Below are 86,289 nucleotides of genomic sequence, written 5' to 3'. Positions count from 1 at the left end.
GCTTATACCCGGCAGCCCAGAAAGCCTCATATTGATGTAACAGCACTGACAGAAGGTTTGCCTATGGCTTTCTGAGCATCGAACTCACGTTTTCTAAGCTGCCTGTGCGGCAGTGAACTCAGGCACGGCATCTACCCCGCTACCGGTTCTTTTCTAAGCTGCCTGTGCGGCAGTGAACTACAAGAAACGTCCGTAGGCAGTCCCAACACATTTCTAAGCTGCCTGTGCGGCAGTGAACTACAAGAAACGTCCGTAGGCAGTCCCAACACATTTCTAAGCTGCCTGTGCGGCAGTGAACCGATATCGCAGTGGACAGGTTAAACGGGCAACTTTCTAAGCTGCCTGTGCGGCAGTGAACTACTGCTCTCTGTCTTTCCAGGTACCGGTAATTTTCTAAGCTGCCTGTGCGGCAGTGAACCCGAAGTTGAACATAAGCCCGTGCGTCACTCTTTTCTAAGCTGCCTGTGCGGCAGTGAACAGTGCGACGTTATCCAGCAAGGCGTTGACTGATTTCTAAGCTGCCTGTGCGGCAGTGAACCTCCGGCAGATCACCGGCAAGACCAGCAGCAATTTCTAAGCTGCCTGTGCGGCAGTGAACGGGCAACTGAATATCAAGATGGTTGTTCTTGCGTTTCTAAGCTGCCTGTGCGGCAGTGAACGCGCACGCTCGCTGCTGATGTCGTCGTCCAGATTTTCTAAGCTGCCTGTGCGGCAGTGAACAGCGAAGCAGCCACACCAGAAAGAACCTGCATTTTCTAAGCTGCCTGTGCGGCAGTGAACATTACAGATCCGATCCGTTCATTAGGTGGCCTTTTCTAAGCTGCCTGTGCGGCAGTGAACCCTCTATCGCATTCTGCTGGAAGACTGGGAGCTTTCTAAGCTGCCTGTGCGGCAGTGAACAGTCGGGTGATTCGGTCCTGCTTCGCGTCTACTTTCTAAGCTGCCTGTGCGGCAGTGAACTGAAATCCGATGCCCGGGGCTGCGTGATGGAATTTCTAAGCTGCCTGTGCGGCAGTGAACCTATGAGCGGGTGGGGGATACGGATCAGTGGCTTTCTAAGCTGCCTGTGCGGCAGTGAACGCCCTGGCGTTCATCTCCTCCGCATCGTTCACTTTCTAAGCTGCCTGTGCGGCAGTGAACAACTGAGAGCCCTGGTGGAATGGACTGAATACTTTCTAAGCTGCCTGTGCGGCAGTGAACACATAGTTTTTGATGTATTGGTTTCATTCCAATTTCTAAGCTGCCTGTGCGGCAGTGAACCCATAATCACACTCGGCCACATACCAGCCACATTTCTAAGCTGCCTGTGCGGCAGTGAACATCTTCTGGCTTACCTTCACCTTGGGGATCGGTTTCTAAGCTGCCTGTGCGGCAGTGAACGATCGCAGATTCACCCTGACGAACTCCGGTGATTTTCTAAGCTGCCTGTGCGGCAGTGAACCTATGAACTGATCGTTGCTGCGTACCCGGATCTTTCTAAGCTGCCTGTGCGGCAGTGAACAGCTATGCCGGTTACGGCCTGGCGTTTTATATTTTCTAAGCTGCCTGTGCGGCAGTGAACTCCATGCCACTTGGCAACCTGATAACCGTCACTTTCTAAGCTGCCTGTGCGGCAGTGAACGCCGTGGGGGCAGGATTCCGGCACTATCCAAGTTTCTAAGCTGCCTGTGCGGCAGTGAACGCCGTGGGGGCAGGATTCCGGCACTATCCAAGTTTCTAAGCTGCCTGTGCGGCAGTGAACGGCTCCCTCCCACGTTGCCGCCGCGCCTGTCTTTTCTAAGCTGCCTGTGCGGCAGTGAACCGCGATTTCTTCAACCCTTGCCCTGTTGTCGTTTTCTAAGCTGCCTGTGCGGCAGTGAACTTTGCCCTGCGGTTAAATGCCAGTGACAGTCATTTCTAAGCTGCCTGTGCGGCAGTGAACCTGAGTTTTGAGTATAACCTCCCCCGTATTTAAAGGGATAGAACTCTAAAAAGGCTTTTTGACCCAAAAAATAACACTATCTGTAACCACTTGATTTATAAGCTCCATTTTTTTGCCCCAAAAAAAGGGTGAAATATAGAACTCAGGTCAATTGAATCAATATTCACTCACCGGCACAATGCACTAAGGTTCACCCTGCCAGCTGGGCAGCATAAATTGCAAAACAAGGCAGATAAGTTGATCAAAATACAAGCAGCGTTTCGCTTTATCTCTGCTACCCGTCAGTATCTGATGCGTAAAATGAACAACAGAGTTCAGCACAGGAGTATCTCACAATGGAGGTGTTGACTGATCTTAAGGCAATTCTGCATTCAAAAAGGGCCAATATCTATTACCTGGAAAAGTGCCGGATCATGCAGAAGGATGGCCGGGTGCTCTATCTCACCGAAGCCAAAAATAATAACCAGTATTGGAATATCCCCATTGCCAATACCACCTGTCTGCTATTGGGGAACGGAACCTCTATCACCCAGGCTGCTGTTCGTATGCTGGCTTCTGCCGGTGTGTTAATCGGTTTTTGTGGCGGCGGCGGTACTCCCTTGCTTATGGCAAATGAAGTGGAATGGTTATCGCCGCAAAGTGAATATCGCCCCACGGAATACATGCAAGGCTGGATGCAGTTCTGGTTTGATGACCAGAAACGATTGCAGGCAGCCAAACAGTTGCAGCTCGGCAGAATTCAGTTTATGAAAACCATCTGGGGCAAAGACCGAGACCTTAAGAGTGAAGGCTTTCTCATTGATAACATCATGCCTGAGCTTGAGAGTACTGAAAGCACCATCAACAAGGTAGGTAAAGTCAATGATTTGCTACAGGCAGAGGCCCGGCTGACCAAAACTCTGTATAAGTTTGCAGCACGGCAAACCGGTTATGGCTCATTTACCCGTGAACGCAGCGCAGAAGATCAGGCCAACGCCTTTTTGAATCATGGTAATTATCTGGCTTACGGACTGGCAGCAACCACGCTTTGGGTATTAGGCATCCCTCACGGCTTTGCAGTGATGCACGGCAAAACCCGTCGGGGAGCCCTGGTATTTGATGTAGCTGATCTTATCAAAGATACGCTGGTTCTTCCCTGGTCGTTTATCTGTGCAAAGGAAGGCGCTACAGAGCAAGAATTCCGTCAACAGTGTTTGCAGGCTTTTACGGATCATAAGGCCCTGGATGTTATGTTTGACCAGGTGAAAGCAATCGCCCTGAAATCTGACTGGGAGTAATCAGCCATGATGGTCACCTTTATCTCTCAGTGCGAAAAAAATGCCCTGAAAAAAACACGACGGGTTCTGGATGCTTTTGCAGATCGAATTGGTCACAACACCTGGCAAACCATTATTACTCAGGATGGTTTAAACGCCGTTAAAAAACTGCTGCGGAAAACAGCGACTAAAAGCACCGCAGTCAGCTGCCACTGGCTTCGGTCACGGTCTCGCAGTGAACTGGTTTGGGTGGTGGGCAAACGCAATGCCTTTAATAACAAAGGTCTGGTGCCAGTCAATCAAACCCGGCGAACCCTGATTGGCACAGAGTGGGAAAACAGCTGGACTATGGCAACCTCTATACAGATTGTTGCCGTACTCGCTGCACTCCTGCATGATCTGGGTAAAGCAACGGTTGGATTCCAGCGAAAACTGAAGGAGTCCAGGACTCAACAATCGGACCCTTACCGTCACGAGTGGCTGTCCCTTCGCCTTTTTGAAGCACTGATTTCTGACTGCACGACGGATAAGGAATGGCTGGAAAGATTATGCAACCTTCCCGTCTATTTCAAACAGCACCCCAATTGGGTTGACTCCCTATACAACGACTATGCACACAAGAATAAATCCAAAGGCATCGCCCATCTCCCGCCATTGGCAAAACTGGTCGCCTGGTTGACAGTTACCCACCACCGCCTCCCTTGTGATGACAGGCATGATTTCAGAGAAAGGGAGAAACTGCGTCATCAATCCAAGTTTTTGGGATTGGATCTTGCTCGCTTTTACAAACGACTGTCTGCTTATAACTACTGGGTTTTCTCGGAAAAAGCGCAAAATGAACGCAATGACGCGGGGGATTTCTGGCGTTTTTCCGCCCAGGCCACAGACAGTCTGGTGTGGCAAAAAACCGTGAAGCGCTGGGCAACTAAAGCATTGAACCATCCTCCGCTATTGAACTTACCGGAAACAAGCAATCCACTGTTGATGCATTTGGCACGCTTATGTCTTATGGTGGGTGACCATAACTACTCCAGCCTGCCTGCGGATGACAAACGCCGCGTCACCGGCGACCAAAGCCTTACAACATCACTGATCGCCAATACTGATCGCCAGTCAAAACAACCAAAACAAGCGTTGGATGAGCACTTACTGGGGGTTGCCAGGTTTACGAGTGATTTTGCGCGATTACTACCACGGTTTGCCCACGAACTGCCATACCTCGAAGATATCAGCCCATTTTCCAAACGTACTTCAACGCCAAGGTTTCAGTGGCAAAACCAAAGTTGGAACCTGGTAAAAAAACATCAGAAAGAGGCTCGTCAGCAAGGCTTCTTTGGTGTAAACCTAGCCAGCACAGGCTGTGGTAAAACCTTGGGCAATGCGCGGATTATGGCCGCACTCGCTGATCCCGAGCGAGGCCCCCGCTTTACCATTGCCCTTGGCTTGCGGGTGTTGACCCTTCAGACAGGGATAGCCCTGCGGGAAAGACTAAACCTGGATGATACCGAACTGGCTATCCTGGTTGGTGGTGCAGCACAACGCACACTGTTTGATTTACAACAACAGGCGGCAGAGGAGAGTTCAGAGGATAACGGCAGTGAATCGGCCAACGATCTGATTATCGATAAACTCGACTACGAAAACTGTGTACTGGATAAATCAACCCTGGGAACCATTATTCAAGACCCCAAGGCCAGCGACCTGCTCTATGCACCGGTGGTTTCCTGCACTGTTGACCACATTATCAGCGCCACAGAAACGCTGCGCGGTGGACGACATATTGTGCCAATCCTCCGTCTGCTGACCAGCGATCTTATTCTTGATGAGCCGGATGACTTTGATCAAAATGATCTGCCTGCCCTGAGTCGTCTGGTGCATATGGCAGGTATGATGGGGAGTAATGTCCTGCTCTCTTCTGCAACCCTGACACCCGATCTGGTTCAAGGGCTCTATGTAGCCTACCAGAAAGGCCGCCAGCTATGGCAGCTCAACCAGAACGGGAAAAGCACAGGGGTCTACTGTGCATGGTTTGATGAATTCAACCAGCATATTGAGCCATGCAGTAACGAACAAACCTTTGCCGAACGCCATACACAATTCACTCGCAAGCGTATGAAAGCGTTGAATGCGCTGCCACCGAAACGTGTGGGAGAGATTCTGCCCACAGTACTTCCCCGGGCAACTGAGGAGGAAAAAATTCATAACCGCACTCTGGCCCAAATTATTACCGATGCCTGTAAGCGCCTGCACAACAACTATCATGAAACCTGCCCTGCAAGTCACAGAACTGCCAGTGTTGGACTGATAAGGATGGCCAATATTGATCCCATGGTTGATCTGGCCAGAGCACTGTACCAGTCACCGTTGCCAGAGAATATTCAACTGCACATCTGCTGTTATCACGCCCGACAATTGCTCTTTTTACGCAGTCGGCTGGAACATAAGCTGGATCGCATTCTTAACCGGAATAATGGTAAGAATCTGTTTGACCATCCGGAAATTACCAGCGCCGTTCACAGTGGCGATAAAAAACATCATATTTTTATCGTACTCGCCACAGCCGTGGCTGAAGTGGGTCGGGATCACGATTACGACTGGGCCATTATTGAGCCATCATCCATGCGCTCAATCATTCAGCTGGTTGGGCGAGTCTGGCGACACCGACCAGACAAGGTAGTGACCGAAGCCAATGTGCTGATTCTTGATAGCAATATCAAAGCCCTGCAGGCCGGGAGTCATTTGGGGGTCGGCGCTCCCGCCTTCCTGCGGCCCGGATTCGAAAGCAATAACCATCTTCTCAGCAGTCATCGCTGCTCCGATGACCTAATTACTGATCAGCAGCTGGCCAATATCAATTCGATTCCTCGAATAGCCAGGCCCGATCATCTCCAGCCAACCCAACGGCTAGCCGACCTTGAACACGCGGTTATGGCTGATCTGCTCAACGCAACAGTTACCAACGTTGTCAATGCCTTCTGGCAGCACAACAGTGCAGCACAGACCAACACCCATATGCAGCGGGCGACTCCATTTCGGTATGATCCGATACCGCAAGTTGATGTTGTTGCGGTACCTGACGAGGACTCATCTTCAGGGATTCGATTCCGTTACGCAGAAAAAGCCTGGGAGAACCCCAAAGGGCAGGACAGTATAAACAGCAAGTTTGCTTATCAGGAATTTGTACCGGAAAGTACCACAAGCCAGCCCTGGCTGGTCGGTGATTACCACACGGCACTGGATGATCTCTGTGCACAACTGAGTAACGAATCATCACTAAAGACGGCTATCCGCTTTGCTTCTATACGATTGGCTCAAGAGAGGAGCTGGTGCTTCCATCCATGGTTTGGGTTCTGGCCGAACTAAGTCATACAAAGAAGGGCTTCTACCAAAAAGCCCTTCAGGAGTCTGCCTGTTCGGCAGTAATTTGTGCGTAAAGAACCGCACTTGCATTTTATGAGCTGCCTACTCGGCAGAGAGTGAAAGTCTACCACAGCCATAAAAATTTGTAGGTCTTTATAAATTTATGAAGAAGCGCACATGCATGGCAGAAATAATTTGATATACTGTCATTCCTTTTGAGCAAGTAGAGGTGAAGAGAAGCCATGGAGTCAATCACACGTGATGACGTCATCCAGGCTATTGATCAGTATCTTAGAGAGCAGCTCCAGAGCAAGCTGGAGCCAGAACAGAAGAAACTGGACAAGACAGAGCCTGGCAGCGATCAAGCACAAAAGATTAGCGATAAAATAACCGATTTCATAAATCGCTATGACAGAGCTAACTGGATGGAGACGCTCGCGAACAAATATACCGGGCAAATCAAATTCGGAACCCACATATCCAAAGGCGTTCACCCCGATTCCAAAGGGGATAATATAAACTTCAGGCCTTCCTCAACTCTGCCTGCCGGTATTGTCGGAACCCAGTGCTTATCAGCCTCAGCATTAGATGCCAACGGCAATGCCGCTGCCTTACCATTAGTCGCTTTTTTTAACATCTCAGTAAAAGGTGCCCTCCTGCGGGATCTAATCCTTGCACACCACCCCGGTCTGGAGAAAACCTTTGCTACTGATCCGACACTTTCTGCTCAATATCAGCAGAAATTTTATTCCTCGCTGGCTGCGCAAACAGATTCACCCACAACCTCAGGACGGAACAAACAGTTGCTTTGGCCCCGAAATAATGCGATAGCAGAGGATAACTATCATTGCCTGGTGCCGTTGTACCCCTCGGCACTGATCAACAACTTTTCTGGCACGATATACAGTAAACGCTTTAGTGAAGAGAACAAAAATGCCCGGGACAATCGCAAAAAAAAGAGCGTTGAGCAAAAAGCCTATGTTTCTGTAATATCCCTGGCAGCACTTAAAATAGGTGGTTCAAATCCGCAAAACATTAGTTCTCTCACCAGTAAACAGCGTGGGGTTAACCTGCTGCTTGAATCCCTGCCACCCACCTACTCCCGACAGCAAGATTTTTCTCTAAGCAAACAACAAGAAAGCTTCTTTAGCAGGAGTCTTGCTTATCACTGTTATGAAGGGCTGCAGATGCTGTATGCGGTCATTGAGGCTGCCAACAGCAACAAGGATATCCGCGATCAACGCAAGGAGGCTCTCGACCTGATTCTTGGCCAGATTCTGCAAATGGCAGCCTATGTACAACAAAGCTTCCCGGCAGGATGGAGTGAAAACTACCAGCTAAAAATGGCACATAAACTCTGGCTTGATCCTCTGCGGGCAAACCAGGAGGACCAAACCGCCTTCAAACAACAGAGGGAAAAAGGTGAATGGGTCCAGAGCGTTATGCAGGATTTCGCACTCTGGTTGAATAATCTGCTGCAAACCAGATTCAAAAAACAGGCCACAGACTTTGACGATGTGGAATTCAGAGAATGGCGACGGGAAATGGAAGCAACCATCAAAGCCAGCCAGCGAAATAATGCGGGGGTATTTTCATGAGTGATGTGGACTTCTACCTGCATATTGCCCAGATCAAGGTACAAGGTGCCAACGCTATCTCCGGCCCCCTCAGTTATGGCTTTCCTGCCCTGACTGGCTTTTTGGGCGCTGTTCACGCTCTTGAACGTAAAATCCGGTTTCCTGTCAGCCTGACGTTTGACGGCGTATTAATCGCCAGTCATGAGTGCCGGATAAGGCGGTATCGTCCCCATGCGTTTAGCGATTACACATTCAATCAAAGCCGCAACCCAATCAGGAAAAACGGAGAGACCGCAGCAATAGTCGAAGAAGGCAAGGTTGATATGACCATCAGTCTGGTCCTCCCCATACGCTGTGCAGACTACGATGACGAAGACTGGCTTAATGACAATGAACAAGCGTTTTGTCACTGGGTCAGCCAAACCCTGCAGCAACAGAGAATGGCGAGTGGCAGTGTGTTTGGTATCAAAACGGTTGAGCTGGTACCGGCAGAAAATCTGGATCAACTAAAAGCCCGTTTGGCACCGGCCTTTATTCTTGTGGATGCCCGCCAGGAACTGATAGAGATTACCAACCAGCTACAACAGCAATCACCCGATGCAACGGCTCTGGATGCACTTCTAGAAACGGCAATATTGCATCATATTCCCGAGCAGCGGCCCACCAGGGGTGAAGACAAAGAACCAACCGTGCACTGGAAGACGACCAGTGTAAAACATGGCCGTGGCTGGCTGGTGCCGATATCGGTCGGCTATCAGTCAATCTCACCACTTTTTCAACCGGAAGCCATGCAACATAGTCGGGCTCCCCACTACCCAAGCCAGTATGTCGAGACACTCTACAGCCTTGGTCGCTGGGTTTTCCCTTATAGCCTCAACTCACTGGATAACGCCTTCTGGCGGATGAAAACCGGTGAAAACGGCTTGTACCTGATTGAGCAAAGTGGCAACTGATAACAAAGGAGTTATGCAATGACTAAATTAACAACAGCCTCAGTTCTCGCCTTCGAACGTAATCTGGATATCTCCGATGGGGTATTCAGTCAGTTCAATAGTGAACTGGACCATCCTCAGGAGTCTGTGATTGCCATTCGCACCAAATCCATTCGGGGCACCATCTCCAATCGCCTGAAAAACAAGGATGCTAACGACCCGGCCAAACTGGACGCAAAAATTCAGGTACCTAACCTGCAAACCGTCGATGTAGCCATGTTGAATAATGACAATGACACTCTCAAGGTCAATTTCACCTGCAAGGTTATCCCTTTTGATGGCACCCCCAGTGTCTGTAATAACCAACCCTATCAGGCCAAGGTGAAAGAAGTGGTTGCTCAATATATTCAGGAGCATGGTGTAGAAGAACTGGCAAGGCGTTACGCAGCCAATATTCTTAACGCCCGCTGGCTGTGGCGTAACCGTATCGGCAGTGAGTCGGTTTCAGTCATTGTGCGCTGCAAAATTGATGGCACAGAGAAGAGTGTTGCCATCGATAATGCCCGTCAACTGAGCTTGCAGAATTTTGATCACCAGCCTGATGAAATCACCACTGTCGCTCAATGGATAGCTTCTGGTCTGAGTGGTGAGCATTTTATTCTTCTCAATGTTGAAGCTCATGCCCGCCTGGGCTTTGGTCAGGAAGTTTACCCTTCTCAGGAGCTGGTACTGGATACAGGAAAAACCAAGAGCAAAGAGCTCTATGTTGTCAATGAATCCACACGTCAAGCCGGCATGCACTCCCAAAAAGTCGGTAATGCTATTCGCACCATTGATACCTGGTACAGTGACGATGCAATGATGCCCATCGCCATTGAGCCTTATGGTTCTGTAACAACTCTGGGCATGGCGTTCCGGCAGCCAAAGGTAAAGATGGATTTCTACAGCCTGTTTGATAACTGGGTACTCAAGGATAAAGAACCTTCTGTAGAGCAACAGCACTATGTAATGGCTATCCTGATTCGTGGTGGCGTCTTTGGTGAATCCGGCAAGGAGTAATTATGGACAGCTACTGTGAGCTCAAAGCACTGGCCAACCCAGAGATTATCCAGTCTACTGTGGTATCAGCACTCATGCAGGCACTGCACTCGTTGCTGCCGACCTATGAGGGTCGAATCGGTCTTGCTTTCCCAGCCTACGGGCAACACCACACACTGGGGGGCATAATACGTATCCTTGGTAAAAAGGTGGATATTGATGCCTTCCATTCGGTGCTGGCTAATCATTCCGTTCTCCGGGATTACGCTCTGCTGACACCAGTCAGTGTGATACCTGAAGGGATCTCTAAACACAGCTGCTACTCTCGGAAGCAACCTAAGGGCAACAGCCGTTACCAGAGGCAAAAAAAGCGCCACCTTGAGCGGGGAACCTGGTCAGAGGCATTGGAGCAGGCTATCCATGCACAAATCTCGAAACCACTTCGTCTTCCTCATGTTGGCCTCAAGAGCAGCAGCAACGGGCAAAGTTTTCTGCTGTTTATAGAGCGCCATAACAAAGCCAAGGCTGTAGATGGCCAGTTTAACAGCTACGGGCTGGCTTTGGATCACGCCACTGTTCCTGAGTTCTAGTACAGAAAAGCGCTAATGCCCATACACACTCCCATGCTTGCGTGGGAGTGCATACCGGAGCCTTCTGGATGTGGAATAATCCATTTCTAACCGGAATCATGGATGTTAAACGGAGGTTCTAATTTGTACAGCGGTTCGATATGCATTCTCACGGGAGTCCTTGGGAATATGTTCGGAGGGCTTGAACAGCCTCGGGACCTTGGGAATGAGGGTCTGTGTGTATAACAAAGCGCGGCCACATTAATGCCTATAGGAAGCCACTGTCGCCAGCGGCACTCAAAGACCCTTTTTTTGCTCTCTAAAAATATATTTATAATCAATGAATTAAATTCACTCTAAAAAATAGGGTGACTCTTCCTTTTTTCGATGGAACCCTTGCAGCAACTACTCTTTGTGCATATTGTCTTTGTTCACTGCCGCACAGGCAGCTTAGAAAAGTGACCCTATCGACAAAAGCCGAAATTCCCGGTTCACTGCCGCAAAGGCAGCTTAGAAAATGATGCGGTTAGCGGCACAGAAGGACTGGAAGTTCACTGCCGCACAGGCAGCATAAAAAAACCACATCGAAGTTGTTGGCCAGCAATTCAAGTCCACTGTCGCAAAGCCACCCCCAAAACAAGACAAACGCCTCACCACCATCAACAACTTTTTGGATATAGATGGACGTTTACCCCTCCCCCCACAACACCATAAATGGAACCAAATAATCATATTAAGGTCGAAAGGCGGTGTTTATAGCCAAGTGTGCAGGGTTTATCTTGAAAGCGACAGCATTAACCTACTCTCACCCAAAGCCTGTTTTACGGGTTGGTCGACAAACCGGTTCCAACGGGATTCCTGCCCCCTCCGGCAGCACATTTATCGGTAAAAGAATATCAAATCTTCAGTCTAACAGAGGGAAAACCACTGCCCCGGATGAAGGCAAATGGATTGAGGACGCCTTTTGGAAAAGAAAACCATTAAACGGGCGTCATGTGACCTCGGCGGTGGTGCTTCAAGCTTATTATAAATATGACAAGAGCTCTCTAAGGCCTGGCCTCTTCCTGCAAAAACTTTGCTTGAAGAACATTCTACATGGCAATAAAAAGATTACCGCAGACCAGGTCATGCAAGAACTCAACCGGGAACCAGTTCAAAGCAACAAGCAGGCATTGGCGATAGCACGCTTCAAAGCGGAATGCTGCCATAGAGGTCTGTTGTTGAATAACCAGAAGGTCACACCGGAAGCGGTGGTTGAAGGTTATCAGGCGGCCAATGCCACACTGGAGTTAGCCCGTTTCAAGCAGGAATGTTGCCTGAACCACCTGCCGTTAAATGGCAGGGAAGTCACACCGGATGAGGTGGTTAAGGGTTTCCCGAATAGTCCGGAAGGCAGACTGGGGGTAGCGCGCTTCAACGAGAAATATTACCTGAGAGGGCTGGCGTTGGATGACCAGCAAGTCACGCCGGATACAGTGGCCAGGGGTTATCTGGCCATCAATGCGACACTGGAGCTGGCGCGCTTCAAAGAGACATGTTACCTGAAAGGCCTGCCGTTGAATGGCCAGCAGGTCACACCGGACGAGGTGATTACGGATTATGAGACCGCCGGGGCAGTACTGGAGCTGGCACGTTTCAAAGCTGAATGTTACCTGAAGGGCTTGTCTTTAAATGGCCAGCAGCTTGCATCGGGGGCAATAGCCAGGGATTTTCAGGAAGCCAATACGACACTGGACCAGGCACGCTTCAAAGAGGATTGTTGTTTCAGGGGCCTGACGTTGAATGGTCAGCATGTCACACCGGATGCGGTGGTTAAGGATTTTCGGGCAGCCAGGGCAACTCTGGAGCTGGTGCGCTTCAAAGCAGAATGTTGTCTGAAAGGTCTGCCGTTGCATGGCCATCATGTCACCCCGGATGAGGTGGATAAGGAGTTCCCGGACAGCCCGGCAGGCAAACTGGGCAAAGCACGCTTCAAAGAGACATGTTGCCTGAGGGGGGTGCTGTTGCATGGCCAGCAGGTCACACCGGATGAGGTGGCCAGGGACTTTCAGGAAATCAGGGCAACACTGGAATTAGTGCGCTTCAAAGCCGAATGTTGCCTGAAAAACCTGCCATTGAATGGCCAGCCAGTCACACCGGATGCGGTGGTTAAGGACTTTCAGGCCGCCAAATTAATACTGGAACTGGCCAGCTTTAAGGGGCAATGTTGCCTTTTGGGCCTCGCGTTGAATGGTCAGCAGGTCAAACCGGATTCAGTGGTTAAGGATTATCAGTCCGCCAGGGCCCCACTGGAACTGGCACGCTTCAAAGCAGAGTGTTGCCTGAGGGGCCAGCTGTTGAATGGCCATAAAGTTGCACCGGATGAGGTGATGAAGGATTTCCCGGAATGTCCGGAAGGCAAACTGGGGGCGATGCACTTTAAAGAGCAATGTTGCCTGAATGGCCTGGCGTTGAATGGCCAGCAGGTCATGCCGGATGAGGTGGTTAAGGATTTTCAGACCGCCAGGTCGACACTGGAGCTGGCACGTTTCAAAGCGGAATGTTGCCTGAGGGGGCTGTTGTTGAATGGCCAGGAGGTCACACCGGATGAGGTGGTCAAGGGTTTCCCGGTGAGTCCGGATGGCAAACTGAGAATGGCGTATTTCAAAGCGGAATGCTGCCTGAGGGGCTTACCGTTGGGTGGCCAGCAGGTTGCACCGGATACAGTGATTAAGCACTATCAGGCACTTCAGGCCAAATTGGAGTTATCGTACTTCAGAGCGGCATGTTACCTGAAAGGCCTGCCGTTGAGTGGCCAGCAGTTCACACCGAATGAGCTGGACAAGCAATTCCCGAATAGTCTGGAAGGTAAACTGGGGATAGCGCGCTTCAAAACGGCCTGTTTCCTGAGGCAACTCCCGTTGAATGGCCAACTGGTCACACCGGATGAGGTGGTAAAGGGTTACCGGGCCGTCAGGGCAACCCGGGAGCTGGCACACTTCAAGGCGGAATTTTGTCTGAGGGGTCTGCCGTTGAATGGCCAGCTGGTCACACCGAATGAGGTGGTTAAGGAATATGAACGGGGAGGCTGGTTGCACGATCGAGATTTTTTTTATTCTCATCTGCCATTGTCTGCAAAATCTCAGTTAACATTAAGTATTTCATGATTTCATGAAAGTAACGCCAGTTAAAATATCGATAATGATACTTAAAGAAATAGACTACCGCTCATTAACCACTTTTTGTTGTAGCAAAGAGTGGTATGTTTGATGCCCTTCCCCAGCACAAAATAAATGGAACCTGACAGTTATATTGAGGTCAAATGTCGTTATTTGTAGTCAGGGGATTATTTTGCAAGCAACAGCCTCAGCTTACTATCACCCGGGGCCTGCCAGCCGGGTTGATCAACAAGCCGGTTCAAGCCGGTTTCCTGACCGCTTCGAAAGTACCTTTAACGGTAAAAGAGTCACCAGCCATCAGTATTATGGAGGTGCCACCGTTCCCCCGGATGGCAAAGATGTTGAGGATGCCTTTTGGGAAAAAAAACCATTACAAAAACGTAAAATAACCCCGGCTGATGTACTTACCGTTTATGGAATGGACACCAGTTCTCTTAGAAGCGGCTTCTTCCTGCAAAAGCTCTGCTTACGGAACATGCGATGTAACAGAAGAAAGATTACTCCGGATCAGGTCATTCAGGAATTCACCCGGATGCCAGACCGAAATCATAAGTACAAATTAGCGATAGCGCGCTTTCTGGATCAATGTTGCCTCAGAAGACTGCCGTTGCATGGTCAACAGGTCACACCGGATGCGGTGGTTAAGGGTTATCAGGCAACCGGGGCAGCACTGCCGCTGGCGCGCTTCATAGCGGAATGCTGCCTGCGGAGGATGACAATGTATGGCCAGCCTGTCACTCCGGATTTGGTGGTTAAGTGTTTTCAAGCCGCCAAGGCACCCCTGGGGATAGCGCGCTTCAAAGCAGAATGTTGCCTGAGGAGGCTGCCGCTGAATGGCCAGCCGGTCACTCCGGATGCGGTGGTTAAGGGTTTTCGGGCCGTCAGGGCCACATTGGAGGAGGCACGCTTCAAGGCAGAATGTTGCCTGAGACATCTGCCCTTGAATGGCCAGACGATCACTCCGGATGAAGTGGTTAAGAATTATCAGTCAGTCGGGGCAACACTGGAACTGGCACGCTTCAAAGAGGCATGTTGCCTGAGAAATCTGCTGTTGAATGGCCAGCCGGTCACTCCGGATGCGGTGGTCAGGGAATATGAACGGGGAGGCTGGTGGCGCGAAAGAAATATTTTTTGTTCTCAGCTGGGATTGAGTGCAGGAGAGTCGAAAATTCCTGCCCGGATAACAAGGAGGTATTAGAAGCGTTTAGTTTTAACCACCAGCAGCAAAAGTCCCCCTGCCTGTTCCAACATTACCTGCCCTGCTTTTAAGGGTAGGCAGTGTTGCATAGGAATCTTTATCGCTGACCAGCATATAAACACCACTGGGCCTTATTCCCGTTCGCCTGGCGTAGGCTTTCACGGAAGGGTAGTTGATTCCTGTGTCCGGATTATAACAACTGCCATCTGGCCGCTGCATAATATAGTGATCCCGCCTGACTTTGAGACCATGATCATCCAGACCGAGCATTGAGTAATTGCAAACATGTACAAGCAGCCGCTCATTCCGGCACAACCTCGGCGGTGAAGTGCGATGCACCGGACAATATTTTTTAATTTCTCTCCAGCTTACAGGATCTCTCTGCCCGAAATACCACTCGGTAAGCCATGATGAGCAATATAAGCGACTATCAAGCCCAAGCAGTCTGGTAGCATTCCTGATACCCACCGGACCAGAAGCAGGGCCGTTATTCAGGTCTCCAAGAAGATCAGGCTGCAACTCCCCATTACCACTGACAAGCCTGCCGGTAATTGCATAAATCGCCGCCTCAGCACTTCTGTCCAGAATGGACTGACCATTAAATTGATAGAGTCTATTGTTGGGTATTTGATTTATACCAAGCTCATAAGCTGCCTGCTGCAGGCACCTTGCCGCACAGCTATTGTTGTACTGTTGCTTTGGTAAGGTATCGAAGTGGTTTGCACCAACCAATGTTACGCGCCTGCTGCCCAGGTAAGACTTGATAAATCTGGCATCACGCAAATCCCAGATTTGCTGGACCACATCGGATTCCGGCACCGTCACTTTCCAGCGAAACAGCCAATAGGCAAATCCTTTAAGCCTGCCCAATCCCTTGCCGGTATTGTAGATACAGGATGCAGCATCACGACCGGAAAACTGCACATAACCTTCACTGATAGCAACACCCATATTGTCTTCCCTGAATAGCTGTCACAACCCAACAATGGTTGGGCATTTGGAGTATCTTACTTTGTCATTACCAAAACTTGAGTGACGAAGAAGTAAGCAAACCTGACAATTGATACCACTTAACCTGATCGATCCCCCTCCGGGAGCCATCCGGGACATGATTAACCACCGGCCCCGCTGGGTATGCATTGTGATCACAGATTAATAACCGTCAGTTCGACACGCTATTTGAACACTCTCTGTGCTGGTTCCATGCCTGTCGGCCTCAGGCAAAACTGATTCCTGCCAATAACAGGGAGCGAGCCGCCCGTGACTGGATAGAAAAGCAATACTGGAACGATATAGAGGCTTATTGCGAGACGCCAACAGAGGCTCCAGCTTGAACAGGACTTTAACCACAGGGTGGGTAGATTACCCGGAACTTCGTACGGAACTGGGTAAAATTTATCTGGCCCGTGAGGAATTGCTACCACTGCATAACAACCTGAGTGAACGACAGATCAGGGAATATGTGAAACATTTCCTTGCAATGCGTGGCAGACCATATATGACTCTATCTTTCGACAAACCTGGCTATCAAAGGAAAAAATGAGTCAGATTGAGGACAGTTAATCCACTCAGGGACTGGATCGATCTCTGTTTTATCTCTTCTGACAATGCGAATCGTGTTGAATTGTTCACTATATCTACTGATACTTTCCTCGAGCTTATGAATCGCTATATTTGACAGACAACCAAATGCAGATATATACAACGAGTTCCCGAGATAAAATTGAGAGTGTATTGGTTTAACAACGCCATCAACAGAGGTTTCACAAAACTGGACAATATCGCCCTTTAGGGGGCTTGCCGGGTCGAAGGGGAGTGTTTTTGCCTCTGGCAAAGACATATACCAGTCCTCCCATTGTGCATGGGTACGATCGATATCGTCGTAATAATTTATCCCGAATGCCAAATAATTAGCTAGCATATGACAACTCGCTCCAAGAGTTACCTCACCAGATCCCCACCAATTACGTATTTTGTCCGTTTGCCTGTATGAGATACAACCTGCAACACCTTTTTGCAATATTTGTACAATCCTGGACTCAAAACATTGTTGATACAAAGTCTTATTCTTTTCAGGAATGTCGCCAATGATCGCTGATTCAGTTAAAAGGGGAAAAGCTTTTTCTTGCTCTAAGCTTTCATACTGAACACCATCTATGTCAAAACAATATCCAGATATGGCATTCTCCTTGATAAATGGATAAGGGCAGGAGGCTAACGAATAATATGAAGCGGGTGAGTGTACCCTCTCTAGAGTATCTTCCTCTTTGCGGCTGCCTTCAGCCATCGTTTTTAATGGCTGTTCAACTTTATTTTCACAATTTACGCTAACAATTGTGCGAGACTTCAGAAAAGACGACTCCGCATTTTGTTGCATCTCTGGAATAGATATACCCTCGCCTGCATTTGAGCCCTTATCACTTTGGGGAGAGTTTACAGGCATATGATCGCCCATTGACATTGTATTCAAACCTGTCCGAAGAATATCCATGTTATCTCTCATAAGCAGTTGGTAAGTAACACACCTTCAATTTCTTTTAGGTGAGGCAGATGGTAACGATATTTCTCAACCAGCGTGCCAGCAATAAAACTTACATCGGCAAAGCTACGATCAAACAGGCCGGAGGGTGCTGCTGCCGTGCTCAGGGTTTGGTCTGCCTTGTGGCGAACGACATCTCGCTGGTATTTCAGGATGACGTAACTGCCTGGCCTCTGCGCCAGACGGTGAGTGTATTTGTAATCAATGGTTTCATACTGGTCGGCATTTTTACCCTGCATTTCAGGTGCAGGGATATGAATCAGTTCAACCGGTACGCCTTCTGTGAAGCGTAACCCCTGGTCAGTGACACAGCCATCAGGTCGATATTTTTTTCTGCGCTCGCAGGTAATGGTTTCCATTTCTGGTGGCTGCTCAGATCCAACGCCCTGGAGGATCTCGCCAAATGCAAATTGATTCGGATTGTCGATCAACCGTTTTTCAGACTTTTCATCAAACAACTGTTGTTTAAACCAGTCCAGCTGATGTTTGAGAGATGCGTTTTCCTGTTTCAGGAACTCAGCGACAGATCTCTGTTCATGCAACAACGCCTGGAGCTGTTGCAGGTGAGAAAGCTGAGTGGCAGGCACAGGTGCTTTTTCCAAAAGAGTCATAGCGTTTGACTGTAGACACTATTCAGAATGTTTGCTGGCCGATATATCAGATTTTACATAACGCTTGTGGTAACGGACTGAGCGGGTATCAATGCCATCAATAATCATTTTAAGATCCGTTAATGCGAGTAACTGCCTGGCGACATGATCAGGATGAGAATAGAACTGCCCTTGCTCCAGGCGCTTACTCCAGATTCAGTACCTGTGATTCCGGGAAAAACATGATCAGCGTCGCATGTGGAGGATCACGCCATCCGGTAATTCGAGTTCCATATCCCACTTTCTGTTTGACTACGGCTAACACAGACAACCGAAAGCCAGTACCAGATCTCATTGAAGATTTAACCGGCTGGCTCTATGGGTATAAGGATTATATTTCAGAAAAGTTAGTGGCTTGGTTGAAAGAGAAAGGCTTAAATCTGGTAACGAAAGTGAGAAAGAACATGAAGCCAAAGGGGCTGACAGCATCATATTGATGTTTCTACACTAACAGAACGTGTACCGATGGCTTTCTGAGCGTCGAACTCACGTTAAATAAATTCGAACCAACAATAGCCATAACCTATAGTGTCGATTCCATGGCCTGTGTACAATCGAAGCTACTAATAAAGCCCCCCTGGCCCACGACTGCAAATGATGACTTATACAACCGCTCTGAGTAACAGCCTGCCCCGAAAGCTGGCAGCCATTGCTATCGCTGCGCTGATTCCTGCACTGATGACTGCCTGCTCATCACAGCCCAAAAGCCCACTTGTGCCAATCGCAAAATCGATCAAAAGCATCGATCAGCAGCTGGCCGAGGCAGCGCGACTCAGTTACCCGGAGCGAGCTACCCGGACGCTTGCCATCACCAGAGAGCTGATGAGTAAGGAACCGACCCGCACACAGCAGATTCTGGATCAAATGCCGTACCAGCAACTGCCAAAGCCAATCCAGGCAGAACTGGCGGTTCAGCAGGCTCAGATTGCCCAGATCAACAGTCAGGACTGGGCGGTGTTTGATTGGCTTGATCGCGAGGCGGTTATTGTCAGTAACAGCACCGCCATTAATGCCCGGGCGCATACTCTGAAAGCACTGGCCTATGCCAGATTTGGTGAATATCAGGCTTCCCTGGATGAGTGGCTGCTGGCTGGCCCCTACCTGACAGAAGCAGAACGTGAACCTCATTACGACAGTTTCTGGCAGACGCTCCTGCATGTCCCGGCAGAGCGGCTCGATAGCCTGTATCAACAGGAAAAGTCACAAAAACTGAAAGGCTGGCTGGCCCTGGCCTTAATCTATCAAACCGGTCGCAGCCTGGATCAGCAACTGGCCGGACTTGAACAGTGGAAGCGGGACTGGTCATCCCATCCGGCGCACAAGTATCTGCCCGGGGACTTTGAAACCCTGAAGAGCAGCTCAACCAGGCGTCCTGACAAAATCGCTCTTCTACTGCCCCTGTCCGGAAGGCTGAGCAAGGTTGGTGAAGCCCTTAGAGACGGCCTGCTGGCCTCTCACTATGAAGCCATGGGTATAGGAGAACCTCTCCCGGAACTTCAGTTTTATAATACCCGGGACACCGATATCAACGATCTGGCCACCCGGGCCATTGAGGAGGGAGCACAGCTGATTATTGGCCCTCTGAGTAAAAGCCGGGTAAAAGCGATAAACAGTGATGTTACCAACCGTATCCCGGTTCTGGCGCTGAACTATATTGAGGACGCAGCCGACCCGCTGTCCGTTGATGGCGCATCGGCAACACCGGCCGGGTATCGTGCGGGTCTCTACCAATTTGGGCTCTCGGCAGAAGATGAAGCCATTATGGCCGCTGAACGAGGCAAACTGGATGGACACAGGACGGCCATTATCATTACGCCGAACACCGAGTGGGGCAAGAAAATCAACGCCACTTTTGCTGCCCGATGGGCAGAGCTCGGCGGTGAAGTTGTCGGCTCCGGTGAATTTGACTCGCGAACCCAGTTCAGTACCCTGGTCGGCAGCCTGTTGCACACCGACCAAAGTGAAGCGAGAGCCAGACAGCTGAACCGTGTTCTGGGTGAAGACCTGGGATTTCAGGCTCGTCGACGCCAGGACGTGGACATGGTCTTTATTGGTGCCAGCCCTCAGGAAGCAAGACAGATCAAACCTGCCCTGGCCTATCAATACGCGCGCAATATTCCGGTCTATGCAACCTCCAGCGCATTTTCCGGCATCACCAATACCAGTCAGGATCAGGATATGGACGGTATTCGGGTTCCTGTTATGCCGTGGTTAATTCCCGGAACACCAGACCCACTGGAACAACAGATCAATACCCTGTGGCAACAATCCAAAGGCCAACTGGGCACACTTTACGCGCTGGGTGCCGATGCCTACAGGCTCTACCCAAGACTCCAGCAACTGGCAAACCTGCAAGGCAGCCAACTGCAGGGAATGACCGGATCATTGAGTATTGCTCCGAGTGGAAAAGTCCGTCGTGAACTCTCGTGGCAAATATTCAGGAATGGCCGACTCACGCCACTCCCTATCGTGAAGCCCAAAACCCCGGAACGTGTCACCTCTGTGAAAAACAGAGTGACCAAACCAGCAACCACCACTACTTCCGCCCTCTATGCCCTGGAAGCTCAACCTTAGTAGCAGAAAGGGTGCCGAGGCAGAAAAAAGCGCCCTGTTGTTTTTGCAGCAGCAGGGACTGACCCTTTTGCATAGAAATTTTGCCTGCAAAGCCGGTGAAGTGGATTTGATTATGCTGGACCATGCCACCCTGGTTTTTGTCGAAGTTCGCTCCCGAAGCCATGTCCAATTCGGTAATGCCGCCAGCTCAATTGACCGAACCAAGCAACAGAAAATTCGCAAGACCGCCGCCGTTTATTTGCAAAAATACCGCCAGCACAGCCACAGGATCTGTCGATTTGATGCAATATCCATTGACAATCATGACGGCACAGGGCAAAACAGCTTAAAATGGATTAAAAGTGCTTTTTAAGAAGTTATCTTAAAAGCAGAGAAATCTTCTGATCGCTGTTCAGAAGAGCGACTTCAGAAGAAAGAAAACCGGATGGTTTTCATTTCAAGGTTTCAGGCATGCATGAACGTATAACGCAACACTTTTCCGACAGCATCGACGCCAAAATCCGCTCGGCCGATACGCTCCCTCCGCTCATTGCCGACGCCGCAGAGATGATGGTTCAATCTCTGCTGAACGAGGGAAAAATCATGGCCTGTGGCAATGGCGGCGCAGCCGGCGATGCCCAGCACTTTGTTTCTGAGCTGCTTAACCGGTTTGATCGTGAACGCCCTGCACTGCCAGCCCTGTCACTTTGCGCAGACAGCCTGACCATGAGCTCCATCGCTAACGATTCCAGTTACAACGAAGTGTTCTCTAAACAGATACGGGCACTGGGTCATGAAGGTGACATACTGCTAGCCATCTCAGCCCACGGCAACTGCCCCAACATGGTTCAGGCCATACAGGCCGCCCATGACAGGAACATTCAGGTGATCGCCCTGACCGGCAAGGACGGCGGCGACATGGCGCGTCTGCTCCAGCCGGAAGAGGTGGAAATCAGGGTGCCCGACATCAGCCCACAGCGCATACAGGAAGTGCATACCCTGGTTATTCATTGCCTGTGCGATCTGATTGATGAGTTCCTGTTTTCCGCTGAATAACCTGGCAAACCTTAATTTTTCACTTTGCATGAGGGTAATCATGAAACCTATCGGCATTGCGCTCTCCACCTGTCTGCTCACCGGATTACTGGCCTTGTTAAGTGGTTGCGCCGCGCTGGTTGACTCCGTTAACGAAGAGCCTGTCAACATTGATAACAGCAAACGGACCTGGGGGTCCTGGGTAGATGACCAGACCATTGAAACCGTCACTGCCGTGAACATTAACAAGGCAGATCCGGCCCTGAGAGGGTCAAGAGTCAAGGTGATCAGCTTTAACGGTACTGTCTTGCTTATTGGCCAGGTTCCCAACGCAAACCTGAAAAGGCTGGCTGGTCAGACAGCACAGAGGGTGGAAAAGGTCCGTCAAGTCTACAATGAGCTGGAAATTGGCCCGAACGCCGATATCCTGGTGCAAAGTAACGACAGCTGGTTAACCACCAAAATCAAAACCGCAATGGTGACCAATGAAGCCGTTGTCGCTGACAGAATCAAAATCAATACAGAACAGGGAACGGTTTATCTGATGGGACTCATTACTCCCAAAATGGCACAGGAGGCCGTATCGATTGCCGCCAATACCTACGGAGTGTCTCGCGTTGTAAAGGTGTTTGAGTACGTTCAATAATCAAGAGAAATACCAATCGAACTTTCGATTGGTATGTTTTTTTGATGAGCTGGAAGCCGGTCAACACAACTGATGCCAGCTTATCGAATTGCACCGTAAGAAGCATTTTGACCAGCACGCAGTGATGAGCATTCACTGGATGAATGGATTTTTCTTTCTTTTATGGCTTTTTCTATCATTTCCACAGTTTCTTTGTCTCCGCGATTGACCAGGGCGGCACTACGAGGTGCCTTGGTGAAAGAATAACGCCCCAAGTTCAATATTTTCAATTTTTTCTCTGGGTCTGCTCCATTAGCTAATAAGAGTCTGACAATCTCATTGTTACCATTCTGAGCTGCATAAAAGAGCGGCGTGGCCCCCTTTTTAGTAGCCAGGTTAACATCAGCCCCTTTGTTGATCAGCAACCGGCTCAGCCCAACATACCCTTTTTCCGCAGCAAAAGAGAGCGGCGTGGACCCGTCTTCAGTAGCCAGGTTAACCTTAGCCCCCTTGCTAATCAGTAGCCGGGCCACCTCATCATTATCCTCCTGAACTGCAAAATAGAGCGGCGTAGTCTCCTTATAAGTAGCCACGTTAACTTCAGCCCCTTCGTCGATCAGCAGCCGGATCAGCCCAACATACCCTTTTTCCGCAGCATGAGAGAGTGGTGTGAACCCCTTTTTAGTTTTCAGGTTAACATTAGCCCCCTTGCTAATCAGTAGCCGGGCCACCTCATCATTATCTTCCTGAACTGCAAAATAGAGCGGCGTAGTCCCCTTATAAGTAGCCACGTTAACATCAGCCCCTTTGTCGATCAGCAGCCGGATCAGCTCAACATGCCCTTTTTCCGTAGCATTAGAGAGTGGTGTGAACCCCTTTTTAGTTTTCAGGTTAACATCAGCCCCTTCGTAGATCAGCAGACGGGACAGCTCAACATACCCTTTTGTCGCAGCATCATAGAGCGGCGTGTACCCTTTGTTACCAGTCTGGTTAACACAAGCCCCGTTGCCGATCAGCAGCTGGGCCAGCTCAACATGACCTGCTTGCACAGCATACCTGAGCGGCGTGAACCCATCTTTAGTGACATAGTCAACATAAGCCCCTTGATCGATCAGTAGTCGAGCCAGCTCAACATGACTTCCAGCAACTGCAATAACCAGCAAGGAAACGATATCCCCGGTTTTTTTGGATCGGTAATCCTGGTAAACAATAGATCTGTGCTTTTGCAGTTCCCTATCCAGACGGCCGAGATCACCGACCCTGCAGGCCGCCAGTGGTTCGGGCTCATTGTAGGGATTGGCATAGCTTGCTCTGGAATTGGCAGAACCGGGTTGATCAAATCGCTGATAGGAGGACAATCCAAAAAACCTGCTAATTGATTCCATAGATCACCTCATTGTCTGGTCTGGTGTAGAAAAGCGGCCTTAGCGAGAGTCCGGAGTTCCCGCCCTTCGACAGGCTCAGGACGAACGGAGTGCGGGGGCACAACAACCCGTCAAACTCATTGAAACCGTGTACCCGGAGGCTGATCATCAGCTTTAGATGCCTTTGTAGAAAAATGAAAAACAGCAACCACCGATCAACCCCAGACCAAATAGTGGACTACACGTTGGCTTAAATAGTTCTATAAAAAAAGGAAATTCAAACAGGCGGGAGATAGCCATTGAATTCTATGATAAGGCAATGCGGGAACCGGGAGGCTGTCGAAAACAGTCTCCCGAGTATCACAGCTACATGCCATTGCGGAATGTCTTGTGATCAACAACCCCACTGTCTCTGACGTGCTGTAACCCTGCTGAATACGCCTTCAACAGTTTAAGGCAGTAATCCACCCGATCCTGCAAATGTTTGTCCCCTTCAGGATCCTCTCCAGTGAACACCTGCCCGACATGACGGACAATCACATGATCAGGCAGATAACAGATACGGCAATTTTTGTAACTACTGGTACGAAGTTCCACCACAGGATAGGCCCCACCCTGCCCGGCAGAAACCGCAGTAATCAATGCGGGTTTATGGCCCAGCTCAGCGGTACCAAAGAGAAGAAAAAAGTTCTTCAACCCGGCCGGTACCATGCCGCTCCACTCCGGTGCCACGACAATCAGCGCATCCGCCTCTTGCAATTTTTGTTTCCAGGGTGCCAGTCTGGCCTGCCACTGCTCATCACCACGCCAGATAGACTCATCCCAATGGGGAAGCGGGTTGCCCGCCAGCGATAAAATCTCAACCGAGTCAAACAGAGAAAGCTCAAGCACACGGTTCGCCAAAACCTGACTGATCCGCTCACTCTGGGATTCCAATCGATGACTGCCACTGATAATTGCAAGCTTCATTTTTCTTCCTATTCTGCTTTGGACAATTGCACTGAGAACTTTAACAGAGAGTTTCAACATCCGGGTTTATTTTTTACCAATCTTGCCAGTTCGTCACTACCCCTTCCTGCACTGCTATGATTAGACCTTTCAGGTATTTTAAATAAGTAAAGTTGGCAAGGTCTCACAATGCAGGTATCAAATGGGTCAAATAATGCAGCGTCAACAGCAACGTTATTAACCGGGGTCAACACCAGCGGTACTGCTCGCACCGATACTGTTGAGACACAATTAAATCATCAGACGCCACCGTTAAATACTTCGCTGGAAAAACCGCTAACCGGCTATAAAATCGAAGAAATAAACCCTGCTTCACCCGTTCAAGCAACTTCTGAGCATGGAGCAGCATCGAGCCCTCCCCCGGAAATCGCGCAAAAAGACCTGCCGTTAGCCAGTGCGGCAAAAATAACACAACCCTCTCTGGCAGCAACCAAGCGGACTATCTTCTTTGAAGTGCTGACGGAAATCATGTACTTTCACTGTGATCATCCGGAGCAACTGGTTATTTTTGGTTCCTGTGGTATTGACCTGCTACACACTTGTATCAATGAAAATGTGAATGATATTGATATACTGTTGAATGATGAAAAAACCACCAACAATCTGCTTATTCAACTCAATCGAAGACTGCAACAAATTGTGTTTAGCGAAGATTTCCCCTGGAAAGACTGTAGCCCGAACCTCCGTCTTGTTGGTAACCAACCGTATAATGCTGAGCTATCACCTTTATCAGGGCAGTTAACCCTGTTTCATACCGGAAAACCCTGGATCAAAATTGAATGCTCGGTTAAAACCACATGGATGAAACAACTGGACCTCACCCGGGATGATTATGTCATCAAAATCCCCACCCATATAAGCACAGAGTACAAAGGTACTATTCCTGTTTTGTCGACAATGGGTTATCTGGCTCTCGACCTTTTGTCGTTGACAAAACTTCATGACAACTTAATCACAACGACAGAAGACAATCAAAAACTGAGAGTCATACTCAATAGCGCAATAACTCTTTCAAAAATAGAGAAGCACGTTTTCACCCTTTACTATCACCCAAAAAATCCGGGTTTACATAAGTCAGAACCCTTTAAGGCACTGAATAGTGGGTTTGTTGAAGCAATTACTTTAATCAGGAACATCTACTCTACTGATCAGCTATATCACAGCTTTTTTGATTCACCCTATCAGCTAAAACATTCCAGATCCCAGGAAAAAAGGGCGTTGATCAATATTCTTTCGTCCGATAAATGCAGGCATGAAACGGCCTACTCATTCAATGAACTGATGATTTTACTGAGAAATGATTTTGATCTGGAAAATACGGCAAAAGATGGCAATTGTTTTTACGCGTCCCTGGCCAGTGGACTGAATAAAAACAGAGCAGCAGCAACCAACTTCCTGAAAACCTATAATGTTCTGCTGGGCACCTCGCTCCACAATACTGCGCATGAGCAGGTTGTTATCCGTCCTGACATGGTAAGGCATATAATCCACTGCTGGATAGGCTGTGCACTCAACGCCGGATTGAGCGCCCCTGAGTACGAGGAACTGAATACTCTGATCCTTCCGGAGCCGGGCAAATCCATCCATGACCTGCTGAAGAGCCGACTCATTGCCGATCCGGCAGCTAATCCCAATGATACCGCCCACTACGGATGGAGCTCTCTATTGCACATAATGGCTATTGTCACCGGGACAACCATTATCTTGCTGAAAGTCAATCCCAAAAAACAAAATATTGAGAAACATAAGCACAGTATTCATGAAGCCAATCAATTAACGCCAAATCTGATTAAAACACTAAGGGCTAAACAGCCAGCACTGTTTAATAACGACGCGAATGATGCACGAATAACCAGTTTATTATTTATTGCTCACTCCGGAGGAGACCATTATTATTCAGCCTCACCATCGCCAGGGCTGATTAACGTTTTCAGACCCTATATTCTGGCTGAACATTATCTTATTATGCCTTTCCGGGTTAAAGAAACTGAGTGTAAACAGCCACCACATCACGCCAGTCAACCACCGGCTCATCAGCAAGCTATCACTGAAGAGACATTGGGCTCTATACACCCAAGCTTAGATGTTGTCGAACAGCAAACCGAAAGCCTACCCCCGGAAAGACCAGTAAACAGTGTTGCAGAAATAGAAACGCCATCAAAAGAAACAGCAGCCGAACCAGCGAATCCGGCAGAGACCACAGAGTCAGACCGGGAGGAACGCATCAAGAAAAAAATTCAGATCGTGTTAACCATAATATCCAACCCGAAAACCAGTAATAGCCTGAGTAAGAAAAAACTGGATAACCTGGGCGACAGTTTATTTGATGAGGTGTTAAAGGTTATTCAGGAACCCGACCAGACGAATCCGATAACGGTTGACATGAGAGCCTTTTCGGATACGACACTGTTAGCACTGGAAACAGGAAAGCGGTTAAATCACATAGAATCCATACTGTTTCTGGCACTGCATAAGATCATTCATCACTGTGACGCGAACAACCCGATATTCATGACTGAAATACTCAGGGACCTGCATACCGTCAACCGTGCATGGCACATACAAGCCCCCGTTGTACTGGCGATTCTGGCGGCCCGGACCGGATCTCCTGAAGCATTCAATCTTGCCATGCAGCCACTCTACCCGACTTTCTGCAACCAGACATATCATAAGCTGCGCTTCACTCTTCCTGCCGAGTTCGACGAGATCTACCCTGATTACAGGACCATTATTCCCCAACATATTCACAATGCTGGGCATTATATAGAAAAAAAGAATTTTTCTGCCGCTGACTGGCAAGAGATTGATCTTCATTTTCCGGTAAATGAAGAGATCAATAGCTTATTAACCCCGACACAGTTAATCAGTGATTCCCCTGAATCAGCTAAAACCGACATCACCACAATACGCTCGGCAATGCTGAACTGTGCATTCAAGGGCCATATATCCCTCCACCGAGGTGACACTCCACGGTCCCTGACGTTCTTTTTAAAATCAGCCATTGCCTACATAATGGCCACTGATAACGGGGCTGATATCAGTCATTATGAAGAGGCGGCGGGACTATCGGCTATTTATATGACCATTCGCCTGATTTCCCGTATTGATCCGCAGTGCAACCTGCAGACAGAAGCGCCTTTTCTCCATAGCTGGATGCCTCATTTTGATCTTATCCGATACCGCCTTGAGACTGCCAGCCTGAAAACATTGCTCTATGCCATCAAGGCTCAACGAGCTACCGAATCACTATGGACTCACAGCTGGTTTACCTACGCCTACAGCAAAACAGCCACACTGATGGGGCAGACACTGCCTGAGTCTTTTGAGACGTTTAAGTCGTTAATGGATCACCAGACAAAATGCCTGTTTGATCATGGCAGGCCCATTCAGGAACTCCCGACCCACAATGCCAGGCAAAAACCCGATACGACAGACACAACCTCTCTCGTCGCCAGAAACAGTAAGGAATACAGACTGGCCAGCGCCAGTGGTAATAAAACCCAGTGTGCAGACCCGGTATTGCAGGCAAAGTACAAAATCAGCGAGAAACTGGAAGCAAAAAAACAAACCAGAAAAGCGGTAGAGATTGTTCGAACCCTGAAACAACGTGTTGACACTTTGTCAGCTGACTTTATTAAGTTATATCAGGATGCCAATCCCAGAAAAGCAAGAAACGCTACCAATATTTATGTCCGGGCCATTCTGTTACTTGACCAGAGCATTGAACTGGCCACCCGGGATATCCCCATCATTACCCGCGAACTCGAAAACGCCTCCAAAAACAGGGCAAAAAACAATTTTCTGGAAAAAACCAAAATGCAAGAAGCCATGTTAACCTACAACACGCTGTTCGGTTTTGCTGCACTGGCTCATATTAAAGAAGAGCTACTGTTTGAACAGGAGGTGACGCAGAAATTAGTAGAATTTCACAATACCCTGCTTACCAAAGAGTCAACAGAATACATTACCGTCAAAGAACATCATAAGCTGGAAAAACTGGTAGCCAACTTCATCGAATTGCTGGACCCATTACAGCACGCCGATATATCAGAACAATTCTTAAAAAACATGGTATTGATATTGGTTTCCTGTAAGCGCCTTGTTGCAAACTTTATAAGCGATAGAAATGTCGCCCCCATACAAGCTCTGATCAAACAGTGGATAGCCCATTGCCACGATGAAAGCAATCTGCTGGAGACACTGGAGCTGATCATTACACTGGACTTGAGAGACTATGAATTCATCACACAGTTTAACCCTCTTATTGATACAATATTGCTGAAAATTCAGTACTTAACTGCAAAACAAGACGATAGTTATGATCAAGAGGATCAACTGATTCTCTACCAAAATGTTGAAAAAATATTGAAAAAATTTAATTCAACCGAGCAAATCAATTTTTACCAGTCCATCTGGTCACCCCAATTAGAAAGACTCAAAAAAATGACCAGTCAGGAGCTGGAGATTAAAAATGCCAAAGCAGAAAAGTATTGGAATATTTTAATCAAAGAAGAGCAGGAAAATAATGCCAGGGAACAGAAAAAATTAGAATCCATTATCAATCGCAAACTGTCAACAATAGCCTCAGGACAAAAGAACCAAAACACTGTGGAACCCGATGAATCTGACAGCGAAGAATCCACCTCAGGGGAAAATCATCAACCACCCTGCAGTGCCAGTAGTGATCACGTTGATGAAGACATCGCTTCTCTGGACATCGAAATTGGCTCACAGGATTCACTGAACATGGCATGGCGACATTTTGGGAGTGGTCAGCTATCACAGGCCAATACCCTTGTATTGGAGATGCTTAATAACCCGCCGGACGACTCACTATTGATTGTTCAGATAAAGTCGTTACGATCCGAGATACTGATTAAGCAATTTTTTGATGTCGTACTTCAGGGTATGCAGAGAAGCCGGGGTATTTTAGTGTGCTCCACTGACTATCTGAAAAAAGTGGAAGCCGATCTGGCCAGACAAAAAGAGCGGTCAAAAATCGATAAAAATACAAAAATCACTGTACAAAAACAGCCGATACGGAATCTCAGTGATAAAGTCTTTGAACTGGCAACATTATTCTCAACACATCAACAAATACTGCAAGATGCGTTTACGCTACAAAAAGAGATCATCGATGTACTGCAACTATTCACCTTCGACAGTGATCAGGAAACACAGGATTTATCACTGATCAAATGTGACCTTGAACTGATTATCCAGGCACAGGATCGTATTACCTGCTTTGTATCCAATATAAAAACAGCCAGTGAAAATCTGATAGAGCTCCTTAACTGCCGAAGGCAACTGCTGGCGCTTATCAAGGAAGTAATGGCCAGGAAATCAATTTCAGGTCAGCCCGGTTTGCCAGCCACCGGCTATGACGCCTCGAAAAACAGGCCATCTGGTGCGAAAAGTCTTAATGCAGCCCCGGAAGAAACCCTGCCCGAAAATTCCATCACTGAAATCCGCAACAAAATGGAAACGCTTGCCCAGGCGATGGAAAATTTCAAAGGTCGCCTGCTTAGGCCGCAACAGAGAAATTTTGTACAAAGGCTAATCGGAGCATCATGACAAAGAGCCGCATAGCGGCTCTTTGGATCAGAAACGGGCTACTTAACCACTTTTAAATGAGAACGCCCCGGCTTTTTCGGTGGTTGAGGAGGCTCATCATCCGGCACTTCTGCCTGAATCTCTTCCACCTCTTCCTCAATGGGTTCCGCCTCAAAGACCATTCCCTGACCATTCTCCTGGGCATAAATAGCCATCAATGCCGAAACAGGTACGGTAATCGTCAGGGCGCGACCACCGAAACGGCCGTCAAACATGATGTAATCATTACCAATATTCAGAGCCCGTACCGCGGTTGGCGAGATGTTCAGAACGATCTGACCATCCTTGACGAACTCCTGGGGCACCTCAACGCCACGGCGATAGGCATCCACCAGAATATAGGGTGTGCAATCATTATCAAGAATCCATTCATACAGTGCTCTGGCAATATACGAACGGCTACTGGTCATTGTCATAACAGCCTCCGGACAAACACTTCACGCCGCCAGCCAGGTTACTCACGCATTTCCTTTTCGATTTCAGAAAGGCTTTCCTGGAACGACTCACGCTCAAATAAACGCTCAGCATAGTCCAGAATAGACTTACCCTGTTTCGGCAGCTCAACACCCAGCAACGGCAGACGCCAGAGAATCGGTGCCACACAGCAGTCCACCAGGGTAAACTCTTCGCTCATGAAGAACGGCATTTCAGCAAAAACAGGCTCAACCGCCAACAGACTCTCCCGCAACTCTTTACGAGCACGGGCCGCAGGTGTCTCCTTGGTTTTGGGATCCAGAATAGTATCCACCAGGACACACCAGTCTTTCTGAATGCGGTGCATGATCAGTCGGCTCTGGGCGCGGCTGACTGGATAAACCGGCAGCAGCGGTGGATGTGGGAAACGTTCGTCCAGATATTCCATCATGACGTTTGGTTCATAAAGAACCAGTTCCCGGTCAACCAGCGTAGGAACGTTGTTGTAGGGGTTCAGATCGGAAAGCTCCCGAGGAAGGTTTTCCGGATTTACATTCTGAACGTCAACCGCAACGCCCTTTTCTGCCAGCACAATACGAACCCGGTGACAGTAATGGTCAGCTGGATCCGAGAAAAAAATCATGGATGACTTTTTGGCAACTACAGCCATGAAGTACCCCCGCCTTCATGCAAAGGATGAGAGAGTTCGGCAACAATCCCGGCCATGACAATAGCCGGAGAATGACCACAGGCTACCGCATAACGGGTAAAACAGCCGCCCGCGAAATAACGCACTATCATAGCAAACTTTGTACCTGCCATAATAGTCCCAGCAACGCAAATACTTACTTTATTCCTGTTGTTATTTTGGCAGAGTGTCACTGACAAGCACATAACCGCGATGGACATTGCCATCCCTGGCTGCCATTGCCTGAAATAATAGATCACTGGAAACCCATACCCAATTATAAGTAGCTGGCCATATGGAATCATATATTTCTGGCTACTTGGGCAGGTGCTATGCGAGGCACAACGGAGGGAGCATAGCCGTAGCTATGTGACCGGAGTTGTAACGAAGCAGAGTGCCTGAACAAGGAGTCAGAAATATATGATTTCATATGGTTAGCTACTTACTTTGCCGGGGCTACATCAATGACCAGAAAAGAATCCGATGGTTTGTGATAAGCACCTGCAGGAGAGATATGGCCACCGGGCTCCTGACCGAAAACCTCACGGGCATAATTGATAATGATGTATTGGTCAGTTTTTTTTCAAAGCTTCAATTAACTTCTGTTCAGAATTCCGAGAAAAACAACCTGATCTTTCGCCACAGGAAATTATCTTTTAGTGTGGTAATTCATAAGAAACTTTTTGGGAATAATTAAGTCAGATATTTTGTCTGCCCGCAGCCAAAATTATTGCTAATAAAAATTATGGATCGTAAGTAACAAATAATCTGAGGATAATAAGGTATATGAATGTCTCTCATGCTAGGTCTTTTACGGTGACAACAGAACCTGAGGCTCACCGGTTATGTGACTACACCCTTAATTGTGAGCGAATTAAACAAGATCGCTTTGCGTGTGGCATCACTACACCGTTGGCTGCCGGTGGAGGTGCTGCTATTGGTGGTGTTGTAGGCTATAATACTGCAGGCACAATTGCCAGCACTGTCATTGGTGTCTTCGGCGGCCTGTCTGTTGGCGTTTGCTTTTCTTTCTCCGTGTGTCTTTGTGTAAATTGCTGCTCCGATGACTGCGATTACATTAAGCTTCGTGATCGAGAAATCACCACCTCCACCGAACTGGCCCCTCTTGCAGTTGGGCAGCAACATAAACAGGAACCACTATCGGCTGAACCTCCGCATTACCCGGGAATTGGTTGCAACCCTACAGAGTCTGTTCGGTTCCTGTCAGAACCACCTCCGCCTTACTCGGGAACTGGTTCCATCCGCACAGCACCAGTTCAGTCACAGCCAGGACTGTACTCTTCTCCTCCATCGCCAAGCATCGGTAATGTTTGCTCCATTCACCCCACTACTTATGCTATCTCTGAAATCGTTAGTGGTAGATCAACCTCGGAAGTAGCGTCCGGTGCCTACAGGCTGACTTCTGGCGGCTCAACCTCTCTGGGTTTACCGGGCTTCGGCTTTTGGTAATTAATAATGGGGGCTTTCGCAGGTTGGCTGATGAAAAGTGAGGGGCTAATAACAGTGTCGAGTAATCTATGATTATCTTGGTTAATTTGAACAGATCAAAAAAAACCAGTGTCAAAAATCAGGGTCAGGTCCTTCATTATGGACAACAATTGACGTTTTAGTGATAAGTAAAGATATCCGCACAATGAAAGACTTGGCCCCAGCTTACTATGACAAAAAGTAAATATTAAAACGGCTTCAGCACTCGAATAACTGAAATTGTTGACCCGGCGATTAAGTCAGGTCACAGCCATTTAAAACAAGCTTCGTGAATGATAAGGAGGATAAAAGCGGCCAATTATGATAGTTCGATACCAAGAGCTGCTTTGAATAAGGCTTCTATTCTCGCTTTAGCCTGATTATCCCCGCAACGAAAAGAAGGAATATCTAAATCATCCATTAATAGTTCTTTTGCATTCTTTGGGTTATCCGCTGCTCGATAATCATCAACATTCAGACATGCGTTAGAAGCGTACGGATCAAGATCCTTAAAACGGTCACATTTGTTGTTTACGTTAATTAACTCCTGCTGAACATATGTTTCAACAAGATTACGCAAAAAGATCAAGTTTCTTCGTGTAACCTCTTTCAACACGTCCCTACCATGGGATATACAACTTGAAATTTCAGCAATTTTGCTATCCATATCTGGATATTTCTGTTGTATTTTCTGTCGCGTCTTCTCTGCAACTGATACACTGCCAGAAGAAGTCTCTTGAGTCACTGATCCGCGAGATAAGCAGTAGTTTTGACTGTGCCGAGCATTATGTGCCTTGATCAAATAATCGAGCAAATTTTTGCTCTGTAATTCCGTGGCATATCCACCTTTGGATTCAATAAATCGGCTAACCTCTGGACCTAATGTCTCTGCCATAACAGCTTCATAGGCAGGCGGTAAGCTTGAAGCGTTACTTAAATTAGATACATTCATAATTTACCGCTTTAAATTAAATATTCGATTTATAGGACAGGGTATGCTAGGAATAGTTCCTCATACATAAGCACTAAATCATATGCTTTCGAATAGAATAACTAACCAATTGATAACTGCTTCCTGAACCTCCTGATGTACTTCTGCCTGACTGCGGCTGCTGCCATCATCCGTGGTCATGGTCTGGCTCAGGATCACTTTGCTGATGGCCTTGTCCATTCGCTGGCGAAGGGCATCATAGTCAGCGGTGCCCGATCTGGCCGCTTCGATCAACTCAATAATGACGTTATCGGGAATCACTACACCGCTGTCGCTTTGTATGGGATCCAGTGCCTGCAGTGCTTTCTCTCGCTCAATGGGGTCTTGAGCCTGCCCGGGAGTGAGGTAGAGAAAAAGCTTGTCCAAAATTGTTTGATATTGGAAAAATTTTCGGGCAACTTGTTACGCAGCCTCGGAAAGTTGTTGTGCAAGAATATAGAGCACCTTTTCTGACTGGGTTAGCTGCTGCGAGAGTGGTCAAAAAACAGTCGATATCAGTAAAGCTGTCTGACCTGATGCTCTCCCTGATCACCTAACGGCTTATCCACAACATTGTCCACATAAAATCTGGATGATTGCTAGGAGCCTGTCCGAGAATAGACTACCCTACTGCGGTGGCAGCAAATTAGTCTAAAAAGTCGGAAATTTTTAGCAAATAGAACCACTATTCACTAAAAATTTCCGACTTTTTATCCTCAATTTTCTGCCATCCTCGCTACGGGCGCTATTCTCGGACAGGCTCCTAGGCAGCAATACTCCCACAATTTATCATCAGGCATCTTGTGCAATGACAGCATCTTGTATAGGCAAACTATCCACACCGGCAAGAAGGGCGAAAACTTCGGACTCTGATAGATCGTGCCAAGCACCCTTCGACTCCGCTCAGCGTGAACGAAGATTGTGCACGTCAAACTCATTGAAACCATGTACCGGGAGCCTGAAGGGAGTAGCAAGACAAATCAGGAAGTATGATCACCTATTTCATTTGCTCCGTACACTATCGTTTAACAGCAATAAGTCATGGATATGCTGTTTCTCTTTAATGAAGCACACCATACTGTTTAGTGCTGGTTCTGCTGACGGCTAACTGATTGCTCAACGCCCCACACACCAACATTCAGGAGAGGAAACGTGGCTGAGAATACTGCGAGTCAAATAGACCACAGTGTCACCCCGGACGATCATCCCCAAAAAATAACACGAACTATAGTTCTAAATGACGGCAGCCCTGAGAACAAACGACAGGAGTTATTAAATTATTTCCACCAGACGTTTGACCAATATGAGCTGCTGTTTGCAACCCTGGCCTGCCAGGAAGCCTGGTACAAAAAGGCAATACCCCTTCGTCACCCGTTGATTTTCTATTACGGGCACACTGCCGCTTTTTTTGTGAACAAACTGATCACCGCAAAACTGATCTCGGAACGAGTTGACCCTTATATTGAGTCCACCGTTGCCATTGGTGTGGATGAAATGTCCTGGGATGACCTGGACGACAACAATTACCAATGGCCAACCGTGCAACAGGTCCGCGACTACCGCAGTAAAGTCAGGGCACTGGTTTCCGGTTTCATCCGGAACATGCCACTGGAGATACCCATCAACTGGGAGAGTCAGGCCTGGATCATTCTGATGGGCATTGAACATGAACGCATTCACCTGGAAACCTCATCAGTACTGATTCGTCAGCTGCCAATCGCCTGCGTCAAGCCACACAGTTACTGGCAACACTGTGCAAACACAGGGCCTGCACCGGAAAACCGCCTGATTGAGATGCCCGGAGGATCACTTCGCCTGGGTAAAGATTACGATGCTTCGCTCTACGGCTGGGACAATGAATATGGCCGCTGCGAGGTTGAGGTGGCCCCCTTCAAAGCCAGCGAATACCTGGTGAGCAATCAGGAGTTTAAAGCCTTTATTGATGCCGGTGGTTATGACAATGAACGCTGGTGGACGGATGAAGGCTGGGCCTGGAACACGTTCAGCAACACGGATGGTAAAGTGCGCCACCCCGAATTCTGGATCCCCGATGGGGACAGTTATCGCTACCGCACCATGCTGGCAGAGATCGATATGCCCTGGAACTGGCCGGTAGACGTCAACTGTCATGAAGCCCAGGCCTTTTGTCGCTGGAAGTCAGAAGTGACCGGCAAACAGATTCAGCTGCCCAGTGAAGCCGAATGGTACCACCTAAGGGAGACCATCAGTACTGACCAGCCCTGGTGGGATAAAGCCCCCGGAAATATCAATCTCGAATACTGGTCTTCATCTTGCCCGGTTGACCACTTCAGAACCGGAGAACTATATGACATTATCGGGAATGTCTGGCAATGGACCACCACCCCCATTGACGGTTATGAAGGCTTCCGTGTCCACCCCTGCTACGATGATTTCTCAACCCCGACCTTTGATGGACGACACAACCTGATTAAAGGAGGTTGCTGGATATCAACCGGCAACTACGCTATTAAAGAATCCCGCTACGCCTTTCGCCGCCACTTCTTCCAGCATGCCGGTTTCCGTTACGTAGAGTCCAGTGCCATGACCAATACCTCCAGCAACCCTTATGAGAGCGATGCCCTGGTTGCCCAATATCTGTCGTTCCATTTTGGGGAGTCTTACTTTGATGTACCCAACTACCCCAAAGCCTGTGCCCGCCTCTGCCATGAAGTCAGTGGCGAGACACCCCGAACACGGGCACTGGACCTGGGCTGTTCAGTGGGACGCACCAGCTTTGAACTGGCCCGCTGGTTTCAACATGTGGACGGCATCGACTTCTCTGCCCGATTCATTTCTGCGGCGGCCGAGTTGCAGGAGCGGGGGAAAATACGCTACCACCTGACCACAGAAGGCGAACTGGGTGATTACTTTATTGCCGATACCACGGAGATGGGGCTGGATGATATCGATACCAGCCGTATCCGCTTTACCCAGGGGGATGCCTGCAACCTGAAACCCATGTTTAACGACTATGATCTTGTTTTTGCTGGTAACCTGATTGATCGCCTGAATAACCCCGCGCAATTTATGGACATGATTCATGAGCGCATACGCCCCGGCGGCATCCTCGTGATCACTTCGCCCTATACCTGGCTGGAAGAGTATACGCCCCGGCAGAACTGGCTTGGAGGCATCCGTGAAAATGGTGAAGCCCTGGACACCTATACCGGACTGCAAAGAGCGTTGAGCAAACATTTTGAAGAGGTACGCCCCCCCGTCGATCTCCCGTTTGTGATCAGGGAAACAGCCCGGAAATATCAGCATTCGGTTGCCCAGTGCACAGTGTGGCGGCATAAAACACTGTAATCCGGCCCCGCGCTTCACTTGAAGGCCGGTTGTGTAATACCAATTCCACCTTCTAAATATGAACTGCGCAGCCATTTTGAACAGCTGGTCTTCGTTGGAATTCCTCGCAATAGCCCTGCTATTACTCGTCATTCCGCCTTGCCCAGCTGTCCAAAATGACTTGCTCGATCTCATATTTAGAAGGCGGAATTGGTATAAGTTTGCTCACTACCGCTACTACAAACTTGCTCAAACCGCCTTCAACGTCAGGCCATGCAGGTAACATTCCCCTTTGAAGCGCGCTATCATAATCTTGCCATCCGGACAATCCGTGTAAGCCTTGACCACCGCATCCGGTGTCACCGGCTCGCCATACAACGGCAGGCCCCTCAGGCAACATCCCTCTATGAAGCCCGCTCTCCTCACCTTGCCTTTCGGAGTATTCGGGAAAGCCTCAACCACTTCTTCCGGGGTGACCGGCTGGCCATAAAGCGACTCCTCTCTCAGGCAGCATTTTGCTTTGTAGTGCACCAGCTCCAGCTGGCCTTCCGGAGTATCCGGGAAAGCCTCAACCACCATTTCCCGGGTGACCGGCTGGCCATACAGCGACAGCTCCATCTTGTGACAGTCCACTTTGAAGAGGGCCAGCGCCAGATGGCCTTCCGGAGTGTCCGGAAAAGCCTCAACCACTGCTTCCGGGGTGACCGGCTGACCATTCAACAGCGTGCCTCTCAGGCAACATTTTGCCTTGAAGTGCAGTACCCCCATCTTGCTTTGTGGACAATCCGGGAAAGCCTCGATCACGGCATCCGGTGTGAGCCACTGGTCATTCCACCGCTGGCAGCCCAGGTAACATTTCGCTTTGTTGTTCGCCCTTTCCACAAGCAGCAATGTCATGGATGTATCGCGGTCAAAAATTTCTTTAATCAGGGAATCTGACCGGAGGCACGACACATGGCGTGTATGCGTCGCACTGAAATTGACGAAATCAGAAAAACTCAACTGCCGGGCAATGAGTTCCAGTGCTTTGTCAGGAAGTGCTGGCAAATAACAGGTATCCGGTTGGTTACGTACTTCCTGCACATGCACCTTCCTGAAACCGAAAAAAGCAAATGGAATATCTGAATCATCTATTTGAGGATTAAGAATAAATGATTTTAGCTGGAGCGAAACATCAGCGGCTTGATGCATAAGTCAACCTTTGTCTTTTATTCCAGGTTGTTTTGAGCCCTGGCCCAGAAAAAAGTTCCACTGCCGAAAATTTCTGGTTACGCAAGATGATTGCCATGCAATCAGGAACGGGTCTTGTCTCATGTTTCCGGCTTGCCCTGATACACCGTAAACGGAACCTAACCGCTATTTCGAAGTCCAATGACGGTATTTATTGTCTTGGCGTGAAGGGTTTATTTTGCCAGCCACAGCATCAACCAGATCCCACCCAAAACCTGCTGGCCGGTATAACCGACCTGTTGGCTCAAGCCGGTTTACTGACCAACCCGGAAGGGCCTTTAACGGTAAAAAAGTTGCAAACCATCCATCTTACAGTAGAGGCACAGCTCCCCCCCCGGATCATGGCAAATGTACTGAAGACGCCTTCTGGGAAAAAAAACCATTACAAGGACGCCAAATCACCCCGGCTGATGTGCTCACAGCCTATGGAAGAGACACCACATCGCTTAGAGGTGGTTTCTTCCTGCTAAAACTCTGCTTAGAGAACATTCTTTATGATGATAAAAAAGTCACCCCGGACCAGGTCATTCGGGAATTCAACCGCAAGCCAGGTCGAAATCATAAGTACAAAATAGCGATAGCACGCTTCAAATCGGAATGTTGCCTGAACGGCCTGCTGTTGAATGGTCAGCGGGTAACACCGGAAACGGTGGTTCAGAATTTTCGGGCAATCGGGGCAGCATTGGAGCTGGCACGCTTCAGGCAACATTGTTGTCTGCAGGACCTGGCATTGTTCGGCCAGAAGGTCACGCCGGATTCGGTGGTCAAGGCTTTTCCGGACAGTCCGGAAGGCAGGCTCGGGATAGCGCGCTTCAAAGCAGAATGTTGCCTGAGGGGCCTGACGTTGTGCGGCCAGCAGGTCACACCGGATGCGGTGGCCAGGGATTATCAGGCAATCAGGGCAAGACTGGAGCTGGCGCGCTTCAAGGGGGAATGTTGCCTGAGGGACCTTCCGTTAAATGGCCAGCAGGTCACACCAGCTGAGGTGGTTAAGGATTTTCAGGCGATCAGGGCAATACTGGAACTAGCGCACTTTAAGCAACACTGCTGCCTCAAAGGTCTGCCATTGAATGGCCAGCAGATCACACCGGATGCAGTGGTTAAGGATTTTCTGGCAGCCGGTACACCACTGGAGCTGGCCCGCTTCAAAGCGGAATGTTGCCTGCAAAAACTGCCGCTAAATGGCCAGCTGGTGACACCGGATGAGGTGGTTATGGATTATCAGGCGGCGAGGACACCACTGGAGCTGGCGCGCTTCAAAGCGGAATGTTGCCTGAAAGGCCTTCCGTTAAACCACCAGCAGGTCGCACCAGATACAGTGGTCAGGGAATATCTGTCGGTCGGGGCAACACTGGAGCTGGCCCGCTTCAAAGCAGACTGTTGTCTGAAAAGCCTGGCGTTGAATGGCCAGCAGGTCTCACCGGATGCGGTAGTCAAGGGTTTCCCGGATAGTCCGGAAGGCAAGCTGGGGATAGTGCGCTTCAAAGAGGAATGTTGCCTGGAGGGGCTGCCATTGAATGGCCAGCAGGTGACACCGGATACAGTAGCCAGGGATTATCGTGCAACCAGAGCAATATTGGAGCCCGCACGCTTCAAAGCGGAATGTTGCCTCAGGGGCCTTTCGTTAAATGGCCAGCCGATCACGCCGGATGAGGTAGTCAATGATTATCAGGCAGTTAAAGCAATACTGGAGCTCGCGCTCTTCAAAAAACAATGTTGTCTGAGGGGCCTGTTGCTCAATGGCCTGCCGGTCACGCCGGATGAAGTGGCCGGGGCTTACCCTGATAGCCCGAAAGGCAAACTGGGAATAGCTCGCTTCAAAGCGGAATGTTGCCTGAAAAACCTTTCGTTGAATGGCCAGCCGGTCACGCCGGAAACGGTAGTCAAGGATTATCAGGCAGCCAGAGCAACCCTGGAGCTTGCGCGCTTTCAGGAACAATGTTGTCTGGCAGGCCTGCAGTTGAATGGTCGACAGGTCACTCCGGACCTGGTGCTTAAGGGTTTCCCGGATACTCAGGAAGGCAAATTGGCAAGAGCACGCTTCAAAACCACATGCTGCCTGAAGAACCTGTTGTTGAATGGCCGACAGGTCACGCCGGATGAGGCGGCCAGGGATTTCCCCGATAGTCCGAAAAGCACGCTGGGGCTGGCATTCTTCAAAGCGGAATGTTGCCTGAGGGGCCTGATGCTCAATGGCCTGCCAGTCACACCGGAGGCGGTAGTTCAGGGTTATCAGACAGCCAGAGCAACAATGGCGCTGGCGCGCTTTAAAGAGCAATGTTGCCTGAAGGGGCTGACGCTAAATGGTCGGCTGGTCTCCCCGGAGGCAGTGGTTAAGGCTTTCCCGGATAGCCCGGAAGGCAAACTTGAGATAGCACGCTTTAGCGCAGAATGTTGCCTGAAGGGTCTGGCGTTAAGTGGTCGGCGGGTTACACCGGAGGCGGTGGTCAAGAAGTTCCCGGATAGCCCGGAAGGCAAACTGGGGTTAACGCACTTTAAAGCAGAATGCTGCCTGAGAGGCGTGCCGTTGAATGGCAGGCAGGTCACACCGGATGAGGTGGTTCAGGGTTTCCCGAATAGCCCGGAAGGTAAACTGGGCATAGCGCGCTTCAAAGCAGATTGCTGTCTCAGGAGCCTGCCGTTAAATGGCGAGCAGCTCATCCCGGATCTGGTCGTTACGGCTTTCCCGGATAATCCGGAAGGCAAACTGGGGTTAGTGCGCTTCAAAGCGGAATGCTGCCTGAAAGGCCTTCCATTAGCTGGCCAGCCGGTTACACCGGATGCGGTGGTCAAGGACTTTCAACGCGGTGGCTGGTTGTTCGAAAGCGCTATTTTTTATGCTCTGCTGGCATTGAATGAAAGAGCATTGAATGGCAGCTATCTGGATAACCAGAAAGTATTATCAGCGTTTAATAAAGCCCTCGGGAATTATTCGTTAAAGCAAGCCGAATACCTGATACAAAGGTTGGTTCAATCTCAACGGTACAATGCCATCAAAGAGGCTCAGGAGATCATTCACCAGGCCTGGCAAATCTTAAACAGCGTACCGGTCAAAGAAGAGCAACGTCGCCTGCAATGTATTCTGCAATTCATAGCTATGCAGCTTGAACTACCAATTGACCATCAAAAAGTGTCGGCAGCACAGGTATGGCAATCCATCCAAACCCTCAGGTGCTCATTTCAGAAATCTCAAATCCATTTTTTCTTCCTGGCACACTGCTGTATCACCGGCCAGCCTGTTAATGAACGACAGATCCATAAAGATCAGGTACTGGAATACCTTAAGAATTTTCCTGAAGGCAGCAATCTGCGTAAGGCTTTAGGCTCATGGTTTGAACAATGCCGCTCCGAAGACAGTGTACTGGATTGTTTACTGTTTAAACGAGAAAATGCCTTTATCAGTGATTCTCCTGATGGATGCGCAGTCTTTGCAAGTCAATATATAAGCTTCAGCTCACCCTGACACACCATGAGTGGAACCTGATAATCATTTTCAGGTCAAATCGCAGTATTTATTGGCCAATGTCTTGAGGATGCTTTTTGGGGCAACAAGCCATTGCAGGGACGAAAAGTTACCCCTGCTGCGGTGCTTGCAGCATATAGCAATGGTACATCATCTCTGAGAAGTGGCTTCTTCCTGCAAAAACTCAGCCGGAACTAATTAATGTCTGACTGGTCATACTCACAGCATTGTTCTGCATGCAAACAATCAAATAGAAATTCTCGCACCAATTAATGCCATATATTTGAGGAGAACCAACAATGATTTCATCTTCTGCGCAACTCATACCAACTCCATTAACAGGGGCGAAATCACCTGTCAGTACCACAGAAAATACCCAGACTGAGAAAGCCGCCGTAAACCCGGAACTTCAAACACTCCAGGATGTTTTTTCAGACCGATTAAAAAAGGCAGAGAGCCTGTTAAGCGATAACCTTTACGTGATAGATGCAATCTTTGATCTTTTCAGGGGTATTGCCCCTTCTCATAACGCTGACGACAGTGACCGCTGCATAGAGCAGGATAATCGTAATTTCGCGGCTCTTGCTCTGGCCCAGTGTAATCTTGCCAGTATTGAGGGTATTTCAAAACTTCAGCAAGTTTGTAACATTCAAAATAATATTTTCAAAAAAGTCCTTCTGCTTGAGGATCCATCAGGTGCAACAAGTGAAGAACCCACACTAGAAGCACTGGAAAGAGATCTGGGAGCCATTTCAAGGGAAGATAATCAGATCAAGTCCGAGTCAGGTTCTTATTGCATGGGCATTGAACGGCAGGGCTTTGCAGAACAGCAAATCGAAGCGTGGTTTCAGGAAGATAAGCAGCAACGCGTTAAAGATGCACTGATGCTGTTAAAGAATCAGATAACATCAGGTGGCGATATAGGCCGTATCGAGGCACAAATTATGAAACTGAAGCTTGAAACAGCTGGAGACCTGGCCACTTTTTCTGCTCATTTCAAATACCCTAATCCTGAGATTTTCAGCCAGGCAAGAGAAGAACTTCTGAATAAATCCAGTGATTTAGAACAGCATTTCACCAATAAGGAAAACCTGACCCGCGCTTTACAGGGCAACGTTCCAGAAGACCAAATGGAGCAATTAATTCAGGCGTTATCCCACCCTGTATCTGAGATGACCACAAAAGCAATGGTGCTGGCTTCAATCATCACGCACCACACGGAGAAACACCTGAAGTCTTACTTGAAAGCTGCCCAGATTTTGTCACTGAAAACACAGGCGCAGGCAGACAATCCAGCACTCTCAGACAGCACTGCCCTTGCAATGGGTCTGGAGCGCAGTGATGCAATGGTTAGAGAGCATTATCAAGGCGGCGCAAAATCCGCCGCCAGCAGTGCTGCTGACGCGCTGATTAATAGCCTGGCACCATTGCCTGAAGATCTGACGGCAATGGCTTAAGCCTATCCGATTCCGTGGTGCCCTTTGATATTTTCAAGGGGCACTTAAACCAGTTCCACCTTTTTCTTTCTGATCCAGTAAGAAAAAACAGCATCCGTCTCTTGATGCTGAAGAAGCTGGTGCTCCAGAAAATTACAGAATTTGGGGATATCACGTTTCGTGGAAGGGTCAGTCGCCAATACCCGAACCACCTCACCGGAAGCCATATCCCTGATTTTATTATGCAGCAGCATCACCGGCTCCGGACAGAACAGGCCACAGGTATCCAGCTCATGCTGTACTTCAATAGTGCCAGCGTTCTCTTCAAGCAACATGTCTGACATCAAACGTTAAACCAGTCTTTCAAACCAGCTCCTCATAAAAGGTCATGTCGGGCTGCAAACCAGACATCGTTGTTACTAAAATGGCGATACACCCAGATCAGTCCCAGGCCCCGGGCGGCCATAAAAACCGTGTAAGCAAGCCACAGGCCCTGATTTCCCATATCACGAAACAGGAACCAGACCGGGAGAAACACCAGAACCGTGGCGATCAGCATCGTGCTCTGCATCATATCGGTTCTGACCGCGCCGATAAAGACGCCATCCAACCAGAAACACCAAACAGCAATCAGCGGCATGGCTACCAGCCAGGGCAGGTAAACAGACGCTTGTTCTGCAACCTCCGGGATATTGGTCAACCAACCCAGCAAAGCCTTCCCCCCAAGGCCAAGCAACAGACAGAACAGCCCGCCACAGATCAGGGAACACCAGCCGGTTACCCGCACTACCTGATGAAACTGTCGGCGATCACCTTTGCCAATGGACTCACCGGTCAGGGCTTCAGCTGCGTGCGCGAATCCATCCAGGCCATTGGAAATCAGCACCATCAGATTCATCAGCAGCGCATTGGCAGCAAGCACTTCATCCCCCAGGCGAGCGCCCCGGGCGGTAAAAAATGCCTGTACTGATAACAGACACAATGTACGGACAAACAAGTGGCGATTCAGCATGATCAGCCGACGAAACGCAGCCATATCAAACACCATGTCAGCACTGAACTGGCCATCATCACCGGCCAGAATTCGCCTCACCAGCAACAACCCAAGAGCCAGCGCCAGATAGTCAGCAATCACCGTTGCCAACGCGGCACCCCGGGTTGCCCAGCCCAGACCAAGGACCAGCAACAGGTCCAGCACAATATTGACGGCATTCCCCACAACCAGGATAAGCAATGGCCCCTTCGGCATTTGCATTCCTATCAGCCAACCAATCAACGCATAGTTAACCAATACGGCTGGTGCCGACAATATCCGGACCTGAAAGTAGATTTCAGCCTGCCTCGCCACCACATCACTGGCGGCAAATAAAGGCAACGCCAATTGTAAAATCAACGGGGAGCAGAGAATCAGCAGCAAGCCTGTGAGAGCGGCAAAAACCACCGACTGTAACAGCCACTTTCTCAGGGCGTAACGGTCATTGCGGCCCTTTGCCTGGGCAACCAGCCCGGTGGTCCCCATTCTCAGAAAACCAAAAGCCCAGAAAATCATGCTGAACAGGGTTGCCGCAACGGCAACACCTCCCAGATATTCCGGTGCAGAGAGATGACCAAGGACAGCCGCATCCACCAGCCCCAGCAGCGGTACCGAAATATTGGAAATAATGGCAGGCCAGGCAAAATGCCACACCCGCTGATAAGTTGCCGAAGCCGATAGCAAGGGGTCAACTCCTTCTGCGCCTTAATCACAAGGGAGTATTTTATAGAGCGTCTTTATGAACAGAAATAAGTAATCATTCACGTTCATCACTTACACCATTTTCTCCTATAGCAGTAAGAATAAGAACTTTTTCATTCTAAAGCTGTCTAACTGTTAAGTAATTTGCAACTGCAAGAATCAATTCATGAACCTGAAAAGTCTTTTTTCACATTGTCTGCCGTGTTGGCCAAAGCGTTTGCCAGATATCCCTTCTCAAACCAGTCCACCGGCCTCAGCAGAACATAACCACCGACAGGAAACAGTGTCTCCCTGCCGACAACAGGCAGCAACCGGAAACACCCGGGAAGGAAGGAGTGTCAGGCAAATGGTTCCATTGCCCAAGTGCAGCCCCACAGGCATGCGTCTGGAAGGCATGAAAAGAAATAAGTATACCTGCGTCTCTATCTGCACCACCTGGGATCCGAACAAAAGCAGTCACAATATTCGCATCAACGATGGGGTGCCATCAAAATTACATCGTGAACCTGTTTTCCAGAGTACCGACCTTGCCATGTCAGATACCGGCTTTTCAAAAGGCATACATATTCTGGATGTTGAATGGCCGACAAAGATGCGAGGATCTTATGCAGTGATTGGGGTTGCACTGGCAGGAACCCCTAAAAATGAAATCTTTTATACCAATCTTCTTGGTAGCACAGAGTCCTCCTGGGGCTGGGACATAAAAAACAATAAACTGATTCATAACGGCCAAACCATGGGCAATTACCCCAAAGACAAAGCGGATGGGGTATTTACTGCACCCAGCAAAATAAGCTGCATAATAGATATGAATACAGGAACAATCGGCTTCAAAACCAACGAGAAATATTTGGGAGACGCGTTTTCTGGGCTAAAACATAAAACCGTTTTCCTGGCTGTCTCCTCTGTTTGGGGGGACGCAGAAATCTCAGTCGCCTATAACAAAGGCTGTAACCCCACTCCTCTCTTGCTGCAAGACCTGTCAAAACTGGCATTAAGAAACCGGCTGGAATTTGCAGAGCAGATCGACCACCTTCCTACCTCTCCGGGACTGAAAAGACTCATTGCTGACAAATCAATAACTGACCTTGATAGCATTGATGAAAATACTCACCCGCAGAGTGAATAATCTTCACTGGTTGCTTTCATCACCAAAATGATTCACCCCTGACGTCTATACAACATTGATCCCTGACAGTAACAAATGCTCCGTGGTGGTAAGTAGTTAACCAAATGAAATCATATATTTCTGACTAAGTTGTCAGTCACTCCCGGCAACTGCTCCTGCGTTGCTCTATCTCCTGCATCCATGCAGTCGTGCGGCGTTGCAACTCCGGTCACATAGCTACGGCTATGCTCCCTACGTTGCGCCTTGCATAGCAACTGCCCACTTAGCCAGAAATATACGATTCCATTTGGCCAACTACTTAATATAATGATCAGACCACCACAACCAGACACCGATTTTATTCGATACATAGACTTTCAAGGTTCAAGACCATGCCAACGCCTCAGTCCGGCATCACTCCGGATGCCAATACCAACGCTCAATTTCTGATACTGACGATCAAAGAAAACGACAGCGATAGTCTATTGAAAATCCGCCAGACGCTCTCCGGCATTCCAGAGCTTACTGAAACTCTGGCGAGGCAATACCCCGATGCCAGGCTCAGCTCAACCATCAGTATTGGCAGTGCTGCCTGGGACCGGCTTTATTCCGGCAGCAAACCCGGGGCTCTGCGCCCTTTTATGGCCATCAAAGACGCTGATCGGGAAGCGCCTGCAACTCCCGGCGACTTGCTGCTGCACATTCGCTCAGACCGAAAGGATATTAATTTTCTGCTGATGAGCCAGGTGCTTCGTCTGCTGGGCAATAACGTGCAGGTTCAGGAAGACATCAGCGGTTTCCGGTATCTGGACAGCCGTGATCTGACCGGATTTGTCGATGGCACAGAAAACCCTGAAGGTGAGCACCGTGCAGATGTCGCGCTTGTGGGGGAAGAGGATAGCCCGTTTGCAGGGGGCAGCTATATCCACACCCAGCGCTATGTTCACCATTTAAAAGAGTGGGAACAGTGTCCGCTGAAAGATCAGGAAACCATTATGGGGCGCACCAAGGAGGATAATATTGAGTTCAGTGCTGAACAGAAGGCTCCCATAGCCCATATCAAACGGGTCAACCTGAAAGACGAACACGGCAACAGTATGGAGATTCTCCGCCATAGTATGCCTTATGGTGACGCCAGGGAGTCAGGCCTGTTCTTTATTGCCTATGGCAAGACACCAAAACATTTTAATCTGATGCTGAAAGCGATGATTAAAGCCGATGCCCATGGTCACTATGATCATTTGATGAATTTTTCAACGCCAGTCACTGGCTGTGCTTTCTTTGCGCCCTCTCGTGAATTTTTGGCATTGAATAATTGAGCGAAAATCAGTAACCACTGTCAGCACCTCTTCTGAGGTGCTTTCTGATGAATTTTTTCATACCCGTTACGCTTTCTAAATATGATAACGAACAAACCATTCCAGGCATCTGGGCAAGGCGGAATGAGGAGTAATAATCGAATGTTAAGCAGTTAACCCAATGAAATCCATTTAGAGTCAATCCATTGGTTAATCTTTAACGGATGGGAGTCGAACCCACTGGATTTCAACGAATGATTTCAGTTTATAAAACTTCCCACATTCTCAGGCTCGCCTGTCGCAATCAGGATTTAACCAAATTTATTGGACGGTAATTAAGCCTGAAATCCTGTGGAGCACGGGATACAGTGACAATATAACAGGTTTTATGAGTACTAATGTTCTACATAATTGCAGGTATCACATTGTTACCATAACTGACTTACTGGTTAGTGATTTATGCGAAAGAAAATCGTTAACTACTCAGGTTAAATAACCAGTCACGAATCGTTAGTCGCTTACAAGCATATTCATTTGGAGTTAAAAAAAATGATTTCACTCTCTTCTGACGTTAATTTCCAGCGATCAATGGCTGTTCCTGCAACGAAAGAGGCCTCTACTTCAACTGCAACGGTGGATGTTAAATTCGGGGATAAATTCTGGACTGTACATAAGGTTGTCGGTGAGGAAACGTTTAAAAATGCCAACGAGGCTATAAAGAAAGATTCTGCTTATTTTATTGAAAATTCCTCTTCTTCATCTATGAAATCCAAATATTGCTCACAAGTGGTAAGAGGAATTAATAATTCACAATACGCTCTTCCTTTAGTTCGGATTGATGGTAAAACCAAAACAACAGTGAAATTTGATCATCAATGTCAGATTATTGATCAGAAAAGCTTTGAACATCAATTACAGACCAGTCATCCGGCATTGTTTAAACTGGCAAGAGAAGGTGTAGAGACTTTGGCCAGGCAATTCTCATTGCATAATCAGCCAATGGACATATCCCGGGTGTCGATATTACGGAATTACATTTCCAGAAAAGGTATATCTGGAGGTAGATGGCATCGTGACGGGGGGGATTATAGCCTCGTGATGTTGATGAATGATGATTCGGTTATTAAAAAGAATGCTCCGTATTACACAGGAGGAGGATTGCAAACAGCAAAAATTAAAACGGGTTCTATTTTTTCATTCTTTGCTGATGAGGGGACTGATGAAGAGCACGAATACCCACTTAACGGTGGTGGTTTTGCTTTCACAAACAATCAGGGTCATCTTGTTCATCGAGGTGCTGATTGTAAGTATGTTCCGGTTGAAACTGGAGAGCATCTGGCTACACCTCTGGAGAAAAGGTTACTGCTTGTCGTTATGTCTCATCCAAAGCCAAAGTGAGGAATGCCACTCTCTCCAGACAGCTTAATGAAACTAATTCGGTAGTCAATGGTCTACGATAGTGTCCGGATTGCTGCAACGCAGGCAGATGGACACAAAGACCAACCGGTTTATACCCAAAACATTGCCAGTTTTGACAATAAACCATAACAACAAAACTCCTACGAAACAGGTGGTTACATGCACGTTGAATCTGCAAAAGTCCCATTACCCTTATCAACTCAATCAACCGAACAACCGGCCCCAGCAGCACAATCAGTCCCTCAGTTTACGGCTGACAGCTTCGACAATCAGCCGGGAGCCGAAATGCTGGCAACCCGATTGAACGCATTCAACGAGAATATATCGGTCATCCTGAATGCTAAAAAGTCTGAAACTGAAAAGACAGGTACTGAAAAGCCAGATACTGGAGGGCTTGACGCTAGCGATATTGCACTAATGTGCCAAAATTTCACCAGTGCTTTTAATCTGGATAATATCCTGGTTCAAGAGTCCACCCAGCTCAAAGCCATTCAAATCCTCCTGACCCTCACCAACTGCCATGATATTGATTCCCTCAAAGCGTTTGCTAACAGCAAACTGCATGAGAATCCTGACAATCAGGATGACTGCCAGAAGTTAAAGGATAGCGCCGACATGGACAACGATAATCCGATTACCCTGCCTCCGGGCTATGGCATGACATCGCAAAATTTCAGTTTTTTTCGGGATCAGTTAATGAATAGTTTTATTGACTCCCAATTCTCGGAAGCAAACTTTGAAACGAAAGAAATGGATCAACTGAAAGATGCACTAAGGATGGCCAAAATGCAGATCGCTGGCAATACCGGAATCGGTAACTTCAAAGAGTCAATAACTTTTGACCAATTCGACCGGGAACAAGTCAGCAAGCTAACTGGAAGCCTGATCTACCCACGGCAGAAGCTGTGTGCAGATAATTTGGCAAAAGAGATCATGGCGTTACAACAACAGCTGTTCGACTCCGACTCAGAGCTGATCGACATGCTGGGCAATAATGAAGACATCACTAAACTGCTGCAGGGTAATCAACCGTATCACCTGAAACAATTACTGGCCAGACAGGGTGCAGACAACCGCGCTACCCTGACCAATGATGCAGCCTTGCTGGTTTCATTTGTCGCAAGAAATTCAATATTTGCAGACAAATTTGCCAAACTTGGTATCAATCCGGAGAATCTTACACATTTAGCCAAAGCACACAGCATACTGAACCATGGCCAGGCTGACGAGCAGAAAGAACTCAGCAACGAGATTGCCGCTAAGGGCCTGAAAGGTAGTGATGATTTCACCAGAACGTTCTTCAAAAGCGAGACTGCCAATAAGTACAAGGCTGAGCCACCGTTTGCCAGAATTGCCTTATGGCTGGCGGAGTCCAATCAATCCGGTTGAACCAGGCGTTTACGGATCAGATAGACAAACTGACGTTTGGGTCAATCTGATCCATTAGCTTGGGAGGCTATCCGGAAAATTGCAGAACCCGGGGATATCTCACTGGGTGGAAGGTTCCGTTGCCAGCCCCCTGCCCCGTGACATATCCCTGACTGGCTGTCCGTCATCATCACCGGTGCCGGGCAATCCAGCCAGGTACCCGGCTCTTAAAAAAGCTGACAGAACACACCAGTAAAGACCGAAAAAGCATTAGCAGCCACTCTTATATTTCTGTATGATTGCCGCGGGATCGGCGGAGTATATGCTCCCGATAACCAGATGAGGACATAAGAAAGTCAGAACTGTCGGTACAGCAAAGCCTGTTTAGAAGGTTGGCAAGGGGAAAGCAGGGGTGCTTTTGATTTTCCAATGGAGTTGTGCACTCAAGTGCTCTGGCAACGGGGCCAGGGTAGTTAACTAAACAAGCACTATCATAAGGAAAAAACGCTAAAAAACAGCACACACATTCCGCTTTTTCCTGGAAAAAGTCTGCAACTCCCGGGGCGTAACCCCCTACCTTTGAACAGAAGCAACTGGCTCATTTTTTGACCGGATATTGATCCGTATCAATACAATCCCATTTCGGTTTACCCACAATAACCATCAAATCTTATAAGCATAACCCGAAGGTAACATGGAGCATGAGCACTGCAACGTTACAGCCGACCTATAACTACAAAGTAGTTCGGCAGTTTGCCATCATGGCCGTGGTCTGGGGAGTTGTTGGTATGGCGGTAGGCCTGCTGATTGCCTCTCAGATGGTCTTTCCCGAACTCAACCTGGGCTTACCCTGGACCAGCTTTGGACGCTTGCGGCCACTGCACACCAATGCGGTGATTTTTGCGTTTGGCGGCTGTGTCCTGTTTGCAACGTCCTATTACATCGTCCAGCGAACCTGTCAGGCGACACTGGCCATGCCGCGGCTGGCCGCTTTCACCTTTTGGGGATGGCAACTGGTGATTGTTGCGGCAGCCATTACTCTGCCCCTGGGTATTACCTCTTCCAAAGAGTACGCCGAACTGGAATGGCCCATTGATATTCTGATCGCCGTTGTCTGGGTCAGTTACGCGCTGGTCTTCTTTGGCACCATCATAAAGCGCAAGAGTAAGCACATCTATGTGGCTAACTGGTTCTTTGGTGCCTTCATTATTACGGTTGCCGTGCTCCATATCGTTAACAGTGCTTCGTTACCTGTTAGCCTGACCAAGTCCTACTCTGCCTATGCGGGTGCCATGGATGCCGTGATCCAGTGGTGGTATGGCCACAATGCGGTAGGCTTTTTCCTGACCGCTGGTTTCCTGGGCATGATGTATTACTTCGTGCCCAAACAGGCGGAGCGTCCGGTTTACTCTTATCGTCTGTCCATCGTGCATTTCTGGGCGCTGGTTGCCATCTACATCTGGGCCGGCCCGCACCATCTGCACTACACCGCACTGCCGGACTGGGCCCAGAGCCTGGGCATGGTTATGTCACTGGTGCTGCTGGCACCGTCCTGGGGTGGCATGATCAATGGGGTCATGACCCTCTCCGGTGCCTGGCATAAGCTGCGGACCGATCCGATCCTGCGTTTTCTGGTGGTTTCCCTCTCTTTCTATGGCATGTCCACCTTCGAAGGCCCGATGATGGCCATCAAGACCGTTAACGCCCTGTCCCACTACACCGACTGGACCATTGGTCATGTGCATTCAGGTGCCCTGGGCTGGGTAGCCATGGTGTCATTCGGTTCGCTCTATCACCTGATTCCAAGGCTGTACGGCAAGGAACAGATGTACAGCGTTGGCCTGATCAATATGCACTTCTGGCTGGCCACCATCGGCACCGTTCTTTACATCGTTGCCATGTGGGTAAACGGTATCACCCAGGGCCTGATGTGGCGTGCAGTGAACGAAGACGGCACGTTAACCTACAGCTTTATTGAGTCCGTAGAAGCCAGCGGCGTCGGCTACATTGTCCGTGCTATTGGTGGTGCCTTCTTTGTTCTTGGCATGCTGACAATGGCTTATAACGTCTACCGCACTGCCAGAGAGTCGGAGGAGCCCTCTTCCGATAAAGAGTCCCTCGAACTCAACCCGACCACTGCGCCGGTTGAAGGGAGATAATAATAATGGCGAGCAAACACGATATTGTTGAAAAGAACCTGGGCCTGATGGCGATACTGGTGGTCGTTGCCATCAGTTTTGGCTCCCTGGTGGAAATCGTCCCGCTGTTTTTCCAGAAAGAGACCACTCAGCCCGTGGAGGGCCTGAAGCCTTACACCGCCATGCAGCTGGAAGGCCGTGATATCTATATCCGTGAGGGCTGCGCAGGCTGCCACTCCCAGATGATTCGTCCGCTGCGTGCCGAGGTGGAGCGTTATGGCCACTACTCGGTGGCTGGCGAATCCGTTTATGACTACCCATTCCTCTGGGGTTCCAAGCGTACCGGTCCGGACCTTGCCCGGGTTGGCGGCCGTTACTCCGATGACTGGCACCGTGCCCACCTGATTAACCCACGTGATCTGGTGCCTCAGTCCATTATGCCCGCCTACCCATTCCTGGCAGAGAACACGCTGGATGGCAAGCTGACCGCAAGAAAGATGGAAACGTTGCGGACACTGGGTGTTCCCTACACCGATGAAGATATTGCCGGTGCCCGGGATGCCGTCAAAGGACAAACCGAGCTGGACGCCCTGGTGGCTTATCTCCAGGGACTGGGCACAGTTATTTCGGGTAAGCGCTGATGGATATCAATACGATTCGAGGACTGGCGACACTGGTCGCCCTGGTCGCATTTCTATCGGTGGTCTTCTGGGCCTACGGCAGCCGACGTAAAGGCGACTTTGATGAAGCCGCCGCCCTGCCATTTGCTGATGACCAGCAGGAGGGTGCTGAGAATACCGATGCCACAGGCAGCCACCGGGAAACCCATAAGAACTCCCAGAAAAGAGGAGCTGTATAACGATGAGTAATTTCTGGCACTGGTGGATTGTTCTGCTGACCACCGCCTGCCTTGTACTGGTCACCTGGGTTCTGTTTGCAACTCGCAAGGGCCAGCGCAGGGATATGACCGATGAGACCACCGGTCACGCCTATGATGGCATTGAGGAGTATGATAACCCACTGCCGCAGTGGTGGTTTATCATGTTCATCGCCACCCTGGTATTCACTGTCGGCTATCTGATTCTCTACCCGGGTATGGGTAAGTGGACAGGCGTCCTTGGCTGGACTCAGGTGAATGAGCTGGAACAGGATCAACTCAAGCATGACCGCAAATATGCCCCTGAATTTGCCCGTTACGCCGCCACTCCGGTTGAACAGCTGATTAACAACCCCAGGGCTCTGAAAATGGGTGAGCGGGTCTATATCAACAACTGTGCCCTCTGTCACGGTATGGATGCCGGTGGCAACTTCGGTTTCCCGAATCTCACTGACAACGACTGGCTCTACGGTGGCACTCCGGACGCCATCAAGGCCACCATTGCCCACGGTCGTCAGGGACAAATGCCCGCCTGGGGTGCCGTGATCGGTGATACCGGCGTGAAGCAGGTTGCCAGCTATACCCGTGAACTGTCTGGTATTGACAGCGGTGCCAGCGAAGCGGACCTGGCCGCTGGCGAAAAGATCTTCAGTACGACGTGTGCCGTCTGTCATAACGCCGATGGTACCGGTAACCATGCCCTGGGCGCTCCGAACCTGACCAACAATATCTGGCTGTACGGATCAAGTCAGGCGCAAGTGGAATACACCATCCGCAAGGGACGAAACGGCGTTATGCCACCCTGGAACGATATTCTTGGTGAAGAGAAGGTTCATCTGGTGACGGCTTACGTTTACAGCCTGACCCACAAGGCTGAATGATTTGCTCAGGCGCAGGGACAAAAAACTATGAACCACAAAGGAACAAAGACACAAAGGGCGCTTTTTTTGCTAAGCCCAGCTCAGGCAAGCCTGAAAAAACCTTGTGCCTTTGTGCCTTTGTGGTTCCAATAAAACCTTAACGGTATATTTGGGCTCTATGAACACAGACAATGCCAACCAGGAACCGGAACTGATCGACTTGTATCAGAAGCCTGAAAAGATTTACACCAGAAGCTTTTCGGGCCACTTCCGAACGCTTCGTCTGGCTGGCGGTACATTTCTCTTCTTGCTTTTTTTTGGCACCTGCTGGATCAATCTGAATGGCCGTCAGGCCGTGCTCTTTGACCTGCCTGCCCGGCAGTTTCATATTTTTGGCACCACCTACTGGCCCCAGGACTTTATCCTGCTGTCCTGGCTACTGATTATCTGCGCCTTTGGCCTGTTTGCACTGACGGTGTTTGCCGGACGAATCTGGTGCGGCTACACCTGCCCCCAGAGCGTCTTCACCTGGGTATTTATGTGGGCAGAACGCATCACGGAAGGTGAGCGCAACCGCAGGATGAAGATGGACAAAGAGCCCATGTCCGGCGGGAAATTTCTGCGCAAGAGTGCCAAACACTTACTCTGGGTGAGTATCGCTTTTGCTACGGCGCTCACCTTTGTCGGTTACTTCATTCCCATCCGGCAACTGGTGTTGGACATCGCCGCCTTCGATGTTGCCCCCTGGGGTATTTTCTGGCTCGGCTTCTTCACCCTGGCAACCTATGGCAATGCGGGTTACCTGCGGGAGCAGGTTTGTATTCACATGTGCCCGTACGCCCGTTTCCAGAGCGTCATGTTCGATAACGATACCCTGGTGGTAGCTTACGACAAGCATCGCGGTGAGCAGCGTGGCCCACGCAAGAAAAGCGCTGATCACAAAACCATGGGGCTGGGGGACTGTGTGGACTGCAGTGTCTGCGTACAAGTCTGCCCTACGGGTATCGACATCCGTGATGGGCTGCAATATCAGTGTATAGGCTGTGCCGCCTGTATCGATGCCTGCGACACCATCATGGACAAAATGGGCTACGACAAAGGCCTGATTCGCTACACCACCGATAACGAACTTGCCGGCCAGAAGACCCATTGGCTTCGTCCCCGCCTGATCGGGTATAGTTCAGCACTGTTCATTATGATCTGCCTGTTTATGTTCAGCCTTGGCCATCGAATTCCGCTGGAGCTGGAAGTACTCAGGGATAGAAATGTCCTTTTCCGGGTCATAAATGATGACCAGGTAGAAAATATCTACACACTGAAAGTCGCTAACAAAGACCAGCAACCTCATCTCATCAAAATACAGGTGGCTGGTATCGAGAATCTGAAAATAGCGGGCAGAACCGCCATTGTGGCAGAGCCGGGCAGTGTGCAGCAGGAAATCATCAGGGTTATCGCGCCGTTAATTGATGGAGCCCCCAGCACCCGGCCGATTCGCTTCAGCATCAGTTCCAGCCAGCCCGGACTGGAAGCAATTACCGCTGAAAGCCGATTTATGGTGCCCGGACCAGAGAGGAAGCCCTGAAGCATGACGCAATCAGCAACCAGCAGAGATAACCCGGCAGGAGGCCAGCCTGCCACCAACAGGGAACCTTTTACCCCCTGGTACCGGGAACCCTGGGCCTGGTACATCGTGGTTATTTTGCTGGTCACCTTTGCCTGGGGCGGCTTTCAGGTCTACACCGCCTTTACCCATCAGGACAGCGTGGTGATTGATGACTATTACAAAAACGGCAAAACCATCAACCAGGACATGACCCGGATTGAAAATGCCCGAAGCCTGGCCGTTGCCGGTACACTGACCATTGATGAATTGATCGGCGAAGTCCGGGTGACGATGCAGGGAAATCCGGAGGTGTGGCCCGGGCAGCTAAAACTCAGCTTTCTTTCTCCGGTATTTAAAGACAAAGACAGAACCATTGTGCTGAACCGCTCCTTTGGCATCAGCGCCAAATCAGCCGCAGATTCTAACCCGGCACAACCCGGGCAAAACCCAATGTATGTTGGCCAGCTGGACGCCCTGGTTACCGGTCGTTACTACCTGCAACTGGAAACCCTGGATGAGCTGATTCCGGAAGTGGGCTATGAGACCGGCTGGAAGATCACCCTGGAGGCCGTCGTCTCACCGGGAACCCCAACTACCCTGAAAAACCCGGATGCCTGATGACCGATACCCGTTGCTTTCATTGCACACTGCCGGTCAGCCAGCCGGTGGTATTTTTTGCAGACGTTGAAGGCACACTGCAGCCCATGTGTTGCCCGGGCTGCAAGGCAGTGACCGAGGCCATCGTGGCCGGCGGTCTGGAGAATTATTACCGGCACCGTACCGAAAGCGCCAACCAGGTCACTGACCTGAATCAGCGACTTCAGGAAGAACTGCAGATCTATGACCGTGCAGAGGTGCAAAAGGATTTTGTCAGACCCGCAGGCCCGGCTTCCCAAAGCCAGGATAACCACCTCACTGCCAGTCTGTTGATAGACGGCATCACCTGCGCCGCCTGTATCTGGTTATTGGAAAACCATCTGGAATCATTGACGGGTGTTGCCCGGGCCAGTGTCAACCTCAGCACCCATGAGGCACAGATCACCTGGGATAACAGCGAAATCCCCTTAAGTACCATTCTGCTGGAAATTCACAAAATCGGTTACAAAGCGTTCCCCTGGCGTGCCGACCAGCAGGAAGCCCTGCTGAAAAACGAAAACCGCACCTTTATACGACGGCTTGCCATTGCCGGTATTGGTGCCATGCAGGTGATGATGTATGCCATCGCCCTCTATTCCGGTGCCATCAGTGACGATATGCCGGACATTTACCGGGACCTGATCCGGATCTTCAGCGCCGTGATTGCCACGCCTGTGGTGTTGTACTCTGCTGCGCCCTTCTTCAAGGCGGCCTGGCGGGATATCAAAATACGGCATCTCGGCATGGATGTTCCGGTATCCATTGCCATTGGTGGCGCTTATCTGGCCAGCCTGTGGGCAACCTTCTCCGTTTATTTCCTTGCTGATGGCTCTATTTATTCCATCGCTGATGGCTCTATTTATTCCACCGCTGAGGGCTCTGGCGAAGTCTACTACGACTCCGTTTCCATGTTTACCTTCTTCCTGCTGACCGGTCGCTACCTTGAGCTTCGTGCCCGCCATGCAACCGCCAGGGCTGCACGGGCGCTGACCAATCTGCTGCCGCCCAGCTGCCTGAAAGAAGTCAACGGTCACTATCAGCGCGTCCCGGTGGCCGATCTGCAACCAGACGACAAGGTTAGAATTCTTCCCGGCGATGCCATTCCCGCAGATGGCATTCTGATCAGTGGCTCCACCAGCGTGAATGAAGCCATGTTGACCGGAGAGTACCTGCCCATCGAAAAGCAGCGTGGTGACACACTGCTGTGCAGCAGTATCAATGTGGACCATCCCATTGAGCTTAAGGTAAGCAAAGTAGGCGAAGAGACCCGGGTAGCCGGCATTATCCAGCTGCTGCAACGGGCACAGCAGGATAAGCCCGCCATCGCGAAAATTGCCGATAAGGTGGCCGGCTGGTTTGTTGCCTGTGTGTTGCTGGTGGCCATTTGTGTGTACTGGGGCTGGTCCGGCATTGCGCCACAAGACGCGTTCTGGATTACCCTGTCGGTTCTGGTGGTGACCTGCCCCTGCGCCCTGTCCCTGGCCACCCCTGCCGCCCTGACTGCGGCTACCGGCTATCTGCACCGCCTTGGCCTGCTGGTGACCCGTGGTCATGTTCTGGAAGGCCTGAAAACCATCGACCATGTGATCTTTGATAAAACCGGCACCTTAACCAAAGGGGAACTGTCGTTAAGCCAGGTGGTTTCTCTTGATAACGGCAACAGTTCAAAAGAAGCGTTGCTTCAGCGGGCAGCAGCCCTGGAAGCACACTCTGAACACCCTATCGCCAGAGCCTTTTTCTACACCGTTGAGTCATTGCATGAGCAGGCTCGCGAGGTGAAAAACCATCTTGGCCAGGGGATAGAAGGCACCATTGGCAACCGCCTTTACCGCATCGGACGACCCGACTTTGTCTGTCCATCCGGCAATGTGGCAACGCCAGAACAGGATGGACAGTGGTTGCTGATGTCAGAAAGTACTGACCAGAAACTCTGGCAACCGCTCTGCTGGTTCAGGATTACCGACAGCCTGCGCCCTGAGGCCGCCCACACAATCCAACGGCTGCAACAGATGGGCAAAACCGTAACCCTGCTCAGTGGTGATGCCGAGCCGGTGGTGGCGGCAACCGCTGAATCCCTGGGTATACGGCAATGGAAGTCTGAAAGCAGCCCGGATGACAAGCTGCGCTATATCCAGACGCTGCAGAGTCAGGGCCACAAAGTCTTGATGGTTGGTGATGGCATCAATGATGTTCCCGTTCTGGCGGGGGCGGATATCTCCATGGCCATGGGCAACGCCTCAGACCTGGCGCGCACCAGTGCAGATGCAGTATTGATTTCCGGCAACCTTGAGCGACTGGCCGATGCCTTTAACCTGACCATAAGAACCCGGAAAATTATCCGGCAAAACCTGGCATGGTCCCTTGGCTACAACCTTGCCGCCCTGCCCCTGGCCGCAGCAGGCATGATTGCCCCATGGATGGCCGCTACCGGCATGGCGCTCAGCTCACTGATCGTGGTGGCCAACGCCCTGCGACTGAACCGCCCGGGAAAACTGCCCAAAGCACCGACCGAGTCAGAAGAAGTTTACGCCCACCTTGAACCCAGAGGAGCTGCCTGACCATGGAAAGCCTGATTATTCTGATCCCTCTGGCCCTGATCCTGATCGCTGTAGCGATCAAACTCTTTTTCTGGGCAGTAGACGACGGTCAGTTTGACGACCTTGAAGGGCCAGCCCACAGCATTCTTTTTGATGAGCCTCAACAGATACCAAAAGCTGATTCACATGACCATAAATGAAGTCCCCACCTTACTTTCCGCATTAACCCTGGGCATACTGGGCAGCGCCCACTGTATCGGCATGTGTGGCGGCATTACTTCCGCCCTCAGCCTCTCCCTGGCAGGCAAGTCCCGTGCACAGATCTTCTGGCTGATGCTGACCTATCATCTCGGACGAATTACCAGCTACGCCATCGCTGGTCTCCTTCTGGCCAGCATTGGCTGGTACCTGGGCGGTATCAGCCCGGAAGTAAAGATGGGACTGCGCTATTTTGCGGCCATTATGCTGATCGCCATGGGGCTTTATCTGACCGGTTGGTGGCGTGGTCTGACACATCTGGAAAAGATCGGACATAAGCTCTGGCAACATATCCAGCCCAAGGCCAAAGCACTGCTGCCCATCAAAAACTTTCCCAATGCCCTCGCCATTGGCATGCTCTGGGGGTGGTTACCCTGCGGCCTGGTCTACAGCACCCTGGCCTGGAGCGCCACTCAGGGAAAACCGGTACAGGGTGCGCTGTTAATGGCCTCATTTGGTATAGGCACCATACCCTCAGTGTTCCTGCTTGGTGCGTTCTCAAGACAGCTCAGCGGCATTATCCAAGCCAGTATCACCCGCAACCTGGCGGGGTTGCTGATTATCCTTTTTGGCTTGTGGTCTATGCCCGGCGCACACCAGAGGTGGTTGATGTCCATGCTGCACCATCACCATATGTGATAAAAGGAAAAAAAAAGTTCTGCCTCCTAGGAGGCTCTTAAAGTTTTGAATCAGAAATCAAACCAAAAGACGAGGCGCTCCGCTTTTTGCTTCTGCAACTCAGCCAACTCCAAAAAATACTTTTCCCCCAACGATTCCCTGATCGTAAGCTTGACAAACTCTTCGGGAACATCAACGCCCCTTTCTCTTAAAGGCTTGTTGTAGTCGTAAGAAACCAATTCATCAACAGACAGCCAGGAGTGGCCAGATCCACCCGTTCCCCATTCATCAGACTTGGCCTTGATGGAAAGACTGACATCTCCGGGCAGCCCCCGAGCCTCCTCAATAATGGGATACGGAGTAACATGCCAGGAGCCCCAGTCATAATCGCTTCTGACAAAACCCTCGGAAAAAAATGAAAAGACATGACGATTGCGATCTGAAAAAGGTTCGTAACCCGGGATTTCTTCCCATTGCCCGACACTATTTCTGAATTCAGCATACATATGTATGTCTGCACCCATAATTACTCCTCCTGTCTGATCAGTGACCAGGACATATTTGTGAATTTTTATGATCTAGCAGCAAAAATAGCACATTCAATGAACCCACCAATCACTATCAATCAGACCCTTTTCAGCACAACCCTGCCAGCCAAAGCATTATTTGCTCGATTAATAACCAGATGGCAGATACAATAGCCAACCTCAACAACTTCACGCCACGTTGGACACAATCCTCATCACATGCCCTAAAGACGAACCACTAAGGCATGCCAGTTCGGTTCATACCTATTGACACCGATCAAAGAACAACCTTGAAAATCTTTCTAAACTAGCCAAAAACATCATGACGTAATACCGACTGTTTTTGCCTTACCCTTTCCGGCACAAAAAGACCGACCAGAAGGCGAACACACTGACTAATAAGACATGAAGATTACCGAGAGCAATAATGAATACCGCACCAGTTTGGGATAAAGACCTGATTCACCGATACAACCACTCAGGCCCGCGTTATACCTCCTATCCCACGGCGGTGCAGTTTGATGGCAGCTTTGATATTGAGAAATATCATCACAATGCCCACTCCAGTGCCAGGGCCATCAATCCCCTGTCACTCTACTTTCATATCCCGTTCTGCTCCCATGTCTGTTATTACTGCGCCTGTAATAAAATTGTCACCAAACACCGTGGGCGCGCCAATAGTTATCTGGAATACCTGTTTCGTGAAATAGAGATGCAGGCAGCACTCTACAGTCAGGAACAGCGGGTCGAGCAACTGCACTTTGGCGGCGGCACACCGACCTTTCTGAGCAGAGATCAGATGAGGGATCTGATGGGCCATATCCGTCAGCACTTCCAACTGACCCAAAGCGATACCGCAGACTACTCCATTGAACTGGATCCCAGGGAAGTAGACTGGCCCATGATGGGCACCCTGAGGGACCTTGGCTTCAACCGAATCAGCATGGGCGTTCAGGACCTGAACCCCAAAGTTCAGCAAGCCGTTAACCGGGTTCAACCTGAAAGCATGATTCAATCCATTCTTGATGCTTCCAGGGTCATGGCATTCCGCTCGGTACACATGGACCTGATTTACGGCCTGCCTTTCCAGACCACCAACAGTTTTATGGAAACCATCGATCGTGTGGCTGATATGGCCCCGGACAGGCTATCCCTGTTTAACTACGCCCACCTGCCCCACCGCTTCAAACCACAGCGCCGAATTAATGAGCAGGATCTGCCTGCGCCGGAAGTGAAGCTGGACATTCTGCATCAGGCCACGGAAAAACTGCTGGATCAGGGCTACATCTACATCGGTATGGATCACTTTGCCCTGCCAGACGATGAACTGGCCATTGCCCGGGAAGAAGGCACGCTGCACCGGAATTTCCAGGGTTATACCACCCATGGTCATTGCGACCTGATCGGCATGGGCGTGTCTGCCATCAGCCAGGTAGGCGACACTTATATCCAGAACAGCACCGATGAAGCCCGGTACTGTGCAATGATCAATGAACAGCAGTTGCCAGTGGTTCGCGGCCTGAAGATGACCGCTGATGACAAAGTCCGCCAGGCAGTGATTACCCAGCTGATCTGCCACTTCAAACTGAACTTCAGCGATATTGAACAGCGGTTTGATATTCAATTCAGGGATTACTTCCGGGATGAGCTGGCAAGGCTGGAGCCGATGAGGGCAGACGGCCTGATCAGTCTCAATAGCGATGGCTTGCTGGAAGTACTGCCAAAGGGAACACTGCTGATCCGTAACATCTGTATGCAGTTCGACCACTATCTCCATCAACCGGAGATGAAAGAGAAGACGCTCTTCTCAAAGGTTATCTGAGTAACACTCCGGAGCAATCACCAGGCTCCGGAGCCCCTCTCCCGCCAGTACCGACAACGACTGATCATCCCGCACAGAACCGAAACCTCTCTGCAGCTCACCGGTTTATCAGAAAAAAACTGAAACTGACGACGACTTGCCACCACTATCACATTGATTTACTTGAAACATAAGTGCAAAATCTGCCATGTCCGTTAAATACCACGAACGAAAATTTAATCCTGTGACATAAGACAATGTCAGATTGATTTTCAGGGATAAAGACACACAACCACCAGGAGCCATGACCATACCATGATCAGGGTCAGCCCTGAGCTTGATAGATGACACGGCAGATGAGAGCTCACCGGAACCACCGCAGTTTATGACGCATTGCTGAAGCAGCACCAAACCCCTACCCTGGGTCTGCCCGGTTGCGTACATACCTGATTTACACTCCGGTAACACTTTTCATACACTTGGTTTTCCATAAACAGTGTCGAATTTCGCCAAATACGACTTTGAGGCCTCTCAATGACGTCAAAGCCCAACGTCCGACAGCCGAGCCATGTGGCCTGCAGAGACTGCAGCCTCAGCTCACTGTGCCTGCCACTGGCACTGAGCATTAAGGATATCGATCAGCTGGATCACATTATCAAGCGTGGGCGTCCTTTGAAAAAAGGCGAACACCTGTTTCTGGAAGGTGACCCCTTTACCAGTGTCTTTGCTGTTCGCTCAGGGGCTCTCAAAACCTACACAGCGACCAATGAAGGTGAGGAACAAATCACCGGATTTTACCTGCCCAGCGAAATTCTTGGCCTGAGCGGTATGGATACGGATACCTATCCGGTGTCGGCCCAGGCGATGGAAACCACCATGATCTGCGAGATTCCTTTTGAGCAACTGGAAACCCTTTCCGATCAATTCCCGGAATTGCGCCGACATCTGATGCGCCTGATGAGCAAGCGTATCCGTGAAGACCAGCAAATGATGATGCTGCTGTCCAAGAAAAACGCCGATGAACGTATTGCCACCTTCCTGATTAACCTGGCCAGCCGTTTTCGTCGCCGGGGTTTTTCTTCCCAGTCGTTCCGTCTGTCCATGTCGAGAAATGAGATGGGGAACTACCTGGGTCTGGCGGTAGAAACGGTTAGTCGTGTATTTACCCGATTCCAGAAAAACGGCCTGATCTCCGCCGTGGGCAAGGAAATCGAAATTCGCAACTCGGTTGAACTCTGTGCCCTGGCCGGGGGAAAAACACTGGAACCGATTGCTACCAACGCCTGACTTTATCCTCTAAAGAAGCTACCCTTTGAGGTGGCTTCTTCCTTTTTATCCATTGACTGACAGCGGCATGCTCCCTCCCATGCATACAAACGAATGTTCATCCGTTCAGGAATATCTGCGAACGCAAATCAGAACCATCGCGGACTGGCCCCATGAAGGCATCCTGTTTCGGGATATCACCACACTGTTTGAAAACCCGGAAGCCTGGCGTAAGGCCGTGGATGTCATGGTTCAGCGTTATGAGAACCAGACTTTTGATCGCATTGGCGCGCTTGATGCCCGCGGTTTCCTGCTTGGCTCGACACTGTCCTATATCATGAACAAGCCGCTGGCACTGTTTCGCAAGAAAGGCAAACTGCCAGGCAAAACCCTCAGTGTCGAGTATGACCTTGAATATGGCAAAGCCGTACTGGAAATGCATGAAGACACCATTAAGGCCGGTGAAAAAATTCTGTTAGTGGATGACCTTATCGCCACCGGAGGCACACTGCTGGCTGGGGATCAGTTGATTCGACAAGCAGGAGCCAGCACACTGGAAGCTGCAGCTATCATCAATCTGCCAGACCTCAAGGGCGCTGACAGACTCAATGCGGCGGGCATTCCAACCTATGCCCTGTGCAATTTTGCCGGTGAGTAAAACCACCCTCAGTTCAGAATTTCAGGGATGATACGATATGTCTCTTAGATCCAGGGTTAATGTCTGGATCTGAGAGCCCCTCCCGCAGTTACAGGACGCACAGACCGGGATCTACCCGGGAAAAGGACTTTGCAAATGGGAATATGCGCCAAGGAACTAAGGCACTATGTTGTTCGCCCCGCACTCAAGCATCTGGGTATGTGGAGCCCTACTGCTGAGAACCTGCTGCTTGGTACCGCAGCCAGAGAGTCCGGGCTTGGTTTTCATCTGAAACAGGCCAATCACCAGGCACTCGGTATCTATCAGATTTCTCCTCGCATGCACCGCAATATCTGGGACCTGTTTCTGGCACCAAACGCTGACTTATCCAGCAAAGTTCGGGGACTGGCCAGCCAGCGGGAGTTTCTTTCCCACCCCCATCATGAACTGGCGACCAACCTGGTTTACGCCACCGCCATTGCCTGGCTTATCTATCACCGCTGCGGTATTCAGATCGAAGATATTGATAAAGAAGACATCACTGCCATGGCCAGATTATGGCAAAAGCACTTCCACAGCAGAAACCCCGGAACACTCCAGAGCTTCTGCGAAAGCTATCAAAAGATGATTATTGAATCAGGCTGCTCCACAGAGGAGTCAACGTACTTTAACCAGGCTGCAGCCAAACCGGCATAACAGGATTCAGCCTGCCTGCTCCCTTATCGCCTTGATGATGCTCCCCTACAACCCCTTGGCCTCAGCACATTGAACACAAAGGTCAGCATAAGGCATAACCTCAAGGCGCTGAACCGGAATTTCCTTACCGCAGGACAGGCAGAAACCGTAATCGCCCTCATTTATACGATCAAGGGCGCGGTTAATTTTACCCAGTTCAATCACCGCCTCGTTACCCAGTGCATCAATAACCTCATCATTCTCCCGTTCCTGCGCCTGCTCAGACCAGTCTGCACTGTTTTTTCGGGAAGCATCCTTTTTAATTTTACCCAGACGCGTATTCAGCTCATCCCTGCGAGCCATCAACCATTTCTGCCACTTATCATGATCTGTCATTTTGCTACCCCTGCACAAAAATACTGTAGAATCCTGCTGTTTATTCTATAAAGAATGGTTGTGTCAAAAGGTCACTCTTTACCATAAAACAACGCCGAAGAACCTTATCCCCACTCACAAAAACGGATAAGGTAATTACCAACCTGCGGCGTACTGATTCTTTCCAAAATCATGAATTCAAATAGTAGATCATTGATACCGTAAACGTAATATTCAGTTTCAATCCGGAAAAACATTTTCCCACCTGGTACATCAATTCAATGAGTTTGATGTGAACAATCTCCGTTCAGCCTGAAGCGGAGTCCAGGAGGCTGACAAAGTCCCTCCTCTTGATCTCGTAACCATTAACAGGCTGAGTGGTCGATAACCAGGCATTACATCACATAAGGCAGTCGTTTCAGCCTGTCGATGCAGGATGTGTGATTGAGCTGTCTGGCAAGTACCAGGGGAGTCCTGCCATGTCTGTTTCTCACCCGATGATCTGCGCCGGCATTCAACAGCATCCTGACAACTTTCAGGTTGCCATTGAATGCCGCCATATGCAGAACGGTATTGCCGTCTTGATCGGGAATATTCAGATCCGCCTTCGCCCGAATCAGCAGGCTGAGGGAAGCATCAAATGAGAAATGAATAAAGGACATATCAACGGCATAGTGCATGGCAGTACGGCCGGAATTATCTTTAACATCAAGCTGAGCACCTACCTGGATCAGGGCTTTCAGGCTATTGCAACGGTGTTTAAGCACAGCCAGATGCAGTGCGGTCTTACCCTCTGCGTTGGTCATGTCAAGGTCGGCATCGGAGCGAATAAACATGCGCAGGCACACATAACTGCCGTAGGTGACGGCGTCGTGTAACACCGTGTTGCCAGCCGAGTCCCTTGCCGAAAAATCCACGTTAGCCTCAACAATGACCCTGACGCACCCAAGATGGTTGCATCTGGTGGCTATGTGCAGTGCTGTCATAACGCTATTGCCGTTGGTAAAGGCCTGGATATTGGCCCCCCTTCGGATCAGGGTTTGCACGCTTTCAAGGTGCCCATGATAAGCAGCAAGGTGCAGGGCATTCCAGCCACAATTGACAAACGCCTCAACGTTGGCGTTGTTATCAATCAGGATTTCCAGACACTCACTATGGTTTCGCATGGCAGCGTAGTGTATCGCCGCTCTGCCAACGGGGGTCACTGCGTCAAGGTTCGCACCTTTATCGGCAAGTAATCGCAGGCAGTGGCCATGACCACCGGTGGCCGCATGGTGAACTGCCACCCGGCCATGCCGACTGGCTATGGTCATGTTACACCCATTGCTGATGAGAATATCCATTACCGCCCTGTGGCCGGCCTTGGTCGCCAGAATCAGGGGGGTCCTGCCACGGCTGTCCACGGTATCAATAATGCCCGGGTTCCGGGCCAGTATCCTGACACACTCACAACGGCCTTCCAGGGCAGCAATATGCAGTGCTGTTCGGTCATGACTGTCCCTGGTGGCAGGGTTTGCCCCTCCCAGAATCAATGCTTCGGCAAACTGACCGTCTTCCTGCCTGGCTGCCAGATGAAGGGCGGTATGACCATCCCGGTTAGTCAGATTGAGACCCGCACCGGACTGAATCAGAAAATTAACCACATCAAGGTGGCCATTGACCAGGGCAACGTGCAGTGGGGTCATGCCGTTATTGATGGCCGGGACATCCAGCGAAGCCCCCGCTGCCACCAAAGCCCTGACGCAACCCATTTGCCCATTGCTGGCGGCCATGTACAGCAGACGGACATGATGACCTGTATCACCGGTACGAAACAGGGCAAAGACAACACTCGGGTCGAGGGTCAGCAACTGCTGAAGCTGTGCCAGGTTTCCGGAGCGACAGCAACTCAGGGGCATTGACTCGCTGTAAGCTGAGTACTCATAGAGCTTCGCCCCACCCTCTCGCATCAGTGGCAGGGCCCAATTAAGACAGACCGGGCAAGTTCGTCTGGACAACTGTCGGCTGTTAAGCCAGGGGGTCACACATTGCTCGTGATAGCGATGGCGACAAGGGGTAACCACTACCCTGCTGTGTCCAAACAATCCAACCAGACAAATCGGACAGACATCGTTTAATGGTTGCCCTGTCGGGTTGGAAACCGGAGAAATTGAATTTTCCATCAGTATTCAGGTCACCGTGTACCCGGTTGAATTCATGGACAACCGGTGATTTCATAAACACTATTGACAGAAAAATTGTGGACTGGTTCCTGAAAGGCAGCACAGAAGCTGACCTGCCTGCTATTGGCGCACCTTGGCAATCTGATCTGAATTGAACGTTCGCATAGCCTGGCTGCACAGCCTCTCAGCTTGAGAGGCCGGGAAATTAAATAGTAATAATTTTTACCATGTCAATATCGGTATCGATTGGATCAGGAATATTCCCGGAAAAGATCGTTTGATTGTCCTCATGCTCATAGGACTTGCGCTCGCCAGAACGATCCATTTTAAGATCCTTGAAATTGAACAGCTCAGTATCAGCCATCTGGGATGGCGCTATATTTTGCATAGCCGTAAAAATTGACTCGATCCTGCTCGGATTCTTTTTTTCCCACTCAGCCAGCATGGCTTTGATATTCTGACGCTGCAGGTTCTTTTGTGAGCCACACAGGTTGCATGGAATAATCGGGAACGCCATTTGCTCAGCAAACCGTTTGATATCCTTCTCGCGGCAATAAGCCAAAGGGCGAATCACCACGTTCCGTCCATCGTCTGATAGTAACTTGGGTGGCATGGCGGCCAGCCGGGAGCCATAGAACATATTAAGAAACATGGTCTCTACGATGTCGTCCTTATGGTGGCCAAGGGCAATTTTGGTTGCGCCGATATCTTCGGCAAAGGCGTACAAAGTGCCACGGCGCAAGCGCGAGCATAAACCACAGGTGGTTTTACCCTCCGGTATCTTCGACTTAACCACCGAATAGGTATCCCTGTTAATAATATGATAAGGAACATTCAGGCCATCCAGGTATTCCGGCAGGATATGCTCAGGAAAGCCCGGTTGTTTCTGATCCAGATTCACCGCCACTAAATCAAAGGTTATCGGTGCACTTTTCTGGAGACTCTGCAAAATATGAAGCATCGTGTAGCTATCAGCGCCACCCGATAAACAGACCATCACTTTGTCGCCATCCTCGATCATATTGAACTCTTCAATAGCCTGACCTGCGTGGCGGCGCAACCTTTTTTGCAGCTTGTTAAATTCTGTCTTTGCAGTTCCGGAAAGAGAAGTCGTCATATTATCCTGAGGGAGTCTAAGGAAAAATTTGATTATAACTATCTGTCAATCTTTCACCAATCAGACCGATTGCTATCCCGTTACGGACTTTCACTACAGGGGATTCTGAAACCAGCTCAAATGGAATAAGTTATGGGATATCCCCGCCCCGGAAAGGTATCCACCGAGCCATTCAAGACCCACAACTTAAAACGGCTCAACGCCAGCAGCCACTGAAAATGGATAAAACCCGGTATTGATTAACAAAAGCAAAATCAATATATTTAAAATCAAATTCTGCATAGCAGAATAATAAGGAAATGATAACATGCCCGATGCCTATATCTACGACGGTGGTCGTAGACCTTTCGGCCGAGACGGTGGGGCGCTCTCATCGATCCGTCCGGATGACCTGTTGGGTGACATCATCAGGACTCTCATTCAGCGCAATGCTTTCGACCTGAATCAATACGAAGACGTTATCGCAGGTGGCACACAGCGGGTTCCCCGTCTGGCCGGGGTAAAAAACGCACTGAATCTGATGACGTCAGGTCAACCCCTGGAAAAATTGGCAGGCACAAGGCAGTTAAATATCCAATATGAATGACCAATATGCCACTCTGAAAGGAATAATCTTTGCCCTGCTCTCAGCACTGGCATCCACTACCGCGGGTGTTGCCACCAAGGTGGTAGCCGATGCAGTTCCCATCTCTATGGTTGTTTTGTTTCAGTACGGCATCTGCCTGCTTATTCTTATCCCTTTGCTGTTGAAACACCCTCTTCGCAACTGGTATACAAAACACCCGGTTATTCATGCTGTCCGGGGGATTTCCGGCTGGCTGTGTTTTTTTACCTACTATCTGGCGATTCAACATACCCCCCTGGTGGACGCCTCTCTGCTGCGTAACACGGCACCGTTATTTGTGCCATTATTTGTCTGGGCCTGGATAAAAATAACCATTCCGGGGGGGCAGTGGCTGCCTATTATTGTTGGCTTCCTGGGTATTCTGCTGATCTTGCGACCGGACGCAGAAGGCATTGAATACTGGCATATCGTCGGGTTGCTGTCCGGCGTGTTTCTGGCGCTTTCCATGGTCAGCACCCGGGTCCTTTCAGGCACGGAATCGACCCATGTGATTTTGTCTTACTATTTTTTGATATCGTTTCTTAGCAGCATCCCGTTAGCTATCCTTGACTGGCAGCCTATTCCTTACTGGACACTGCCCTATTTGCTCTTTATTGGTGGTTCTATCTCGTTGACCATGTGGTGTTATACCCGGGCATTGACACTTGCCAGTGCCGTCATCGTGGCACCTATAAACTACTCCGGTGTTGTATTTTCAGGAATTATGGGCTGGCTGATCTGGAGCCATATTCCTGACGGGTTTGCGCTGACAGGAATTGTGCTGGTCATCGCAGCCGGGCTGATTACGGCGTTCTGGAACAGCGGCAGCGCCAGGCAACAATAGATGGATGTTAACCGACAAACCCCGGAGATTTACCCGATACTTCTGATTTACCTATGTTATAAATGTTTAATCCTTTAACCAGTATTGATAATGGCCTTTAATTTGCGGGGAGCGGAACTCCACCCCCTGCAGAGCGTACACAATAGTAGAAGACACACCACATATGAATGAAATTATTGACCTGCCAAGAGAGAAAGGGGGGGAGAAAGACAGGAAATTCGTTGAGGCGCTGGCACGTGGCCTGGATTTGCTGCGGGCTTTCAACCAACAGGGCGGCGTTCTCGGCAATCAGGACCTTGCCAGAATTACCGGGCTTCCCAAACCAACCATCTCCCGCTTGACTTACACATTGACCCAGCTGGGCTATCTCACCTACTCGAAGCACCTGGAAAAATATCAACTGGACGTCGGTGTGCTGGCACTGGGTTACGCCTACACCTCCAACCTCAACGTACGTAAAATTGCCAAGCCTTATATGGAAAAAATGGCCACTCAAGCCAATATCTCTGTAGGACTGACCGTACGTGAGCGTCTGTCGATGATTTATGTTGAAAATTGCCGCAATGAAAAAACGCAGGCTCTGCGCATGGATGTTGGCTCAAGATTGCCACTGGCAACATCATCCTCCGGGCGCGCCTTTCTGGCCGGCCTGTCAGACGGTGAAAGACATCAGATCCTGTCACTGATGGAGCAGCACTCAGGTGATCACTGGCCAGCCTGGCAAGAAAGCATCAGCAAGGCTATTGATGAGTATCAGGAAAAAGGCTTCTGTACATCCCTTGGCGACTGGAGCAAAGATGTTAATGCCGTTGCTGTCCCGCTCAAACTTCTGGACGGCCGGGTTATGGCAATCAACTGCGGTGGTCCGAAATACCTTATCTCCGATGAGATGATCATGCAGTCATTGGGGCCACAGCTGGTTCATGTGGTGCGGGATATTGAGGCTACCGGGGTATAACCCATAAATAACACGGCTTGAATACTGTCCTATCCTCGTTTCCATGCTCCACGTGGGAACGAGCACATAGCACTTAATTGAGATAAAATAAAAAATCGAACACACATTTCGCTGTGCAGTATTGCATATTGATTTCAACCATATCCTCAGGCTAAGATCACAAAGCACTGAAATCTTCGATACAAGAATTCAATAACAACAAAAACCTGAAACCGACTACTGAGGGCAGTAGTGGCAAGAAGGAGCAGGAGACCTTAGCAACATGCAAAAAAATCACCGTGCTTCCAGGCAGATGGAACGGCCTGTTGGAATCAGAAAATCAACTTATCTACTCACACTGGCTATTCTGGGCACCATGCCCGGTGTCAGTCAGGCCGTCAGCTGGACCACAGAAAATGATGTCAATATCTCGCTGGATACTCAGGTGAAATACAGCACCATGTGGCGAGTAGAAGACAGGGATGATGACAACCTCAATATCAATACCAATGACGGTAATTATAATTTTGATACCGGGTTAGTCTCGAACATCTTCAGCATTACCTCAGACCTGGAAGTGAGCAAAGATGATTACGGTCTGTTTTTGCGGGCCAACGCCTGGTATGACAGCCAACTGAAAGATAAAGACCCGACCGGAGATGGCAATATTTATTCCAACTCCGGCAGCGAAACCAAATTTTCTGATGACCTTAAAGACTCTGCCTCAGGAGCAAGACTTCTTGATGCCTATGCCTATCGGGATGGTTATGTTGCGGACCAACCGCTGTCCTTCCGACTGGGCCGTCAGGTGATTAACTGGGGTGAAGCCCTCTTCTTTACCAGCGGTATAAACTCTGCCAACCCTTACGATATTGCCGGGCTGCGCCTTCCGGGGGCAGAACTGCGTAACCATACATTGCCGGTGAATATGGCGTATGTGCAGGCGGGAATTACCGACAATCTCAGTATGGAAGCGTTTTATAAGTTTGAATGGGAATCTCATGAGTTGATACCCAATGGGGCTTATATGAGTACGGAGGATCTGTTTGGTGATGGGTCTTTGGGGGTTATTGAAGATTTTAGGAATTCACTTCCGGTACCGGCTGATATTTCAATCCCAGGCTTGAATGGCACTGATCGGATTTTACCTATTGCCAGACAGGGGCAGAAAATCGATGCTTCAGATGATGGTCAGTTTGGTCTTGCGCTGCGTTATGAATTTTCTGGAGTCGAAGCTTCGTTATTCTTTATGAACTATCACAGTCGTGCTCCTTATGCTGCTCTTGAAACTTGAGATCAGGCTGGTTGTTCCTCTCAGGCACCGGGTTTTCTTTCAGCAGGAAGCCCGATTACAGGCCAATATGCAGCGTTGTGTCAAGCTGGCATAACTGGGTCAAACTCAACGTTAACAGCTCTTGCAGATGGACTGTATTACCTCAATAACACCTACTATGACCTTGCATACCCTGAAGATATCCGTCTCTACGGCTTAAGCCTGTCCGGTAATATTGGTGAAACCAGTATTGGAATGGAAGTCACCTACCGGCCTAACATGCCGTTTTCTACCAATCGGGAAGAATTTGCAACCTTAGCCAGCAATGCTATTTTGGCAGGTAGAGGATCAGTGGGTACTATAGACTTGGGTGCCGCAGGAATCGTTGCCTCAGGTACAAAAACCAACCTTTACCAGCGTGACGAGCTATACACCTGGACGGTCAACGCCACCCACAATTTCGGACCAAACCTTGGTGCCGATGATGTCAACCTTATCTCAGAGGTTTCCGGTAAAATCATACCCGGCAGCATTACCGATGTGCCCAACTTTTCCAACTTAAGCAAAAACTCTTATGAGTACACACTGGTTCTGAGCGGCTCATACGACAACGTGCTGCCCGGGTTGGACTTATCCCCATCATTGACCCTCAATGATAAACTCCACGGAGACGATCAGGGGGCCATAAGCTACAGCGCCAGGGTTGCTGCAGACTACGGCAGCAATATCTCTGCCGAACTGAGCTATAACGCCTGGAACAGCCAAAGCGACCAGAGAGACCGGGACAATGTCGCCTTTAGCGTGGCGTACTCCTTTTAATCACCAGAAAAATAAAAGGCTTCGTTTTGGCAATCCGAACGAAGCCATTTTAAAAAAATAACAAAAATAATGAGGTGAACAGATGAAAACAAGACCCTTATTTTCAACGCTGGCCATAGCGGTCGGCATTACCTTTTCAAGTTTGTCGCTGGCAGCCGTTGATAACATGGAAGCCAGGCGATTAACCAGCGAACTCACCCCTTTTGGTGCAGAAAGAGCGGGCAATGAAGAGGGCACTATTCCAGCCTGGACCGGCAAACTGGTTTCTGTTGACAATGGTTACGACCCGGAAAGAGTGACACGCGTCGACCCATTCGCGGATGAAAAACCCCTGTTCGAAATCACGGCAGAAAATTATAAGGAGCATCAGGATAAGCTAAGTACTGGTATTATCGCCATGCTCGAAGCCTATCCAGATACATTCCGTATTCCGGTATATAAAACACACCGGACGTTTACAGCACCGGAGCGCATCGTAAACAATACGCTGAATAACGCCACCAGCGCCCAGCTGGCCAACGACGGTAATGGTTTTAGTGGCGCTATTGCCGGAATACCTTTCCCTATCCCGCAAAATGCCAATGAAATTATCTGGAATCATATTACCCGGTGGCAGGGCATTAACGTGGAAGGCGTGAATGAAGCGGCACTGGTTCAGCCTTCCGGACAAGTGAAGCGTGAGGTCTCCAAGTATGACGCCTACTTCAAGTATTATGATCCAAACGTAACAGCCGAGGAGCTGGACAACACGCTGTTTTTCTATCTCAGGGAGCAGATTACACCGGTACGTGATGCTGGTGAGCTGACACTGGTTAAAGAGACCGTTGATCAATTGGCAGAGCCCAGAAAAGCCTGGATTTATCTGCCAGGGCAGCGCCGGGTGAAGAAAGCGCCCACCACCGCTTATGACACACCTACCGGCTTTATACTCACCGATGAAGTCGATCTTTATAACGGTTCCCCGGACCGCTTTGACTGGCAGATCGTGGGCAAGCAGGAAATGTATATTCCCTATAATAGCTATGCGCTTGCCAGTAAAGACCTTTCGAGTGAGACGCTGCTGACTCCTCACCACCTGAATCCTGACTATACCCGTTGGGAACTGCATCGTGTCTGGGTGATAGAGGGCAACCTGAAAGAAGGTAACCGACATATATACAGCAAGCGCCGTATGTATCTGGATGAAGACAGCTGGGCGGGTGCCATTATGGAAGCCTATGATAGCCGGGGAGGATTATGGAAAGTAAATACAGCTCACCTGAAAATGGCTTATGAGATCCCCTCCATGATGTCATCGCCTACTGTCTATCATGACCTTGCTAATGCCACTTATTCCGTATCCAATATGGAAAATGGCGATGTCGGCATGCGTAATATACTGGCAGAGCAGAAGCCACTTTCCTTCTGGAAATCAGCCAACCTGCGTCGACTGGGCAAACGTTAAACTCACTGATAACCTCATCATTTCGATGAGTTTGATGTGTACAATCTCCGTGCACCCTGAGCGTCCTTCGGCTCCGCTCAGGGTGCACGGACGAAGGGTGATGGGCACAGTCTTTATTCAGGGTATGGTGTGTACGCCCTTCGACTCCGCTCAGGACGAACGGAATTTGGGCGTCATTGATAGAGGGACCCCATCAAATACATTGAAACCGTGTACCAGTGCAGCAAAGCCCTGTTGAACTTGTTCCCACGGATGAGATGTATAACATGATTATCTAACTCAGTAAGACAAGCTTGCCTTCAGGCACGCGAATGATTGCAGACTGTCGGCAGACGGCCACCAGTTTGCCGGTACTGTCCCACATCTCCCCCTCAGAACGCCATCCGCTAACATACGACTGCTGAATTTAGTGGCAATATAGCCGGGCGCAGGCTTTGCCAGACAACTCTATTTTATTACGGCCTGTATTCATTAAGCTTCCAGTTGTAACGATAACTGATCCGCCCTCTGTAGTTTTCCAATTGATGCTTTAAGTCACCGCTGGCAAATGACTTTATCTCGTTCAATACCCCATCTTTATCAATAAAGTCATCTTCATACCAATCAAAAATACTGGACAGCACCAGGCGACCATTGACCAGGGTTGCGCCTTTTTTCTGATTAATAAAGCGTCGGGCGGCTGCCTCCAGCTGTTGATCAATCCTTTTTCCCCGAAACGCATCAGGCAATAAATCAGGGCAGCCAATGCTGGCGCAGTTCAGTGCATAGTGAATCCGGGGATTGTTCCAGATGGGGCGGAGAATTCGATGCTCAATATCGTGCAGGGAGATAGTCTGACCAGCAATCATGATAAGTTCATCTCGCCAGGGCCCCATACGGAACCATCCCTTACCCAACTTGGTAATGGACTTGACCGGGTAGTAATCAAGGATCAGGTCAACGGTTAATGCGTTATACAGGTTGATCCAATAAGCCAACTGCTCGGTACGATTCAGCTTTCTGGGGTCCAGCCCGGCAAGACTGTTCAGATAAGCATCCAGACTGCCTTTTTCAGTTTTGGTAACACGCCCATACTCAACCATATACATTCCGGTTGATTCAGAGAGTATTACGTAGCGATCCAGAAAGTTCTGCCATTGTGAGTGATCAACCACCTGCTCACTACTCTGGTCAGCCTTATCCCAGTATGACCAGAGATCCGGGGATGGAACCGCCTGGACCGCAATACTGAACAATAAGAGCAAAGCTGAAACGACGTATCTGGCCATACATGGCACCTTTTTTTAGCGTTATTTCAGAGCCATCCTTTGGTGAAGCGCCTGATTAAGATCGGCAAAGAAACGGGCTACTTCAGCTCATTCAATCGCCAGTCATACTGGTACTGAATCGTACCGGTATATTTTTTCAGCCGCCGGGCATTTGCCTGAGAAGCAAACTGGCGCAGATGCAAAACAACCCCCGCCTGATCAACAAAGTCCTGTTCATACCATTCATAGATACGCGACAGCGTCAGTTTGCCTTCCACCCAGCTCATGCCTTTTTCCTGCCGGATAAAGCGCCTGGCAAGTTCATCCAGCATTGGCTCAGTATTGTCTGCGGTAAACACCGTTGGGGACAAATCCGGGCAACCGATGCTGGCACAGTTCACCGCATAATGAATACGGCTATCGTCCCATAGTGGTCTGAGAATCCGGTGCTCAATATCATTCAACGTCAGGTTTTGCCCCGCTACCTGGGTGATATCCATATCCCATGGGCCAAACTGGTACCATGGGCCAATCCTGGTAATGGATTTAACCGGATAGTGTTCCAGCACCAGATCAACCGTTAACGCGTTATAAACGTTGATCCAGTACGCTTTTTGCTCCGCCAAAGAGTATGTCCTTGGGTCCAGGGAGACCATATCCCTCAGGTATTTATCAAGCTTGTCCCGATCTTCCTGACTGACCAACCCATATCGAAAACGATTGCCACCCGGGCGAAGTGCCAGATAGGTATCCAGTATCTCCTGCCAGAGATGGTGATTGATCACCGCAGAAGACTCTGGATTGCTTTTGTCCCAAAATGCCCAGTAGGTGCTGGCAGGCGCTGCCATCACCAGGCCCGGAAGGATGAGCAGCAAGGCACCGAGAGACAATGCCTTTACTGCTCGCTTCCATAGATTGGCAAAGCAAAAACGGAGCGAGGCAGAATTGCTGAATGATACGGTCACGGGAATTCCTTCTTTTAATTATTTAGCCTTGATTATTTAAATCATACCGCAGCAATTGATTGCTGTTGATCATGGAAAGCAGTTCTTCAATATATTCTTCACCCCGGATGGAATATGCCCGCAAACCATGGGCCAGATCAGCGCCTGTGACTGGCTCCTGACTGACTCTTTTCTGCTCCCGCAGCTGTCGCAAAGCCCTGTATTGATGATTGGTGTTCAGGTTGTGCATATAAGCACGGACCGACGCCGCAACATCCTTAAACTTCTGAACTTCGTAGCTCTCTCCTGCCGGGCGAGCCCCGGGTACAATGCCGCATCCCGGTCGGAAACACCACTGACCAAAGAAGTTGTTACCCTGTCGGGCAAATCGTGAAGTCCCCCACGCGGTTTCATTGGCCGACTGAGCCAGGGCAAGAGAAGCAGGGATCATATCGACAGACGCCAGCAACCTGGCAAAAAACGGTTCATCAAAAGCTGACACATCACCAATACGGTACTTTTTACCCATATCAGCCAGCCACAATTGATCGTTCTCCGTCAGCTCTGACTGGGAAGATAACGCCATAATCCGAAGACGGTTTTGTAAAATCGTATCATTCTCTTCTTGCACCATCGGCAATAAGAAGCCAAAGAAAGCACTTTTCTTGGCCTTGACATCAACCATGCTGCTGAAATCCGGTATGGTCACAACCGGCAACGCTTCTGTCTTTTCAACCGCCACCGGTTCCGGTATTTCAGGCCCTGACGCAAACTTACCCTGCCAGTGAATCACCAAAGACAGCACAATTAACGCCAGAAAAACACCCAACATAATTTTATCAATCTTATTGAGCATGAGTACCTCAGTAAAACATCTTGATTAGCAACAGAATAAAGGCTGATGGCCAAAAAAGGCAGAAAATCCACTAAAAAACGTTCAGTTTCTTTACAAACCGGGCGAAACATGACAACACTTGAGGAGCGGCTTAACGCGGTTCTGCGATGGAAAACCTCTGCAGAGAGCCAATAATAATAACAAAGGTTAAGCGCCGGTCAGTATCAGTATCCACCACTTCAGTGGAAGAAGCGGCCTGATATCCTGCCGAACACACGGAGGCACTGTTATGATCCTAAGCCATTTCTGGGGCTTGCTTACTGAGCCCGACAACGAATGGGTCAGCATTCGCAAGAACCCGCCCGGACTGATCCAGCTCTACCTTGGCCAAATCATCTGGCTGGCAGCCCTGCCCGCCATCTGCACTTACATTGGTACTACGATGTCTGGCTGGAGCCTTCCCGGCAGCACCAATGTGGTAAGACTCACACCTGAGAGTGCCCTGTGGATGTCCATCCTTGCCTGGATGGCGATGGTCTGTGGCGTTGCGGTCATGAGTTGGTTTATCCACTGGATGAGCGGTAACTTCAACAGCGACCCGTCATTGGCAGACTGTACAGCCTTTACATGCTATACCGCCTATCCTCTGTTTCTCATTGGTATCTGCGGTCTCTATCCATCCCTGTGGCTGGCTATTATTGCCGGTACTGTGGCGGTATCTGCCACGGCCTACCTGCTGTACAGCGGTCTCCATATTTTTATGAAGATTCCTCAGGAACAGGGCTTTATCTATGCCAGCTCGGTTCTCTGTATTGGCCTGGTGGTTCTGGTTGCCATCATGATCACCACCGTGATTTTCTGGGGTATGGGCATTGGGCCTGAGTATGTGCAGAGTTATTAGTCCCAATCTTAATGATTAATTATCCTTAAATGATTCCAACATTTAGAACTCGCTCTCCGTTCACCCTGAGCGGAGTCGAAGGGTCCCGGGCACGACCTATCATGCTTGGGAGTTTACGCCCTTCGACAGCCTCAGGACGAACGGAGTTTGGAGGCTCCAAAATGTGAAATTATTCAAGGACTATTCCCAAGGCCGTTTTACACGGCTTTTTTTGTGCCTTACGGATTTTACAATCCTGAGCAATCCACTATGATTTGCGGGCAAACTCAGGGAGCAGACAAACCATTGCCGAACGACCTTCACCAAATTGAACAGCGGATTATTGAGCTTTATCAGGAAGCGGAACGCTTTTTTCAACAACCGTTTAAAAAACCTTATATTCGACTGGATCTCACCGGGGAGACAGCGGGTCAGGCGTGGATTGAAAAACATCAACTGCGCTTCAATAAAGTGCTGCTTCAGGAAAACCGTGAGCACTTTATCCAACAAACCGTCGCCCACGAGGTGGCCCACCTGCTGGCCTATGAACTGTTTGGCCGAAACATCCGGGCCCATGGCAGAGAGTGGCAGGGGATCATGACCAGGGTATTCAGACTTCCTGCCGATCGTTGTCACCGGTACGACACCGGAAGAAGCAGCCGGAAGCAGTGGCTGTATCGATGCCACTGTCAGGGCAAGACGATTCACCTGAGCACCATACGACACAACCGCTCACAACGGGGAACGGTCTATCTGTGCACCGCCTGTAAAGGGCCATTAACATTCCTCGGTAACGCCCTGGCTGCCCCCCAAAACTGCTAATAAGTCATCGCCGTATTTCTCCAGCTTGAATTGCCCTATTCCGGTGATTCTCGACAATTCAAGATGGGATTGAGGACGAGCCTTTATCAGCTCCATCAGGGTCTTGTCGTTCAGGATGACATAAGCGGGGACATTCTGTTCCTCAGCATGGCTACGGCGCCATTGGCGCAAAGCCTCCCACAATTGCTGATCATGGGCTTCCACCACAACACGACCAACTTCCCGGTATTCCTGCTCATACTTCCGGGAAGGCTCATATCGATCACGGCGTAACTGAATACGCTCATCACCTTTTAACAGTGAACGGCAACGCTCATTCAATTTAAGGGCTCCGTGACTGTCATGATCCACATTCACATACCCTCTGGCCACCAGCTGACGATAGACCGACCGCCAGCTGCTCTGATCCAGCTCGGTGCCGATACCGAAGGTGCTAAGCCGGTTATGACCAAAACGGCGGGTTTTATCAGTGCTTTTCCCCAGCAGAATATCCACAAGATGAGCTACCCCAAAGCTCTGCCCACTGCGGTAAATACAGGACAACGCCTTGCGGGTAACTTCGGTCCCATCCCATATTTCCGGTGGCTCAAGACACAAGTCACAATAGCCGCAGGGTTTATCCAGAGGCTCATCAAAGTAATTCAACAACACCTGTCGTCGACATCCGGTCACCTCACAAAGCGCCAGCATGGCATCCAGCTTTTGCTGCTCTATCTGTTGAATATGCACACTGGCACTGGAGCGGGCCTGCAGCTGTTTGAGCAGCACCACATCCTGTAAACCATAAACCATCCAGGCGGTAGCAGGCAGGCCATCCCGCCCCGCACGCCCGGTCTCCTGATAATAGGCTTCAATGCTTCTTGGCAGGTCGAGGTGGGCAACAAACCGCACATCCGGTTTATCAATCCCCATACCAAAGGCAATGGTCGCGACAATAATGATCCCTTCTTCGACGATAAACCTGTGCTGGTTTGCCCGCCGTTCTTCCGGTGAAAGCCCGGCATGGTAGGGCAGCGCCTTTCGCCCTGACTGCGTCAACCACTGGGCAGTCTGCTCCACTTTCTTACGGGAAAGACAATAAACAATTCCGGAATCTTCGGGATGCTCTTTATTAAGAAAGTTCAGTAGCTGTTGCTTACCCTGCTTCTTCTGGCTGATCCGGTAGAAAATATTGGGTCGGTTAAAGCTGTCGATAAATACCCGGGCTGCTCCAAGTCCCAGTCGTTCACGGATTTCCTGGCGGGTTCTCTGATCGGCCGTCGCTGTCAGGGCAATTCTGGGAACCCTGGGAAACCGTGTTTGCAAACAGGAGAGCTGCAGGTATTCCGGCCGGAAATCGTGCCCCCACTGAGAGACACAGTGAGCCTCATCAATGGCAAACAAAGCCACCTGAATCTGATCCAGCAGCCGCTGCATCGACTCAGTCAGCAGTCTTTCCGGCGCTACATACAATAAATCCAGATCACCGATCAGCAGTTCCCGTTCAACCTGAAGCCGGTCTTCCGGCAGCATGGCGGAGTGCAGACAGTCGGCACGAATACCCAGCTCCCGAAGACTGTTAATCTGGTCATCCATCAAGGCAATCAAAGGAGAAACGACAACTGCCGTACCACCTCTTAATAATGCGGGGATCTGGTAACAGAGCGATTTCCCTCCCCCTGTAGGCATCAATACCAGGGCATCACGGCCAGCAACGATTTCATTAATTACCTCTTGCTGGAATCCTCGAAAGGACTGGTAACCAAATGTATTTTTTAAAATATCCAGAGCAGGATCAGGCATTGAACAGAATCGCATCTGATAAAAGGGCAAGTATACGGATACTCGCCAGCATCTTCATCAAATCCTGATAGGTTCCAACAAATCAGACTATCGCCATATGTCGCCCATCTGTTTCAATACATAACTTTAAATCTCTGGATAAGTTATTGACAAATTCATCATTCTCATGGGGATTATTGTGCACCTCTATAGCGGTCAAATAATGACCAACCCATGAAGCCTTACACATCACCTTTAGTCTGTTCATGTTCTCATAAAGAAGAATGCTGACCAGCTTCTGGCCTGCGGTTGAGAATCGGTTAAAGTACGGCACCAGTTCACGAGCTGGCTTGTGTTTTAATGGGGAACACCCTCGATAACTGGCAACAATTGAAAAGCTGCCCGCCTTGGCTTTTCCCAGTTTGAGAAGATACTCGGCACATACGCTATTGGACAATGATTTTGCCGCCATTAATTCCTGACGAATGTCATTCAACGCTTTCACCCAAGCCACTACGCTTGATGTATTTTCCTGACTTTTATAAATGGCAACGGCGAGCTCTAAAAATTCACTCCCATTAGCCTGTATACTTAATTCTGGAAATACCTGACCGGCATAATCCTGGTAATTGAAATTTAAATATTTATCTAGATACTCTTGAAACTGAGCATTCCATAAACACCTGCATTCAGCTAGAACCGCTTGTTTAAGAGCACTCAAATAAGGAACACCATAATTCTTCAGCGTATCAATATGATCCTCAAGCCAAAAATCAAAAAACTGTTTTTTTCCTGAAGGATACCAGCGCAGTAAATTTGAGCATCGCACCACAATCTCTTCCATGTCAGCATGACTACCATCAGAATGGATACCTCTTATTATTAAACTTTCATTATAATCGGACACCCAGTTAAATTTACTCAACTGCCACCGCACATCATACTTACTCAAAGTAGTATCACATAAAAACACCTTATTATCTTTTAACAAAAAACCTTTTTTAAAATAGGTTTTTCTGTTTTTTGGCTTTTCTGACATAGAAGATAATAAGCTATCTTCACTGTTACAACGCCTCAACCCGCCATCATTCAGTGCCCGGGCAGCAAGCATTCCTCCGGCATTCCCGGCTATCGCTTCGATGTCCAGGAGTAGACGCTTTGAAGCTGTTGGCTTGATTTGTCTCTCTACCTGTCGTGCCACCTTACCATGAAAGTTCAGATTTATTTTTGCTTCATTCAGGCGCCAATGACCACTTTTACTCAAAGAACCAAGACTGATCATCACAGAAAAAGAACAAGGTAATTTCAGTCTTTTTGCCTTACCATCTGCACTGATATACTCATTGTAAGTCACTGTTGATGTCAAAACACACCGCCAGTCGTTTAGTTCCAAAGTATGAGTGCAGCTTGAAGATCCTGAGCAACTCATTTTCACCCCCATTTCAGAGAAGTACGCATATAGCTGATTCAACAAGCCTTGCCCAAGAAGAATTTTCAAGGAATCCGACAGTTCAGGACCCTGACCCTCAAGATATGAAGCCAACATCCTCTCAACCTCGTGATTACTGACAGATTCATCTGCAAGATTCAAACTGCACTTGTAGTCTTTAGTGTTGAACTTGTGTGGTTGAGCACCATTCGTACCTTCTTTAATAATGGTTAAATCAACCCTGCCTGCGTCATTCTGATACGATTCTTCATATTTCCTTAATCTTACTTTTTCGGTTCCCCCATTTGCCAGATAAGCCGCACAATCCCGGATGGCATCGTTATCACAAATCTTACGTGCCATTTCATGGGGAAGTGTCTCCTCAACATCGTTGAGCTTGCAGGAGAAGGTTACCGGAAAAAAAAACGCAGAAAAGCAATCTTTTGCTTTTGCCGACTGGCTTGGGATCCCTCTCATCACATCCAGTGCAGACCCGAATTCAGTACTACCCATAGGAGACCTTGCACTGGTCGACGCTGCCCCATGACCAACTCTTGGCCGGGATATCCTGCCACGTATTTCTGAACTGACTTTTCCGGCAAGTTGCTTATCACAATGCACAACATCACGTCGATTTTTAGCATACACCGGTTCCTCAGCAGGCCTTTGACGCATTAACATCGACCTCAAAGACTTAAATGGCCCTACTGATTTGCCATCCTTCATGCGCCCTTCTCTGACAGGCTTATCCCTTTTATCATCAGATCGCAAGCTATATGTTTTGCAAGGTCTACCTACAGGCTTCGGATTATCCATGCTCAATCTCCAAAGATTCGCCATACATATGAACGACATTTGATGTTTTTTGTTATACGTCCAACCCTTATCAGAGACTGTTTGGACGGCTTATGGGCTGATCACTCCACTCAATCAGACGTTAACAACCAACATTTAGTTCTATAAAAAGAAAAAAACAGTGATGCTCATTATCAGGTAACCCATCATGATAAAGGCTTCACCGGACAGACTTTTATCTCCACCAAAGCCAGAGTAAAATCCCCCCCTCAAACTTTCAGGATACCCTCTATGTCCAATACCCGTGCTTCTGTGGAGGCGCTGTTACAGCCTTTTACGGAACAAAATGAAGGAACTCTTGACTACCATGGTCTCCACGGTTTCCTGACAGCCCTGACCATCTGCCCGATAGACCTGACCGAGCAGGTACGGAACGAGAGTATTTTTGATGGTAAGGTAGAGCTTCCAGCAGCCATTGCCAATGAGTTGAATGAACTTATTGCCAGAATGCAAACGACCATCGACCGGGGATTTAACGACGAAGATGAGGGTTTTTCCCTCTCCTGCGAATCCGAAGAGCTGGAAGACCACGACGATGAAGCCCTTGCCAACTGGTGCATCGGTTTTATGGTGGCTCACTTCCTCGATGAAGACATCTGGTTCGGGACCAATGAACAGGAGGTCTGTGAACTCCTGCTGCCGATCATGCTGGCCTCAGGCCTGTTTGATGATGAACAGGAGTTTCAGGATATTCGCAGGGACAGTAAGCTCACAGAAGATATGTGCAGCCAGATTCCTGAAGTGTTGATGGAGCTTTACCTGATCTTCAACGCACCGGAAGAGAAAAAGCCTCACCCATCTGGAAAACGACGTTCATAGTTTAGTTTGACTGGCAACCAGCGATGCTTCTGGTTGCCCCTGGCTACTTCAACTATCACACATTTTACTTTTAAGAAAAGCAGCCTGGTCTTCAGAAAGGCCTGAGTGTCCGGGAAGTTTACTATGGTACCACGATAAATGGCTTTCTTTTGCCGCAGCATTGGCAAACATTTCGTACATCCGGGATCCCTTGCGAATCGTATGATCGTTTTCCCGTGAGAGAATGATTGTGTTCACCTTTTGGTATTCCACCAACTGTTTCATGGGGGTGGCTGCATCAATGTGAGCACCGAACAACCAACCCAGGGTATCGGCAAATTCGGGTAATTGTGGAATGACGACTCTTGAAGTGGTGCTGTAGGAGTCATGGTTAACCAGTGTAAGGCGTTTTTTGGTCCGTATTGCCTCATCTTCACCCAGATTACTGAGATAGCGTTCCAGAGCAACTGTGGCAACGCCGCCACCCAATGAACTTCCCATCAGTGTGATGTTGTCAATACCGGGTTGGTTCAGTGCCGTGTGCAAGACTGCCATGGCATCCTTGATTACGGTTTCGCCGGTGGCCGCAGGAGCATAGCGTAAAAGTCCTGCCCTTTTGTTGATTCCGGTGCCCGTGTAATCGTAAAGAAGAACTGGACAGCCCAGAATCTGCTGAATATTGCCCGGTGTTTCTGTGGGTTTGCCATCTGGCAGTCCATGGGATGTGCTGGCAAGCCTGTCTTTGTCAAAGAAGTTTGAGATGGTTGTACCATTCATATTGTTAAAAATGATCAGGTCTGACAATGGTGTGGACTGTCGCTCTGCGGGGTAGCAAATGACTCCGCAAAGGGTTGTGGCGTCATGGGAGAGGGTAATTTTTTCTGTCCTGAAACCGTCCTCATGGGTGGCGTTACAGGCAGAATCTATAATCGCCTGACTCTTGGCGGGGAAGTGGGCTTTAGCGGAAAACAGGTAGCAGTATTGTGCTGAAACAAGGCGGCAGCCCAACAGTTTGGATAGGCCAAGCCGGTTTTCAATCATCCATCCGGCAACTGATGTGCATTGGGATATCCCATAACTGGACAATGATGGGGAGGTCGGTTCAGCAAGTGTCAGGTGTCCACTTAAGAGGGAAGTACTCACTAAATGTGATGCCACAGGGCGGTTGCCAAAGTGTGCATTCGTGATGGGTTGTTTTTCTGGCATCTGCCAGCTTGCGGGAAATGAGGGACTCATTGTTTTACTGGTGGATTGTGCGACGGTATTCATCTGGTGCCTGATATATTGTAAGCAGGTACTCGTTAGCCTTCGTATACTTCCGACCATATAATCAGTAATTAGTTCCATCCCTTGCTAGGCATAAGACTGACGACATCCCCATGATTTGATAGAGGCAAATATTTAAAACCAAACGTCCACCTACTTATTAGTGATTTTTTTCGGGCGACTGGATGATTTGTTATGGATGTATCGTAGTACAGATGTTGGTATTTCCAACCTCAGTGATGGGTAGTGAGGGGCCTGATGGCAGTTTGTTACAGGCAGGGTGGGCTCAGTACTGTTGGAGCGAAGAAAACGATTTCATCTGGATGCAGTGTAACCGCCAAAATAACCCACGTCCTACCCCGCTGAGATTTGATCGTGGATCATAAAGCCTCTGATTGCATGGAGGCTCCGATGACCACCCCAGAAACCACTAAAGAACAATGGCTGCAACGGATCGAAGCCTGGCACGACCCCGGGCTTAGCCAAAAAGCCTGGTGCCGACAAAACGGCGTCAGACCATCACAGCCTGGTTATTGGAAAAAGAAACTGTGTGAAGGCACCTCAAGAATAAGCCGATCCGGCGGGGTTGGCTATTACGCTGGTTAAATTCGCGTTTACGTTCTATTGTTGTCATCCCCAGACGATTCTCCAACTGCAAACAGGTAATCCCCGAAGAAGCCATGCAGTCACCTTCCTCCTCAGTAACCGCAGACACGGCATCCCCGTTAACATCCACTGAAGCCGGAAGGCACCGGCCAGCAAACAGCCGAAAACAAGAAAGAAAGCGATCCATGTCAGGTTACCAGGTGGAACAGACAACAACGGGCACTGGAACATTGCCACCGCATCAACTGCAATCTGAATCCGGGCCCACCCCACCCATAAAGCGCAGGCGTGTTACTGACAACAGCAGGAGTATTGTGTGTTCTTCAACTTCGCTACCTGCTAATCCGGAGCCAATGGAGACCGAACCGGCCATGCCTGCTGACGCAGCTTCCAGGCTTCCGGGAGTGATCAGTTCCCTATCAAGAAACCTACCAACAGTCAGCGACAACAGGCTATTAACTGGCAATGAACATACCTCAGCGATGGTGCAGGTCATGCCTGAACCAATGAAGGATGTAC

General features: G+C 49.4%; 70 protein-coding genes, 1 pseudogene and 1 CRISPR repeat array. Of the genes and pseudogenes, 45 read left to right on the top strand and 26 right to left on the bottom strand.

Annotation, left to right across the window (positions count from 1 at the left end; all coding sequences use genetic code 11):
- Nucleotides 1–90: 90 nt before the first annotated feature.
- A CRISPR array of direct repeats spans nt 91–1,921; the repeat unit is 28 nt; unit sequence TTTCTAAGCTGCCTGTGCGGCAGTGAAC.
- A 335-nt stretch (nt 1,922–2,256) separates the two neighbouring features.
- The 8 genes from cas1f to ACO6VE_RS10470 all read left to right on the top strand — a co-directional run bounded on the left by cas1f (nt 2,257) and on the right by ACO6VE_RS10470 (nt 15,009).
- Nucleotides 2,257–3,198 carry a type I-F CRISPR-associated endonuclease Cas1f gene (cas1f, locus tag ACO6VE_RS10505; RefSeq protein ID WP_422461207.1) on the top strand — a complete coding sequence of 314 codons (942 nt, stop codon included), beginning with the start codon at nt 2,257–2,259 and terminating at the stop codon, nt 3,196–3,198.
- 6 nt (nt 3,199–3,204) lie between these two features.
- Nucleotides 3,205–6,540, top strand: coding sequence for a type I-F CRISPR-associated helicase Cas3f (gene cas3f / locus ACO6VE_RS10500; protein ID WP_422461205.1), 3,336 nt, complete (start codon nt 3,205–3,207; stop codon nt 6,538–6,540).
- Between the two features lie 239 nt (nt 6,541–6,779).
- The gene (gene csy1 / locus ACO6VE_RS10495) at nt 6,780–8,135 is read left to right on the top strand and encodes a type I-F CRISPR-associated protein Csy1 (protein WP_422461203.1); all 1,356 of its coding nucleotides are present in this window, start codon (nt 6,780–6,782) and stop codon (nt 8,133–8,135) included.
- The gene (gene csy2 / locus ACO6VE_RS10490; protein WP_422461201.1) at nt 8,132–9,067 is read left to right on the top strand and encodes a type I-F CRISPR-associated protein Csy2; all 936 of its coding nucleotides are present in this window, start codon (nt 8,132–8,134) and stop codon (nt 9,065–9,067) included. Before csy1 ends, csy2 begins: the two co-directional genes overlap by 4 nt.
- An 18-nt stretch (nt 9,068–9,085) precedes the next feature.
- Nucleotides 9,086–10,105 (top strand): type I-F CRISPR-associated protein Csy3, encoded by a 1,020-nt coding sequence (gene csy3, locus ACO6VE_RS10485; protein ID WP_422461199.1) that lies wholly within the window; start codon nt 9,086–9,088, stop codon nt 10,103–10,105.
- 2 nt (nt 10,106–10,107) lie between these two features.
- The gene (gene cas6f / locus ACO6VE_RS10480; protein ID WP_422461197.1) at nt 10,108–10,674 is read left to right on the top strand and encodes a type I-F CRISPR-associated endoribonuclease Cas6/Csy4; all 567 of its coding nucleotides are present in this window, start codon (nt 10,108–10,110) and stop codon (nt 10,672–10,674) included.
- Between the two features lie 758 nt (nt 10,675–11,432).
- Entirely contained in the window at nt 11,433–13,799 is a 2,367-nt protein-coding gene (locus ACO6VE_RS10475) for a hypothetical protein (protein ID WP_422461195.1), read from the top strand.
- A 184-nt stretch (nt 13,800–13,983) separates the two neighbouring features.
- Nucleotides 13,984–15,009: a hypothetical protein gene (locus tag ACO6VE_RS10470; protein WP_422450915.1), complete on the top strand. Its 1,026-nt coding sequence runs from the start codon at nt 13,984–13,986 to the stop codon at nt 15,007–15,009.
- Between the two features lie 12 nt (nt 15,010–15,021).
- On the opposite strand, the gene ACO6VE_RS10465 is transcribed toward ACO6VE_RS10470, so the two are convergent.
- From ACO6VE_RS10465 to ACO6VE_RS10455, 3 genes are all read right to left on the bottom strand, one after another.
- Nucleotides 15,022–15,960, bottom strand: a complete 939-nt coding sequence (locus ACO6VE_RS10465; RefSeq protein ID WP_422461193.1) for a hypothetical protein — start codon at nt 15,958–15,960, stop codon at nt 15,022–15,024.
- Between the two features lie 553 nt (nt 15,961–16,513).
- Entirely contained in the window at nt 16,514–17,500 is a 987-nt protein-coding gene (locus ACO6VE_RS10460) for a hypothetical protein (RefSeq protein WP_422461191.1), read from the bottom strand.
- Between the two features lie 8 nt (nt 17,501–17,508).
- Entirely contained in the window at nt 17,509–18,159 is a 651-nt protein-coding gene (locus tag ACO6VE_RS10455) for a hypothetical protein (protein ID WP_422450911.1), read from the bottom strand.
- Nucleotides 18,160–18,437: 278 nt separating this feature from the next.
- Here ACO6VE_RS10455 and ACO6VE_RS10450 point away from each other — a divergent pair.
- The 5 genes and pseudogenes from ACO6VE_RS10450 to ACO6VE_RS10430 form a co-directional block, all read left to right on the top strand.
- Nucleotides 18,438–18,626, top strand: a pseudogene (locus tag ACO6VE_RS10450) (transposase); the annotation flags it as partial.
- Nucleotides 18,627–18,792: 166 nt separating this feature from the next.
- Entirely contained in the window at nt 18,793–20,772 is a 1,980-nt protein-coding gene (locus ACO6VE_RS10445) for a penicillin-binding protein activator (protein WP_422461189.1), read from the top strand.
- Complete coding sequence (locus ACO6VE_RS10440) at nt 20,750–21,124, top strand: YraN family protein (RefSeq protein WP_209201170.1); 375 nt, start codon at nt 20,750–20,752, stop codon at nt 21,122–21,124. The genes ACO6VE_RS10445 and ACO6VE_RS10440 overlap by 23 nt, the downstream gene beginning before the upstream one ends.
- 98 nt (nt 21,125–21,222) lie before the next feature.
- Nucleotides 21,223–21,807, top strand: a complete 585-nt coding sequence (locus ACO6VE_RS10435; RefSeq protein WP_422461187.1) for a phosphoheptose isomerase — start codon at nt 21,223–21,225, stop codon at nt 21,805–21,807.
- Between the two features lie 40 nt (nt 21,808–21,847).
- Nucleotides 21,848–22,432 (top strand): BON domain-containing protein, encoded by a 585-nt coding sequence (locus ACO6VE_RS10430; RefSeq protein WP_422461185.1) that lies wholly within the window; start codon nt 21,848–21,850, stop codon nt 22,430–22,432.
- A gap of 80 nt (nt 22,433–22,512) precedes the next feature.
- On the opposite strand, the gene ACO6VE_RS10425 is transcribed toward ACO6VE_RS10430, so the two are convergent.
- Together ACO6VE_RS10425 and ACO6VE_RS10420 are read right to left on the bottom strand one after the other, a co-directional pair.
- Nucleotides 22,513–23,796, bottom strand: coding sequence for an ankyrin repeat domain-containing protein (locus ACO6VE_RS10425; RefSeq protein WP_422461183.1), 1,284 nt, complete (start codon nt 23,794–23,796; stop codon nt 22,513–22,515).
- A gap of 345 nt (nt 23,797–24,141) precedes the next feature.
- The gene (locus ACO6VE_RS10420; protein WP_422450900.1) at nt 24,142–24,744 is read right to left on the bottom strand and encodes an NADPH-dependent FMN reductase; all 603 of its coding nucleotides are present in this window, start codon (nt 24,742–24,744) and stop codon (nt 24,142–24,144) included.
- Between the two features lie 168 nt (nt 24,745–24,912).
- Between ACO6VE_RS10420 and ACO6VE_RS10415 the strand changes: the two genes are divergently transcribed.
- Complete coding sequence (locus ACO6VE_RS10415; protein WP_422461181.1) at nt 24,913–30,357, top strand: hypothetical protein; 5,445 nt, start codon at nt 24,913–24,915, stop codon at nt 30,355–30,357.
- A 38-nt stretch (nt 30,358–30,395) separates the two neighbouring features.
- Here the strand turns inward: ACO6VE_RS10415 and ACO6VE_RS10410 are convergent, their stop codons facing one another.
- The 4 genes from ACO6VE_RS10410 to ACO6VE_RS10395 all read right to left on the bottom strand — a co-directional run bounded on the left by ACO6VE_RS10410 (nt 30,396) and on the right by ACO6VE_RS10395 (nt 32,063).
- Entirely contained in the window at nt 30,396–30,812 is a 417-nt protein-coding gene (locus tag ACO6VE_RS10410) for a ClpXP protease specificity-enhancing factor (protein WP_422450896.1), read from the bottom strand.
- A 38-nt stretch (nt 30,813–30,850) separates the two neighbouring features.
- Entirely contained in the window at nt 30,851–31,480 is a 630-nt protein-coding gene (locus ACO6VE_RS10405; protein ID WP_422450894.1) for a glutathione S-transferase N-terminal domain-containing protein, read from the bottom strand.
- The gene (locus ACO6VE_RS10400; protein ID WP_422450892.1) at nt 31,471–31,632 is read right to left on the bottom strand and encodes a hypothetical protein; all 162 of its coding nucleotides are present in this window, start codon (nt 31,630–31,632) and stop codon (nt 31,471–31,473) included. The genes ACO6VE_RS10405 and ACO6VE_RS10400 overlap by 10 nt, the downstream gene beginning before the upstream one ends.
- Nucleotides 31,633–31,940: 308 nt before the next feature.
- Complete coding sequence (locus ACO6VE_RS10395; protein WP_422451121.1) at nt 31,941–32,063, bottom strand: phytochelatin synthase family protein; 123 nt, start codon at nt 32,061–32,063, stop codon at nt 31,941–31,943.
- 251 nt (nt 32,064–32,314) lie between these two features.
- Here ACO6VE_RS10395 and ACO6VE_RS10390 point away from each other — a divergent pair, with 251 nt between their 5' ends.
- Nucleotides 32,315–32,968 carry a hypothetical protein gene (locus ACO6VE_RS10390; RefSeq protein ID WP_422461179.1) on the top strand — a complete coding sequence of 218 codons (654 nt, stop codon included), beginning with the start codon at nt 32,315–32,317 and terminating at the stop codon, nt 32,966–32,968.
- 337 nt (nt 32,969–33,305) lie between these two features.
- Here the strand turns inward: ACO6VE_RS10390 and ACO6VE_RS10385 are convergent, their stop codons facing one another.
- Both ACO6VE_RS10385 and ACO6VE_RS10380 read right to left on the bottom strand, forming a co-directional pair.
- Nucleotides 33,306–33,938, bottom strand: a complete 633-nt coding sequence (locus ACO6VE_RS10385; protein ID WP_422450891.1) for a hypothetical protein — start codon at nt 33,936–33,938, stop codon at nt 33,306–33,308.
- Between the two features lie 78 nt (nt 33,939–34,016).
- Entirely contained in the window at nt 34,017–34,343 is a 327-nt protein-coding gene (locus ACO6VE_RS10380) for a phage portal protein family protein (protein WP_422450890.1), read from the bottom strand.
- A 765-nt stretch (nt 34,344–35,108) separates the two neighbouring features.
- Between ACO6VE_RS10380 and ovoA the strand changes: the two genes are divergently transcribed.
- The gene (gene ovoA / locus ACO6VE_RS10375) at nt 35,109–37,283 is read left to right on the top strand and encodes a 5-histidylcysteine sulfoxide synthase (RefSeq protein WP_422461177.1); all 2,175 of its coding nucleotides are present in this window, start codon (nt 35,109–35,111) and stop codon (nt 37,281–37,283) included.
- Between the two features lie 228 nt (nt 37,284–37,511).
- Here the strand turns inward: ovoA and ACO6VE_RS10370 are convergent, their stop codons facing one another.
- Entirely contained in the window at nt 37,512–38,453 is a 942-nt protein-coding gene (locus tag ACO6VE_RS10370; RefSeq protein WP_422461175.1) for a hypothetical protein, read from the bottom strand.
- A 217-nt stretch (nt 38,454–38,670) separates the two neighbouring features.
- Between ACO6VE_RS10370 and ACO6VE_RS10365 the strand changes: the two genes are divergently transcribed.
- The gene (locus ACO6VE_RS10365) at nt 38,671–41,955 is read left to right on the top strand and encodes a hypothetical protein (RefSeq protein WP_422461173.1); all 3,285 of its coding nucleotides are present in this window, start codon (nt 38,671–38,673) and stop codon (nt 41,953–41,955) included.
- A gap of 299 nt (nt 41,956–42,254) precedes the next feature.
- Nucleotides 42,255–43,412 (top strand): hypothetical protein, encoded by a 1,158-nt coding sequence (locus tag ACO6VE_RS10360; protein ID WP_422450885.1) that lies wholly within the window; start codon nt 42,255–42,257, stop codon nt 43,410–43,412.
- A gap of 44 nt (nt 43,413–43,456) precedes the next feature.
- On the opposite strand, the gene tusA is transcribed toward ACO6VE_RS10360, so the two are convergent.
- From tusA to ACO6VE_RS10345, 3 genes are all read right to left on the bottom strand, one after another.
- Nucleotides 43,457–43,735, bottom strand: coding sequence for a sulfurtransferase TusA (gene tusA / locus ACO6VE_RS10355; protein WP_422450883.1), 279 nt, complete (start codon nt 43,733–43,735; stop codon nt 43,457–43,459).
- A 32-nt stretch (nt 43,736–43,767) separates the two neighbouring features.
- On the bottom strand, nt 43,768–45,108 hold the full coding sequence (locus tag ACO6VE_RS10350; RefSeq protein WP_422461171.1) for an MATE family efflux transporter: 1,341 nt from the start codon (nt 45,106–45,108) through the stop codon (nt 43,768–43,770).
- A gap of 182 nt (nt 45,109–45,290) precedes the next feature.
- On the bottom strand, nt 45,291–45,437 hold the full coding sequence (locus tag ACO6VE_RS10345; protein ID WP_422461169.1) for a hypothetical protein: 147 nt from the start codon (nt 45,435–45,437) through the stop codon (nt 45,291–45,293).
- 68 nt (nt 45,438–45,505) lie between these two features.
- On the opposite strand from ACO6VE_RS10345, the gene ACO6VE_RS10340 reads away from it, so the two are divergent.
- From ACO6VE_RS10340 to ACO6VE_RS10280, 13 genes are all read left to right on the top strand, one after another.
- Nucleotides 45,506–46,255: an SPRY domain-containing protein gene (locus tag ACO6VE_RS10340; protein ID WP_422461167.1), complete on the top strand. Its 750-nt coding sequence runs from the start codon at nt 45,506–45,508 to the stop codon at nt 46,253–46,255.
- A gap of 371 nt (nt 46,256–46,626) precedes the next feature.
- Entirely contained in the window at nt 46,627–47,553 is a 927-nt protein-coding gene (locus tag ACO6VE_RS10335; protein ID WP_422450878.1) for a Dyp-type peroxidase, read from the top strand.
- 528 nt (nt 47,554–48,081) lie between these two features.
- Nucleotides 48,082–48,930 (top strand): hypothetical protein, encoded by an 849-nt coding sequence (locus tag ACO6VE_RS10330; protein WP_422461165.1) that lies wholly within the window; start codon nt 48,082–48,084, stop codon nt 48,928–48,930.
- A 180-nt stretch (nt 48,931–49,110) separates the two neighbouring features.
- Entirely contained in the window at nt 49,111–50,340 is a 1,230-nt protein-coding gene (locus ACO6VE_RS10325) for a hypothetical protein (RefSeq protein ID WP_422461163.1), read from the top strand.
- Nucleotides 50,341–51,020: 680 nt separating this feature from the next.
- On the top strand, nt 51,021–52,478 hold the full coding sequence (gene ccoN / locus ACO6VE_RS10320) for a cytochrome-c oxidase, cbb3-type subunit I (protein WP_422450873.1): 1,458 nt from the start codon (nt 51,021–51,023) through the stop codon (nt 52,476–52,478).
- Between the two features lie 5 nt (nt 52,479–52,483).
- Nucleotides 52,484–53,098 carry a cytochrome-c oxidase, cbb3-type subunit II gene (gene ccoO / locus ACO6VE_RS10315; RefSeq protein ID WP_422461161.1) on the top strand — a complete coding sequence of 205 codons (615 nt, stop codon included), beginning with the start codon at nt 52,484–52,486 and terminating at the stop codon, nt 53,096–53,098.
- A complete protein-coding gene (locus tag ACO6VE_RS10310) occupies nt 53,098–53,316 on the top strand; it encodes a cbb3-type cytochrome oxidase subunit 3 (RefSeq protein WP_422450871.1) in 219 nt (72 codons plus the stop codon). The genes ccoO and ACO6VE_RS10310 overlap by 1 nt, the downstream gene beginning before the upstream one ends.
- 2 nt (nt 53,317–53,318) lie before the next feature.
- Nucleotides 53,319–54,215: a cytochrome-c oxidase, cbb3-type subunit III gene (ccoP, locus tag ACO6VE_RS10305; RefSeq protein WP_422450870.1), complete on the top strand. Its 897-nt coding sequence runs from the start codon at nt 53,319–53,321 to the stop codon at nt 54,213–54,215.
- A 157-nt stretch (nt 54,216–54,372) separates the two neighbouring features.
- A complete protein-coding gene (gene ccoG / locus ACO6VE_RS10300; protein WP_422461159.1) occupies nt 54,373–55,776 on the top strand; it encodes a cytochrome c oxidase accessory protein CcoG in 1,404 nt (467 codons plus the stop codon).
- 3 nt (nt 55,777–55,779) lie between these two features.
- Complete coding sequence (locus ACO6VE_RS10295; RefSeq protein ID WP_422461157.1) at nt 55,780–56,415, top strand: FixH family protein; 636 nt, start codon at nt 55,780–55,782, stop codon at nt 56,413–56,415.
- The gene (locus tag ACO6VE_RS10290; protein WP_422461155.1) at nt 56,415–58,991 is read left to right on the top strand and encodes a heavy metal translocating P-type ATPase; all 2,577 of its coding nucleotides are present in this window, start codon (nt 56,415–56,417) and stop codon (nt 58,989–58,991) included. Before ACO6VE_RS10295 ends, ACO6VE_RS10290 begins: the two co-directional genes overlap by 1 nt.
- Before the next feature lie 2 nt (nt 58,992–58,993).
- Nucleotides 58,994–59,170: a cbb3-type cytochrome oxidase assembly protein CcoS gene (gene ccoS, locus ACO6VE_RS10285; protein WP_422450863.1), complete on the top strand. Its 177-nt coding sequence runs from the start codon at nt 58,994–58,996 to the stop codon at nt 59,168–59,170.
- The gene (locus tag ACO6VE_RS10280; RefSeq protein ID WP_422450862.1) at nt 59,157–59,867 is read left to right on the top strand and encodes a sulfite exporter TauE/SafE family protein; all 711 of its coding nucleotides are present in this window, start codon (nt 59,157–59,159) and stop codon (nt 59,865–59,867) included. The genes ccoS and ACO6VE_RS10280 overlap by 14 nt, the downstream gene beginning before the upstream one ends.
- Before the next feature lie 50 nt (nt 59,868–59,917).
- Here ACO6VE_RS10280 and ACO6VE_RS10275 read toward each other — a convergent pair whose 3' ends face one another.
- Complete coding sequence (locus ACO6VE_RS10275; RefSeq protein ID WP_422450861.1) at nt 59,918–60,370, bottom strand: hypothetical protein; 453 nt, start codon at nt 60,368–60,370, stop codon at nt 59,918–59,920.
- 430 nt (nt 60,371–60,800) lie between these two features.
- Between ACO6VE_RS10275 and hemN the strand changes: the two genes are divergently transcribed.
- The 4 genes from hemN (at nt 60,801) to ACO6VE_RS10255 (ending at nt 64,773) form a co-directional block, all read left to right on the top strand.
- Entirely contained in the window at nt 60,801–62,195 is a 1,395-nt protein-coding gene (hemN, locus tag ACO6VE_RS10270) for an oxygen-independent coproporphyrinogen III oxidase (RefSeq protein WP_422450860.1), read from the top strand.
- A 513-nt stretch (nt 62,196–62,708) separates the two neighbouring features.
- The gene (gene fnr / locus ACO6VE_RS10265) at nt 62,709–63,461 is read left to right on the top strand and encodes a fumarate/nitrate reduction transcriptional regulator Fnr (protein ID WP_422450859.1); all 753 of its coding nucleotides are present in this window, start codon (nt 62,709–62,711) and stop codon (nt 63,459–63,461) included.
- A gap of 79 nt (nt 63,462–63,540) precedes the next feature.
- Nucleotides 63,541–64,098 (top strand): adenine phosphoribosyltransferase, encoded by a 558-nt coding sequence (locus ACO6VE_RS10260; RefSeq protein WP_422450858.1) that lies wholly within the window; start codon nt 63,541–63,543, stop codon nt 64,096–64,098.
- A gap of 135 nt (nt 64,099–64,233) precedes the next feature.
- Nucleotides 64,234–64,773, top strand: a complete 540-nt coding sequence (locus tag ACO6VE_RS10255; protein WP_174783948.1) for a hypothetical protein — start codon at nt 64,234–64,236, stop codon at nt 64,771–64,773.
- 45 nt (nt 64,774–64,818) lie between these two features.
- Here ACO6VE_RS10255 and ACO6VE_RS10250 read toward each other — a convergent pair whose 3' ends face one another.
- The 3 genes from ACO6VE_RS10250 to ttcA all read right to left on the bottom strand — a co-directional run bounded on the left by ACO6VE_RS10250 (nt 64,819) and on the right by ttcA (nt 68,406).
- Nucleotides 64,819–65,148 (bottom strand): TraR/DksA family transcriptional regulator, encoded by a 330-nt coding sequence (locus ACO6VE_RS10250; protein ID WP_101748834.1) that lies wholly within the window; start codon nt 65,146–65,148, stop codon nt 64,819–64,821.
- A gap of 374 nt (nt 65,149–65,522) precedes the next feature.
- Entirely contained in the window at nt 65,523–67,289 is a 1,767-nt protein-coding gene (locus ACO6VE_RS10245; RefSeq protein ID WP_422450857.1) for an ankyrin repeat domain-containing protein, read from the bottom strand.
- A gap of 205 nt (nt 67,290–67,494) precedes the next feature.
- Nucleotides 67,495–68,406, bottom strand: a complete 912-nt coding sequence (ttcA, locus tag ACO6VE_RS10240; protein ID WP_422450856.1) for a tRNA 2-thiocytidine(32) synthetase TtcA — start codon at nt 68,404–68,406, stop codon at nt 67,495–67,497.
- A 307-nt stretch (nt 68,407–68,713) separates the two neighbouring features.
- Between ttcA and ACO6VE_RS10235 the strand changes: the two genes are divergently transcribed.
- The 6 genes from ACO6VE_RS10235 to ACO6VE_RS10210 all read left to right on the top strand — a co-directional run bounded on the left by ACO6VE_RS10235 (nt 68,714) and on the right by ACO6VE_RS10210 (nt 74,327).
- Nucleotides 68,714–68,992, top strand: coding sequence for a hypothetical protein (locus ACO6VE_RS10235; protein WP_422461153.1), 279 nt, complete (start codon nt 68,714–68,716; stop codon nt 68,990–68,992).
- Nucleotides 68,985–69,854 carry a DMT family transporter gene (locus tag ACO6VE_RS10230; protein WP_422461151.1) on the top strand — a complete coding sequence of 290 codons (870 nt, stop codon included), beginning with the start codon at nt 68,985–68,987 and terminating at the stop codon, nt 69,852–69,854. Before ACO6VE_RS10235 ends, ACO6VE_RS10230 begins: the two co-directional genes overlap by 8 nt.
- A gap of 163 nt (nt 69,855–70,017) precedes the next feature.
- Complete coding sequence (locus ACO6VE_RS10225; RefSeq protein WP_422450852.1) at nt 70,018–70,812, top strand: IclR family transcriptional regulator; 795 nt, start codon at nt 70,018–70,020, stop codon at nt 70,810–70,812.
- Nucleotides 70,813–71,074: 262 nt separating this feature from the next.
- Nucleotides 71,075–72,085, top strand: coding sequence for a DUF1302 domain-containing protein (locus ACO6VE_RS10220; RefSeq protein ID WP_422461149.1), 1,011 nt, complete (start codon nt 71,075–71,077; stop codon nt 72,083–72,085).
- A 75-nt stretch (nt 72,086–72,160) separates the two neighbouring features.
- The gene (locus tag ACO6VE_RS10215) at nt 72,161–72,883 is read left to right on the top strand and encodes a DUF1302 family protein (protein ID WP_422461147.1); all 723 of its coding nucleotides are present in this window, start codon (nt 72,161–72,163) and stop codon (nt 72,881–72,883) included.
- An 82-nt stretch (nt 72,884–72,965) separates the two neighbouring features.
- Nucleotides 72,966–74,327: a DUF1329 domain-containing protein gene (locus ACO6VE_RS10210; RefSeq protein ID WP_422450850.1), complete on the top strand. Its 1,362-nt coding sequence runs from the start codon at nt 72,966–72,968 to the stop codon at nt 74,325–74,327.
- A gap of 455 nt (nt 74,328–74,782) precedes the next feature.
- On the opposite strand, the gene ACO6VE_RS10205 is transcribed toward ACO6VE_RS10210, so the two are convergent.
- The 3 genes from ACO6VE_RS10205 to ACO6VE_RS10195 form a co-directional block, all read right to left on the bottom strand.
- Nucleotides 74,783–75,595, bottom strand: a complete 813-nt coding sequence (locus ACO6VE_RS10205) for a DUF547 domain-containing protein (protein WP_422450848.1) — start codon at nt 75,593–75,595, stop codon at nt 74,783–74,785.
- Nucleotides 75,596–75,672: 77 nt separating this feature from the next.
- Nucleotides 75,673–76,539: a DUF547 domain-containing protein gene (locus tag ACO6VE_RS10200; protein WP_422450847.1), complete on the bottom strand. Its 867-nt coding sequence runs from the start codon at nt 76,537–76,539 to the stop codon at nt 75,673–75,675.
- Between the two features lie 22 nt (nt 76,540–76,561).
- A complete protein-coding gene (locus tag ACO6VE_RS10195) occupies nt 76,562–77,374 on the bottom strand; it encodes a glucosaminidase domain-containing protein (RefSeq protein WP_422450845.1) in 813 nt (270 codons plus the stop codon).
- Nucleotides 77,375–77,642: 268 nt separating this feature from the next.
- On the opposite strand from ACO6VE_RS10195, the gene ACO6VE_RS10190 reads away from it, so the two are divergent.
- On the top strand, nt 77,643–78,254 hold the full coding sequence (locus ACO6VE_RS10190; RefSeq protein ID WP_422450843.1) for a Yip1 family protein: 612 nt from the start codon (nt 77,643–77,645) through the stop codon (nt 78,252–78,254).
- 249 nt (nt 78,255–78,503) lie between these two features.
- Entirely contained in the window at nt 78,504–79,055 is a 552-nt protein-coding gene (locus tag ACO6VE_RS10185) for a SprT family zinc-dependent metalloprotease (protein WP_422450842.1), read from the top strand.
- Here ACO6VE_RS10185 and recQ read toward each other — a convergent pair.
- The gene (recQ, locus tag ACO6VE_RS10180) at nt 79,011–80,837 is read right to left on the bottom strand and encodes a DNA helicase RecQ (protein WP_422450840.1); all 1,827 of its coding nucleotides are present in this window, start codon (nt 80,835–80,837) and stop codon (nt 79,011–79,013) included. The genes ACO6VE_RS10185 and recQ overlap by 45 nt on opposite strands.
- Nucleotides 80,838–80,919: 82 nt before the next feature.
- Nucleotides 80,920–83,061 carry a hypothetical protein gene (locus ACO6VE_RS10175; protein ID WP_422450839.1) on the bottom strand — a complete coding sequence of 714 codons (2,142 nt, stop codon included), beginning with the start codon at nt 83,059–83,061 and terminating at the stop codon, nt 80,920–80,922.
- 270 nt (nt 83,062–83,331) lie between these two features.
- Here ACO6VE_RS10175 and ACO6VE_RS10170 point away from each other — a divergent pair, with 270 nt between their 5' ends.
- Nucleotides 83,332–83,919: a YecA family protein gene (locus ACO6VE_RS10170; RefSeq protein ID WP_422461145.1), complete on the top strand. Its 588-nt coding sequence runs from the start codon at nt 83,332–83,334 to the stop codon at nt 83,917–83,919.
- 48 nt (nt 83,920–83,967) lie between these two features.
- On the opposite strand, the gene ACO6VE_RS10165 is transcribed toward ACO6VE_RS10170, so the two are convergent.
- Nucleotides 83,968–85,167, bottom strand: a complete 1,200-nt coding sequence (locus tag ACO6VE_RS10165; protein ID WP_422450835.1) for an alpha/beta hydrolase family protein — start codon at nt 85,165–85,167, stop codon at nt 83,968–83,970.
- A 408-nt stretch (nt 85,168–85,575) separates the two neighbouring features.
- On the opposite strand from ACO6VE_RS10165, the gene tnpA reads away from it, so the two are divergent.
- Nucleotides 85,576–85,770 (top strand): IS66 family insertion sequence element accessory protein TnpA, encoded by a 195-nt coding sequence (tnpA, locus tag ACO6VE_RS10160; protein ID WP_422461143.1) that lies wholly within the window; start codon nt 85,576–85,578, stop codon nt 85,768–85,770.
- Between the two features lie 241 nt (nt 85,771–86,011).
- Here the strand turns inward: tnpA and ACO6VE_RS10155 are convergent.
- Nucleotides 86,012–86,289, bottom strand: a 278-nt coding sequence (locus tag ACO6VE_RS10155) for a hypothetical protein (RefSeq protein WP_422461141.1), incomplete at its 5' end; no start/stop codon positions are given.

Source organism: Endozoicomonas sp. ALB115 (assembly GCF_049310245.1).
In the GTDB taxonomy this organism is placed as follows: domain Bacteria; phylum Pseudomonadota; class Gammaproteobacteria; order Pseudomonadales; family Endozoicomonadaceae; genus Endozoicomonas.
The sequence above is the reverse complement of the archived record's forward strand: the minus strand, read 5'-3'. Positions and strand labels throughout refer to the sequence as shown.

Bases quoted from the DNA above. Each gene is read 5' to 3' on its own strand.
- ACO6VE_RS10290 (WP_422461155.1), top strand. From the start codon at position 56,415: ATGACCGATACCCGTTGCTTTCATTGCACACTGCCGGTCAGCCAGCCG.
- ACO6VE_RS10400 (WP_422450892.1), bottom strand. From the start codon at position 31,632: ATGGCAGGTACAAAGTTTGCTATGATAGTGCGTTATTTCGCGGGCGGC.
- ACO6VE_RS10225 (WP_422450852.1), top strand. From the start codon at position 70,018: ATGAATGAAATTATTGACCTGCCAAGAGAGAAAGGGGGGGAGAAAGAC.
- ACO6VE_RS10255 (WP_174783948.1), top strand. From the start codon at position 64,234: ATGGGAATATGCGCCAAGGAACTAAGGCACTATGTTGTTCGCCCCGCA.
- ACO6VE_RS10360 (WP_422450885.1), top strand. From the start codon at position 42,255: ATGATTTCATCTTCTGCGCAACTCATACCAACTCCATTAACAGGGGCG.
- ACO6VE_RS10415 (WP_422461181.1), top strand. From the start codon at position 24,913: ATGCAGGTATCAAATGGGTCAAATAATGCAGCGTCAACAGCAACGTTA.
- fnr (WP_422450859.1), top strand. From the start codon at position 62,709: ATGACGTCAAAGCCCAACGTCCGACAGCCGAGCCATGTGGCCTGCAGA.
- ACO6VE_RS10455 (WP_422450911.1), bottom strand. From the start codon at position 18,159: ATGACTCTTTTGGAAAAAGCACCTGTGCCTGCCACTCAGCTTTCTCAC.
- ACO6VE_RS10280 (WP_422450862.1), top strand. From the start codon at position 59,157: ATGACCATAAATGAAGTCCCCACCTTACTTTCCGCATTAACCCTGGGC.
- ACO6VE_RS10335 (WP_422450878.1), top strand. From the start codon at position 46,627: ATGCCAACGCCTCAGTCCGGCATCACTCCGGATGCCAATACCAACGCT.
- recQ (WP_422450840.1), bottom strand. From the start codon at position 80,837: ATGCCTGATCCTGCTCTGGATATTTTAAAAAATACATTTGGTTACCAG.
- csy3 (WP_422461199.1), top strand. From the start codon at position 9,086: ATGACTAAATTAACAACAGCCTCAGTTCTCGCCTTCGAACGTAATCTG.
- ACO6VE_RS10210 (WP_422450850.1), top strand. From the start codon at position 72,966: ATGAAAACAAGACCCTTATTTTCAACGCTGGCCATAGCGGTCGGCATT.
- ccoN (WP_422450873.1), top strand. From the start codon at position 51,021: ATGAGCACTGCAACGTTACAGCCGACCTATAACTACAAAGTAGTTCGG.
- ACO6VE_RS10310 (WP_422450871.1), top strand. From the start codon at position 53,098: ATGGATATCAATACGATTCGAGGACTGGCGACACTGGTCGCCCTGGTC.
- ACO6VE_RS10230 (WP_422461151.1), top strand. From the start codon at position 68,985: ATGAATGACCAATATGCCACTCTGAAAGGAATAATCTTTGCCCTGCTC.
- ACO6VE_RS10185 (WP_422450842.1), top strand. From the start codon at position 78,504: ATGATTTGCGGGCAAACTCAGGGAGCAGACAAACCATTGCCGAACGAC.
- ACO6VE_RS10460 (WP_422461191.1), bottom strand. From the start codon at position 17,500: ATGGATATTCTTCGGACAGGTTTGAATACAATGTCAATGGGCGATCAT.
- ttcA (WP_422450856.1), bottom strand. From the start codon at position 68,406: ATGACGACTTCTCTTTCCGGAACTGCAAAGACAGAATTTAACAAGCTG.
- ACO6VE_RS10465 (WP_422461193.1), bottom strand. From the start codon at position 15,960: ATGGGTGTTGCTATCAGTGAAGGTTATGTGCAGTTTTCCGGTCGTGAT.
- ACO6VE_RS10385 (WP_422450891.1), bottom strand. From the start codon at position 33,938: ATGAATGTATCTAATTTAAGTAACGCTTCAAGCTTACCGCCTGCCTAT.
- ACO6VE_RS10205 (WP_422450848.1), bottom strand. From the start codon at position 75,595: ATGGCCAGATACGTCGTTTCAGCTTTGCTCTTATTGTTCAGTATTGCG.
- csy2 (WP_422461201.1), top strand. From the start codon at position 8,132: ATGAGTGATGTGGACTTCTACCTGCATATTGCCCAGATCAAGGTACAA.
- ACO6VE_RS10425 (WP_422461183.1), bottom strand. From the start codon at position 23,796: ATGGAATCAATTAGCAGGTTTTTTGGATTGTCCTCCTATCAGCGATTT.
- ACO6VE_RS10330 (WP_422461165.1), top strand. From the start codon at position 48,082: ATGATTTCACTCTCTTCTGACGTTAATTTCCAGCGATCAATGGCTGTT.
- ACO6VE_RS10195 (WP_422450845.1), bottom strand. From the start codon at position 77,374: ATGCTCAATAAGATTGATAAAATTATGTTGGGTGTTTTTCTGGCGTTA.
- ACO6VE_RS10245 (WP_422450857.1), bottom strand. From the start codon at position 67,289: ATGGAAAATTCAATTTCTCCGGTTTCCAACCCGACAGGGCAACCATTA.
- csy1 (WP_422461203.1), top strand. From the start codon at position 6,780: ATGGAGTCAATCACACGTGATGACGTCATCCAGGCTATTGATCAGTAT.
- ACO6VE_RS10430 (WP_422461185.1), top strand. From the start codon at position 21,848: ATGAAACCTATCGGCATTGCGCTCTCCACCTGTCTGCTCACCGGATTA.
- ACO6VE_RS10440 (WP_209201170.1), top strand. From the start codon at position 20,750: ATGCCCTGGAAGCTCAACCTTAGTAGCAGAAAGGGTGCCGAGGCAGAA.
- ACO6VE_RS10325 (WP_422461163.1), top strand. From the start codon at position 49,111: ATGCACGTTGAATCTGCAAAAGTCCCATTACCCTTATCAACTCAATCA.
- hemN (WP_422450860.1), top strand. From the start codon at position 60,801: ATGAATACCGCACCAGTTTGGGATAAAGACCTGATTCACCGATACAAC.
- ACO6VE_RS10170 (WP_422461145.1), top strand. From the start codon at position 83,332: ATGTCCAATACCCGTGCTTCTGTGGAGGCGCTGTTACAGCCTTTTACG.
- ccoS (WP_422450863.1), top strand. From the start codon at position 58,994: ATGGAAAGCCTGATTATTCTGATCCCTCTGGCCCTGATCCTGATCGCT.
- ACO6VE_RS10275 (WP_422450861.1), bottom strand. From the start codon at position 60,370: ATGGGTGCAGACATACATATGTATGCTGAATTCAGAAATAGTGTCGGG.
- ACO6VE_RS10260 (WP_422450858.1), top strand. From the start codon at position 63,541: ATGCATACAAACGAATGTTCATCCGTTCAGGAATATCTGCGAACGCAA.
- ACO6VE_RS10405 (WP_422450894.1), bottom strand. From the start codon at position 31,480: ATGGCTGTAGTTGCCAAAAAGTCATCCATGATTTTTTTCTCGGATCCA.
- ACO6VE_RS10445 (WP_422461189.1), top strand. From the start codon at position 18,793: ATGATGACTTATACAACCGCTCTGAGTAACAGCCTGCCCCGAAAGCTG.
- tusA (WP_422450883.1), bottom strand. From the start codon at position 43,735: ATGTCAGACATGTTGCTTGAAGAGAACGCTGGCACTATTGAAGTACAG.
- ACO6VE_RS10420 (WP_422450900.1), bottom strand. From the start codon at position 24,744: ATGAAGCTTGCAATTATCAGTGGCAGTCATCGATTGGAATCCCAGAGT.
- ACO6VE_RS10410 (WP_422450896.1), bottom strand. From the start codon at position 30,812: ATGACAATGACCAGTAGCCGTTCGTATATTGCCAGAGCACTGTATGAA.
- ACO6VE_RS10250 (WP_101748834.1), bottom strand. From the start codon at position 65,148: ATGACAGATCATGATAAGTGGCAGAAATGGTTGATGGCTCGCAGGGAT.
- ccoP (WP_422450870.1), top strand. From the start codon at position 53,319: ATGAGTAATTTCTGGCACTGGTGGATTGTTCTGCTGACCACCGCCTGC.
- ACO6VE_RS10340 (WP_422461167.1), top strand. From the start codon at position 45,506: ATGCGTCTGGAAGGCATGAAAAGAAATAAGTATACCTGCGTCTCTATC.
- ACO6VE_RS10220 (WP_422461149.1), top strand. From the start codon at position 71,075: ATGCAAAAAAATCACCGTGCTTCCAGGCAGATGGAACGGCCTGTTGGA.
- tnpA (WP_422461143.1), top strand. From the start codon at position 85,576: ATGACCACCCCAGAAACCACTAAAGAACAATGGCTGCAACGGATCGAA.
- cas6f (WP_422461197.1), top strand. From the start codon at position 10,108: ATGGACAGCTACTGTGAGCTCAAAGCACTGGCCAACCCAGAGATTATC.
- ACO6VE_RS10175 (WP_422450839.1), bottom strand. From the start codon at position 83,061: ATGGATAATCCGAAGCCTGTAGGTAGACCTTGCAAAACATATAGCTTG.
- ACO6VE_RS10235 (WP_422461153.1), top strand. From the start codon at position 68,714: ATGCCCGATGCCTATATCTACGACGGTGGTCGTAGACCTTTCGGCCGA.
- cas1f (WP_422461207.1), top strand. From the start codon at position 2,257: ATGGAGGTGTTGACTGATCTTAAGGCAATTCTGCATTCAAAAAGGGCC.
- ACO6VE_RS10295 (WP_422461157.1), top strand. From the start codon at position 55,780: ATGACGCAATCAGCAACCAGCAGAGATAACCCGGCAGGAGGCCAGCCT.
- ACO6VE_RS10165 (WP_422450835.1), bottom strand. From the start codon at position 85,167: ATGAATACCGTCGCACAATCCACCAGTAAAACAATGAGTCCCTCATTT.
- ACO6VE_RS10435 (WP_422461187.1), top strand. From the start codon at position 21,223: ATGCATGAACGTATAACGCAACACTTTTCCGACAGCATCGACGCCAAA.
- ccoO (WP_422461161.1), top strand. From the start codon at position 52,484: ATGGCGAGCAAACACGATATTGTTGAAAAGAACCTGGGCCTGATGGCG.
- ACO6VE_RS10370 (WP_422461175.1), bottom strand. From the start codon at position 38,453: ATGCATCAAGCCGCTGATGTTTCGCTCCAGCTAAAATCATTTATTCTT.
- ccoG (WP_422461159.1), top strand. From the start codon at position 54,373: ATGAACACAGACAATGCCAACCAGGAACCGGAACTGATCGACTTGTAT.
- ACO6VE_RS10190 (WP_422450843.1), top strand. From the start codon at position 77,643: ATGATCCTAAGCCATTTCTGGGGCTTGCTTACTGAGCCCGACAACGAA.
- cas3f (WP_422461205.1), top strand. From the start codon at position 3,205: ATGATGGTCACCTTTATCTCTCAGTGCGAAAAAAATGCCCTGAAAAAA.